At 69.8% G+C, this 112,900-nt stretch carries 110 protein-coding genes (2 of these 110 only partly in view); 68 read left to right on the forward strand and 42 right to left on the reverse strand.

Features of this window, described 5'->3' with window-relative positions; translation table 11 throughout:
* Both AC4D2F_RS12525 and AC4D2F_RS12530 read right to left on the reverse strand, forming a co-directional pair.
* Positions 1-22: the 5' end (the start) of a cell division protein PerM gene (locus tag AC4D2F_RS12525; protein WP_490910827.1), read on the reverse strand. The gene continues 1,259 nt to the left of window position 1, outside the view; 22 of the gene's 1,281 nt are visible here — the first part of the coding sequence; the start codon lies at positions 20-22; its stop codon lies beyond the left edge, outside the window.
* Positions 23-102: 80 nt separating this feature from the next.
* Positions 103-855 carry a sulfite exporter TauE/SafE family protein gene (locus AC4D2F_RS12530; protein ID WP_490910828.1) on the reverse strand — a complete coding sequence of 251 codons (753 nt, stop codon included), beginning with the start codon at positions 853-855 and terminating at the stop codon, positions 103-105.
* Positions 856-927: 72 nt separating this feature from the next.
* Between AC4D2F_RS12530 and AC4D2F_RS12535 the strand changes: the two genes are divergently transcribed.
* From AC4D2F_RS12535 to AC4D2F_RS12550, 4 genes are all read left to right on the forward strand, one after another.
* Entirely contained in the window at positions 928-1,563 is a 636-nt protein-coding gene (locus AC4D2F_RS12535; protein WP_490910829.1) for a DUF1684 domain-containing protein, read from the forward strand.
* Between the two features lie 94 nt (positions 1,564-1,657).
* Positions 1,658-2,842: a glycosyltransferase family 4 protein gene (locus tag AC4D2F_RS12540; RefSeq protein ID WP_104168497.1), complete on the forward strand. Its 1,185-nt coding sequence runs from the start codon at positions 1,658-1,660 to the stop codon at positions 2,840-2,842.
* 63 nt (positions 2,843-2,905) lie between these two features.
* Positions 2,906-4,555 (forward strand): stealth family protein, encoded by a 1,650-nt coding sequence (locus AC4D2F_RS12545; protein WP_104168819.1) that lies wholly within the window; start codon positions 2,906-2,908, stop codon positions 4,553-4,555.
* Positions 4,556-4,597: 42 nt separating this feature from the next.
* Entirely contained in the window at positions 4,598-5,413 is an 816-nt protein-coding gene (locus AC4D2F_RS12550; protein ID WP_490910830.1) for an MSMEG_6728 family protein, read from the forward strand.
* Positions 5,414-5,441: 28 nt separating this feature from the next.
* Here the strand turns inward: AC4D2F_RS12550 and AC4D2F_RS12555 are convergent, their stop codons facing one another.
* Entirely contained in the window at positions 5,442-6,311 is an 870-nt protein-coding gene (locus AC4D2F_RS12555) for a phosphodiesterase (protein WP_490910831.1), read from the reverse strand.
* Between the two features lie 280 nt (positions 6,312-6,591).
* On the opposite strand from AC4D2F_RS12555, the gene AC4D2F_RS12560 reads away from it, so the two are divergent.
* The 4 genes from AC4D2F_RS12560 to AC4D2F_RS12575 are packed head-to-tail and all read left to right on the forward strand — an operon-like array spanning position 6,592 to position 9,853.
* Positions 6,592-7,002, forward strand: coding sequence for a hypothetical protein (locus AC4D2F_RS12560; RefSeq protein WP_104168820.1), 411 nt, complete (start codon positions 6,592-6,594; stop codon positions 7,000-7,002).
* A gap of 32 nt (positions 7,003-7,034) precedes the next feature.
* Entirely contained in the window at positions 7,035-7,769 is a 735-nt protein-coding gene (locus AC4D2F_RS12565) for an SOS response-associated peptidase (RefSeq protein WP_490910832.1), read from the forward strand.
* Between the two features lie 32 nt (positions 7,770-7,801).
* A complete protein-coding gene (locus tag AC4D2F_RS12570) occupies positions 7,802-8,545 on the forward strand; it encodes an MBL fold metallo-hydrolase (protein ID WP_490910833.1) in 744 nt (247 codons plus the stop codon).
* A gap of 51 nt (positions 8,546-8,596) precedes the next feature.
* A complete protein-coding gene (locus AC4D2F_RS12575; protein ID WP_258069969.1) occupies positions 8,597-9,853 on the forward strand; it encodes a phospholipase D-like domain-containing protein in 1,257 nt (418 codons plus the stop codon).
* On the opposite strand, the gene AC4D2F_RS12580 is transcribed toward AC4D2F_RS12575, so the two are convergent.
* Both AC4D2F_RS12580 and AC4D2F_RS12585 read right to left on the reverse strand, forming a co-directional pair.
* Positions 9,822-10,562, reverse strand: a complete 741-nt coding sequence (locus AC4D2F_RS12580) for a GntR family transcriptional regulator (RefSeq protein WP_490910834.1) — start codon at positions 10,560-10,562, stop codon at positions 9,822-9,824. The two genes, AC4D2F_RS12575 and AC4D2F_RS12580, sit on opposite strands and share 32 nt — an antisense overlap.
* Before the next feature lie 35 nt (positions 10,563-10,597).
* Complete coding sequence (locus tag AC4D2F_RS12585; protein ID WP_490910835.1) at positions 10,598-12,406, reverse strand: gamma-glutamyltransferase family protein; 1,809 nt, start codon at positions 12,404-12,406, stop codon at positions 10,598-10,600.
* A 131-nt stretch (positions 12,407-12,537) separates the two neighbouring features.
* Here AC4D2F_RS12585 and AC4D2F_RS12590 point away from each other — a divergent pair, with 131 nt between their 5' ends.
* Genes AC4D2F_RS12590 through AC4D2F_RS12600 form a run of 3 tightly spaced genes read left to right on the forward strand, consistent with a single transcriptional unit; the run spans position 12,538 to position 15,138 of the window.
* Entirely contained in the window at positions 12,538-13,260 is a 723-nt protein-coding gene (locus AC4D2F_RS12590) for a YoaK family protein (protein ID WP_258069970.1), read from the forward strand.
* Positions 13,261-13,264: 4 nt separating this feature from the next.
* The gene (locus AC4D2F_RS12595; RefSeq protein WP_490910836.1) at positions 13,265-14,260 is read left to right on the forward strand and encodes a CPBP family intramembrane glutamic endopeptidase; all 996 of its coding nucleotides are present in this window, start codon (positions 13,265-13,267) and stop codon (positions 14,258-14,260) included.
* A gap of 14 nt (positions 14,261-14,274) precedes the next feature.
* A complete protein-coding gene (locus AC4D2F_RS12600) occupies positions 14,275-15,138 on the forward strand; it encodes an NmrA family NAD(P)-binding protein (protein ID WP_490910837.1) in 864 nt (287 codons plus the stop codon).
* Positions 15,139-15,164: 26 nt separating this feature from the next.
* On the opposite strand, the gene AC4D2F_RS12605 is transcribed toward AC4D2F_RS12600, so the two are convergent.
* A complete protein-coding gene (locus tag AC4D2F_RS12605) occupies positions 15,165-15,836 on the reverse strand; it encodes a pentapeptide repeat-containing protein (protein WP_490910838.1) in 672 nt (223 codons plus the stop codon).
* Positions 15,837-15,971: 135 nt separating this feature from the next.
* Here AC4D2F_RS12605 and AC4D2F_RS12610 point away from each other — a divergent pair, with 135 nt between their 5' ends.
* From AC4D2F_RS12610 to AC4D2F_RS12625, 4 genes are all read left to right on the forward strand, one after another.
* Positions 15,972-17,456: an APC family permease gene (locus AC4D2F_RS12610; protein WP_490910839.1), complete on the forward strand. Its 1,485-nt coding sequence runs from the start codon at positions 15,972-15,974 to the stop codon at positions 17,454-17,456.
* A 69-nt stretch (positions 17,457-17,525) separates the two neighbouring features.
* Positions 17,526-17,993: a hypothetical protein gene (locus tag AC4D2F_RS12615; protein ID WP_490910840.1), complete on the forward strand. Its 468-nt coding sequence runs from the start codon at positions 17,526-17,528 to the stop codon at positions 17,991-17,993.
* A gap of 102 nt (positions 17,994-18,095) precedes the next feature.
* Positions 18,096-19,910, forward strand: a complete 1,815-nt coding sequence (gene glsA / locus AC4D2F_RS12620; protein WP_490910841.1) for a glutaminase A — start codon at positions 18,096-18,098, stop codon at positions 19,908-19,910.
* 9 nt (positions 19,911-19,919) lie between these two features.
* Positions 19,920-20,765, forward strand: a complete 846-nt coding sequence (locus AC4D2F_RS12625) for an SDR family oxidoreductase (protein ID WP_490910842.1) — start codon at positions 19,920-19,922, stop codon at positions 20,763-20,765.
* Here AC4D2F_RS12625 and AC4D2F_RS12630 read toward each other — a convergent pair.
* The gene (locus AC4D2F_RS12630; RefSeq protein ID WP_490910843.1) at positions 20,752-22,011 is read right to left on the reverse strand and encodes a glycosyltransferase 87 family protein; all 1,260 of its coding nucleotides are present in this window, start codon (positions 22,009-22,011) and stop codon (positions 20,752-20,754) included. The two genes, AC4D2F_RS12625 and AC4D2F_RS12630, sit on opposite strands and share 14 nt — an antisense overlap.
* A gap of 109 nt (positions 22,012-22,120) precedes the next feature.
* Here AC4D2F_RS12630 and AC4D2F_RS12635 point away from each other — a divergent pair, with 109 nt between their 5' ends.
* The gene (locus AC4D2F_RS12635; RefSeq protein WP_490910844.1) at positions 22,121-22,537 is read left to right on the forward strand and encodes a VOC family protein; all 417 of its coding nucleotides are present in this window, start codon (positions 22,121-22,123) and stop codon (positions 22,535-22,537) included.
* A 6-nt stretch (positions 22,538-22,543) separates the two neighbouring features.
* Here AC4D2F_RS12635 and AC4D2F_RS12640 read toward each other — a convergent pair whose 3' ends face one another.
* The gene (locus AC4D2F_RS12640) at positions 22,544-23,515 is read right to left on the reverse strand and encodes a D-2-hydroxyacid dehydrogenase (RefSeq protein WP_490910845.1); all 972 of its coding nucleotides are present in this window, start codon (positions 23,513-23,515) and stop codon (positions 22,544-22,546) included.
* 7 nt (positions 23,516-23,522) lie between these two features.
* Positions 23,523-24,803, reverse strand: coding sequence for an AI-2E family transporter (locus tag AC4D2F_RS12645; RefSeq protein WP_490910846.1), 1,281 nt, complete (start codon positions 24,801-24,803; stop codon positions 23,523-23,525).
* A gap of 45 nt (positions 24,804-24,848) precedes the next feature.
* Here AC4D2F_RS12645 and AC4D2F_RS12650 point away from each other — a divergent pair, with 45 nt between their 5' ends.
* The 3 genes from AC4D2F_RS12650 (at position 24,849) to AC4D2F_RS12660 (ending at position 28,394) form a co-directional block, all read left to right on the forward strand.
* The gene (locus tag AC4D2F_RS12650) at positions 24,849-25,511 is read left to right on the forward strand and encodes a ScbR family autoregulator-binding transcription factor (RefSeq protein WP_490910847.1); all 663 of its coding nucleotides are present in this window, start codon (positions 24,849-24,851) and stop codon (positions 25,509-25,511) included.
* 206 nt (positions 25,512-25,717) lie between these two features.
* Positions 25,718-26,692, forward strand: coding sequence for an aldo/keto reductase (locus AC4D2F_RS12655; RefSeq protein WP_490910848.1), 975 nt, complete (start codon positions 25,718-25,720; stop codon positions 26,690-26,692).
* A 31-nt stretch (positions 26,693-26,723) separates the two neighbouring features.
* Complete coding sequence (locus AC4D2F_RS12660; RefSeq protein WP_490910849.1) at positions 26,724-28,394, forward strand: amidohydrolase; 1,671 nt, start codon at positions 26,724-26,726, stop codon at positions 28,392-28,394.
* Between the two features lie 3 nt (positions 28,395-28,397).
* Here AC4D2F_RS12660 and AC4D2F_RS12665 read toward each other — a convergent pair whose 3' ends face one another.
* A complete protein-coding gene (locus tag AC4D2F_RS12665) occupies positions 28,398-29,210 on the reverse strand; it encodes an SDR family oxidoreductase (protein WP_490910850.1) in 813 nt (270 codons plus the stop codon).
* A 72-nt stretch (positions 29,211-29,282) separates the two neighbouring features.
* Between AC4D2F_RS12665 and AC4D2F_RS12670 the strand changes: the two genes are divergently transcribed.
* Positions 29,283-29,726 carry a hypothetical protein gene (locus AC4D2F_RS12670; protein ID WP_490910851.1) on the forward strand — a complete coding sequence of 148 codons (444 nt, stop codon included), beginning with the start codon at positions 29,283-29,285 and terminating at the stop codon, positions 29,724-29,726.
* A 104-nt stretch (positions 29,727-29,830) separates the two neighbouring features.
* Positions 29,831-30,058 carry a hypothetical protein gene (locus AC4D2F_RS12675; protein ID WP_490910852.1) on the forward strand — a complete coding sequence of 76 codons (228 nt, stop codon included), beginning with the start codon at positions 29,831-29,833 and terminating at the stop codon, positions 30,056-30,058.
* A gap of 10 nt (positions 30,059-30,068) precedes the next feature.
* Here the strand turns inward: AC4D2F_RS12675 and AC4D2F_RS12680 are convergent, their stop codons facing one another.
* A complete protein-coding gene (locus AC4D2F_RS12680; protein ID WP_181033684.1) occupies positions 30,069-30,224 on the reverse strand; it encodes a hypothetical protein in 156 nt (51 codons plus the stop codon).
* A gap of 158 nt (positions 30,225-30,382) precedes the next feature.
* Here AC4D2F_RS12680 and AC4D2F_RS12685 point away from each other — a divergent pair, with 158 nt between their 5' ends.
* Both AC4D2F_RS12685 and AC4D2F_RS12690 read left to right on the forward strand, forming a co-directional pair.
* Complete coding sequence (locus tag AC4D2F_RS12685; protein ID WP_490910853.1) at positions 30,383-31,153, forward strand: DUF429 domain-containing protein; 771 nt, start codon at positions 30,383-30,385, stop codon at positions 31,151-31,153.
* Positions 31,154-31,165: 12 nt separating this feature from the next.
* Complete coding sequence (locus AC4D2F_RS12690; RefSeq protein WP_490910854.1) at positions 31,166-32,053, forward strand: transposase; 888 nt, start codon at positions 31,166-31,168, stop codon at positions 32,051-32,053.
* A 26-nt stretch (positions 32,054-32,079) separates the two neighbouring features.
* Here the strand turns inward: AC4D2F_RS12690 and AC4D2F_RS12695 are convergent, their stop codons facing one another.
* The 9 genes from AC4D2F_RS12695 to AC4D2F_RS12735 form a co-directional block, all read right to left on the reverse strand.
* Complete coding sequence (locus tag AC4D2F_RS12695; protein ID WP_490910855.1) at positions 32,080-32,919, reverse strand: GAF domain-containing protein; 840 nt, start codon at positions 32,917-32,919, stop codon at positions 32,080-32,082.
* Between the two features lie 105 nt (positions 32,920-33,024).
* Positions 33,025-34,044: an LLM class flavin-dependent oxidoreductase gene (locus AC4D2F_RS12700; RefSeq protein WP_490910856.1), complete on the reverse strand. Its 1,020-nt coding sequence runs from the start codon at positions 34,042-34,044 to the stop codon at positions 33,025-33,027.
* A 68-nt stretch (positions 34,045-34,112) separates the two neighbouring features.
* On the reverse strand, positions 34,113-35,753 hold the full coding sequence (locus AC4D2F_RS12705) for a hypothetical protein (protein WP_490910857.1): 1,641 nt from the start codon (positions 35,751-35,753) through the stop codon (positions 34,113-34,115).
* A 214-nt stretch (positions 35,754-35,967) separates the two neighbouring features.
* The gene (locus AC4D2F_RS12710; RefSeq protein WP_490910858.1) at positions 35,968-36,504 is read right to left on the reverse strand and encodes a hypothetical protein; all 537 of its coding nucleotides are present in this window, start codon (positions 36,502-36,504) and stop codon (positions 35,968-35,970) included.
* Positions 36,501-39,236, reverse strand: coding sequence for a galactose oxidase early set domain-containing protein (locus tag AC4D2F_RS12715; protein ID WP_490910859.1), 2,736 nt, complete (start codon positions 39,234-39,236; stop codon positions 36,501-36,503). Before AC4D2F_RS12715 ends, AC4D2F_RS12710 begins: the two co-directional genes overlap by 4 nt.
* A gap of 27 nt (positions 39,237-39,263) precedes the next feature.
* The gene (locus AC4D2F_RS12720; protein ID WP_490910860.1) at positions 39,264-40,730 is read right to left on the reverse strand and encodes an ArnT family glycosyltransferase; all 1,467 of its coding nucleotides are present in this window, start codon (positions 40,728-40,730) and stop codon (positions 39,264-39,266) included.
* A complete protein-coding gene (locus AC4D2F_RS12725; protein WP_490910861.1) occupies positions 40,727-41,503 on the reverse strand; it encodes a polysaccharide deacetylase family protein in 777 nt (258 codons plus the stop codon). Before AC4D2F_RS12725 ends, AC4D2F_RS12720 begins: the two co-directional genes overlap by 4 nt.
* 5 nt (positions 41,504-41,508) lie before the next feature.
* Positions 41,509-41,664, reverse strand: coding sequence for a hypothetical protein (locus AC4D2F_RS12730; RefSeq protein ID WP_490910862.1), 156 nt, complete (start codon positions 41,662-41,664; stop codon positions 41,509-41,511).
* A gap of 15 nt (positions 41,665-41,679) precedes the next feature.
* Entirely contained in the window at positions 41,680-42,846 is a 1,167-nt protein-coding gene (locus AC4D2F_RS12735) for a glycosyltransferase family 2 protein (RefSeq protein ID WP_490910863.1), read from the reverse strand.
* 564 nt (positions 42,847-43,410) lie between these two features.
* Here AC4D2F_RS12735 and AC4D2F_RS12740 point away from each other — a divergent pair.
* Both AC4D2F_RS12740 and AC4D2F_RS12745 read left to right on the forward strand, forming a co-directional pair.
* Complete coding sequence (locus tag AC4D2F_RS12740; RefSeq protein ID WP_490910864.1) at positions 43,411-43,578, forward strand: VOC family protein; 168 nt, start codon at positions 43,411-43,413, stop codon at positions 43,576-43,578.
* 37 nt (positions 43,579-43,615) lie between these two features.
* Complete coding sequence (locus AC4D2F_RS12745; RefSeq protein WP_490910865.1) at positions 43,616-43,744, forward strand: hypothetical protein; 129 nt, start codon at positions 43,616-43,618, stop codon at positions 43,742-43,744.
* 116 nt (positions 43,745-43,860) lie between these two features.
* On the opposite strand, the gene AC4D2F_RS12750 is transcribed toward AC4D2F_RS12745, so the two are convergent.
* Complete coding sequence (locus AC4D2F_RS12750; RefSeq protein ID WP_490910866.1) at positions 43,861-44,394, reverse strand: GAF domain-containing protein; 534 nt, start codon at positions 44,392-44,394, stop codon at positions 43,861-43,863.
* 361 nt (positions 44,395-44,755) lie between these two features.
* Here AC4D2F_RS12750 and AC4D2F_RS12755 point away from each other — a divergent pair, with 361 nt between their 5' ends.
* Together AC4D2F_RS12755 and AC4D2F_RS12760 are read left to right on the forward strand one after the other, a co-directional pair.
* Positions 44,756-46,483: an HNH endonuclease gene (locus AC4D2F_RS12755; RefSeq protein WP_490910867.1), complete on the forward strand. Its 1,728-nt coding sequence runs from the start codon at positions 44,756-44,758 to the stop codon at positions 46,481-46,483.
* 79 nt (positions 46,484-46,562) lie between these two features.
* On the forward strand, positions 46,563-47,141 hold the full coding sequence (locus AC4D2F_RS12760) for a DUF2231 domain-containing protein (RefSeq protein ID WP_490910868.1): 579 nt from the start codon (positions 46,563-46,565) through the stop codon (positions 47,139-47,141).
* 51 nt (positions 47,142-47,192) lie between these two features.
* On the opposite strand, the gene AC4D2F_RS12765 is transcribed toward AC4D2F_RS12760, so the two are convergent.
* Genes AC4D2F_RS12765 through AC4D2F_RS12780 form a run of 4 tightly spaced genes read right to left on the reverse strand, consistent with a single transcriptional unit; the run spans position 47,193 to position 50,759 of the window.
* On the reverse strand, positions 47,193-47,588 hold the full coding sequence (locus tag AC4D2F_RS12765) for a universal stress protein (RefSeq protein ID WP_104168525.1): 396 nt from the start codon (positions 47,586-47,588) through the stop codon (positions 47,193-47,195).
* Positions 47,585-49,216 (reverse strand): tripartite tricarboxylate transporter permease, encoded by a 1,632-nt coding sequence (locus AC4D2F_RS12770; RefSeq protein ID WP_490910869.1) that lies wholly within the window; start codon positions 49,214-49,216, stop codon positions 47,585-47,587. Before AC4D2F_RS12770 ends, AC4D2F_RS12765 begins: the two co-directional genes overlap by 4 nt.
* Positions 49,209-49,748, reverse strand: coding sequence for a tripartite tricarboxylate transporter TctB family protein (locus AC4D2F_RS12775; RefSeq protein WP_104168527.1), 540 nt, complete (start codon positions 49,746-49,748; stop codon positions 49,209-49,211). Before AC4D2F_RS12775 ends, AC4D2F_RS12770 begins: the two co-directional genes overlap by 8 nt.
* Before the next feature lie 3 nt (positions 49,749-49,751).
* Entirely contained in the window at positions 49,752-50,759 is a 1,008-nt protein-coding gene (locus tag AC4D2F_RS12780) for a Bug family tripartite tricarboxylate transporter substrate binding protein (protein ID WP_104168528.1), read from the reverse strand.
* A gap of 208 nt (positions 50,760-50,967) precedes the next feature.
* Here AC4D2F_RS12780 and AC4D2F_RS12785 point away from each other — a divergent pair, with 208 nt between their 5' ends.
* The 4 genes from AC4D2F_RS12785 (at position 50,968) to AC4D2F_RS12800 (ending at position 56,277) form a co-directional block, all read left to right on the forward strand.
* The gene (locus tag AC4D2F_RS12785; protein WP_490910870.1) at positions 50,968-52,563 is read left to right on the forward strand and encodes an ATP-binding protein; all 1,596 of its coding nucleotides are present in this window, start codon (positions 50,968-50,970) and stop codon (positions 52,561-52,563) included.
* Entirely contained in the window at positions 52,560-53,339 is a 780-nt protein-coding gene (locus AC4D2F_RS12790; protein WP_490910871.1) for a response regulator, read from the forward strand. Before AC4D2F_RS12785 ends, AC4D2F_RS12790 begins: the two co-directional genes overlap by 4 nt.
* A 27-nt stretch (positions 53,340-53,366) precedes the next feature.
* The gene (locus AC4D2F_RS12795; RefSeq protein ID WP_490910872.1) at positions 53,367-54,050 is read left to right on the forward strand and encodes an NADPH-dependent F420 reductase; all 684 of its coding nucleotides are present in this window, start codon (positions 53,367-53,369) and stop codon (positions 54,048-54,050) included.
* Positions 54,051-54,234: 184 nt separating this feature from the next.
* On the forward strand, positions 54,235-56,277 hold the full coding sequence (locus AC4D2F_RS12800; RefSeq protein ID WP_490910873.1) for a glycosyltransferase: 2,043 nt from the start codon (positions 54,235-54,237) through the stop codon (positions 56,275-56,277).
* Here AC4D2F_RS12800 and AC4D2F_RS12805 read toward each other — a convergent pair.
* Positions 56,274-56,807, reverse strand: a complete 534-nt coding sequence (locus AC4D2F_RS12805) for a DnaJ family domain-containing protein (protein WP_104168532.1) — start codon at positions 56,805-56,807, stop codon at positions 56,274-56,276. The two genes, AC4D2F_RS12800 and AC4D2F_RS12805, sit on opposite strands and share 4 nt — an antisense overlap.
* A 244-nt stretch (positions 56,808-57,051) precedes the next feature.
* Positions 57,052-58,686, reverse strand: a complete 1,635-nt coding sequence (locus AC4D2F_RS12810; RefSeq protein ID WP_490911101.1) for a glycoside hydrolase family 13 protein — start codon at positions 58,684-58,686, stop codon at positions 57,052-57,054.
* A 203-nt stretch (positions 58,687-58,889) separates the two neighbouring features.
* On the opposite strand from AC4D2F_RS12810, the gene AC4D2F_RS12815 reads away from it, so the two are divergent.
* The 9 genes from AC4D2F_RS12815 (at position 58,890) to AC4D2F_RS12855 (ending at position 68,077) form a co-directional block, all read left to right on the forward strand.
* Entirely contained in the window at positions 58,890-60,047 is a 1,158-nt protein-coding gene (locus tag AC4D2F_RS12815) for an ROK family protein (RefSeq protein ID WP_490910874.1), read from the forward strand.
* Positions 60,048-60,101: 54 nt separating this feature from the next.
* A complete protein-coding gene (locus tag AC4D2F_RS12820; RefSeq protein WP_104168535.1) occupies positions 60,102-60,767 on the forward strand; it encodes an SDR family NAD(P)-dependent oxidoreductase in 666 nt (221 codons plus the stop codon).
* 43 nt (positions 60,768-60,810) lie between these two features.
* Positions 60,811-61,656 carry an NAD(P)-dependent oxidoreductase gene (locus AC4D2F_RS12825; RefSeq protein WP_490910875.1) on the forward strand — a complete coding sequence of 282 codons (846 nt, stop codon included), beginning with the start codon at positions 60,811-60,813 and terminating at the stop codon, positions 61,654-61,656.
* A 61-nt stretch (positions 61,657-61,717) separates the two neighbouring features.
* Positions 61,718-62,167 (forward strand): hypothetical protein, encoded by a 450-nt coding sequence (locus AC4D2F_RS12830; protein WP_490910876.1) that lies wholly within the window; start codon positions 61,718-61,720, stop codon positions 62,165-62,167.
* Between the two features lie 53 nt (positions 62,168-62,220).
* Complete coding sequence (locus tag AC4D2F_RS12835) at positions 62,221-63,321, forward strand: acyl-CoA dehydrogenase (protein ID WP_490910877.1); 1,101 nt, start codon at positions 62,221-62,223, stop codon at positions 63,319-63,321.
* The gene (locus AC4D2F_RS12840; protein WP_490910878.1) at positions 63,315-64,685 is read left to right on the forward strand and encodes a PIG-L family deacetylase; all 1,371 of its coding nucleotides are present in this window, start codon (positions 63,315-63,317) and stop codon (positions 64,683-64,685) included. The genes AC4D2F_RS12835 and AC4D2F_RS12840 overlap by 7 nt, the downstream gene beginning before the upstream one ends.
* Complete coding sequence (locus tag AC4D2F_RS12845; RefSeq protein ID WP_490910879.1) at positions 64,682-65,368, forward strand: glycosyltransferase; 687 nt, start codon at positions 64,682-64,684, stop codon at positions 65,366-65,368. The genes AC4D2F_RS12840 and AC4D2F_RS12845 overlap by 4 nt, the downstream gene beginning before the upstream one ends.
* Before the next feature lie 117 nt (positions 65,369-65,485).
* The gene (locus AC4D2F_RS12850; protein ID WP_490910880.1) at positions 65,486-66,712 is read left to right on the forward strand and encodes a helix-turn-helix domain-containing protein; all 1,227 of its coding nucleotides are present in this window, start codon (positions 65,486-65,488) and stop codon (positions 66,710-66,712) included.
* A 186-nt stretch (positions 66,713-66,898) separates the two neighbouring features.
* The gene (locus AC4D2F_RS12855) at positions 66,899-68,077 is read left to right on the forward strand and encodes a ScyD/ScyE family protein (RefSeq protein WP_490910881.1); all 1,179 of its coding nucleotides are present in this window, start codon (positions 66,899-66,901) and stop codon (positions 68,075-68,077) included.
* A 64-nt stretch (positions 68,078-68,141) separates the two neighbouring features.
* Here the strand turns inward: AC4D2F_RS12855 and AC4D2F_RS12860 are convergent, their stop codons facing one another.
* The 4 genes from AC4D2F_RS12860 to AC4D2F_RS12875 all read right to left on the reverse strand — a co-directional run bounded on the left by AC4D2F_RS12860 (position 68,142) and on the right by AC4D2F_RS12875 (position 70,357).
* Positions 68,142-68,897: a hypothetical protein gene (locus AC4D2F_RS12860; protein WP_490910882.1), complete on the reverse strand. Its 756-nt coding sequence runs from the start codon at positions 68,895-68,897 to the stop codon at positions 68,142-68,144.
* Positions 68,894-69,418, reverse strand: coding sequence for a DUF421 domain-containing protein (locus AC4D2F_RS12865; RefSeq protein ID WP_490910883.1), 525 nt, complete (start codon positions 69,416-69,418; stop codon positions 68,894-68,896). The genes AC4D2F_RS12860 and AC4D2F_RS12865 overlap by 4 nt, the downstream gene beginning before the upstream one ends.
* 9 nt (positions 69,419-69,427) lie before the next feature.
* Positions 69,428-69,835, reverse strand: a complete 408-nt coding sequence (locus AC4D2F_RS12870) for a four-helix bundle copper-binding protein (protein ID WP_490910884.1) — start codon at positions 69,833-69,835, stop codon at positions 69,428-69,430.
* A 117-nt stretch (positions 69,836-69,952) separates the two neighbouring features.
* On the reverse strand, positions 69,953-70,357 hold the full coding sequence (locus AC4D2F_RS12875; RefSeq protein ID WP_490911102.1) for a PGPGW domain-containing protein: 405 nt from the start codon (positions 70,355-70,357) through the stop codon (positions 69,953-69,955).
* Positions 70,358-70,625: 268 nt separating this feature from the next.
* Between AC4D2F_RS12875 and AC4D2F_RS12880 the strand changes: the two genes are divergently transcribed.
* The 8 genes from AC4D2F_RS12880 (at position 70,626) to AC4D2F_RS12915 (ending at position 80,557) form a co-directional block, all read left to right on the forward strand.
* Positions 70,626-70,886 carry a GlsB/YeaQ/YmgE family stress response membrane protein gene (locus AC4D2F_RS12880; protein ID WP_104168545.1) on the forward strand — a complete coding sequence of 87 codons (261 nt, stop codon included), beginning with the start codon at positions 70,626-70,628 and terminating at the stop codon, positions 70,884-70,886.
* A gap of 164 nt (positions 70,887-71,050) precedes the next feature.
* Positions 71,051-72,244 carry a LolA family protein gene (locus tag AC4D2F_RS12885; protein ID WP_490910885.1) on the forward strand — a complete coding sequence of 398 codons (1,194 nt, stop codon included), beginning with the start codon at positions 71,051-71,053 and terminating at the stop codon, positions 72,242-72,244.
* Positions 72,245-72,290: 46 nt separating this feature from the next.
* On the forward strand, positions 72,291-73,238 hold the full coding sequence (locus AC4D2F_RS12890; RefSeq protein WP_490910886.1) for an ABC transporter ATP-binding protein: 948 nt from the start codon (positions 72,291-72,293) through the stop codon (positions 73,236-73,238).
* Positions 73,147-74,061, forward strand: a complete 915-nt coding sequence (locus AC4D2F_RS12895; protein WP_490910887.1) for an ABC transporter permease — start codon at positions 73,147-73,149, stop codon at positions 74,059-74,061. Before AC4D2F_RS12890 ends, AC4D2F_RS12895 begins: the two co-directional genes overlap by 92 nt.
* Before the next feature lie 100 nt (positions 74,062-74,161).
* On the forward strand, positions 74,162-75,184 hold the full coding sequence (locus tag AC4D2F_RS12900; protein ID WP_490910888.1) for an extracellular solute-binding protein: 1,023 nt from the start codon (positions 74,162-74,164) through the stop codon (positions 75,182-75,184).
* Positions 75,181-76,884, forward strand: a complete 1,704-nt coding sequence (locus AC4D2F_RS12905; protein WP_490910889.1) for an ABC transporter permease — start codon at positions 75,181-75,183, stop codon at positions 76,882-76,884. Before AC4D2F_RS12900 ends, AC4D2F_RS12905 begins: the two co-directional genes overlap by 4 nt.
* A complete protein-coding gene (locus tag AC4D2F_RS12910; protein ID WP_490910890.1) occupies positions 76,881-78,026 on the forward strand; it encodes an ABC transporter ATP-binding protein in 1,146 nt (381 codons plus the stop codon). The genes AC4D2F_RS12905 and AC4D2F_RS12910 overlap by 4 nt, the downstream gene beginning before the upstream one ends.
* Entirely contained in the window at positions 78,023-80,557 is a 2,535-nt protein-coding gene (locus AC4D2F_RS12915; RefSeq protein ID WP_490910891.1) for an AMP-binding protein, read from the forward strand. Before AC4D2F_RS12910 ends, AC4D2F_RS12915 begins: the two co-directional genes overlap by 4 nt.
* Positions 80,558-80,563: 6 nt before the next feature.
* Here AC4D2F_RS12915 and AC4D2F_RS12920 read toward each other — a convergent pair whose 3' ends face one another.
* A complete protein-coding gene (locus AC4D2F_RS12920; protein ID WP_490910892.1) occupies positions 80,564-81,154 on the reverse strand; it encodes a 3'-5' exonuclease in 591 nt (196 codons plus the stop codon).
* A 264-nt stretch (positions 81,155-81,418) separates the two neighbouring features.
* Between AC4D2F_RS12920 and AC4D2F_RS12925 the strand changes: the two genes are divergently transcribed.
* The 5 genes from AC4D2F_RS12925 (at position 81,419) to AC4D2F_RS12945 (ending at position 85,741) form a co-directional block, all read left to right on the forward strand.
* On the forward strand, positions 81,419-82,246 hold the full coding sequence (locus AC4D2F_RS12925; protein WP_490910893.1) for a nuclease-related domain-containing protein: 828 nt from the start codon (positions 81,419-81,421) through the stop codon (positions 82,244-82,246).
* A gap of 26 nt (positions 82,247-82,272) precedes the next feature.
* Entirely contained in the window at positions 82,273-83,499 is a 1,227-nt protein-coding gene (locus tag AC4D2F_RS12930) for a hypothetical protein (RefSeq protein WP_490910894.1), read from the forward strand.
* Positions 83,496-83,864: a PH domain-containing protein gene (locus AC4D2F_RS12935; RefSeq protein WP_490910895.1), complete on the forward strand. Its 369-nt coding sequence runs from the start codon at positions 83,496-83,498 to the stop codon at positions 83,862-83,864. Before AC4D2F_RS12930 ends, AC4D2F_RS12935 begins: the two co-directional genes overlap by 4 nt.
* Before the next feature lie 179 nt (positions 83,865-84,043).
* Positions 84,044-84,649 (forward strand): putative glycolipid-binding domain-containing protein, encoded by a 606-nt coding sequence (locus AC4D2F_RS12940; RefSeq protein ID WP_490910896.1) that lies wholly within the window; start codon positions 84,044-84,046, stop codon positions 84,647-84,649.
* A gap of 225 nt (positions 84,650-84,874) precedes the next feature.
* Positions 84,875-85,741 (forward strand): pentapeptide repeat-containing protein, encoded by an 867-nt coding sequence (locus AC4D2F_RS12945; RefSeq protein ID WP_490910897.1) that lies wholly within the window; start codon positions 84,875-84,877, stop codon positions 85,739-85,741.
* Here the strand turns inward: AC4D2F_RS12945 and AC4D2F_RS12950 are convergent.
* The 5 genes from AC4D2F_RS12950 to AC4D2F_RS12970 are packed head-to-tail and all read right to left on the reverse strand — an operon-like array spanning position 85,698 to position 91,240.
* Positions 85,698-87,146: an amidase gene (locus AC4D2F_RS12950; RefSeq protein ID WP_490910898.1), complete on the reverse strand. Its 1,449-nt coding sequence runs from the start codon at positions 87,144-87,146 to the stop codon at positions 85,698-85,700. The genes AC4D2F_RS12945 and AC4D2F_RS12950 overlap by 44 nt on opposite strands.
* Positions 87,143-88,390: an amidohydrolase gene (locus AC4D2F_RS12955; RefSeq protein ID WP_490910899.1), complete on the reverse strand. Its 1,248-nt coding sequence runs from the start codon at positions 88,388-88,390 to the stop codon at positions 87,143-87,145. The genes AC4D2F_RS12950 and AC4D2F_RS12955 overlap by 4 nt, the downstream gene beginning before the upstream one ends.
* Before the next feature lie 30 nt (positions 88,391-88,420).
* Positions 88,421-89,149, reverse strand: a complete 729-nt coding sequence (locus AC4D2F_RS12960) for a hypothetical protein (RefSeq protein ID WP_490910900.1) — start codon at positions 89,147-89,149, stop codon at positions 88,421-88,423.
* Positions 89,150-89,176: 27 nt separating this feature from the next.
* Complete coding sequence (locus tag AC4D2F_RS12965; RefSeq protein ID WP_490910901.1) at positions 89,177-89,932, reverse strand: DUF5058 family protein; 756 nt, start codon at positions 89,930-89,932, stop codon at positions 89,177-89,179.
* A gap of 42 nt (positions 89,933-89,974) precedes the next feature.
* Positions 89,975-91,240 (reverse strand): M20 family metallo-hydrolase, encoded by a 1,266-nt coding sequence (locus AC4D2F_RS12970; RefSeq protein WP_490910902.1) that lies wholly within the window; start codon positions 91,238-91,240, stop codon positions 89,975-89,977.
* A 205-nt stretch (positions 91,241-91,445) separates the two neighbouring features.
* Here AC4D2F_RS12970 and AC4D2F_RS12975 point away from each other — a divergent pair, with 205 nt between their 5' ends.
* Entirely contained in the window at positions 91,446-92,474 is a 1,029-nt protein-coding gene (locus AC4D2F_RS12975; RefSeq protein WP_490910903.1) for a LacI family DNA-binding transcriptional regulator, read from the forward strand.
* 162 nt (positions 92,475-92,636) lie between these two features.
* Positions 92,637-93,539: an aldo/keto reductase gene (locus tag AC4D2F_RS12980; RefSeq protein ID WP_490910904.1), complete on the forward strand. Its 903-nt coding sequence runs from the start codon at positions 92,637-92,639 to the stop codon at positions 93,537-93,539.
* Positions 93,540-93,594: 55 nt separating this feature from the next.
* Here the strand turns inward: AC4D2F_RS12980 and AC4D2F_RS12985 are convergent, their stop codons facing one another.
* The 5 genes from AC4D2F_RS12985 to AC4D2F_RS13005 form a co-directional block, all read right to left on the reverse strand.
* On the reverse strand, positions 93,595-94,803 hold the full coding sequence (locus AC4D2F_RS12985; protein WP_490910905.1) for an NAD(P)-binding domain-containing protein: 1,209 nt from the start codon (positions 94,801-94,803) through the stop codon (positions 93,595-93,597).
* Between the two features lie 165 nt (positions 94,804-94,968).
* The gene (locus AC4D2F_RS12990) at positions 94,969-96,303 is read right to left on the reverse strand and encodes a GmrSD restriction endonuclease domain-containing protein (RefSeq protein ID WP_490910906.1); all 1,335 of its coding nucleotides are present in this window, start codon (positions 96,301-96,303) and stop codon (positions 94,969-94,971) included.
* 296 nt (positions 96,304-96,599) lie between these two features.
* A complete protein-coding gene (locus AC4D2F_RS12995) occupies positions 96,600-97,517 on the reverse strand; it encodes a DUF308 domain-containing protein (protein WP_490910907.1) in 918 nt (305 codons plus the stop codon).
* Between the two features lie 733 nt (positions 97,518-98,250).
* Positions 98,251-98,838: an Rv1352/Rv1906c domain-containing protein gene (locus AC4D2F_RS13000; protein ID WP_490910908.1), complete on the reverse strand. Its 588-nt coding sequence runs from the start codon at positions 98,836-98,838 to the stop codon at positions 98,251-98,253.
* Positions 98,839-99,027: 189 nt separating this feature from the next.
* The gene (locus AC4D2F_RS13005; protein ID WP_490910909.1) at positions 99,028-99,768 is read right to left on the reverse strand and encodes a hypothetical protein; all 741 of its coding nucleotides are present in this window, start codon (positions 99,766-99,768) and stop codon (positions 99,028-99,030) included.
* A 220-nt stretch (positions 99,769-99,988) separates the two neighbouring features.
* Here AC4D2F_RS13005 and AC4D2F_RS13010 point away from each other — a divergent pair, with 220 nt between their 5' ends.
* The 13 genes from AC4D2F_RS13010 to AC4D2F_RS13070 form a co-directional block, all read left to right on the forward strand.
* Positions 99,989-100,678: a GntR family transcriptional regulator gene (locus AC4D2F_RS13010; RefSeq protein ID WP_490910910.1), complete on the forward strand. Its 690-nt coding sequence runs from the start codon at positions 99,989-99,991 to the stop codon at positions 100,676-100,678.
* Positions 100,679-100,814: 136 nt separating this feature from the next.
* Positions 100,815-101,561 (forward strand): SDR family NAD(P)-dependent oxidoreductase, encoded by a 747-nt coding sequence (locus tag AC4D2F_RS13015; RefSeq protein ID WP_490910911.1) that lies wholly within the window; start codon positions 100,815-100,817, stop codon positions 101,559-101,561.
* A complete protein-coding gene (locus AC4D2F_RS13020) occupies positions 101,554-102,159 on the forward strand; it encodes a carboxymuconolactone decarboxylase family protein (RefSeq protein WP_490910912.1) in 606 nt (201 codons plus the stop codon). Before AC4D2F_RS13015 ends, AC4D2F_RS13020 begins: the two co-directional genes overlap by 8 nt.
* Positions 102,160-102,489: 330 nt before the next feature.
* Positions 102,490-103,227: a TAXI family TRAP transporter solute-binding subunit gene (locus AC4D2F_RS13025; protein ID WP_490911103.1), complete on the forward strand. Its 738-nt coding sequence runs from the start codon at positions 102,490-102,492 to the stop codon at positions 103,225-103,227.
* A gap of 3 nt (positions 103,228-103,230) precedes the next feature.
* The gene (locus tag AC4D2F_RS13030; protein ID WP_490910913.1) at positions 103,231-103,734 is read left to right on the forward strand and encodes a hypothetical protein; all 504 of its coding nucleotides are present in this window, start codon (positions 103,231-103,233) and stop codon (positions 103,732-103,734) included.
* On the forward strand, positions 103,731-105,929 hold the full coding sequence (locus tag AC4D2F_RS13035) for a TRAP transporter permease (protein WP_490910914.1): 2,199 nt from the start codon (positions 103,731-103,733) through the stop codon (positions 105,927-105,929). Before AC4D2F_RS13030 ends, AC4D2F_RS13035 begins: the two co-directional genes overlap by 4 nt.
* On the forward strand, positions 105,926-107,176 hold the full coding sequence (locus tag AC4D2F_RS13040; protein WP_490910915.1) for an MFS transporter: 1,251 nt from the start codon (positions 105,926-105,928) through the stop codon (positions 107,174-107,176). The genes AC4D2F_RS13035 and AC4D2F_RS13040 overlap by 4 nt, the downstream gene beginning before the upstream one ends.
* Complete coding sequence (locus AC4D2F_RS13045) at positions 107,173-108,078, forward strand: dihydrodipicolinate synthase family protein (RefSeq protein ID WP_490910916.1); 906 nt, start codon at positions 107,173-107,175, stop codon at positions 108,076-108,078. Before AC4D2F_RS13040 ends, AC4D2F_RS13045 begins: the two co-directional genes overlap by 4 nt.
* A complete protein-coding gene (locus AC4D2F_RS13050; protein ID WP_490910917.1) occupies positions 108,078-108,851 on the forward strand; it encodes an SDR family oxidoreductase in 774 nt (257 codons plus the stop codon). The genes AC4D2F_RS13045 and AC4D2F_RS13050 overlap by 1 nt, the downstream gene beginning before the upstream one ends.
* 32 nt (positions 108,852-108,883) lie before the next feature.
* Positions 108,884-109,783 carry a fumarylacetoacetate hydrolase family protein gene (locus tag AC4D2F_RS13055; protein WP_490910918.1) on the forward strand — a complete coding sequence of 300 codons (900 nt, stop codon included), beginning with the start codon at positions 108,884-108,886 and terminating at the stop codon, positions 109,781-109,783.
* A gap of 35 nt (positions 109,784-109,818) precedes the next feature.
* Positions 109,819-111,036 carry a CaiB/BaiF CoA transferase family protein gene (locus AC4D2F_RS13060; RefSeq protein ID WP_490910919.1) on the forward strand — a complete coding sequence of 406 codons (1,218 nt, stop codon included), beginning with the start codon at positions 109,819-109,821 and terminating at the stop codon, positions 111,034-111,036.
* A gap of 5 nt (positions 111,037-111,041) precedes the next feature.
* A complete protein-coding gene (locus AC4D2F_RS13065) occupies positions 111,042-112,202 on the forward strand; it encodes an acyl-CoA dehydrogenase family protein (protein ID WP_490910920.1) in 1,161 nt (386 codons plus the stop codon).
* 4 nt (positions 112,203-112,206) lie between these two features.
* On the forward strand, positions 112,207-112,900 hold the 5' portion of the coding sequence (locus tag AC4D2F_RS13070; protein ID WP_490910921.1) for an IlvD/Edd family dehydratase. Its footprint extends 1,073 nt past the window's final position; the window shows 694 of its 1,767 coding nt (coding positions 1-694); it begins with the start codon at positions 112,207-112,209; the stop codon falls past the right edge of the window.

Genomic DNA, 112,900 nt, shown 5'->3' on the forward strand with positions numbered 1-112,900 from the left:
GGGGCTTGGTGGGGATTTTCATCCCTCCCATGGTGCCACCGGCAGGGGCCCGCGCCACCCATCGACGCGGGATGGACAGGGCACGGGGACGGCGTGCCGCTGTCACCCGAAGATGTCGAGGAGGCCCTTGACGACGGCGAGGCCTGCGCCGATGAACGCGATGACGATGACGAACGCGCGGGCCTGGGAATCACGGACGAAGCGCCCGAGCTTCTCCCCGGCGAAGATGCCGGTCACGATGACCAGCCCGATCGCGATCCACATCCACGGCGCGAGGACGGGTGCCTGGGCCGGGTCGAGGAGCAGTTTGGTGACCAGCGTCACCGAGCCGATGCAGACGAAGAAGGGCTGGAGCGTCGCCGCGAAGGGGCGCTGGGGCCAGCGTGCGAGGAGGGCGTACGCACTGACGGCCGGGCCGCCGACCCCTGCCATCGAATTGGTGACGCCGGCGGCGAAGCCCGCGACCGCCTTCGGCGTATTGCCGCGCACGACGACGTCGGACCGCTGGAGCACCAGGGAGACGGTCAGCGCCACGAGGACCACGGCGCCGACCGTGACCGACAGCGGTGCGGACGGGAGGGAGACCGCGAGGAACGAGCCCGGGATGGAGCCGAGCAGGGACGGGACGACGAGCCAGCGGAACATGCTCCAGTCGATGTCCTTCCAGACCCGACCCACGATGATGGCCGAGGACACCACGCCGCAGAGGTTCACGAGGAGGACGCCCTCGTGCGGTCCGAGGATGATCACGAGGAACGGGGCGATCAGCAGCGCGAAGCCCAGTCCGGCGATACGCTGCGCGATGGCCCCCACGAGGATGGAGGCCAGCACGATGCAGAAGATGCCGAGAGTCACCCAGCCACAGTACGCCCAGGCAACCATCAGGCCCTCCTCCGTGACCGAGCACCACGGCGGTACGCTGGGCCCATGACGGCCCTCACCACCGCACTGGCCACCGCGGACTGGCGCCGGCGCGTCTTCCGCCTCTACGACGACGTCCGCGAGCGCGCCGCCTCCGCATCGCCCGAGGCCGCCCACGCCGTGTGGCGGGAGGGCCGTGACGAGCTGTTCCGCACCCACCCGGCGTCGGCCCTCGGGCGCGGCGCGAGGGCGTCCTTCGCCGGGCTCGCGGTAGCGCCCTACGACCCGACCTTCCGGTTCGAGGCGGAAGTGGACGACGACGGCGCGGGTCAGGTGATGGACGTCGCGACCGGCACGGACGGCGTCGTCCCGTTCCGCCGCCTCGGCAGCGTGCTGCTGCCCGGGCTGGGGAAGCTCGCCCTGTGGAAGCTCGGCTCCTACGGCGGGGGGCTGTTCCTGCCCCTGCGCGACGGCACCTCGGGCAGGGCCGGCGGCGCGTACGGCGGCGGGCGCTACGTCCTGGACACCGTCAAGGGTGCCCACCTCGGCGAGGGGCGCGACCCCGGGCGCCTCGTGGTGGACCTCAACTTCGCCTACAACCCGTCCTGCGCCTACGACGAGGCATGGGCCTGCCCCCTGCCCGGTCCGGACAACCGGCTCGCGGACGACGTCCCGGTGGGCGAGCTCTACCGGGAGTACTGACGCCCGACACCGGACGGGTTCATTTCCTCCGACGTTCACCCCGGCGCCACCCTGCGGCGGCCCGCCCTCCGCCTGCGCGGGCGAACGTTGGGGTGTGAGGATAGCCATCGTCGCAGAATCGTTCCTGCCCCACATGAACGGGGTCACCCACTCGCTGCTCAAGGTGCTCGCCCACCTGCGGGGCCGCGGCGACGACGTGCTGGTGATCGCGCCGGCCTCGTCCTGGCTCGACGAGCCCGCGCCGTCCCGGGTGGAGGGCTTCCCCGTCCACCTCCTCCCGTCCCTCGCCCTGTCGGGGTACGCGGACGTCCGGCTGGCCGCCGGGACGGTCGCCCGCGTACGCCGCATCCTCGCCGCGTTCGGGCCCGACGTCGTCCACGTCGCCTCGCCGTTCGTCCTCGGCTGGCGTGCCGTGCAGGCGTGCGAGCAGCTCGGCATCCCCACGGTGTCCGTCTACCAGACCGAGGTGCCCGCCTACGCCGCCCGGTACGGCGTGCCCTGGCTCGAGCCGCTGCTGTGGCAGCGCGTCGAGAACATCCACGACGCCTCCACCCTCACCCTCGTGCCGTCCACGTTCGCACTGGACCAGCTGCGGTCCCGCGGTGTGCAGCGGCTTAACCTGTGGCGGCGCGGCGTCGACACCGAGCGGTTCTCCCCCACCCGGTACGACGCCGCGTGGCGGGCGACGGTCGCGCAGCCGCACGAGCGCATCATCGGCTACGTGGGCCGGCTCGCGGCGGAGAAGCAGGTCGAGGATCTCGCCGTGCTGGACCCGCTGCCGGGGACGCGGCTCGTGATCGTCGGTGCCGGCCCGCAGCAGGAGAGCCTCCGGGCCCGGCTGCCGCGGGCGCACTTCGCCGGGTTCCGGACGGGGACGGACCTGGCCCGCATGGTCGCGTCCTTCGATCTCTTCGTCCACCCCGGCGAGTCCGAGACCTTCTGCCAGACCATCCAGGAGGCCATGGCGTGCGGCGTCCCGGTCGTCGCGGTGGGCCGGGGCGGCCCGCTGGACCTCGTGGATCCGTCCCGCACGGGCTGGACGTACACCCCGGGTGACCTGCAGGGGCTGCGGACCGCCGTCGTCGACCTCATCGGTGACGACGCCAAGCGGCGCGCGTTCGGCCGGGCAGCGCACGCCTCGGTCCAGGGGCGCACGTGGCCCGTGCTCTGTGAGCAGCTCGTGACCTACTACGACAAGGCCGTCACGGTCCAGCGACGCCGGGTCCATCTCGCCGACACCCTGGCCGACAGGGTGCGGAGGGCGTCCCGGTCCGACTGATCCGTGCCCCGGAGGGCTGGACGCCGCCCGCCCGAGGGGGTAAGGTGCGCGGTCGCAGTGGCGATGCCCGCGCAGGCTCTATCATGGGAGCAACCCACCCACTCTCCGGAGGTTCCGATTACAGACACGGCCGCCCAACACGACATCTACTTCGGCGCGCCCGAACCGGAGAACGAAGCCGAGATCCTCGAGTCGGCGTCCAGTGCGGCGGTGGCCCGACTCGAGGGCCGTACGGACATCACGACCGTCAAGCGGCGCTTCACCCTGGTCAACCAGGACCGCACGCCGCACCAGGCGATGGTCGAGGACCTGCTGTTCATCCGCCGGGCACTCGACGACGCCGGCATCGGGTTCCTGCTGGTGCGCGGCAACGACGAGCGGCCCGTGATCGCCGTGGACCTCGACCACCGTGAGAAGCTGCGCGCCGCGCTCGTCGAGGCGTGCCGGGACGAGCCGTTCTACTCCCGCACCGTGGACACGAAGCGCCGCACCACCCTGCTGGTGAGTGACGGCCAGCTCTCGAGCAGCGGCAAGGCCCGCATCTTCCGCCTGTTCCGGCCACGCATCGAACCCCTCGGCGGGCTCGCCTACGGGCCGTCCGCCGGCGTGCAGATCGAACTGTGGGCGCTCGGCGGCAGCGCCATCGAATTGCCGGTGGAGAACTCCCTCACCCGCCGCACCCTCCCCGCCGCCGAAGTGGTGCGCGGCGAAGTGGAACGCCACGGCCTCTCCTGGCCGACGATCGACAACATGTTCGCTGATCACGCCACGGACATCGACTTCGACATCGACCTCGTCTTCTCCTGGGTGGACGGCAGCAGCCCCGAGTACCGGGCGGCGCGCGCGGCCCGCATGGAGGGCGTGGTGGTCGGTGAGGGCGACGACCACGAGGCGCGCTTCCGGCAGATCGACGAGCTGAAGTACGCGCTGCGCTCCGTCTACATGTTCGCGCCGTGGGTCCGCCGGATCTTCATCGCGACCGACTCGGAGCGCCCCGCCTGGCTCGCCGACCACCCGTCGGTCACGCTCGTGCGCTCCGAGGAGCACTTCAGGGACCCGTCCGTCCTCCCCACGCACAACTCGCAGGCCGTCGAGGCGCAGCTCCAGCACATCCCGGGCCTCTCCGAGTACTTCCTCTACTCCAACGACGACATGTTCTTCGGCCGTCCCGTCGCCCCGGACATGTTCTTCTCCCCCGGGGGCGTCACGAAGTTCATCGAGGCGGACACGCGCATCGGCCTGGGCGACAACGACGCCGAGCGCAGCGGCTTCGAGAACGCCGCCCGCGTGAACCGGCGCCTCCTGCACGAGCGGTTCGGGCGCATCACCACGCGGCACCTCGAACACACCGCCGCTCCCCTGCGGAAGAGCGTGCTGCTGGAGATGGAGGCGGAGTTCGCCGCGGAGTTCGCCGCGACGGCAGCCTCGCGCTTCCGCGCCAAGGACAACATCTCCGTCACCAACTCGCTGTACCACTACTACGCACTGCTGACCGGCCGGGCCGTCACGCAGGAGATGGCGAAGGTGAAGTACGTGGACACCACGCTGCGGTCCGGGCTGAAGAGCCTGAACAAGATGCTGGACAAACGCAACCAGGACTTCTTCTGCCTCAACGACGGCAGCTTCCCGGAGGTCGCGGCCGACGAGCGGGCCCACCTCGTGACGGACTTCCTCGAGAAGTACTTCCCGGTCAAGGCCCCCTGGGAGATTTAGGCCCCGCGCCGGGGTGACGGGGATGCGTGCAAGACTGGCGCGATGCAGACCTTCCTGCCGTATCCCGATGTCGCGGCCAGCGCTCGGGTGCTCGACCAGGCAAGGCTCGGCAAGCAGCGCGTCGAGACCCTGCAGGCGCTGCGTGCCCTCGTGATCCCCGACTACGGGTGGCGGCAGCACCCGGCCATCCGCATGTGGATGGGCTACGTCCCGGCGCTGACCGTCTACGGCCTGGCCATGGTGGCCGAGTGGGTCTCGCGCGGCCATGCCGATTCGACGCACCGGCAGATCCTCGAGTTCGCCCCGGACGTGCTGGAGCAGCCGGACGTGCCGATGCCGCCGTGGTTCGGGGACCCGGCGCTGCACGTGAGCCACCAGTCCAATCTGATCCAGAAGGCACCGGAGATCTACCGGGACCGGTTCCCCGGCGTCCCCGAGGACCTCCCCTACGTGTGGCCCGCACCGGAACGCGAGCACCTGCCCGTCGAACCCGCCGGACGGCGCCTGTGGGTCTGGCGCGCCGATGGGCTGCCCGCCGCCCGGGACGCCGCCGACGACGACGCGATGCTGCTCATGCCGCCCGTCCCGCCGGGAGGGCACGCCGCCCCGAAGTGGGAGCGGCAGCTGCACGCGTTCGAGGAGTCCGTGGAGGAGGGCGACGCCGTCGCGATCCCCGACCCGGAGGGCCGGCGTTTCCGGACGGGGCACGTGGGCCGGGTCTTCATGCACGAGGACGGGCTGGTGCGTCCTGCGCGGCTGGACGGCTGGCTGCAGCGTTCGGACTTCGATCCGCCGGCCCTGCTGCAGGACCCGCGGACGCTCTTCGCCGTCGGCGTGCCCGACGCGCTGCGCGCCTGATCCCGACGGGCCGGGGTCGGGTGACGGTTCAGGCCGAGGTGAGGTGCCGGGCGCGGCCGACCTCGGGGATGGTCACGCCGTGCGCCTCGAGCCGGCGCCGTGTCTCCTCGCGGGGGACCACCTCCCCCACCGTGGTGTGCCGTCCCGCGGGTACCACCGAGTGGACGATCGTCTCCTCGTAGACGTGGACGAGGTTGTAGGACTGCGCGCCGTCCCGGCCGCGCGTGCCCCCGCCGTCGAACATCAGGTCCTGGGTGTAGCAGGTGGCACTCGCCACCGAGACCGGGACGCCGGCGAACATCGCCGTCGTCGAGTAGTGCAGGTGCCCGGCGAGGATCGTGCGGACGTCCGAGCCGCGGACGACGCCGGCGAGCGAGCGCTGGTCGCGCAGTTCCACGAGGACCGCGAGGTCCTGGACGCTGGGGACGGGCGGGTGGTGCAGGGCGAGGATCGTCCCGTGCGGCGCGGGTACCTCCAGTTGCGCGGCCAGCCAGCGCAGCTGCTCGTCGTCGAGCTCGCCGTGGTGGCGCCCCGGCACCGTGGAGTCCAGGGTGATGATGCGCAGGCCGTCGACGAAGTGCACGGCGTCCACCGGGGCGTCCTGCCGTCCGGCCGGTGTCCCGTCGAGGAGTCCCGCCCGGAACGCCGCGCGGTCGTCGTGGTTGCCCATCGCCCAGATGACCCGGGCCCCGAGCCGTTCCGCCGCGGGATCCACGATGGCACGGAGCTTCGCGTACGCGCCCGGTTCCCCCTTGTCCGCGAGATCACCGGTGAAGACGATCGCGTCCGGCCGTGCGCCGGACGCCTCGAGGTCGTCGAACACCTCCTGCAGCCTCTGCTCACTGTCCACGGCACCGTACAGCGGGGCGTCCCCGCCGAGCAGGTGGGTGTCGCTCATGTGGAGGACGAAGTGCTGGGGCCGGGGATGTTCTGCTGTCCGGGGGACCATGGGACCTTCTCCGATAGCTGGTGGGCCTGCTGGCTTGTCTGCCATCCAACCAGAAGGCCCTGTCCCTGTCAGTGAACTCCCGACGGCACGGCGCGAAACATCCAGGAAACATGCGTCGCCTCCCCGGACCTGCCGCGTGGACTCCGGTGCCGCCCGAGGAGACTGGCGGGGCGGCACCGCGGGCCGTAGGCTCACAGGCGACCGATCATCCGCGCAGAAGGGCACCACCATGGGATTCCGCATCACCCACATCCCCCTCCGCCTCGCGACGGGCGCCTACATCCTCAACTCGGGACTCGGGAAGACCGCGCTGGACGACGGCACCGCCGCCTACCTGCAGTCCGCGGCGTCCAGGGCGTTCCCCCAGGTCAGCCAGTTCGAGGCGCAGCAGTTCGCGACGTTCCTGGCCGCATCGGAGATCACGATCGGCTCGGCGCTCCTCGCGCCGTTCATCCCCAGCAGGCTGGCCGGGCTCGCGCTGCTGGCCTTCTCGGCCGGGATGCTGACCATGTACTTCACGACCCCCGAGATGACGATGGAGGACGGCGTCCGCCCGAGCCCGGAGGGCGTGGCCCTCGCGAAGGACAGCTGGCTGACGGGCATCGCCCTGGCCCTCATCCTGGACCGCCGGAAGAAGTAGGCCGGCGGGGCACGAGGACAGGAGACCCCGGCATGTGCGGACGCTTCGTCATCGCGGGCAACAGGGCCGACCTCATCGACGCCTTCGAGGTGGACGAGGCCGTCGAGGACGAGCTGCGGCCCTCGTGGAACGTCGCCCCGACCGACACCGTGCGGCTCGTCGTCGAGCGGTTGGACCCGCACACGGGCGAGCTGACGCGCCGGCTGGAACCGGCGCGCTGGGGCCTCATCCCCTCCTGGGCGAAATCGGCGTCCGTGGGATCACGGATGATCAACGCCCGCAGCGAGACCCTGCTGGAGAAGCCCTCCTTCTGGGCCGCCGCGCTCAAACGCCGGGCGATCGTCCCGGCGGACGGGTACTACGAGTGGCGGAAGAACGACGACGGCTCCAAGACCCCGATCTACCTGCACGGCCCGGACGGGTCCCTCCTGGGCTTCGCCGGGCTCTACGAGTTCTGGCGGGACCCCGCGACCACGTCCCCGGAGCACCCGCAGGGGGGATGGGTGGTCAGCTGCACCATCATCACCCGGCCGGCGAGCGACGCCCTCGGCGAGATCCACGACCGCACGCCGGTGATCCTGCCCCCGGACCTGCGCGGCGACTGGCTGGATCCACGCAACGACTCGCGGCCGGCGGTGCAGGAACTGCTGGACGCCATCCCGGACCCCCACCTGGTGCCACGCCTGGTCGGGAAGCGTGTGGGGTCGGTGCGCAACGACGGCCCCGACCTCATCGAGCCCCTTCCCGAGCCGGCGTCGGAAGCCTAGGGTCGGAGGATGACGACCAGCGGAACAGACGCATGATCAGGACGGACGTCGCCCCGGGGATCCACTACCTCGAGCATGCCAGGACCAACGTCTACCTCGTGGAGGACGACGACGGCCTCCTCCTGGTCGACACGGGGCTGCCCCGCTCGAAGGGGCTCCTCCTGGCGGCACTGACCCGGATCGGCCGCTCGGTGCAGGACATCCGGGGCATCGTGCTCACCCACGGGCACTTCGACCATGTGGGGACCGCCGAGCACCTGCGCTCCAGGTACGGCATCCCGGTCTACTGCCACCCCGACGACGCCCGGATCGCCGCGCACCCCTACAGCTACGACCGGGAACGGAGTCCGTTCCTGTACCCGCTGCGCTATCCCCGCGCCGTGCCCGGGCTGCTGCGCATGACCGTCGCGGGCGCCGTCGCGGTCAGGGGCGTGCAGGACACCCTGCCGCTCACCCCCGAGGCGGCCGCGGCGCTGCCCGGCTCAGCCCTCCTGGTCCCGACACCGGGTCACACGAAGGGCCATTGCGCGCTGCACTTCCCGGACCGCGACGCCGTCATCAGCGGCGATGCCCTCGTCACGCTCGACCCCTACACGGGACACCCCGGCCCGCAGGTCGTCGCCCGCGCCGCCACCGCGGACATGGACATGGCCCTGCGCTCCCTCCAGGCGCTGCGCGCCACGGCTGCGCGGACCGTACTGCCGGGCCACGGGTTCCCGTGGGGTGCGGGCGTGGAGTCGGCGGTCGCGCAGGCGATCGAGGTCGGCGGGCACTGAGTCCCTGCCGGGTCGCCGTCGACCGCCCGGGCAACGCGATACGCTGGCCGCATGGGCTGGTTGAGGCGTCAGACGATGGTGGGCATCGCCCGCGGCACGGTGAAGCGCGGGGTGCTCACCATGGTCACGGCGCAGGCGGTGGTCATCGCGGGGGTCGTCGCCGTGGACGTGTACCAGAGGAGCCGGCGCACCAAGCGACCGGGCTTCCCGCAGCCGGGCACGTTCCACACCACGATCGCCGACACCGGAACCACCGTCTTCACCTACGGCGAGGATCTCTTCGACGCGATGATCGCCGCGATCGACAACGCCAAGGACCAGGTCCTGCTCGAGACCTACATCTGGAAGGGCGACGAGGTCGGGAGGCGCTTCCGGGACGCCGTGAACCGGGCGGCGGATCGCGGCGTGGACGTCTTCGTCATCTACGACGGCTTCGCCAATCTGGTGGTCAACCCGTTCTTCTACGACTTCCACCCTGCCGTCAACACCTACCGCTTCCCGGTCATCCGTCCCGCGATCATCTTCACGAACATCCGGGGCACGGGCCTCGACCACCGCAAGGTCCTCGTGGTCGACGACGAGGTGGGGTTCGTGGGCGGCTACAACATCGGGACGCTGTACGCGACGAAATGGCGTGACACGCACCTGGAGATCCGCGGACCGTCCGTCTGGGAGCTCCGCGAGGCGTTCGTCAGCGTCTGGAACATCCGGGCCATCCCCAGGCGCCCCGAGCTGCCGGACCTCAGTGCCACCTACTGGGAGCCGCGGATCCGTGCGGTCAACAACATCCCGGCCCTGCTGGTGTTCCCCATCCGCGGCGTCTACCTGGACGCGATCAACCGCGCCCACAAGCACATCTTCATCACCACCGCGTACTTCATCCCGGACCGGCAGATCCTCGACGCCCTGCTGCGCGCGAGCCGCCGCGGCGTGGACGTCCGCGTGATCCTCCCCGAGGATTCCAACCACGTGGTCTCCGACTGGCTGTCCCGGGGGTTCTACTCCTCCCTCATCAGCGCCGGCGTGCGGATCCTGCTCTACCAGAACTCCATGATCCACGCGAAGACGGCCACGGTGGACGGCGAGTGGAGCACGGTCGGCACGGCCAACATCGACCGCCTCAGCCTCACCGGCAACTACGAGATCAACCTCGAGATCTTCGACCGCGACCTCGCGGCGACGATGGAGAGGATCTTCGCCGTGGACTCCTCCAACAGCCGCGAGCTGACCCGGGAGGAATGGGACAGCCGCCACCTGGTGGCCCGCGCCAGCGAGATCATCCTCGCTCCGCTGCGTCCGTTCCTGTGACCCCGGACGGCGCTCCGGGTGCCCGCCCGGGCCCGGCGAAGCGCTCCATGTAGCCGCGCTGCGAGGAGCCCACGTGCCCGGCCATCAGGCGCCCGGCCTCGGCGTCGTTGCCGGCATCGATCGCCGCGATGACGAGGCGGTGCTCGCCCCAGGACTGCCTCCCGCGCCGGTCGACGTCGGCCGCGTACAGCCACTCGATCTTGCCGGAGATCTGCCGGAGCAGGGCGGTCAGCGAGGCGCTGCCGCTGAGCTCCGCGACCCCGAGGTGGAAGCGGATGTTCAGCTCCGGCAGTTCCGCGAGGGCGTCGGCCGCCACGGCGCGGTCGCCGTCGTCGAGGATGTCCGTGAGCGCCCGCCGCGCCGTCCACCACGCGGTGTCCGGCGCGTCGGCGCCGAACTGGGCGGAGGCCCGGCGGGCCGCGCGCCGCGCGATCGTGGCCTCGATGACCCCGCGCACGGCGAACAGGTCCTCCGCGTCGTCGAGCGGGATCGCGGCCACGGTGGAGCCGGCGTAGGGGCGGGACTCGACGAACCCCTCCGCCTCGAGTGACCGCAGCGCCTCCCGCACGGGCACGCGCGACACACCGTACTTCGCCGCGAGCGCCGCCTCGGTCACCCGGGTGCCGGGCGCCAGGACCCCGAGGATGATGTCGTGGCGGACGGCGTCGAGGACGCGCTGCGGCGCCCCGGCATCCTGGTCAGACCGCAACGGACCCGCCCGGCCGCGTGCGGTCGGGCAGGAGCTCAGCGCCCGCCCGCATAGCCCTGCGCCCCTCGCGGGTTGGCGGCGGCGGACAGCACGCCCGTCCCCGGGTCCCGGGTGACGGCGGAGAGCCGGCCGAGGGCCCAGTCCCCTGCCCGCGTGATGACGTGGCCGCGGCGTTCGAGGTCCGCGATGAGCTCCTCGCCCAGCCGGTCCTCGACCACGGCCCCACCCGGCTCCCAGGTGCGCGGCCAGAACGATCCCGGGATCGACGTGGTGTGGAGGGACGGTGCGTCGATGGCCTGCTGCGGCGTGTAGCCGCCCACGATGGTGCGCAGGATGTAGAGCAGCTGCCACTGGTCCTGCTGGTCGCCGCCGGGCGATCCGAGGGCCACGACCGGCGTGCCGTCCTTGAGGATGAGCGTCGGGGTGAGCGTGGTGCGCGGCCGCCTGCCCGGCTCCAGCGTGGACGGTCCGCCCTCCTCGAGCCACGTCATCTGGAGCCGCGACCCGAGGCAGAACCCGAGCTCGGGGATCGTCGGCGAGGACTGCAGCCATCCCCCGCTGGGTGTGGCGGAGACCATGTTCCCGGCGGCGTCGACGACGTCGATGTGGCACGTGTCGCCGCGCGTCTCCCCGCTGCGGGACACCGTGGGTTCACCGACCCCTGCGAATCCGCTGCCCCCGGCGAGGGCGGGAGGCGTGTAGTCGGTGCGCAGCGGCGGGGTGAAGGGGGTGCGGCCGGGAACGGTGCCGGGCCGGAACTCGCGGGACGCCTCGTCGCCGATGAGCGCGCGCCGTTCGGCGGCGTACTCCTCCGACAGCAGGTACTCCATCGGGACCTCGGCGTCCCCGTAGTAGGCCTCGCGGTCGGCGATGGCGAGCTTCTGCGCCTCGAGGATGGTGTGCGCGCCTGCTCCCGTGGACGGGTCGAGCCGATCGTCGTCGAACCCGTCGAGGATGGCGAGGGTCTGCAGCAGGGCCGGGCCCTGGCCCCACGGCCCGGTCTTCGCGATGGTGTAGCCGCGGAACTCGAGGGTGGTGGCCTCCTCGTAGCCCGCCTCGAAGCCCGCGAAGTCCTCGAGGGTCAGGACGCCGGCGTGGTCGAGGCCCGAGGAGTGCCGGTGCGGTGTCCGGCCGAACTCGACGGCGGCCTGCGCCACGAGCCCGGTACGCCACTCGAGGCGCGCGGCGTCGATACGCCCGGTCCTCGTCGCGGCGTCGGTCCCGGCGTCGATGAGGGATCCGAGCACGCGGGCGTACGCCTCATTGCGGATCACCTCGCCCTCCCGCGGCGGCCTGCCCTCGGGCATCCACAGTGCGGCGGACGTGGGCCAGTGCTCGGTGAAGAGCTCCGCCACGGCGGCGATCGTCGCCCCGACGCGGCCGAGGACCGGGTGGCCGTCGCGGGCGTACCCGAGGGCGAAGGCCAGGACGTCCTCGAGTTCCCACGTGCCGTGGTCGCGGAGCAGGATCAGCCAGGCGTCGACGGCGGCGGGCACCGCGGCGGCGAGGGCGCCCGCGCCGGGGACGAGTTCCAGGCCCTCGGCGAGGTAGTGCTCGCGGGTGGCCGCAGCCGGTGCCGGCCCCTGGCCCATGAGGACGACCGGCCGTCCGGGCTCCTCCGCCGTGGCGAAGACGCCCGTCATGTCACCGCCGGGCCCGTTGAGGTGGGGCTCGACGACGTGCAGGACGAACGCCCCGGCCACGGCGGCGTCGAAGGCGTTGCCGCCGCGCTCGAGGACTGCCTGCGCGGAGGCGGTGGCCAGCCAGTGCGTCGACGCGCTCATCCCGAACGTGCCCTGCAGGGTGGGACGGGTGGTGAAGGTGGGAGGGGGCGTGTACGTCATCGGATCACTTTCGGCAGGGGAATCGACGGTGCGCGACAGTAGGCGCGGGCTCGTCCGCATTGAATACAATCGACGCTCCAAGGATAAGCTTCGTATACATTCGCCCCAAGTTGTTACTGAAGGACATCATCGTGACGAAGAACCGGGTGGTCACGGACCGCCTCCACCTGTGGCTCATGCTCATCCTGACGTTCTCCACCGGGGTGATCGACGCCGTCGGCTACCTGGGCCTCGATCGCGTCTTCACGGGCAACATGACCGGCAACGTGGTGCTCCTCGGCATGGCCTTCGCGGGGGGCGCCGATCTGCCGATCCTGCGGCCGGCTCTCGCCCTCGTCTTCTTCATGGTGGGCGCCGCGCTCGCCGGCCGGGTCCTGCGGAAAGGGCCCGAAGGGTGGTCCGGCCGCACGTCGAGCACGTTCCTCACGGTGACCGTGGGCCTGACCGCGCTCGCGGTGTTCGTCGCGCTGGTCGACGTCACCGCCGAGGAGGTCCTGGGCAGCATCACGACGTCGGTGCTCGCCACCGTGATGGGCGTCCAGGCCGCGACGGCCAAGCGCCTCAAGGTCGCCGAGATCACCACCGTCGTCGTGACCTCCACCATCACGGGCCTCGCCTCGGACTCCCGCCTCGCCGGGGGGAAGAGCCCCTTCTGGGCCCGCCGCGCCTCCGCGATCGCCCTGATCATGGCCGGCGCGGTCGTCGGCGCCCTGACCCTGAGGGTCGACCTCTGGCTCGGCATCGCGGTGTCGGCGCTCCTCTCCGCCGTGGTCACCCTCCTCGGGCACCTCCGCCACCGGCAGGACGTGAAGGCCGGGCACACGGAGAATGCCGGGGAAGCCGCACTACGGTAGGAACATGGAACAGGTCGAGGAGCAGTTCGCATTCCACCGGCTCGCACGGTCGTGGCCGCAGCACCGCTGGTGGAGGCCGCTCCTCACCGCCCTGCTCGGCGGCGTGTTCTACGTCGTCCTCATCCTCCTGGTCCTGGTCACGGGGCTCGCGCTCGCCAGCCTCACACCCACCGGCGTCGGGCCCTATTTCGACGCGCTGTCGGTGCTGGACCTCAGCAACCCGGTGATGTTCGCGTTCACCCTCGTCTCCCTGATCCTGATGATCCCCGCGCTCGCCCTGGCCGCCCTGATCATGGGCCCCCGGCCGATCGGCCTGCTCTCGTCCGTGGCAGGCCGGATCCGGTGGCGCTGGCTCGCGGTCTGCGCGGGCGTCTCCGTCGGTGTGTTCCTCGTCAACCTCGCGGTCTCCTTCGGGGTCGGCGCGCTCTTCCCCGCGGAGGCGGAACCGGCGCCCCTCCCGCCCGAGACGTCCACCCTGCTGATCCTGCTGACCCTGTCCGTCCTCGCCGTCCCGTTCCAGGCCGCCGCGGAGGAGTACGTGTTCCGCGGGTTCCTGATGCAGGCCATCGGCAGCTGGCTCCGCCACCCCGCCTTCGCGATCCTGCTCCCCGTGCCGCTCTTCGTCCTCGGCCACGGCTACGATCCGCTCGGACAGGCCGACGTGGCGATCTTCGCGATCTTCGCGGGCTGGATCACCTGGCGGACGGGCGGGCTGGAGGCCGCGATCGCGGTGCACGCGGTCAACAACATGACCATCTTCGTCCTCGGGGCCTTCGGCCTCGTGGATGTGAACTCCACCGAGGGGTCGCTGAGCGGACTCGTCCTGTCCGCCGCGACCATGGCCGTCACGGCCGTCATCATCGTCCGCCTGGCGGACCGCCGCGGCGTCGCCCGGACGCGGACCGTCACCCGGTGGCCGGCGCTGGAGCCGAGGACCCCGGTCCCGGGTCAGCCCCTCCCCCCGGCGGCCGACCGCCGGTCACCGACCGCCGACGCCTGACCGCTCGAGGACCCATGTTCGCCGATGTGTCATCCCCCGTCCTCGTCACCGGGGCCACCGGCAACGTGGGCCGCCCCCTCGTGGCGTCCCTGCGTGCCATGGGAGTCCCCGTACGCCCCGCGAGCCGGCGCGGGACGGACCCGGACGGGGCCGCCTTCGACTTCGGCGTTCCGGAGACCTGGCCGGCGGCCTTCGACGGCGTGACCACCCTGTTCCTCGTCCGGCCGCCGCACCTGGCGAACGTCGCACGGGACATGGTGCCGTCCCTCGTGGAGGCACGCCGCCGCGGCGTCCGGCACGTCGTCCTGCTCTCCGTCCAGGGCGCCGACCGCGTGCCGGTCCTCCCCCACGCCCGGCTGGAGCGGTGGCTCCGGGCCTCGGGCATGGCCTGGACCTTCCTGCGCCCGTCCTACTTCGACCAGAACCTCAGCACCGTGTTCGCGGCCGACATCCGCGACCACGACCGCATCCTCGTCCCCGCAGGAGCAGGCCGGACGGCGTTCGTGGATGCCGTCGACGTCGCGTCCGTCGCCGCCGCGATACTCCGGGAACCCGGCCTCCATCGCGGGCGCTCCTGGTCCCCGACGGGCAGGGAGGCGCTCACCTGGTCGGAGGTGGCCCGGACCATCTCCGAGGTGCTCGGCCGATCCGTGACCTACCGCGACCCGGGCGTCCTCGGATACTTGCGGCACGCCCGCACGGATCTCGGGATGGAGACGGCCATGGCCGCCACCACCACGGTCATCCACGCATCGGCCCGGCTCGGCGTCGCGAAGCACCTGACGGACGACGTGCGGCGTGTCACGGGCCGGGAACCGCTGTCCTTCCGGTCCTTCGTCGACCGCGAGCGGGCAGCCTGGGATCGGCCCGGCGCCTAGCGCTCCCCCCGGCGCAGCACCCCGCCTCAGGCCTCGACCCGCAACCCCATGCCCTCGGCGAGGAAGGGGGCCAGTACCAGCAGCTGGTGCTCGTCGATCGTGGCGCCCCGCAGACCGTCGAGGCCGTCGATGCCGCGGAAGCTGCTGGTACGGAGGTCCACGTCCGTCAGCCGGGCGCCGTCGAGCGTGAGGGTACCGACGGTGCAGTCCCGCAGGGCCAGGCGCGTGGCCAGGGCGCCGGTGAGGTCCAGCTCGCCGATGATGCACCCGCTCAGGAGGACGTCCGTCAGCCGGGCGCTGCGCAGGTTCACGTAGTCGAGCTTCCCGCCGTCGAGGTGGACGCCGTCGAGCCTGCTGTCGTACAGCTCCGCCGATCCCCACCGGGTGCCGCGCAGCGAGGTCTCGCGCCAGGTGCTGCGCGGCGCCCGGAGGACCGGGGCGAAGAGGTCCTCGAAGGAGCACCCGATGACGCGGGCGCCGCGCAGTTCCGCGTCGTTCAGGGACACCGCCTCGAGCATGCACTCCTGCAGGGTGATCCCGGCAAGGTCCTCGCCGTCGAGCACCAGCCTCTCGTAGTGCTCACCCTCCCGGTGGTCGCCGTCGAGCAGGTCCGGCGCGTCGACGCGGACGAGGCCCCTCGGCGGCTGCAGGGTCAGGCGGGGCGCATTCGTGGTGCTGCGCGTGGGGCGCAGTGGCATCGCTGGATCCGTTCGTCGTCTCGTCGCTCCGGCCCGGCCCGGCCGGGCCGGGCCTCCATCCAACCACCGACGCAACACTTCTCCCGAAACGAGCCATCTCATACAGTGGGTCACCCGACCGAGGATGGAGCCGACATGCCGACACCCGACAGCACGCCCGACAGAGCACCGGACAGCACGTCCGGGACAGGGACCGAGGACGCCTCCCTCCTGAAGGTCCTCGGCAACTGGGACGCCCTCGCCCTGGGGTTCGGGGCGATGATCGGCTTCGGCTGGGTGGTGCTGACCGGCGGCTGGATCGCGTCGGCCGGCACGGGCGGAGCGGTCCTCGCGATGGTGACGGGCGGCGTCATCATGGGCGTCGTCGGCCTCACCTACGCCGAGCTGACCGCCGCCATGCCCAAGGCGGGGGGCGAGCACAACTTCCTCCTGCGCGGCATGGGCCCCCGCTGGTCCTTCGTGGGGTCCTGGGCCATCACCGGCGGCTACGTCACGATCGTCGCCTTCGAGGCGGTGGCCCTTCCACGGACCGCCGAGTACATCTTCCCCGGCCTGAGCCGCATCCCCCTCTGGACGGTCGCCGGTGACCAGGTGCACCTGACGTGGGCTCTCGTCGGCGCGATCGCCGCCGTCGTCGTCACCCTCATCAACATCCGCGGCGTGAAGATCGCGGGGGCCGCGCAGACCTTCGTGGTGGTCTTCCTCCTCGTCATCGGACTGATCCTGGTCTTCGGCAGCGTCACCGGCGGATCGGTGGCCAACATGGAGCCCTTCTTCACGGGAGGCTCGGCCGGGTTCTTCGCCGTCCTCGTCGTGGTGCCGTTCCTGTTCGTCGGCTTCGACGTCATCCCGCAGTCCGCGGAGGAGGTGGACATCCCCGCCCGGCAGATCGGCCGCCTCGTCGTCGTCGCCGTGATCCTCGCGACCATCTGGTACGTGATGACCATCCTGACCACGTCGTCCGCCATGCCCGCGAGCGAGCTCGCCACCACGGACATCGCGACGGCCGACGCGATGGGCGCGATGTTCGGCTCGGACCTCATGGCCAACGTGCTCATCGCCGGCGGCATCGCGGGCATCCTCACCTCCTGGAACTCGCTGCTCCTGGGGGCGTCCCGCCTCATGTACTCCATGGCCCGCTCCGGCATGCTGCCCCGCTGGTTCGGGGTGCTGCACCCGCGCTACCGGACTCCGGTGAACGCCCTGATCTTCATCGGCGCGCTGTCCTTCGCGGCACCGTTCTTCGGCACGCAGATGCTCGGCTGGCTCGTCGACTCCGGTGCCCCCAGCATCGTGCTCGCGTACATCCTGGTGTCGCTCGTCTTCGTGATCCTGCGCCGCCGCGAACCGGGGATGGAGCGGCCGCTGCGCATCGGCGGGGCGGGCAACGGGGGCACCGTGATCGGCTGGATCGCCGTCATCCTCTGCATCGCCCTGCTCAGCCTGTACCTGCCCGGCATGCCCGCGGCCCTGACGCCGCCGCCGTGGATCCTCTTCGGGCTGTGGTGGATCCTGGGCGCCGTCTTCCTCCTGCGGATCCCCCGTGGCATAGCACCAGGGCACGACGCCGAGGAACGGCTCCTCGACCGGCTCGCCGATCGCGCGGGACGGGCCCGCTGACCTTACGGCCGGCGGCGGCAGGACGCGTGCTTTACTGGGGTCATTCGTCGATCCAGGGGGAGGCAACCGATGACCGGTGACGGCTCGCGGTCCGTGCACGATCCACGCTACGAGGGCATCTACCAGCGTGGTGGTGCCTCCGCTCCGGCAGCGAGGAGAGGCTCACCGGCCCCCGGCGCTCCCGCCCTGCCGCCGGTCGCCGAACCGCACGGCCCCGCGACCTCCGTGATCCGCGAGGTGGCGCCGGAGCCGGACGGCCCGGCGGCCGGTGCGGCGTCCCCGCGCAATCCGTTCGACCCCTGGATCTGGGGCGTCGCCGGGGTCCTCGTGGCACTCGGTGCCTACCTCCTCGCGGCACCGGTGATCCACGCGCAGCAGTACGCCGAGGCGATGACCTCTGTGCAGATGGGCCCCTACGCCGCTCCCTGGTTCAGCTACGTGAGCATGGCCGCCCCGATCCTGCTGATGCTCGGCGTCGCCACGGCCGTCGTGCAGCTCTTCGTGCTCTCGATCCGCCACACGCTGACTGCACGCTGACCGGGTGCTGATCGACTGCTGATCGAGTGCTGATCGCATGGTGATGGGTCGCCGAGCGTTCGCCGATCAGGGGCAGGGCGCCGCCCCCGTAGTGTGGAGAGCATGGAATCCCCGATCGAGAGCTACCTGAAGACCATTCACCGGGAGATCTCCGATCTCAGGGACGGCAAGCCCTACAGCACCATCCCCGCGATGGCGAACGTCGACCCCGACAACTTCGGCATCTGCCTGACGACGGTGGACGGCTACATGTACGAGATCGGTGACACCCGCGAGGAGTTCACCATCCAGTCCATCTCGAAGCCCTTCACGTACGGGCTGGCGCTGGCCGACCTCGGCATGGAGGCCGTGGACGCGAAGGTCGACGTCGAGCCGTCCGGGGACACGTTCAACGAGATCTCCCTCGCACCCGGGAGCGGCCGCCCGTCGAACGCGATGATCAACGCGGGCGCACTCACCGCCACGTCCCTCGTCCGGTCGCGGGGCGGCAACACGCGCTTCAAGCGGATCCTCAGCACCTACTCGCAGTTCGCGGGCCGACAGCTGGGCGTCGACGAGGAGATCTTCCGCTCGGAGGTCGAGCACGGCCACCGCAACCGCGCGCTCGCCTACCTGCTGCGGTCCTTCGACATCATCGAGTCGGATCCGACGCCGGTGATCGAGGACTACTTCCGGCAGTGCTCGGTGATGGTCAACTGCATGGACCTCTCGGTCATGGCGGCCACGCTCGCGAACTCGGGGCGCAATCCGCTCACGGGCGTGGAGGTGATGGACCTGCTCGCCGTCGAGCGGGTCCTGTCCGTCATGACCACGTGCGGCATGTACGACGACGCCGGGTCCTGGATCAGCACGGTGGGCATGCCCGCCAAGAGCGGCGTGGCCGGCGGCACCATCGCCGTCCTGCCCGGCCAGGTGGGCCTCGCCATCTACTCGCCGCCCCTCGACGAGCACGGCAGCAGCGTCCGCGGCATGGCCACGAGCCAGCGCCTGTCCCGTGACATGGAACTGCACTTCGTCCGTGCCGCGCGGGCCGGGAAGTCCGCCATCCGTGCCACCTACGACATCCTGGCCGCGCCGTCGGGCATCCGGCGGACCGACGAGGCGATGGACGTCCTCCGGGAGCACGGGCACCGGGCCCAGGTGATCGAACTCAACGGCGACCTGCTCTTCGCGGGCACGGAGTCCATGGTGCGCGAACTGAGCGGGCTCGACGACGACGTCGACTTCGTGATCCTCGACCTGCGCCGCGTCGACGAGGTCGCCGACGTCTCGCTGCGCCTGCTCGGCGAGGTGCGGGAGAACCTCACGGCCATGGGGTGCGACCTCGTGCTGATCGACGGCGAGGGCACCCTCGCGGAGACCTTCAAGGACGTGGACCGGCCCGTCCCCACCTTCGACACGCGCACCGCCGCCGTCGAGTGGTGCGAGAACGAGCTCATCACGCGGTACGGCGGGGACCTCCTGCTCCCCTCGACGGTGGAGGTGTCCCAGTGCCCGGCCCTGAGCCCGCTCACCGCCGAGGACGTCGAGGCCCTGACCCTGCGGATGGAGGACCGCACCTACGAGGAGGGCCACGTGGTGCGGCGCGTGGGGCAGTCCTTCGGCGGCGTCTACTTCATCCTCTCCGGCAAGATCGTCACCTCGGTGCCCGGCCCCTCCGGCGAGCGCCTCAAGCTGACCACCCTGAGCGCCGGCATGACGTTCGGCGAGCTGGCGCTCGGCAGCGACGACCGCCAGGAGACCACCGTCAAGGCACTGGAGGACGTGCACGTGAAGGTACTCACGGCCCAGGCCATCCGGGCCATCGAGAAGGAGGACCCGAACCTCGCCGTCGAGCTCTGGAAGGCGCTGACCCGGGACGCCTACACGCGCGTGGACCTGTACCTGCGCGAGACCGCAGTGCGGATCCGGGACTAGGGACGCGCGATGACGGTACTGATTGCAGGCTGCGGGGATCTCGGGACCGAGGTGGGGCTGCGTCTGGCCGCCCGGGGCGAGCGGGTGGTCGGCTGGCGCCGATCGGCCGGACGCCTCCCCGCCGCGATCGAGGGCGTGGCCGCCGACCTGACGGGGGACCTGCCGCCCGTCCCGGCGGACACCGACGTGGTGGTCATCGCCACCGCCGCCGGGGACCGCACCGAGGCCGCCTACCGCAGTGCCTACGTCGACGCGACCCGCAACGTCCTGGCCGCACTCCGGCGCGACGGCGTCACGCCCCGGCGGATCATCTTCGTCTCCTCCACGGCGGTGTACGGGGACTTCGACGGCGCTCTCGTCACCGAGGAATCACCGGCGGAGAGCACGGCCCCCACGGCCCGGCTGGTCCGGGAGGCCGAGCAGGTCCTCCTCGGGGGCTCGGCCAACGGGACGGTCCTCCGGCTCTCGGGCATCTACGGCCCCGGCCGCACCCGCCTGATCGACCAGGTGCGGAGCGGGAGCGCGGTGCTGCCCTCCGAGCCGCAGTGGACCAACCGGATCCACCGCGACGACGCCGCGGCCGCGATCGTGCACCTGGTCACCAGGGTCGCGTCCCCCGCGCCGATCTACCTCGGCAGCGACGAGCTGCCGGTGGATCTCGGCGAGGTGCTGAGGTTCCTCGCCGCCGAGCTGGACCTGCCGGAACCGCCGGCGGGTGAGCCGACGTCGGGCCGGGGCGGCGCCCGCCGCGTGGACAGCAGCCTGCTCCGCGCGACCGGCTTCACCTTCGAATACCCGACCTACCGCGAGGGCTACCGGGCGGTGCTCGCCGGACAGGGCGTCAGGCACCCCTAGGCGAGGCGGCCTCCGCCGCCGAACGCGCCCGCGCCGTGAGGCGCCCCAGCCGCACGAGCGACCACACGAAGATGCTCACCACGAGCAGGTTCCGCAGCGTCAGGAGGACGGCGACGGCGGGGTTCAGGTCGTAGCGCAGGGCGTCGTAGAACACGGGGTAGACGAGCGTGGTCAGTGCGGCCGTCGCGAGCATCGCGATCGCCGGGTAGCGCCACTCCGCCGCCCGGTCCAGCACGAGGCCCGCGGCGATCGTCGCCGTGATCCACAGCATGAACTGCGGCGAGCCCACCTTGTTGAACACCACCAGGGTGCTGACGAGGGCCAGCGATCCGGTGGCGAGCAGCGCCCCCGGCTCGGCGCCGCGGTGCAGGGCGATCGCGAGGAACACGGCGACCAGGAGCACCGTGAGGGCGAGCAGCGGGGACATCAGGTCCCCCACCAGTCCGCTCAGGGCCCCCCGGACCTCCATGGTGTTGATGACCTCGTCCTCGAAGAAGTAGGCGCCGGAGGTCCCCGTGATCGCCTGCCACACTCCCGGCGTGCTGAGCGGGGCCTCGAGCTGCATGCCGCGCGCGCCCTGCGCGCTCAGGAAGCCGGTGAGGTTGCGGACGTCGCCGAACACCGCCACCACGACGGCGATGCCCGCGGTGAGCGCGGCGCCCGCCGCGAGGATCCGGAGCCGGCCCTCACGGACGACGACGAGCGCGGCGAGCACCACGGCGGCCGGCCACACCTTCATCCAGGTGGCGGCGCTGAGCAGGAGGGACGCGGCGAACGGGCGCGTGGCGACGATCAGCAGCGCCGTGATGACCAGCGGCGCGGTCAGCCCGTCGATCCTGCCCACGGCCACCGGCCCGAGGAGCGCGGTGGCGGTGAGCCACCAGTAGGCGGCCGTGAACGACGACGGCGTGCCCCGCCGGATCAGCGCGGCGACACCGACGGCGTTGAGGCCCGCGAAGAGCACGAACCAGGCGAACTGGTACAGGTGGGGTCCGAACACCGCGGCCACGAGCATCGGGGCGAGCGCGCCGGCCGGGTAGACCCACGCCGTGTCGATGCCCTCCCACACGCCGTCGCCCAGCGCCTGGTACGCCCACTCCCGGTAGAAACGCACGTCGCTGAGCACTCCCCCGCCGAGGATGAAGGGCAGCAGCCGCGCGAGGAATCCGGCGTGGACGAGGGCGAAGAACAGCCAGACCGAGCGGGCGCTGTTGCGGGTCTCCGGACGGGGCGGGCGGATGCGCACGGATGGCTCCTGATCGGCGGGTGGCGGCAGCGGCCATCGTCTCACCCGCCGCGTGGCACGCGCCAATCTACCCGGCGCCCTCGGGACCGCGGGGGCATACCCTTGGGCGATGACACGGCGCGAGGTGTTCCCGATCATCAACTGCAGCGACCTGGCCTCCACGTGCGCGTTCTACGAACGCGTGTTCGCGGCCCTCCGGATCTACCGGTTCCCCGAGGAGGGTGAACCGGTCTACGTCACGCTGCGCATCGGGGACGGGCAGCTCGCCCTGGGGGTCGGCACGTCGCCGGCCCTGTACGGCGCCACGCCCCTGCCGGCCAGAGGCCACGCGGTCGACGTCTGCCTCTACGTGGAGGACCTCGCGGCCGTCGTCGCCGCCGCGCGCGAGGCGGAGGCGCCGGTGCCGCTGCCTCCGACGCCCATGCCGTGGGGTGAGATGGTGGCCTACGTCCGCGACCCGGAGGGCACCATGCTGCTGGTCATCCAGGCGCCTGCGGAGGCGCGCCCGGAAGGCCGGCGACCCTGACCGGGACTACCCCCTGGAGGGCACGTAGCCGAGCGCCTTGTCGACGACGCCGGGCAGCGGCCGGCCCTCCAGCCACAGCAGGAAGTTCCGCTCGAACTGCGCGGCGAGGTCGTCCAGCCAGGAATCGGCGTTGCTGGCCATGTGCGGCGTGACGAGGACCGTCGGCAGGGACCACAGCGGATGGTCCGCCGGGAGCGGCTCGACGGCGACGGTGTCCAGCACGGCGCCCGCGATCATCCCGCCCGCGAGGGAGCGGACGAGCGCCTCCTCGTCCACGAGCCGGCCCCGGCCCACGTTGATCACCACCGCCGACGCCGGAAGCGCCCCGATGACCTCCGCGCTCACGAGGTTCTCGGTGGCCGGCGTCAAGGGCGCCACGAGGACGAGCCAGTCGACGTCGCCCACCACACCCGCCAGGTCGGCGGAGGCATGGATACGGCCGAAGTCGTCGTCGTGCCCGACGGCGGTGCGGCCCGCCCCCTCGACGCGCACCCCGACCGCCCGGAGGAGCCGCGCCGTGTGGCGGCCGATGCTGCCCGTGCCCACGACGAGCGCACGGGTCCCGGCGATGTTCCGGCCCTCACGCCACGCCCACTGCCCGGCCCGCTGCTGATCGCGCAGCGGACCGAAGCCCTTCGCGGAGTGGAGCATGGCGCCGAGCACGTACTCGGCCATCGGCTGATCGAAGACGCCGTGCGCGTTCGTGACGACGACGTCCGAGGCCACGAGCCCGGGGAACAGGAGCTTGTCCACGCCGGCCGCGGCGACGTGCAGCCAGCGCAGCGATCCGGCGGCATGCCAGGCAGCGGGCAGCGCCCCTGAGAAGTAGTCCCACAGGTAGAGCACCTCGGCGCCGTCGAGCGCGCGGTCGAGGTCGGCGGCCTGCGCCACCCTCACCTCGGCGAGCTCGGCGACGCGCTCGAGCCCCCGCACGGGCCGCGCCCCCTCGAGCACGGCCACCACCGGTCGGCTGGGCACCGGCCGGCTACGCACCGGACTGGTCGGGGCTGTGCCCGAGGGGCCCGGCTTCCGTCGTCGTCACCGCGGGGCCCTGCGGCGGTCCGTCCCCGGCCCCGGCACCCCGTTCCGGCTTGTACTCGGTGGACAGGTCACGGAGGTAGCGGAGCACCACGATCGCGACCGCCGTCGTCGGGACCGCGAGGAACGCACCGATGAGCCCGAACAGGGTGCCGCCCACGGTCACGGAGGCGAGGACGACGGCGGGATGGATCTCGAGCGTGCGGCCCACCAGCAGCGGCTGGATGAAGTTGCTCTCGAGCTGCTGGACCAGCACCACGAGTCCGAGCACCACCAGGGCGCTCACCCAGCCGTACGCGAGGAAGGCGACGAGGGTCGCCACGAGGCCGGACACGATCGCCCCGACCACGGGGATGAAGGCGGAGAAGAACACGAGCACGGCCAGCGGGATGGCGAGCGGGATGTCCAGCAGCACGAGGCCGAGCCCGATGAAGAGGGCATCGACGAGCGCGACGGTGGCCTGGGCGAAGATGTAGGAGGACAGCGTCTTCCAGGTCCCGCTGGCGATCGTCGAGGCGTGGCCGAAGGCGGCGGAGTTCGTCCAGCGGGACGCCCACGGCATGAAGCGGTCGCCGTCCTTCAGGCAGAAGAACGTGAAGACGAGAGCCAGCAGCACGACGACGGTCAGGGACGTCAGCTCGCTCAGCCCCGCCGTGATCCCGGTGACCACGTTCCCGACGTTCGCCTGGAGCTGGGTCAGGGCGGTGTCGACGACGTCGTCGAGGCTGGCCGCGTCGAAGTTCAGCGGTGGCCTGCCGACGAAGTCCACGAGATCGGTGACGTTGTCGCGGGCCAGGCTGGAGAGTTCGGTGACGCCGCTCGCGATCGCGGGGATGGTCGCCGCCCCGATGCCGACGACGACCCCGAGGAAACCGAGCAGCGTCAGGAGGGCGGCCAGGACCTTCGGCAGGCCCTTGCGCAGGAACCGGTTGACGGGCCAGAGGACCGAGGCGAGGAGCAGCGCGAAGAGCGTGGGCAGCACGATCGACCACAGCGCCCCGGTGACGTACCAGAGGACCACGAGGCCTGCGAGGACGATCAGCGCCCGGGCGGTCCAGACCGCGCTGACCCGCAACCCGTCCGCGAGCGCACGGGGGCGGAAACGACGGGCCACGGTGGACCCGTGCGGTTCCGCTCCCCCGCTGCCTGCGACCCTGGATGGTCCGGTGGCGGAGGGAGTGGGGGTGTCGCTCTGGCCGCTCTGGCTCTCGGGGTTCTCGCGTGTCACGTAGCCATCCTGCCCTACCACCCGGCCGTGCTGGAGAATTGCGTCATGAGGCAAGCGACACTCCCCCCGGCCCGGCAGCAGGCGCGCGCACGGTCCACCCGCTCGGCGATCATCCTCGCAGCGGCCGGCGTCTTCGAGGAGTACGGGTACGGCAACACCTCCCTGGCCGCCGTCGCCTCCGCGGCAGGGGTCACCAAGGGGGCCCTGTATTTCCACTTCGCGTCGAAGGACGCCCTCGCGGTGGCGGTGATCGAGGAGCAGCACGCGCTCGCGTCGGCGGACGGAGCCCGCGTCCACGCCCTGGGTCGGTCGGCGCTGGAGACGATGGTGCTGATCTGCCGAGGATTCGCCCTCCAGCTGATCGAGCATTCCGTCATGCGCGCCGGGATCCGCCTGACCTTCGAGGCGTCGGCCTTCGGGCACGACGTCCGCCGGCCCTACCTCGACTGGGTGTCGCGTTTCGGTGAGCTGGCCCGGACGGCCCAGCAGGACGGCGACCTGCGCCAGGACCTGGACGCCGATGCCTTCGCGCGGGTGGTCGTCGGTTCCTACACCGGCGTGCAGATGGTGTCCAACGTCCTCACGGGCCGGGCGGACGTGATCGAGCGGCTCGCCGACCTGTGGCAGATGCTGTTGCCGGGCGTCGTCGGGCCGGACCGGCACGAGCGGGTCCCGCAGCTCGTCGCGCTCTTTCGTGACGGTCCGTGACGGACCGACGGAATAAACCGGTCGAACGGTTTGTTTCGGGGCCGATCGCCGCTAGTGTTGCTGCTGGCACTGCAGGGTCTCCGTGGGGGAAGCACCCTGCCCGGTCCCGAGGGATCGTGCCCCGGGCGGCCCGCGGCTGCGCTTCGCAACCGCGGGCTGCCCGAACTAGGCTGGCCGGACATCCCCCACGCCAGCAAAGGTGACGTATGCGCTACGTGAAACTCGGTTCGACCGGCCTCGACATCTCCCCGCTCGCCCTCGGCTGCATGAGCTACGGCTCCCCCGACCGCGGCAACCACGCCTGGACCCTGCCGGAAGAGGAGAGCCGCCCCCTGATCCGCGCCGCCGTGGAGGCGGGCATCAACTTCTTCGACACCGCCAACGTGTACTCGGACGGCTCCAGTGAGGAGATCGTGGGCCGCGCGCTGGCCGATTTCACACGCCGCGAGGACACCGTGATCGCCACGAAGGTGCACGGCCGCATGCACGAGGGACCCAACGGCGCCGGGCTGTCGCGCAAGGCGATCCTGGCGGAGCTGGACAACAGCCTGCGCCGCCTCGGGACCGACTACGTGGACCTCTACCAGATCCACCGGTTCGACCCGGCGACTCCCCTGGAGGAGACCCTCGAGGTGCTGCACGACGTCGTGAAGGCGGGCAAGGTGCGCTACCTCGGGGCGTCCTCGATGTACGCCTGGCAGTTCTCGAAGGCCCTCTACCTGCAGCGCATCAACGGCTGGAGCCGGTTCGTCACCATGCAGGACCACTACAACCTGATCAACCGCGAGGAGGAGCGCGAGATGTACGGACTGTGCGCGGACCAGGGCATCGGCGTCCTGCCGTGGAGCCCGCTCGCGCGCGGGAAGCTCACCCGCCCGTGGGACGAGACGACGGCGCGCTCGGAATCGGACCAGTTCGGCAGGACGCTCTACGGCACCCTCGACGCCGACCGCCGCGTCTCCGATGCCGTCGGGACGGTGGCGGAGGCCCGCGGCGTTCCCCGCGCCCAGGTGGCCCTCGCCTGGGTGTCCCGCAAGCCGGTGGTGTCCGCGCCGATCGTCGGGGTCGGCAAGCCCCGGCACCTCGAGGACGCCCTCGCCTCCCTCGACCTCGACCTGACGGACGCGGAGGTCCTCGCACTGGAGGAGCACTACGTGCCGCACCCCCTCGTCGGGTTCTGATGCCGGTCCTCCCCGGCGGCGGCTGACCCGCATGCCCGCCGACCTCGTCCTCCACAGCGGCCGTGTCTTCGACGGCCTGTCCCTCCACCCCACCGCGACGGCGGTCGCCGTCACGGGCGGGGCCCTCTCCGTCGTCGGGACGGACGCCGAGGCGCTGGCCGCGGCCGGCCTGCGCACCGACGTCGTCGACCTGCGCGGACGCCTCCTCACGCCCGGCTTCACGGACGCCCACGCGCACACCTTCATGGGCGGCATCGAAGCCCTCGCGTGCAACCTCGCGGAACACCGGGGGGCCGGCGGGGTGCAGCGTGCCGTGGCCGCCCATGCCGACGCGACGGGCGGGCAGGGCTGGATCACCGGGGCCGGCTGGTACAAGGGCGACTACGACGGGGGGTTCCCGGACGCCCGCGTGCTCGACGCCGTCGTGCCGCACCGGCCGGTCTACCTCATCAACCGGGACCACCACAGCGCCTGGGTCAACACGGCGGCCCTCGGGCGGGCCGGCATCGACGGGCGCACCCCCGACCCGCCGGACGGGTGGATCGGCCGCAGGGCCGACGGATCGCCGAGCGGCATCCTGCACGAGGGCGCCATGTCCCTCGTCGCCCGGCTGCTGCCGCCGATCACCCAGGCGACCGTCGAGGCCGGCATCCTGTACGGCCAGCGCCACCTCCACGCCCTCGGCGTGACGGGCTGGCAGGAAGCGATCATCGGCGACTACGCCGGCTACCCCGACGCCGCCCCCGCCTACCGCTCGCTCGCGGCCGCGGGGCGGCTGACGGGTCGGGCGACCGGCGCCCTCTGGGTCCCCCGGGGTCTCACCGTGGAGGACGTCCCGGATCTGGTCAAGGACTTCCGGGAGCGCCGACGCGTGAACGCGGAGGCGGGCTTCCCGACGTCGAGCGCGAAGATCATGGTCGACGGCGTGCCCGAGAACCGGACCGCGGCCCTCCTGGACCCCTACGAGCCCGCCGGCTGCGGCTGCGTCGGTCCTTCCGCGTCCGACGCCGACCGCGGCCCCACCTACCTGCCGCCGGACGTGCTCGACGCCGTCGTCGCCGCGCTGCAGGCCGCGCGGTTCGACCTCCACCTGCACGCCATCGGCGACCGCGCCGTCCGGACGGGCCTCGACGCCGTGGCGCACGCCCGGGCGGTGGTGCCGTCCGACGGCTCCTGGCAGCCGCGGCACACCATGGCCCACGTGCAGCTGGTGCACCCCGACGACGTCCCGCGCTTCGGATCCCTCGGGGTGACCGTCAACGCGCAGGCGCTCTGGGCCTGCAGCGACGAGCAGATGCGGTCCCTCACGGTGCCCCTGATCGGCGAGGACCGGGCGCAGTGGCAGTACCCGTTCGCGTCGATGGTGTCCGGCGGGGCGCCCCTCGCTCTGGGCTCCGACTGGTCCGTCTCCGACGCCGATCCGTGGCAGGCGATCCACGTGGCGGTCAACCGGACGCACCCCGACCACCCGGGCATCCCGCCCCTGGTGCCGGAGGAGGCCCTGACCCTCGAGGCCGCCCTGTCCGCCTACACGGCAGGCTCGGCCCGCGTCACCCGGTCGACGGCGGGCATGGTCCGCGCAGGCCTCCCCGCGGACCTGGCGGTCCTGGCCGTCGATCCGTTCGACGTCGAGGCCGCCGACCTGCACGCGGTGGCCGTCGACCTGACGATCGCGGGAGGGCGCGTGGTCTTCGAACGGTAGCGGTCACCAGCGGCGGAACCCGCCCTCGGTGCTGAGCACCTGGCCCACCATCCAGCGGCCGTCGTCGCTCAGCAGCCACGCGATGAGCCGCGCCGGGTCGTCCGGCTCGCCGAAGCGCCCGGACGGGCAGTGGGCGAGGACGTCCTGCAGGACCTCCGACGGACGGTCCGCGGTGTCGTCGTCCAGGTACCCGGTGTTCACCGGTCCCGGGTTGACGGTGTTCAGCAGGATGCGCCGGTCCACGAGGTCGTCGGCGACCGACGCCGTCAGCCCGGCGAGCGCGGCCTTCGACGCCGCGTAGGCGATCTCCCCGGGCATGGGGCCGGCCACCTGGCCGGAGGTCATCCAGATGACGCGGCCGCCCTCCCGTCCGTCGTGCTGGTCGGCGAAGTGCTTCGTCGCCAGGAGGGTGGACCGCGTGTTGACCTGCCAGTGCGCGTCCAGGTCCTGCCACGAGATCTCCCCGAGCCGCCCGTCACCCCCGCTCCTCGCGTGGTTGCAGACGAGGCCGTCCAGGTGGCCGAGGGAACCCGTCGCCGCCGCGATGAGCCGTTCACCGCCGTCGGGCTCGGCGAGGTCGATCCCCGCGTGCGCGAGGTCCGCGCCGTCCCGCAGCCGACCACGGATGCCCGCGACGACGTCGTCGATGCTGTCGGCACCCCAGGGCTGCTCGTCGTCGTGCGGTGCGAAGTGGTGCAGGAACAGGCTGGCGCCCATCGCGGCGAGGCGGGAGGCGACGGCGTAGCCGATGCCCTTGCGCCGGCTCACCCCGGTGACCACGAACGTGCGCCCCGACAGGGCGGAGGTGGAGTCCATGGCCCCAGCCTAGGTGCGCCCGCTTCGCTAGGCTGGAGGCACCACCGACCCTCCCGCGCGCCGAGGAGATCCATGCGTCCGACCACGAGGACCTGCGTCCTGGCTGCGGGTGCGGGGGCGGTCCTCGGCCTGTCCGGGTGCACGGGCGGGCCCGTGCTCGATGTGCTGGAGCAGGACCAGGCGGAGCAGGACGTCCTGACCATCCAGACGGATCTCGACGGCATCGACCTCGCCACCACGCGGTTCCTCGCCGAACAGGACGGCATCGAGTACTTCGCGGCCCGGCCGACCGCCGGCAGTGCGAGCGAGGACACCGTCTGCCTGCTCGCGGAGGAGGGCATCGGGGTCGGCCTGGAATGCGCACCGCTCGAGCGCGGGACGGCCGGTCCGGTGATGCGCGACAGCAGGGCCACGGTGGTGCTGCTGCCGGACGACATCGACCGCGACGCCCTCACGGACGACGGCTTCGGACTGCTGCACCCCAACCTCGCGATCCGCCCGGCCGACGCAGGATAGTTCGCGCGCCCGGGAGCGGGCCTGCCCGGCAGGAAGTGGTGGACACCCCTGTCCCGGCCGTGCCTAGCATGGGAGCACCATGAACGGACGACGACGGAGGAGCCATGGCGGTTGCAGGGGATGACGGCGGCGAGCTGATCGTCGGAGACGTCACGCACACGGGCGGCCGGGCCCTCGCGGTTGGCCTGGCCTCCTCGGCGGACGGCGAGGGCCGGCCGGTGGTCGGCGTCGGCTGGGTGGAGCAGGGCGAGCGGCTCGAGCTCACCCTGGACGAGGCCGCAGCTCTGCGGGACGAACTCACCCGGATCATCGACGACGCCGCGGGCGCCTGACGCGGCAGGACTAGGCCTGCACCTGGGTGCTCCCAACGGTGATCCTGTGGTCCTGCTCGCACTGGAAGACGGCGACCGTACCGGGCGGGACCGGCCCGCCTGCGGGCCACTGGTCCTCACCGAGTTCGACGAGCGCGGAACCGCAGCTGGGGCATCGTGCATCCATCAGGGTCTCTCCTTTCCATCGGGCTTCACTGGGAGCCGTTCGAGGTGCGTTCCGGTACCTGTCGCGGTCGTGGTCCCTCCATCTCTACTCGCAGACCGCGGCACGGGACAGGAGCGATCATCGCTGGAGGGCGTCGGCGCGGGTGCCTATAATCGGGCGTGCTCACAGCCGGCGTGGATCTCGCAGCAGAATCGAAGGGCACCGCCCTGGCGGTGATCGACTGGTCCCGGCCCACGGTCACGGTGGACGTGCACCTCGGGGTCACGGATGCCGGGATCGCCCGGGTGGCCCCCGACGTCGACCGCCTCGGGATCGACTGCGCCTTCGGGTGGCCCGACGACTTCGTCACCTTCATCACGCGCCACGCCGCGGGTCGACGCGTCGACGGGGGCACCGAGGAGGGCCTGGCCTGGCGGCGCCGCCTGTCCTACCGCGCGACGGACCGCGTGACCCGGGAGATCACGGGCCGATGGCCGCTGAGTGTCGCCACGGACCGGCTCGGCCTCACGGCGATGCACTGCGCCGTGCTGCTGGACGCGATCGGCGATGCCCTCGGCACACCCGTGGACCGCTCGGGCGGTGGGACCGCCGTCGAGGTGTATCCCGCGGCCACGCTGCGGGGCTGGGGCTTCGACACGCGCGGGTACAAGAACGACGGCGGCGTGCGTGAGGCCCTGCTGTCCCGGCTCCTCGCGCAGGCGCCGTGGCTGGGCCTCCGGAGCGCCGACCGGCACCTCATGGTCTCCTCGGACGACGCGTTCGATGCCGTGATCGCAGCCCTCGCCGCCCGGGCGCACGCCCTCGGCCGGACGCATCCGGTGCCACCCGAGTGCCGGGAGCAGGCGCGCCGGGAGGGCTGGATAGCCCTGCCCGTGGGACGGTTGGAGGAGCTCGCACCGGAGGGTGCGCGGCGGAGCGACCAGGAGTAGGAGGCCGTTGCCATGGACCTGACCGAACGGGCCGGCGCCCTGTACGTCCTGCCGCTCGACCGCTTCACGGCCGCGCGCAACGCCGCCGCGAAGGAGGCCGCGAAGGACGGCGACAGGGACCTCGCCGCTGCGCTCCGCTCACTCCCCAAGCCGTCGTCGGCCGCGTGGCTCGTCAACGTGCTCGTCGACCGTCGTCGCGGCGAGGTGGAGCAGGTACTGGACCTCGCCGCGTCCCTCAGGGAAGCGCAGGCGAGCCCCGATCGGGCACGGCTGCATGCGCTGGGCCAGCAGCGGCAGCGCCTCCTCTCCGCCGTCGCACGTCAGGCGCTGGACGCCGCCGCCGAGGTGGGGCACGACGTCGGTCCCGCCGCACTGCCCGGCGTCGAGCAGACCCTGCGCGCCGCCCTCGCCGACCCCGCGGCGGCAGCAGCCGTCCTGACCGGGCGGCTCGTACGCCCCCTCAAGGCGAGCGGCTGGGATCCTGTGAATCTCGACGGCGCCGTCGCGGGCCCCTTCACGCCACCCGCGACGGCGTCCGGTCCGGCGGCGGGAACGGAGGGAGCCGGCGGGGACGGCGGCGGCGCAGCCCAGCCCCGGAAGGCCTCCGCACGTCAGCGCAAGGAAGCCGAGGCAGGGCTCGCCGCAGCGCGTGAGGCCCTCGCCGACGCACGGGACCGGCTGACGGGGGCAGCCAGGGCATCGGAGCGGATCGGCGTGCGGCGGGACGGACTGACAGCCTCGGTCGAGGACCTCGAGGAACGGCTCGGTGCCCTGCGCCGGGAGCTGGCCGACCTCGACAGGGAACGCTCTGCACTGGTGCGCGAGACGGAGGCCGCTGCACGCGCGGTGGAGGAAGCGGAAGCGGCGGAGGAAGCGGCCCGGACGCTCCTGGGGGACTGACGCTGCCGGCCGGGCCGGTCGTAGGATCAGAGGCCGTCGACGCGCGGCGCGGCGCCGTCGTGCGGGTGCTGCCTGACTTCCCGCTGGGCACGGCTCACGAACCGGTGGAGGATGCGGCGGTCACCGGCGGAGAAACGGTGGGGGTGCTGATCCAGGATGCAGAAGGTCCCGATGCTCCACCCGCCGGGCCCGCGCAGCGGATACGCCGCATAGAACCTCAGGGAGGGCTCCCTGACCACCAGCGGGTGGTGGCGGAAGCGGTCGTCGCCCAGCGTGTCGGGAAGCACGAGGGGGGCGGACGTTCGGATGACCTCGTCGCAGAAGGTCTCCCGCCTGGGCAGGAGCTGGCGCAGGGGCCCGGCTGCCGCCTTGAGGAAGCGGTGGTCCGCGCCGATCAGCGAGACGCTGGCCGAGCTCACAGCGAACGCGTCGCGGGCCTCGACGACGAGGGCATCGAGCGCCGGGGCCGGGCCGGAGGCCAGCAGTCCGCTCGCGGTCAGGGATCGCAGGCGCTCGGCCTCGGCTTCCTCGTCGGTGAGCAGCCATGCCGCTGCGGCGCTCATACGCGGGCCGTCGTCGGTCCGGGCGCCGCCCATCGAGTCCAGGACGTAGGGCACGCAGCTGGGCAGGTCCCGGTCCCAGAACATCTCGTTGAGGGTATGCGCGAGGATGTCCCGGTCGAGATCGCTCATGCCCGGGTCCGAGGGGCCCGGCTCGGGCCTGCCCGGTCCGGCCTGCAGGAAGCGCTCCAGCTGCGCCTCGGTCGACCGTCCGCCCATCGCGCAGTAGCGCAGCCATACCTTCTCGAGGGAGAAGCCGCCCGCCGACAACGCGGTGAGCATCAGCTCCAGTTGGACCTGGTGCACGGCTTCTCCTCGAGGTACTGGGTCATGCTGTCCCCCAAGAAGATCAGCATGCTTATGGTTCTACGGTAGCGGACGATCGGGCCGAGGGGTAGCACCGACCCGCGGTCAGCGCAATCCGGCGTCCGGGGCCACCAGCTGCAGGATGTTTCCGAGGAGCGCCGCATTGAAGTCCACGCCGAGCTGGTTCGGGATCGTGACCAGCAGCGTGTCGGCCGCCTGCACGGCGGCATCGGCGGCAAGCTCTGCGGCGATGACGTCGGGTGCCCCGATGTAGCTGCGGCCGAAACGGGACCGGGCGCCGTCGAGGACTCCCACCTGGTCCCGTGATTCCCGCTGGGCACGGACGCCGAAGTAGTACTCATCGGTCTCGCTGACGATCGGGAGGATGCTGCGACTCACCGACACCCTCGGCGTCCGGCTGTGCCCGGCTTCTGCCCAGGCCTTGCGGAAGATGCCGATCTGCTCCGCCTGCAGTTCGTCGAACGGGACGCCCGTGTCCTCGGTGAGAAGGGTCGAGCTCATGAGGTTCATCCCCTGCTCCCCCGCCCATCGCGCCGTCGCCCTGGTGCCCGATCCCCACCAGATGCGCTCGGACAGTCCCGGCGAGAGCGGCTCGATCGCGAGCCTGCCGGTGCTGCCGGACATCCGCGGATCGGGAGCGGCGATCCCCGAGCCCGCGATCGCCTGACGGAAGAGCGACGCCTTGTCGCGCGCCATGTGGGCGTCGTCCGAGCCTTCCGTGGGGGCGTAGCCGAACGTCCGCCAGCCGTCGAGGGCGGTCTCGGGTGAGCCGCGGCTGATGCCGAGCTGCAGGCGTCGATTGCTGACGAGGTCCGTGACCGCAGCCTCCTCCGCCATGTACAGCGGGTTCTCGTAGCGCATGTCGATCACGCCGGTCCCCAGTTCGATGGTCTTCGTCCGGGCGGCCATCGCGGCGAGCAGCGGGAAGGGCGCCGAATACTGCGGGGCGAAGTGGTGCACGCGCACGTAGGCGCCGTCCACACCGAGCTCCTCGGCCGCCACCGCGAGCTCGACGGCCTGGACGAGGGCCTCCTGCGCCGTGGGAACGAGTGAGCCCCGCACATCCTGGTGGTGGCCGAAGGACAGGAACCCGATCTTTGTCATGCCGGGTGCAGCGCCGCCGGGTCCGTGCGCATTCCCGCGGACGGCGTGATGCTGCGGCGACCGCGGATCTAACCCCTGGTCGTCGTCCCGTCCGGGACGCGGTCGTCGGGGTTGTCGCACTGCGGCTGGACGAGGTCGAGGATGTCCTGGCAGCGGCGGGCGAAATCGGCGTAGGCCCCGGCTTCCGCGCCGACCCCACCCTGCCCCGGACGGGACGTCAGCGTGAGGAGGAACGCAGGGTTGATGCTGCGCATCTCGGTGACGATTGCACGGCTTGCCCGCTCGAGGTCGGCTGCGGTGAACGCCGGCTCCCGCTCCGTGTCCCAGTTGAACCCGTCGAAGCCGTAGTCCTTGCAGATCCGGATGATGTCGGCCGCGAATCCGTCCGCGCCCATGGTCGCGCCGGTACCGTTGATCGGGCCGAAGCTGGACAGGATGATCCTGGGTGGGGCCGTCCGCCCGCGCAGCTCCGCCACGTCGGCCTCTAGCGCGGCCCTGTCGGAGCGGGCGTCCCGAGCGGACTCCACGCCGCCCCCACCCGCCGTCTCGGCGACAGTGATCCAGACCACGGTGCAGGCGGGGTGCACGGAGTCCAGCCGAAGCGCCGAGCCGGAGGACCAGGAGGTGCCGATGAGGCGATCCGGCAGCCGCACCCCGGGGTCCGTCGCGAGCCGCGACGTCGGAGCGTCGGGCTGCCGCAGGAACTGGCCCTCCCGCCCGGACTCGGGCGCGCGGGTGCCGTCGACGGCGGCGATCTCCTGCCGGTCGACGATGCCGCCGCGCGCGGCGAGGCCCGCCAGCGTATCCCCCGCGGCTGCGGTGTGGGTGCGGCCGAGACCGGGCACGGGCATCGGGATGATGGGTGGCACGTTCGTGGGCAACGTGGCCCTGGCAGTCCCCATGATCACGAGGGGGCCGACCTCATTGGCGAACGGCCAGCCCATCCCCTCGTCCGTGGACATATCCCAGTTGTACGCGCCCCGAAGCGTGGGGTGGGTGGCACTCACGGTCTTCCACGCACCCTTGACGGCGGCGAGGGTGGAATAGTTGACAGCGTTGCTCAGGCCGAAGCCGACGCCCACCCGGCTGGCGTCGCCCATGCGCGCCACCCACTCGTCGACGGACTCGACGATGTACTTCTCGGTGGCCAGGTCGGGGCCGTCGTAGTACTGCGGGCTGACCATGTCCAGGACCCCCGCGTCGACCATCCGCCTGCAGTGCGCCACGTCTATCGGACGCCAGGGGGCGGGCGGAGTAGTGATCGCGAAGCTCTGGCCGTAGAAGGACTTGAGTTGCTGGGAGACCCAGATCATCTGGTCGGTGCTGGGCTGCTGCTCGCCCTCATAGGTGTTCCAATCGAGCCCGTCGAAGCCGCCCAGCTCACTGTAGATGCGCTTGATGCTGTCCAGGAAGACCTGAGCACGCGCGCGGGTGGAGAGGTCGACATTCGCTCGCGCGCCACCGACGGTGAGGATCGCAGTGCGCGTCCTGCGGAATTCGGCCAGATCCGCCGTGAAGTGGGTTGCCGCCCCGCGTCCGTCGCCGGGGCTGTTCCATTGCACGGCACCGGTGGTGCCGGGCGCCCCGCCGACCGGGGAGGCGGAGAACAGGAAGACGGTGTTGTACTGCGGGGGGATGTCCTTCAACCGGATCGGTGAACCCCAGGATGTCCAATAGCCCGCGACCACGCCGCTCGGAAGTGGTGCCATGATTCTGCTCCTCAGCCCCGGGATGGGTTTGTCGTAGGGGTAGCCCTCGGGCACGGGCTCCTGTGGGAGATCGGCCTGGCGCCGGACTACCCCATTGCCATCATCGCCCGACCTCACGGCCGGAGGAGGGGGGACGGCCAACCAGGCTGCTCCAAGGATGAACGAGCGGCGGGTGATCATGTCCTGCCTCCCGCCGCTCGTCCGTGTGTCCTGTCTATCTGGCCTCGTCGCCCTTGCCGCACGCGATCCCGTCCTCGTTTGAGTCCAGGCCGAGATAGTCCTCGTCCTGGACCCCGAGTCCGTCGGGAATCAGCGCCCGGACGTCCTCACAGAGGTAGAAGGCGGCCATCTCCGGCCCGTCCATCCCTGCGTGGCCTGCGTGCTCGGCCGCGAGCCGGGGCGGAACCGGAGGCAGGCACGCCCCGTCGGTGCCGTAGCCCGGGACGCAACCGCCCGCCAGTGCCGCATCGGATACGTCACCGGCATCCAGGCCCTTGTACTCGTCGGGTGTCATCTTGATGCCCTGGGCCTGCTCGGGCGCGGGCTCGTTGACACCCTCGGCCTCGGGGGCGACGTCGGCGATCGGGACGTCGGCCTCGGGGATCTGCGCGTCCGGACGGGCGTCCGGGGCCTCCACCGGAGGCGACACCACGGGCGCCTCCGCGCCCGGCGCCCCCACGGCGGAGTCGATAGCACACCCGCTGAGTAGCAGCAGTCCTGCTGCGGCGGCGGCCATGAGTCGTGCTTTCATCGGACATTCACCATCCTGGCGACGGAGGGAACGCCGCCGGCGTCCAGGACCGTGAGCATGTACGGCCCGGGCGGCAGCAGCGCGGGGTTGGACGGCACGGTGGCGCGACGGGTCGCACCGGTACCGGTGATGGGCAGGTCCACCAGGCGGGCGTTGGTGTCCGTCTGGTGTGTGGCCGAACCCACGGCAGTGAGCGAGGCGCTGACCACGTCCCCGGTGACGCCGAGGTCGAAGCCCGCACCGTAGCCGGTCGTCGCGGGAGCTGCCGTGATGGTCGGGCGCGTGCCCTTGAACAGGTAGCTCGGCTCGTAGACCGAGACGCGCATCTCGAACGAACCGTCCGCCGGGTTGGAACCGAAGACAGCGACTCGGCCGTCCATCAGGACCAGCGAGGAGGAGTGGTAGTTGCGGCCCACCGGGTCCGCCGCGACCGTCGTCCAGGCGTTGGTCGCGGGATTGTAGGTCGCAGCCCGCAGCACGTTGCCCGTGCGGGGTCCGGTGCTGCCGTTGGAGGACAGGACGGTGCGGTCGGGCAGCGTCGTCAGGTTGACGTACATCCGGCCCTCGGACCCGGGCAGGGCCGGTCCGGGAGTCCAGGCAGGGTTGGCCGAGTTGAGGTTGATCAGGTCGACGCTGTTGGTCGCGCCCCCTCGATCGGTCGAGCCGCCGCCCGCGATCATGAAGGTCTGGTTCTGCGCCGGAGGGAGCAGGACCGAGCTGGCCTGGTCACGCAACTGACGGTCGCGCAGGCCGGGGACGTCGCCGCTGGTGGCGTTGCGCCAGTTGTGGATGACCGACCCCGTGGCCGATGGCGAGTTGCCGAACGTGTAGCCACCCGTGAAGAACAGGTTGCCGTTGGCCATGAGGAAGAAGTGCGGGTAGGTACCCCAGTACCGGTTGGTCTGTGGGGTGGCCGCACGGGACTGCCACTGATTGGTCGTGGCGTTGAACATCTCCACGGCCGTCGAGCCCTTGGCCACGCCGTCGCGGTTGTCGTAACCGCCGACGGACCAGATGTTACCGTTCTCGAGCTTGGTCAGCGTCGGGTACCAGTGGCCTTCGATGGTGTCGTTGACCTTCGTGTAGCTGTCGGTGCCCGGGTCGAAGATGTAGGACTGCTTCGATCCCACGTACCCGACCGCGTTCTTGTGGCCCGCATAGCCCTCGGTGCCACCGCTGATGAGCACCCGGCCGTCCGGCAGGGTGACGTGCCCCGCGCAGAACATGTCGTAGGGCACACGGATCTCCTTGAACGCCCCGGTGGAGGGGTTCCACACGGCGCTCTTGAAGGTCCCGGCGTCGAAGTCTCCGGTGTCATTCCCCGAGCCAGCGAGCAGCAGGACCCGGCCATCGCGCAGCAGCGTCGAATGGATCGCCCGCGCGGGCAGCGGCGAGTTCGCGATGGACCAACGCCCCGTCGCCGCCAAGCCTGTCACCGGCGGCGGGGGGGCCGGTGTCGGTGTCGGTGTCGGTGTCGGTGTCGGCGTCGGCGCGGTGCTGCCCGGCATGGTCACCGTTGCACCGATCGCGGCGTGCTGGCGCAGCCAGGTGGCTGCGCCGTCATGACCTGAGAGCACGTACCCCCCTGCCGGGATGGCCATACCGGGCTTGAAGTCGCTGCGCCCGGACACACGCCCGTCCGAGCCGACGGCGGCCTCGAACCCCCACTGGTTGGCCGGACTCGCGGTCCCGGTGTATCGGACCAGGTAGCCGGCCTGGCGTGGCACGTTGGTGCCATCGAGAACATGCTTGGCCGTCCCGATCTGGATCTCGTTGGCGGCCGGTGGAGTAGTCGGTGACGGGGTGGGCGTCGGGGTGGGCGTCGGGGTGGGCGTCGGGGTGGGCGTCGGGGTGGGCGTCGGCGACGTCGTACCACCACCCACCTGGACCGTCGCCCCGACCGGCGCATTAGTACTGAGCCAGACAGCGGAGGCCTCATGCCCGGACAACACGTAGCCCCCGGCCGGGATGGCCATGCCGGGCTGGTAGCGCGACACCGCCGTCACCTTGTTGTCGGCGCCGACGGCGACCTCGATGCCATACTGGTTGGCAGGGCTGCGGGTGCCGGTGTAGCGCACGAGCGACCCGGCCGCGCGGTAGATGTTCGTGCCGTTGAGTGTCCGGACGGCCGTCCCGATCCGCACTTCGTCCGCTGCCGGAGCGGGCGTCGGCGGCGGCGGGGTGGTGCCCCCGAAGTTGATGGTGACGTTGGCCGCGGGGCTGCGGCCGGGGGGCCCGCCCCACGTGCGCACCCACTCCTCGTCGAGGACGTGGGCCTCGACGGTATACCCTGCCGTGTTCGGCAGGGTATAGGTGCGAGTTCCTGGGAGCTGGTAGGCCCCGTCCTTTGTGGTCATCCGGTTGGCGACGACCCAAGAGCTGCGCCAGGTGCCGTCCGTGCGGGTTCCCGCGGCCGGAGCAGTCGCCTCGGCGAGCAGGATCTTGCCCTCGCCGTTCTCGGGGACCTGCCGGGTGAAGTCGGGGTGGTAGAGCCACCATTCGACCTTGACGATCGCACCACGCGAGGGCTGGGTGGCCCGAGCGGTCGCCTCCAGCGGCACGGTGCCGCTGAGTGTGGCACTGGAGGCAGGTGCGGACATGGTGACGGCGATGCACTGCGTCCCCCAGGGACACGGCACAGCGCTGGCGGGGGAGACCCCGACCAGACCGACCAACAGCACAGTGGTCAGCACGGCCAGGCTTCGGCCCAGTAGCGCCCGTAGAGCTTTCATGCGATCCCTTTCTTTCCCCGTGACGGATCAGCCACGGGTGTAGATGAGCCAGTTGTCACCCGGAGTGGGCGACGCAGGGAATGGCTCGAAGGCCAGGGAATATACGGTGCTCTCCTCCAGCGCGTCCAGGAACACACTTTGCGCGGCGTCCTGGTCCGCGTTGCCAACACTGGAGCTGCGCAGGATCACCGTCTGGTAGCGCTCGTCCTCGACGGCGGCCCGGATGCTGGCCTCGCCCTCGAAGTACAGCTCGAAGGTCGTCTCCCAGGCGATGCCGGGCAGATCGCGCGTGTGGTAATCGAGCGCGTCAGTCGCCGAGCTGATGTACAGCCCGCCCTGAGGATCGGACTCGATCGCCGTCACCACGTTCTGGACATTGGTCCAGCGGTACATGGCGTCGGCGCGGACCAGGGGGAACAGCGCCATGATCAGTACAGCGATCACCACCGGGGTGACCATCAGCGGGTAGCGGGAGATGCGCGCCAGACCCCACCCGATGGGCAGCGCGAGGAGCATGACCGAGTAGGCCAGGTGCTTCTCGAACGAGACGGCCTCGCCGAGGATCATCTGGCCGATGGGCAGTGCCATCGAGGCGAGCACCAGGCCCGAACCCAGGAGCAGCAGTCGCCGGTCCCCGGCGCGGAACATCAGCACCAGCGACACCGCTGCGAGCAGCAGCAGGAAGGCCAGGTGGTCACCGACCAAGGCGAGTAGCGCCCCCGTGCTGGTCGGGGACAATGCCTGCCGGGCGGTCGTGGTGAACGCGACGTCCCGTGCGATCGACTCTCCCCAGACCGCCCAGACAGTGGTCAGCAGACCCAACGCCACCCCGGCGGCGACGAGTGCCCGTCGCACCCCCAGGACGCCCATGACGAGGGTCGCTGCGAGTACGACCGGCACGAAGATGCCGGCGGTGTACTTGGTCAGGGCGGCCAGCGCCAACAGACCGCCGAGCAGGACGGCGGAGGGATAGCCCCGGCGCGTCAAGCCCACCCACAGCCCCAGGGCGAGCAGGAAATTCACCAGGGCATCGAACGTCCCCAACCAGCCCGTGAAGAGCACCGGGCCCGAGAGCACGAAGGTGGCCGCAGTGAGCAAGCCTGCCCTCCTGCCCCATAGGTGGCGCGCCGTGCCGTAGAGGGCCATGACAGTGCCGAGCACGCACACCAGGCTGAACGCCCGAACGAGGTAGAGACCTCCCGCGGCGTCCAGCAGAGCTGCGAGCACGGGGTAGAGCGCGGGCATGCCGGAGAAGAACGCACCGGCGTCGCCGAGCGGACGACCGTTGAACCAGTGGTCGAGGTAGGCGTTGCCGGCGTTGATGTAAAGCGCCTCGTCGATGAATGCCGTGTTGCGCAGGCGGACGGCCAGCGCAATACCGTAGGCCAGGACGAGGCCCAGAAGCAGCCACTGCTTCTTCTCGCGACTCATGGGCGGGCGAACGGGCGGGGTGATCTGTGACGCCTCGGAACGCATCAGGGTGGTAGCGGTCATGGCTCCTGCTCGCTTGCTCGTGCCCGGTGGGTTAAGCCGAGGTCTGTGGGTAGTTCGGTGTCTGTGGCGACGACCCGGCCGAAACACAGGTCCTGCGCGTAGTAGTGCTCGATGATCAGCGGCAACGCCTCAAGGGTGAGGGGTTTGCCGTCGTGCAGGAGGAGGATCCCACCGTCCGTCATCCCCTTGGACTTCGCGGCCACCTGTTCGGCAGTCGTGGCCTCATAGTCCTTCGAGTCGACGGTCCACAGGACCTCGACCATCCCCCGGCTCTCGACCGCCTTCCTGAGCTCGGCGTTTGTGCTGCCGAACGGCGGGCGGAACAGCGTCGGGGCGTCGTGACTCAGATCGCGGTGCGTGACCGTTGCCGCGTCGATATCAGCCAGGGCCACCTTCAGGTCCACAGCCAACAGGTCAGGGTGGGTCATCGTGTGATTGCCCAGCTGATGACCGGCCGCCACCGTATGCTCGACCAGGCGGGAGCGGGCCCGCTCCTGGGTACCGGTGTTGAAGAAGGTCGCCGGGACCTCATAGTGGTCGAGCAGGGCCAGGAAGTCCGAGGTGAGCCCCGTGGGGCCGTCATCGAACGTCAGGGCCACATAGCCCGCGCATGCAGCCGGGGCAGTCAGCTCCGGCAGGTGATTCATGTCCACGCGCTCGATCGACGTCTCGGCGCGAGGAATCGGGGTGGGCGGCAGCGGTTCTTGACCAGCGCAACCCACGAGAGCCAGCGTGAGCGCCGCGAAGGCGGCCCCGATCTGCGGGACCGCCACGCGACTCAAAACTCCTCCTTGGGCCGCAACCGCGTCAATACGACGCCGGCCATGATGAACGCCACACTGGAGACGATGATCCAAAACGCATCCAGGCCGGTGGCGGCCAGCGTAGTAGCCGACGCACCGGCCGCAGCGACACTTCCGTTTGCTCCGTACATTGGTCTTTCCTCCTCTCAGGTGATCCAGACGCGCGCCTCGCGGCGCACGGCTCCGAACAGGGAACGCCAGTACACGATGAACATGGCGTTGTCATAGAGCCAGAGCGGAACGAAGAGGACGGCCGTCCGAATAGAGGCCTGGTCCTTCGTTCGGTACGCCGTGACGATGTTCTCCGCCATGAAAATCGGCAGCAGGAACCAGTAGAACGGGTTGGGGGTGATGTCCCAGAGCAGCCAGCTCAGGACCAGCGCGAGCAGTGCGGCCGGGAAGAGCAGGGACGAGAAGAACGTGAATGCCACCCCGCCCCAGGTGCGGCGCGTAATCCTGTTCCAGCCGTAAAGCCATAGCGACTCCATGGCACCCCGGTACCAGCGCAGGCGCTGAACCTCGAGGGCCTGAATGGTCGGCATGACGTCGGTGACCACCGGGCAGCGCTTGGTGCTGGAGCAATCGAAGCCCAGATGCCGGATCGCAAGGGTCAGCTCGTAGTCCTCGGTGAGAGAGTCCTCCAGGTAGACGGTGCCGGGGGTGCCCGGCAGGGTCTTACCCCGTGCATCGGCGAGGGCCCGGAAGACATGCACCGGGAACAACGATGCCGCGCCGGACAGAACGTGCACCTTGCCGCCCTGGCGTCCCATGAGGCGGGAGCCCCGGGCGTACTCGATGGCCTGGGCGCGCTCGATGAAATTCGTCGGGGTCCGAGCGACGATACAACCCGACACTCCGCCGAGATCGGCTTTCACACCATAAACCCACAGAGCGTTCTTGATGAAGTCGGCGCCGAGTTCGCCGTCCGCATCCTGGGCCAGGATGTAGTCTTCGTCATTGAGCAGCGGCATGACCATGCTGAGCCCTTGATTGAGGGCCCCGGCTTTCTTTGCCCTGTTGCCCACGGTCTCCACGACCTGAGCCCCGGCCTCCCGCGCCAGATTCACGGTGTTGTCGGTGCAGTTGTCGGCCATGACGATGACCAGCGCGGGCTGGATGGTCTGGGCGAACTGGCTGCGGACCGTCTTGACGATCCCCTCCTCCTCGTTGTGCGCCGGAATGAGCGACACGATGCGAGGACCGGGCCGGTCCAGGCCGGACAGGTCGAGGACGGCGGGGTAGGGCGCGGCGACCAATGCTTCGATCTCGTCGGCGGTCGGCGGGTGCATCGTCGGCTGCACGCCGGCCAGCACGGGAGTGGGGGGATGGCCCCCGCTCGGAGGGTGGGCTCCTGCCCTGGCGGCTGGATGGTCAGTCGCCGAACTGATGATGGACTTCAATGAGACCTCCTCGAAACCGAAGACTTCGAAGCCCTTTCCGAGACCCGTATGCGCATTCACCGAATCGGCGGGGTTGCATGGTGCGACGAACTGAGATTCAAGACCACGGAATTCTTGACGACCGCCACTCCGAGCTGTGGGTACCAGTGCCGGCGCTTCCTACGCGTAGCTACACGTCGGAGTGCGGGAGACCTGGTTAGCGACTTGGAAGTGGATGATCGGTAATTGGACTTGCCTTGTGTACACAGCTTGGAGCGGTACGCAGGTCCGAACACGAGTAGGTAGTACCTGAGATACTGGAGCACTTACTTGCCCGATAAAATTGACTCCACTCTTCTACGCCGAATAACCACCGCACAAAAGCAATGAATACTCCAAGGCATACCCGGATCACGGGCGTGGTCGAATCAGCGAGCCACACGAGCGCAAGGATCACTCCGGCTCCCGTCGGCCGACCGGGCTTGCAACACTGCGACCATGACGATCCCCATCAAGGCCTGCGCCCACGTCCGACTCACGGTCAGCGGCATCGACGCCTCCCGCGCGTTCTACGACGCCCTCTTCGGGCTCCCCGTCGCCTTCGAGGTGCGGAGGGCGCGGACGAGACGACGCGTAAGGAGCTCGGCTTCCTGTTCGGCGGCGTGATCTACCGGTTTGGGGACACATCCTGAGGCTGCGATCCGTGGCGGATGACGCCTTCGACGAGAACCGCGTGGGCCTCGACCACCTCTCCTTCACCGCCCAGGACAGGAACGTGCCCGACGACGCCGCGAGGCAGCTGGCGACCGCGGGATTCCGCACGCCGGGGTGAAGGACATCGGCATGGGCCACATCCTGGAATTCCGTGATCCGGACGGCATCGAGCTCGAGCTCTTCGCACCGAAGGCGTAGGGGCGGCACTCCCTCCTATCCGGACCCGGCGGAAGATCAGCTCGAGCCGTTCACCTCGAGCTCGGCCTGGTCGGCGAGTCGACGGAGCTGCCGGAGCTCACGGTGGCCCAGACGTCGAGGCTCGGTGTCGAGGATGCAGAGGCTGCCCACGAACCAGCCGCCGGGTCCACGCAACGGCACGCCGGCGTAGAAACGGATGAATGGCGGACCCACGACGATGGGGCTGGTCCGAAAGCGCTCGTCCGCCAACAGGTCGGGCACCACCAGGGTGTCTTCGCCCGCGATGGTCACATTGCAGAACGCGGCCTCTCTCGGGAGGGTGCGGGGGAAGGACCCCATGACGGACTTGAGGTACTGCCGGTCCTCGGCGATGAGCGAGATGATCGCGGTCGCGACCGCGAAGTGGCTCCGGGCGTGACGCGTCAGGCGGTCGAAGCGCTCCTCGTCGCCCGAGTCGAAGAGATTCGAACGGTGAAGGGAACGCAGTCTTTGACGTTCGGCTTCCCGGGCGGTGAGCGGCGCCGGGAGGTCCGGTGGGACCGGTGTGACAAGGGAGGAAAGGATCGGCAAGGAAGAGTCCGCTCGGGTGGGGGTAGGGCGACCATCCGTTCACCTGGGCAACGGATATATCCATAGTGGCTGAGCAATCTCAAGGCGACGGCCGGGAAGGGCAGCGCAAAGCGAAATCTTTGGCGAACTTTCCCCTAGGACGACGGCGGGGCACGGCTGCTCATCCCCGTGAGTCGGGCGGACAACCAGGACCGGGAAACCATCGACCTGCCCGACGTGGTGATGACGCACTACAAGCTGCAGAAGCACCAGAGGGTGGATCAGCGCCTCACCGACGGGGACCCCAAACAGAGTCATGTCGCAACCCAGACGATCAGTATTAGTTATTGTGTTCTATTCGTAACGCAGTAGAATAGAACACATGTTCGATAGTGTTCATGACGGAGGATTCACGCTCGACCCATACAGGCCGAGCGTGGGCACTTCGGTGGTCCGTGGATGGATCACGAGCCTTGCATCCTCGAACAGATCCCGGACGTCGCCGCCCGCTGGCCCGTGGCTGCCCACTGGCTCCTCCCTACCTGCTGGCTCATCGCCGCCCGCTACTGCAGACGGTGATTCCGCCGTCACCTGTACCTCCTGCGGCAGGCTGCCCGTCGCAGCCACGCCTGATGCCGTCCCCGAGGGCTACGAGGAGTCATTGGTCTCCCACCTGCGAGCGCTTGAAGACCTGAAGAGTGCGCTGGCTGCAGACCAGGCCCGCGCAGCCCTGGCGCTGGATACCGCTCGACGACGGGCCGAGGCGGCTGCCGGGATGCCGGCCGACCAGCGCGGCCGGGGCGTCGGTGCCGAAGTCGCCCTGGCACGGCGCGAATCTCCCCACCAGGGCTCACGGTTACTGGGGTTGGCCCGGACACTGCTCAACGATATGCCGCACACCCTCGCAGCCCTCGAATCCGGTCAGCTCAACGAGTGGCGCGCCACCGTGATCGTCCGCGAGACCATCTGCCTGAGCGCCGAGAACCGTCGGGCCGTGGACAGGGAACTGGCGGCCAATACCGGCGCACTCGAAGGTGTCGGCACCCAGGGGCTGAAGAACCGGACGCGCAAGATCGCCCTGCGGCTCGAGCCCGAGGCCGCTGTGGCGAGGGCCCGAAAAGCCGTCAGCGAGCGCTATGTCAGCTGCCGGCCCGCCCCGGACACCATGGCCTATCTGACCGCCCTGCTTCCCGCCGCCGAGGCCATCAGCGCCTACTCTGCTCTCTCGCGCCATGCCGACACGCAGGTCAGCGCTGGGGAGAGCCACGCGCGCGGACGTGGGCAACTGATGGCCGACGCCTTCGTCGAGCGTCTGACCGGCACGCCTGCCGGATCGGTACGAGTCGACGTGCAACTGATCATGACCGACCGCACCCTGCTTCGGGGAGAGAGCGAGCCGGCGTACCTGCCCGGCTACGGGTGCGTCCCGGCGCAGTACGCCCGGGACCTCCTCCGGAGTGGCCCCGGCAGCTGTGGCACCTCACGAGGGACCACCGCCGATACCCGGGACACAGGGGGCGTCTGGGGCCCGTTGGACACTCCGGGCACCGTGGCCGAAGCCGATGACAAGACCAGCGGCAGGAGCCGTCGGAGGTCCAGCATCAACGGTGGCACCAGCAACACCGTCCCTGTCCCTGTCCCTGTCCGTGGCGGTGATGGTGGCGGCGCCGATGATTCCGCCACCCGGGTCTGGTTGCGGCGGCTCTACACCGCCCCGGACACCGGCCGACTGGTGGCGATGGACTCCCGGGCCCGGGTCTTCCCGCCAGGACTGCGTCGCCTGATCGCCGCAAGGGACGCGACCTGCCGTACGCCGTACTGCGACGCGCCAATCCGGCATGCCGATCACATCGTCCCGTGGCGCCTCACCGGCACCACGAGCGCCGATGGTGGGCAGGGGTTGTGCGAGAGCTGCAACTACATCAAGGAAGCGCTCGGCTGGTCGTCACGACCGCTGCCCGGACCACGGCACGCGATCGAACGGCGCACCCCCACCGGCCACACGTATGCCTCCACCGCATCGCCCCTCCCCGGAACGTCCCCGCCGCGGAGGACGCCACGGCCTGTGCACTCGGTGATCGACCTCGTCCTCCACCCGGCCGCCGCGTAGCCGTGGACGGGCTACTTCCTACGCCGGAGGGACCTCTGGCCCTGTGCCTCCCCGCCGAACGTGCCTATCGTCCTGCATCGTGAATGAATTGACGTTTCCCCAGCGAGCAGCCCGGTCCGTGGGGGCGAGCCCCCTCTCGGAGAAGGTCGCGAGGGCGCAGGAGATCGTGTACGGCCCGTTGATCGACCGGGTACGGCGCAGCCCTTTCCACACCGACGTCCTCGGCCATTCGATCCATCCGCCACTCACCGACGTGACGCTCGGGTGCTGGCTCAGTGCGTCCGTCCTCGACGTGGGCGGCGGAGTGCAATCCCGCAGCAGTGCCACGCTGCTGGTCGGAACCGGGGTGGTGGCCGCCGTGCCGACGGCGCTGTCCGGTGCCGCCGACTGGGCAGGCATGGAGGGAGCCGAGCGCCGGATCGCGGCGGTGCACGGACTCGGCGTCGACATCGCCATCTTCCTCTTCCTCGGGTCGCTGATAGCCCGCAGTCGCGGCCGCTTCGCCCTGGGCACACGGCTCGGCCTTGCCGGCAATGCCGTCATGGCGGGCTCCGGATTCCTCGGCGGTCATCTCGCGCTCAACCGTGGGACCGCCCGCCGCACAGGATCGCCCGACGGTAACACGCCGGAGGGCGGAGGCCCGGCCGGAGCACCCTGACGGCGGGCCTCCCTCAAGGAGACCCGCCGTCGTCGTCATCGGATCAAGCCGTCAGGGCAGCTTGACCGCCAGGACGTTGCAGCGGGCCGACAGCAGGATGGTCTGCGCCGTCGAGCCCATGATCAGCTTGCCCACCGGCGTTCGGTGCCGCAGCCCGATCACGATCAGCTCGGCACCCAGTTCCTCCGCCGTGTCCACGACCTCCTCGGCCGCCGTGGCTTCGGAGATGCTGTGGCGGACCGAGAACGGCACGCCGGTGGCCCGGAGCAGGGCGTCGAGCTTCGAGACGTCGTCGGCGTCGGCGTAGGCCGGGTTCACGAGGCGGTCGGCGCGCGTGGTGTTGATGACCACGAGCTCGGCCTCCCTGCGCCGGGCCTCCTCGACGGCTTGGGAGACGGCGGCCTCCCCCAGTGCGTTGGGCACGTAGCCCACCACGATCGTGCTCATCGGCCGGTGTCCTCTCGGTTGGGCGGGTCTACCGGCGTCGCGGTCGTCGCGACCGCGGCGTCGGACCCGGATACGGTTGCGGTTCCCCGCACGACGTCGGACGCGTCGGCATTGGCGGCCACCATCGCCTCGAACTGGCGCTGACGGCGCTTGAGGAGGAGGGACAGCGCGAAGATGATGATCAGGACCACGTAGATCGTCGCTGCGACCGGCGACTGCACGAGCGCCACGGGATCACCCTGCGAGATCGCGAGCGAGCGCCGCAGCTGACTCTCGAAGATGGGCCCGAGGATCAGCCCCACCACCATCGGCGCGATCGGATAGCCGTAGCGGCGCATGAAGAACCCGAGGATGCCCACGATGAGCAGGATGATCACGTCGATCGGCGTGAAGTTCACCGAGAACGCACCCAGCACCGCGAACACCAGGATGCCCGCGTACAGGTAGGGCCGGGGGATCTGGAGGATCTTGACCCAGATGCCCACGAGCGGCAGGTTCAGCACGAGCAGCATCAGGTTGCCGACGTAGAGGCTCGCGATGAGCGCCCACACGAGCGTGCTGTTGGACTCGAAGAGCTGCGGCCCCACGGGGATCTGGTAGCGCTGGAACGCCACGAGCATCATGGCGGCGGTCGCCGTCGTCGGGATGCCCAGCGTCAGCAGCGGCACGAGGACACCGGCGGCCGCCGCGTTGTTCGCCGCTTCCGGACCGGCCACGCCCTCGATGGCGCCCTTGCCGAACTGCTTCTTGTGCTCGCCCTTCGCGAGCTTGCGCTCGGAGGCGTAGGAGAGGAAGGTCGCCACGTCCGCGCCGCCTGCGGGGATGGTGCCCACGGGGAACCCGATCATGGTGCCGCGGAGCCATGGCTTCCAGGAGCGGCGGAGGTCCTCCTTGCGGAGCCAGCTGGTCCAGCCCCCGGTGACCGGGATGACCTTGATGGGTCCGTGACGGAGTCGGGACGCCACGTAGAGGGCCTCGCCGACGGCGAACAGCGCGACGGCGACGAGGACGACGTCGATCCCGTCCGCCAGGAACGGGCTGCCGAACGTGTAGCGCTGCTGGGCGGTGAGCGCGTCGAACCCGACGAGCGCGATGAACAGGCCGAGTCCCAGGGACGCCAGGCCGCGCAGTACCGAGGATCCGAGGAGCGCGCCGACCGTCAGGAACGCCACGATCATGAGGGCCACGTACTCGACGGGGCCGATCTGCACGGCGAAGGCGGCCACGTACGGTGCCACGAAGCTCAGCAGCACCGTGGCGATGGTGCCTGCCACGAACGAGCCGACGGCCGCCGTCGCCAGCGCGGCAGCACCCCTGCCGGCCTTGGCCATCTTGTTGCCCTCGAGCGCCGTGACGATCGAGGACGACTCCCCGGGGGTGTTCAGCAGGATCGAGGTCGTGGACCCGCCGTACATGCCGCCGTAGTAGATGCCGGCGAAGACGATGATCGCCGCCGTCGGCTCGAGGCTGTAGGTGATGGGCATGAGCAGCGCGACCGTCATGGCCGGGCCGATACCCGGCAGGACGCCGACCGCGGTGCCGACGAGCACACCGCCGAGTGCGAAGAGCAGGTACATGGGCTGCATCGCCGTGGCGAAGCCCTCCATCAGCAGCAGGAAGTTATCCACCGAACACACCGAACCCTTCGAGGAAGCCCGGGGGCAGCGAGACGCCGAGGAGCCCGGCGAAGACGAACTGCAGCACCAGGGCCAGGACGACGGCGGTGACCAGGTTGCGCCACCACGGGCGGGCGCCGAGGGACCAGGCGGCGCCGAAGAACAGGATCGCGGCGGCGAGGGGCCACCCGAGCGGGACGATCAGGAAGGCGTGCAGCAGCACGAACCCCGCGAGCTTCCCGACGGTCAGCCAGTCGGTCTTCGCGTCGAGATCCACGTCCTCGCCCTCGTCCGCAGCACCCCGGTGGCCGCGGAGCACCTGGAACACCAGGCCCGCCCCGACCACGAGGAGCAGTCCGGAGACGGCGAACGGGAAGGCCCGAGGCCCGATGTCGCTGGCCGACGGCGGCGTCTGGATGCCGGCCCCCGCCACGAAGCCGAGGACGCCGATGCTCACGATGATGAGCGCGAAGATCAGCTCACCGACCGGCTTTCCGGGAGCGGCGGCGGTGCCGCTCCCCGCGTTCTGGACCGAGGTACTCATGGTCTAGAGCAGCCCGATGTCGGTGAGGGTCGTCTTGACGCTCGCGATGTCCTCGTCGAGGAAGGTCTCGAACTCCTCACCGGCGAGGAAGGCATCGGCCCAGTTGTTCTCCTCGAGGGTGGCCTTCCAGGTGTCGGTGGCATGCAGGTCGGTGACGAGCTGCGTGAGGGCTTCCGCCTGGGCGTCGTCGATGCTGCCGGGGGCGACGACGCCGCGCCAGTTGGTCAGCACGAGCTCGATGCCCTCCTCCGTGAGGGTCGGGGTGTCGGGCAGCTGGGGTGCGGCGTCCTCGCCGGACACCGCGAGGGCGCGCAGCTTGCCCGAGTTCACCTGCTCGGCGTACTCGCCCACGCCCGAGATGCCGGCGTTCACCTTGTTGCCGAGCAGGGCGGCGAGTGACTCGCCGCCGCCCGAGTACGGGATGTAGTTCAGGTTCTCGGGCGCGATGCCTGCTTCCTTCAGGACGGAACCGGCGAGGATGTGGTCCGCGCCGCCGGCCGAGCCGCCCGTGATGGAGACGCCCTGCCCCTTGGCCTCGATGTCGTCGAGCAGGTCCTGCACGGTCTGGTAGGGCGAATCGGCGGGCACCACGATCACGAGGGGCTCCTCGGTGAGGCGGGCGATCGGCGTCGTGTCCTCGATGCGGTTGGCGGCGTTGTTGGTCTCGACGGCGCCGACCATCACGTAGCCCATGACCATGAGGGTGTTCGGATCCGTCTCGGTGGCGAGCTTCGCGAGGCCGTTGGTGCCGCCGGCGCCGCCGACGTTGACGACGGACGCGTTGCCCACGAGATCGTTCTCCTTGAGGTCGGTCTCCATGGCCCGGCCCGTCTGGTCCCACCCTCCCCCGGGATCGGCGGGGACCACGATGTTGAGCTTTTCGATGGTTCCTTCCGCCTCCCCGGCGCTGGTGCTCTCCGTCATGGAGCCGCAGGCCGAGAGGGCGAGCGCGGAGGCGAGGGCGAGGGCGGTGAGGCTCGAACGGCGCGCCGTTGTGCGATCGATCGTCATGGTTGTTCTCTTCCTTGAGATGTACTGCGGGATGGACTGCCAGATGTGATGCGGGTCACCACTGCTGATCTCAGGCTAGGAAGCCGTCCGAGCGGCGGTAAAGCATGCGGTCGTAGTGCTCGTAGTGGTCTTTGTGGTCATAGCGGCTCGACGGAACGGACGATTGTGACGCGACGGCGCGTGTCACACTATGAGGATGATCAGGACGATGCCGCTTCGATCACAGTTGTTCCTGCTGCAGCTGGCCATCGTGCTCGTCATCGTCGCCGTCGCCGGGTCCACCGCCGTCGCCATGCAGCGGCTGCAGATCCGCGAGCAGTACCAGGACCGCATGATCGGCGTCGCCCAGTCCGTCGCGCAGCTGCCCTCCGTGATCGAGGCGTTCGGCGAAGCGGATCCCAGCGCGACCATCCAGCCGATCGCCGACCTCATCCGCCAGTCCACGGGGGTGACCTACGTCGTCGTCACCGATGCCGACGGCATCCGGTACTCCCACCCCAATCCGGAACTGATCGGCGAACGGGTCTCCACCGACCCCTCCGTCCCGCTCTCGGGTGAGATCTTCGTGGGCACGCAGACCGGCACGCTGGGCGAGTCCTGGCGCGTGAAGGTCCCCGTGTACGACGACGGCACCACCACCGGAGCCATCATCGGCACGGCGTCGGTGGGCGTCCTCGAATCCGAGCTCGACGCCGATCTCTACGAGGACCTCCCCCGCCTGCTCGCGTGGCTGATCGTCGCCGCACTGGTCGGCTCGGCCGGCGCAATCTGGATCTCGCGGCTCGTCTGGCGGCGCATCTACCGGCTCGAGCCCGAGCAGATCGCGTCCCTCCTCGAGACACGCGACGCCATGATCCACGGCATCAGCGAGGGCATGGTCGCCGTCGACGCCCACCACCGGATCGCGCTCCTCAACGACGAGGCGAAGCGACTGCTCGACCTCGACGACGACGCCACCGGCCGGACCGCCGCCGACGTCATGGAACCCGCCCTCGCCCGGCTCCTCACCGACCCCGCGGACACCGACGAGACGGTGCTCTCCGGCGAGCGCGTGCTGCTCGCCCGCACCTCGGACGCCCTCGTGGACGGCGTCCGCGTAGGGCGGGTCATGATCCTCCGTGACCGCACCGAGCTCTACCAGCTGCTCACCGACCTCGACGGCGAGCGCGACGCCACGCAGGCCCTCCGCGCGCAGGCACACGAGTTCGCGAACCGCATGCACACCATCTCCGGCCTGCTGGAGCTCGGCCGCACGGAACAGGCCGTGGACTTCATCCAGCGTTCCGGGCACGGCGGGTCACTGGTCTCCGGTTCGATCGCCCCGGGCATCCGGGACCCGGACGCCGCGAGCCTGCTCATGACCAAGAGCACCATCGCCGCGGAGAAGGGCGTCACGCTGTCCATCGACGAGACCTCCATGCTGGAGTCCGACGGCACCACCGACGTCGTCACCATCCTCGGCATCCTGATCGACAACGCGCTGGAGGCCGTGGCCGACGCCGCGTCGGGCCGGGTCTCCGTGCACCTCGAGACGAACGACGACGGCGTGCGCATCACGGTCTCCGACGACGGACCCGGCGTCCCGCCCGAGGACGTGACGGGCATCTTCTCGTCCGGGTACTCGACGAAGGACGGCGGCCGGACCGGCACGCGCGGCTTCGGCCTCGCACTCGTGGACAGGATCGCGCGTCGGCGCTCCGGGCACGTCGTCGTCGACGATGCCGAGCTCGGCGGCGCCGAGTTCACGGTCTGGCTCGCGCCGTCGCTCGCCGACGTGCCCCGACCCACCCTGCAGGTGCCATGAGCGCCGCCGCACCGATCCCCACCCTCGTGGTCGACGACGACCGCGAGGTCGCCGGCATCCACACCGGGTTCCTGCTGGCCCATGGCTCCTTCGACGTCGTCGGGGCCGCGCACACCGGCGCCCGCGCCCTCGACCTCGTGCAGGAGCTGCAGCCCCGGCTCGTGCTGCTGGACATCCACCTCCCGGACATGTCGGGGATCGAGGTGCTCCGGGCGCTGCGGAACCGGCCGGGCGAGCCCCTCGACGTCATGGCGATCACGGCCGCCCGCGAACTCGACACCGTGCGGGCCGCGGTGGCCGGCGGGGTGCTGCACTACCTCGTGAAACCCTTCGGCGCCGCGGTCCTGAACCAGCGGCTGGACCACTACGTGGCGTATCGGCGGGAGCTCGACGCCCACGCCGGGGACAGCTCGCCGGCCCTGGACCAGCACCGGATCGACCAGCTCCTCGGCACGACGGCGGGCTCGGGCGGCAGGCCGTCGGGGCCGAGGGAGACGACCGGGACCACCGCGCTCGCGCCCCCGAAGGGACTCTCCGCGCCGACGCTCGACGCCGTCGTCCTGGATCTCGCCGGGCAGGGGCGCGGGACGTCGGCGTCCGAGGTCGCGGCCCGGCTCGGCATGGCCCGCGTGAGTGCCCGGCGCTATCTCGAATTCCTCGTCTCCCGCGGGCAGGCGCGGATCGTCCCGCAGTACGGTTCCGCGGGCCGGCCGGAGAAGTTCTACGTGTGGACGGACGGCGCTCCCCGCGGCCGGGGCGCGGCGGCCGAGGAATAACACCGACTCCGGGAGGTTGATCAGGGCATGACCGACAACGCGACAGACCAGGCAGGCGCCCCCCGCACCACGATCGGCTTCATCGGCAGTGGCAACATCGGCTCCCAGCTCGCCCGCCTCGCCGTCGCCGGCGGCTACCGGGTGATCCTGAGCAACTCCCGCGGCCCCGGGACGCTGCGGGACCTCGTCGAGGAGCTCGGTGACGCGGCGCGCGCCGGCACCGCCGAGGATGCGGCGACGGGCGGCGACGTCGTCGTCGTGACCGTCCCGCTCAGGAGCCTCGACGCCGTCCCCGCGGAGCCCCTCGCCGGCAAGCTGGTGATCGACACGTGCAACTACTATCCGCAGCGTGACGGCCGGATCGACGACCTCGAGGACGAGAGCACGACGACGAGCGAGCTCGTCCAGCGCCACCTGCCCGGATCCTCCGTGGTGAAGGTGTTCAACACCATTTACTACGCGCAGCTCACCACGGACGGCACACCGACCGGCACTCCCGACCGCCGCGCACTGCCCATCGCCGGGGACGACCCCGACGCCAAGCAGGCGGTGGAGGAACTCCTCGACGGGTTCGGCTTCGACGCCGTGGATGCGGGCCCCCTCGCGGAGGGCTGGCGCTTCCAGCGCGACACCCCCGCCTACGGCGCCGTGCTCGACGCCGCAGGCATGACGGAGGCACTGGGCCAGGCCAGGCGCTACGCCGACATGTGAGGGACCTACGCCCGGCCCGGCCGGTCCTCGGGTATTTTTGTCCCAGTGCTTCATGGTCCCCCGCGACCCGGTGAGCGTCTCAGTGCGGCCGGCCCGGCGCACATAAGTCACCGTCAGTGCGTCAGCGCACGGAAGCAGAAGTGGAACGTGCTGCCGCATGGGGACAGTGACAACCGATCGGTCCGTGGATCCTTCACGCCGGAACGACTCCTTCGGGGGCCGCACCCTCCTGATCCGTGCCATCGTGCTCGTGACGGCGGTCCTCGGCGTCAACTACATCGCCTGGCGATGGCTCTTCTCGATCAACTGGGACGCCTGGTGGATCGCGATCCCGCTCGTCCTGGCGGAGACCTACTCCCTCATCGACTCCCTGCTGTTCGGCTTCACCGTGTGGAGGCTCAGGAGGCGCGAGCCCCCGGAGGCTCCCGAGGGCCTCACCGTGGACGTCTTCATCACCACGTACAACGAGCCGCTGGACCTCGTCCTGACGACGGCGCGGGCCGCGAAGGCCATCCGCTATCCCCACCAGACCTGGATCCTCGACGACGGCAACCGCGCCGACGTCCGGGCGGCCGCGGAGGCTGAGGGCATCGGGTGGATCACGCGCTCGGCGGACTGGAAGGACATGCCGCGCCATGCCAAGGCCGGCAACCTGAACAACGCGCTCATGTCCACGGACGGCGAGTTCCTCGTCATCCTCGACGCGGACCAGATCCCCGACCCCCTCATCCTGGACAGGACCCTCGGGTACTTCACCAACGAGAAGATGGCCCTGGTCCAGACCCCGCAGGTCTTCGTCAACGTCCCGGACTCGGACCCCCTGGGGAGCCAGGCGCCGCTCTTCTACGGGCCCATCCAGCAGGGCAAGGACGGCTGGAACGCCGCCTTCTTCTGCGGGTCGAACGCGATCATCCGGCGCGAGGCGCTCATGCAGCTCGGGGTCACGCGCTACGTCACGGAGATCGAGCTCGCCCTGCACAAGGCGCTCAAGACCTCCGACAAGGTCATCGCGAAGGCCAAGAAGAACCTCGGCTCGGACAACGAGCGGGTGGCCGAGGCGCTGGACCTCGTGGCGAAGGATCTCCGCCGGGTCCGCCGTCGCCTGCAGAAGGGCCACGGCATCTCCGAGGTGACCTACGAGTTCCAGCAGCGTGTCGTGGCGGTGACCCGCACCCTGGTCGCCGCGGACATCGCCGCGTTCCACGACGACCTGGCCTCCCTGGCCGACCTCGGCATCGACGGCCTGGAGGGCGGGCTGCAGGGTGCATCGGCGAGCACCCCCGCGCTCGCCGTCGTCGACGACACCGCCCTCGACCAGCTGGCCCAGCGCGCCTGGTCGCCGCTGGCGGCGATCGACGCCGTCCGCGTCCTCATCGAGTCGGTCAACGCCGAGCGCACCGGCGAGGCGCAGGCCGTCATGCCGATGGCCACCATCTCCGTCACCGAGGACATGGCCACGTGCATGCGCCTGCACTCCCTGGGCTGGGAGTCCGCGTACCATCACGAGAAGCTCGCCGACGGCCTGGCGCCCGAGGACCTCAACTCGATGCTGACCCAGCGCCTGCGCTGGGCGCAGGGGACCATCCAGGTGATGTTCCGCGAGAACCCGTTCGCGCAGAAGGGCCTGACGTTCGCCCAGAAGCTCATGTACGGGGCCACGATGTGGAGCTACCTCTCCGGGTTCGCCGCGATCATCTACATCGCGGCGCCCATCATCTACCTCCTCTTCGGCATCCTCCCGGTGGACTCCATCAGCACCGAGTTCTTCGTGCGGCTGATCCCGTTCCTGGTGGTCAACCAGCTCCTGTTCGCGGTCGTCGGCAAGGGGGTCAGGACGTGGCGCGGGCAGCAGTACTCGCTCGCCCTGTTCCCCGTCTGGATCCGGTCCATCACCTCGGCGTTCGGGAACGTCTACCTGGGCCGCGACCTGGACTTCGCCGTGACGCCGAAGACCCTGCAGCAGGACGCCGCCCTGCGCTGGGACCTCGTGAAGCCGCAGCTCTGGGCGATGGGCCTGCTGGCCGGGGCGGCCGTCGTCGGCATCATCCGCATGATCCTCGGGCACGGGGACATCCTCGGGACGTCCGTCAACATCGTGTGGGTGATCTTCGACCTCGTCATCTTCAGCGTCATCATCGAGGCCGTCCGCTACCGCGGGTACGAGCACTACCAGGCGGACATCGCGAAGGCGAAGGCCCGGCAGGACGCGAAGGGGATCCCCGGCTAGCTCCTGCCCCGCCAGAGCCGGCGCCAGAAGGAGGTCCTCGGCGGGGGCGGCGGGGCCTCCGCATCGGCGGCACGGCGGGCCGCCGCCCGGCGGTCACGCCAGCGCTGCACCTCGGCGTCGACGTCGCGCAGCTTCGTGACGACGGGCGGGCCGCCGAGGAGCTGGCGCCGGGCGTCGACCACCCGGTAGTTGAAGTCCTCGAGGACCTCGCGGACCTGGCGCTCCGTGTACTGGCGGTCGAGCCGGGCGTCGAGTTCGGCGTCCTCGGTGCGCAGCAGGATGGCGCGCGGGCCCAGGCCCGTGATGTTCTCGCGCTGGATCAGGCCCTTGACCCACCAGTCCGGGTCGTGGGCCTCCCCCAGCCCGGGGATCGGCTTGCCCGCGAGGGCCAGGTTGTCGAAGTCGCCGCGCGCCACGGCGCGGTCCACGATGAGGCGCGCCCGCCGGGCCTCGTCCTCGCCCCGGCGCAGCGGCGCCATCTCCCCGTCCGCCTTCCCGCCGTCGTCGTTCTGGCGTTCCAGTTCGGCCATGGCGGCGCCCTCATCGCCCTCATCGCCCTGGGCAGCACGGTACTGGGCTGCCTTGCGCAGCCTCTCCTCGTGTTCCTGTGACCTGCCGATGCCGCTGCCCTCCCGTATGCCGTCCCTCCAGTATTCCGAGGCGCCGGATCCTGCCGCAACCGATTTCCCTGCGGACGAACGGCCTGCCGCGGCGGGGTACGACGACGGCGGGCCACCCCCGGGAGGGCGACCCGCCGTCGGCGCGGAGGACGTGCTAGACGAGCCAGGCCGTCGCGTCGCCCGGCAGCCTGCCGTCCTCGAGCGGCGAGCTGCTCAGCAGCACCGTGCCCGCGGGCAGGTCCACCGGCATCGACCCGAAGTTGGTCACGGAGTGCCAGCCGTTCGGGCGCGTGAAGTGGAGGACGTCCGCGGAGGGCTCGTCGACCCACTCGAAGTCCTCCTCGCCCTGCAGCTCGCGGCGCAGCGCGAGCGCACGGCGGTAGAAGCTGAGGTGGGAGGCGGGGTCCGCCTCCTGCACCTCGACGGCGTACTCGCCGAACCACGCCGGCTGCGGCAGGTGCGCACCCTCGAACCCGAAGCCGAAGGACGCGCCGTCCCGCGTCCACGGCAGCGGCACGCGGCAGCCGTCACGACCCACGTCGACGCCCTTGTTCCGGAAGAACGTGGGATCCTGCCGGTGCTCGTCCGGGATGTCGGCGACCTCGTGCAGGCCGAGCTCCTCGCCCTGGTACAGGTAGGCGGAGCCGGGCAGGGCGAGCATGAGCTGGGAGACGGCGCGGGCACGGCGCTCGCCGAGCGCCGTGTCCAGCGCGGGCTCCTGGCCCCCGCTCATCAGCCAGGCCGAGCCGTCCTGGCCGTCCTCGCTGCCGGCGCCGGCGGGCGGCAGGCCGTAGCGCGTGGCATGCCGGACGACGTCGTGGTTGGAGAAGACCCAGGTCGACGACGCCCCGGAGGAGGTCGCCTCGACGAGGTTCTTGGTGATGATGTCGCGGAACTGGCCGGGATTCCAGTCGGCCTTGAGGAGGTCGAAGTTGAACGCCTGGCCGAGCCCCTCGGGGCTCGCGTAGCGGGCGCGGCGGTCGGCGTGGACCCACGCCTCGGCGACGGCGGTGCGCGGCGGCGTGTACTCGTTGAACACCCGGCGCCATTCGGCGAAGACCTCGTGGACCTCGTCGCGGTCCCAGAAGGGGTGCTTGCCCTGGTTGTTCCCGCCCTCGGGACCGAGCTCGGCCTTGGAGGGCAGCGGCTCGGTCATGTCCTTGGTGAGGGCATGGGCCACGTCCACCCGGAAGCCGTCGACGCCGCGGTCGGACCAGAAGCGGAGGGTCGTCAGGAAGTCGTCGCGGACCTCCCGGTTGTCCCAGTTCAGGTCCGGCTGCTCCCGGGCGAAGATGTGCATGTACCACTGGCCGTCCTCGGTCCGCTCCCAGGCGGGACCGCCGAACACGGACTCCCAGTCCGACGGCGGCTCCGAGCCGTCGGGGCCCTTGCCGTCGTGGAAGATGTAGCGGGCGCGGGCGGCGGACTCCCTGGGTGAGGCCAGTGCCTCCTGGAACCACGCGTGGCGGTTGGAGGTGTGGTTGGGGACGATGTCCGCGACGAGCTTGATGCCCGCCGCGTGCAGGGCGGCGACCATCTCGTCGAAGTCCTCGAGCGTGCCGAGCTTGGGGTCGACGTCGCGGTAGTCGTCGACGTCGTACCCGCCGTCGGCGAGCGCGGACGGGTAGAAGGGGCTCAGCCACACGGCGTCCACGCCGAGCGACTTCAGGTACGGGATGCGGGACGTGATGCCCTTGAGGTCACCGATGCCGTCGCCGTTGGAATCGGCGAAGCTCCGGGGATAGATCTGGTAGACGGCGGCCTGGCGCCACCAGTCCGGATCCTGCATGCGCTCCGCGAGCGCCGCGGCGGACAGTTCGGTGGCGGCGTCGACCGCGGAATCGACGTCGGGATTGACGGTGGAAGTCATAGGGTGTGCCTCTCTGGTCCTGAAGTGTGGGCACGGACGTGCCGGCACCGCGATGCGTCGGTCGGTACTCCACTCCCGATTAGTTTTGCGATAGAAAATAAGGGATGTCAAAGGAACGGCGGATGCGGGGAGGTGTTGTGGTGGACGCGGTCTCGTCTCTCGCCCCCTCCGGCCCCGCGCGGGCGCTGGCGCGCGAGGTCCTGATCCGCGGCCCCATCTCCCGCGGGGACCTCGCGACACGCCTCGGTCTGTCGGTCGCCAGCCTCACCCGCCTGAGCAGGCCGCTCCTCGACGCCGGCGTGCTCCGCGAATCCGAGGAGGCCGGCGCGGCCTCCATCGGACGCCCCGTCCGCCCCCTCGAGGTCAGCCCGGACGCGCACCGGTTCGTGGGCGTCAAGCTCACCGGAGACACCGCCTCGGCGGTCGCCACGAACTTCAGGGCCGACGTCGTCGGGGCCGGCGAACGCACGCTGCCGGGCCATGCCGTGGAGGACGTGGTCGGCGCCATCGTCGACGCCGTCGCCGACCTCGGCGCGATCGACAGGTTCAGCGGCATCGGCATCAGCATCGGCGGCAGGGTCAACGCCGACTCCTCCGTGTTGCGTGCTCCGTTCCTCGGCTGGCGCGACGTCCCCCTCGCCGACCTCGTCCAGCAGCGGACCGGACTGCCCGTCGTCGTGGAGAACGACGTCGTCGCGCTCACCATCGCGGAGCAGTGGTTCGGCGCCGGACGCGGCGAGAAGGACTTCGCCGTCCTGACCGTCGGCGCCGGGGTGGGCTACGGGCTCGTGATCAACGACGTCGTCATCGCCCCACCGGACGCCGGGCTGGGCCTCGTGGGGCACTATCCGCTCGAACCCGACGGGCCGCGCTGCACGGACGGCCACCGCGGCTGCTCGTCGGCCGTCCTCACCATCCCGGCCATCCGCTCCCGGTTCGCCGCCTCCACCGGCGACCAGCGCTCCTACGAGGAGGTCCTCGCGCTCGCGGCCCAGGGGCATCCCGTGGCGGGCGGCGTGGTGGAGGCCGCCGGCGCCGCCCTCGGCCTGCTGGTGTCCGCCGTCGCGAACCTCACGATGGTGGACCTCGTCATCCTCTCCGGCGAAGGCATGGCCCTCGCCGACGTCGCGGCGCCGTCGCTGCACGCCGCGATCGACGCCCACCGGGACCCGGAGGCGTCCCCCGTCCGGCTGAGCCGGCAGCCGACCGACTTCGCCCAGTGGGCGCGCGGGGCCGCCGCCGTCGCCATCCAGCGCACCATCCTCGGCACGCTGCGCTGACGCAGGACGCGCCCGGTCCGGAATTATTCAGCACGCTGATGAATTGCACCCGATATGACTACTATCGCGATCATCGGAGCAGGACGCGGCCTCGGAGCCGCAGTGGCACGCCGTTTCGGAGCGGAGGGCTTCTCGGTGGCCCTCATCTCCCGGAGCCAGGGCAAGCTCGACGCCCTCGCGGAGGACCTCGGCAAGGAGGGTATCCAGGCCCGTGGCTTCGCCGCGGACGTCCGGAACCCCGAATCGATCGCCGCGGCCCTCGAAGCGGCCACCGAGACGCTCGGGCCCATCGAGGTCCTGCAGTACAGCCCCCTCCCGCAGAAGGACTTCATGCGGCCCGTCCTCGAGACCACCCCGGCGGACCTCAGGGGTCCGGTGGAGTTCTCCATCTACGGCCCCGTGGCCGCCGTGCACCAGGTCCTGCCCGGGATGCGCTTCCTCGGCGGGAACCGGGGCACCATCCTCTTCATCAACGGCGGCTCGGCCGTGAAGCCCGGCCGCTCCGTGACCGGCACGTCCGTGGCCTTCGCCGGCCAGGCCGCCTACGCGCAGCTGCTGCACGAGGTGCTCGGCGAGGAAGGCATCCACGTCTCGCAGCTGATCATCGGCGGCCGGATCATCGAGGGCGACCCGGAGAAGGACCCGAACGTCCTCGCGGACGTCATCTGGGGTCTCCACGCCCGGCGGGACACCTTCCGCCACCAGATCAGCGCCGACTGACCATCGACCGCCCGACGACACCGACAGCCACCGGAGGACCATCATGAAGATCGCACTGCTCGGCGTAGGACGCATGGGCCACGAACTCGGCGTGCACCTGCTGCGGGCCGGCCACGAGGTCACGGCCTGGAACCGCACGGCGAGCGCCGTCGACCGCCTGCACGACGCCGGCGCCGCCCGCGCCGGGTCGGCCCAGGAGGCGGCGCAGGACGCCGACGTCGTCATGACGGTGCTCTTCGGACCGGACACGGTCCGCGAGGTGGTGCTCTCCGGGCTCGAGATCCCGGCCGAAGCCGTCTGGCTGGACGTCACCACCGTCTCCCCGGAGGACGCCCGCGAGTTCGCCGACTACGCCGCCGCGGCCGGTGTCCGCTACGTCCACGGGCCCGTGATCGGCAGCCTCGCCCCGGCGCGGGCGGGCACGCTCGGGGTCCTGCTCGGCGGCGCGGCCGGGGATGTCGACGTCGTCGAGCCCCTCGCCGCGCTGTGGGGTGATGCCGAGCGCCTGCGCCGCGTGGCGACGCCGTCGGACGCCGCGACCGGCAAGCTGCTCGCGAACCTCGCCCTGGGCGTCACGCTCCAGGGACTCGTGGAAGCCCTGCGCCTCGGCAGGACCAACGGGCTCGACGCCGCCGCGGTCCTCGACCTGCTGCAGGGCACGGGTCTGGGTGTCATCGCCGGGATGAAGGGGCCCGTCATCACCGGGGGCACGTTCGGCGACACCCAGTTCTCCGCCGATCTCCTCGCCAAGGACGCCCGGCTCATGCTGCGCTCCAGCACCGATCCCCTGCCCGCGGTGACGGCACTCCTGCAGTCCCTCACCGACGCCCAGCGCGCCGGGGCGGGCGACGACGACATCGCGGTGATCGCGAAGCCCGAGCTGGGCTGACCGCAGCATCCGGCCGGAAAGTGCTGTCTGGAGAGCCGCCGATCTGGGTACCGTGATCGGTATGGCTACCCCTGACACTTCCGGTCCCGATTCCAACCACCAGCGCCCCGACGGCGTCTCCGACCTCACCGTCGAGGCTCTCGGCAAGCTCTCCGAAGCCCTCGAGGTCGTGGAACACGCCCGCGGCTACCTCTACGGCTTCCACCGGCTCACCGGCAAGGCGGACCTCAACCTGTCCGAGGCCGAGGAGCTGTTCCGCAAGGCCGGGCACACGGGGCTCGCGGACACGCTCGCCTCGGAGATCATCGGCCGCAACGTGATCGAGGGCCGGTGGACCTTCCAGATCATGGAGGACTACGACGACAGCTACTACTCCGCGTTCAAGTCCTTCGAGAAGGAGGCGCGTGACGCCCTCGTCGGGGGCAAGCGCCACCTCTTCGAAGCGGAGATGAAGGAGGAGCGCCGCACCAAGGGCGAGGAGCACCACGAGGCGCTGCCGCCCGAGGCCTGAGCACCGACCCGGTGGTGCGCAAGTGGCAGCCGCGATCTCAGTAGACTTCGAACATGCTGCGCCCCGACGATCGATCCCCGACGCTCCCCTCCCCGGACCGCGCCGAGCGCCAGCACCCCGGAGACCACCCGCTGGACGTCCTCGTCGACCGGGTCGATGCTGCACGGGGCTCCCTCCCGCGCACGCTGGCGCTCGCCGGAGAACTGGGCGCCGCGGTGCCCCTGCCGGGATCGGGCAGGACGGCCCTGACCTGGCAGCTCCTCACTACACTCGCCGCCGCGGATCTCACGGTGGCGCGCGTCGTCGAACCCCACCTCGACGCCCTGGCGATCCTCGACCAGGCCGGGATGGGCACTCCCGCCGGACCTGCCGGCCTGCCCGACGGCGCCGGGACGTGGGGCGTGTTCGCCGCGGAGGGGCCCGGCGTCGCACTCACGGCGTCGGAGGGGCCGGACGGCACCTGGACCCTCACGGGCGTCAAGCCCTGGTGCTCCCTCGCCGACCACCTCGACTCCGCGATCGTCACCGCCCACGTGCGTGAGGGGAAGCGCCGGGCCTTCGCCGTGGATCTTCGCGCCGACGGCGTCACGCCGGAGCCCGCCGACGCCTGGGTCAGCCATGGCCTGGCCGCGGTGACCAGCTGCTCGGTGTGCTTCGACGCCGCCGCGGCCGTGCCGGTCGGGAACGCCGACTGGTACCTCGACCGCGACGGCTTCGCGTGGGGCGGGATCGGGGTCGCGGCCTGCTGGTTCGGGGGTGCCCTCGGCATCGCCCGCACCCTCCTCGCCGCGTCCCGGCACCGCACCCCCGACCAGATCGCCCTCATGCACCTCGGGCGGGTGGATGCCGCCCTCCACGGGACGCGGACGGCACTCGCCGCCGCGGCGGACGCCGTCGACGACGGACGCGCGGGCGGACAGGACGGCGCACTGCTCGCGGCCCGCGTGCGCTCCCTGGCCTTCGACTGCGCGGAACTGGTGCTCGAGGCGGCGGCCCACGGGCTCGGCCCGGCGCCCCTGGCCTTCGACGAGCGCCACGCCACCCGCGTCGCCGACCTCCACCTCTACCTGCGGCAGCACCATGCACAGCGTGACGACGCCTCCCTCGGGCGGCGCGTTCTCGAGGGATCGCAGCAGGGCGGTGCGGCATGGTGAGCTTCACGCACGACGGCGAGGGGACGCCGGAGAGCCACTGGCGCACCTGGGAGCAGGACCGCGAACCGGGCGGCGATCTCCAGGTCGAGGAGCTCTTCGACGGGCGGCTGCCCTCCCGGTTCATCCTCCTGGCCGCACACCCCGACGACGAGACGCTCGGAGCCGGCGGCCTGCTCTCCCGGCTCGCGCGCGACGGCGTGCGGTGCGACGTCGTCGTCCTCAGTGACGGCGAGGCGTCCCACCCGTCCTCCCCCACCCACTCACCGCAGCAGCTCGCGGAGCTGCGGCGCGGCGAGGTGACCAACGCCCTGCAGGTCCTGGCGCCGGCCGCCCGGCTGACCTTCGAGGGCCTGCCCGACGGCGGGATCACGCCGGAGGACGTCGCGGCGGTCCTGACCCGCGAGCTCGGCGACGGCGAGGCCTCCCGCACCCTGGTGGCCGCCCCGTGGCGCCACGACGGACACGCCGACCACGACGCCGCGGGCGCCGGCGCGGCGCAGTTCTGCAGCGACCGCGCCATCGCGCTACTCGAGTACCCCATCTGGCTCTGGCACTGGGGAACGGCCGAGGAGCACGCGAAGGAGCTCGCCGACCTGTCGCTGCACCACCTCGGCGCCGACGAGCGCACCCGTAAGGGCTCCGCCCTCGCCACCCACGTCACCCAGACCCTGCCCCTGTCCGACGCTCCGGGCGATGAGGTCCTGCTGACGCCCGGCGTCCTCGAGCACTTCAGCCGCAGCTTCGAGTCCTTCTTCGTCAGCGGCGTGCCGTCCGCCTTCGAACGCCTGCACCGCGACCGGGCGGATCCCTGGGAGGTCGCCGAGCGGTTCTACGAGCAGCGCAAGCGCGCCCTGACCATCGCCAGCCTGCCGCGGCGCCGGTTCTGCCGGACCCTGGAGATCGGCTCGTCCGTCGGAGCACTCACGAAGGACCTCGCTGCGGTGTCGGACAACCTGCTGGCGCTCGACACCAGCGAGACGGCGGTGCGCCGGACCAACGAGGCGGTCATCATGCATGCCGCCGCCGGCGCGAGGCTCGCCACCGTCCCGCGGGACTGGCCGCGCGAGGACGGGCCCTTCGACCTGATCGTGCTCTCGGAGACCGGCTACTTCCTGTCCTCGGACCAGCTCGACGACGTCATCCGGCTCATCGGTGAATCGCTCGACGACGACGGCGTGCTGGTCCTCTGCCACTGGCGCCACCCCATCGAGGGCTGGGAACTGGACGGGGACACCGTCCACCAGCGCGTCCGGGACCTGTCGGGCCTTCCCACGCTCTCCCTGCACACCGAGGAGGACTTCCTCCTCGAGGTCTTCGTCCCGGCGCCTGCCGCCTCCGTCGCCCGACGCGAGGGCCTGGTGTGATCCCGGGCCAGGTGGCCGTCGTCGTCCCCGCCCGCAACGAGGAGGAACGGCTCGCCGCGTGCCTCGCCTCGCTCGACGCCGCGCGGCTGCACCTCCTCCGCACCGTCCCGCGGATCCTCGTGTCCGTGACCGTGGTCCTCGACCGCTGCACGGACCGGTCCGCGGCCGAAGCACGCACGGTACCGGGCATCTCCGTCATCTCGGGCAGCTTCGGCTCCGTCGGTGCGGCCCGTGACGCAGGCGTCAGGTTTGCGCTGGCGAAGTCCCGCAGCCTGCCCGTCGGCACCTGGATCGCGAACACCGATGCCGACACCACGGTGCCGCGGGACTGGCTCCTCCAGCACCACCGTCTCGGCAGCGACCACGATCTCGTCCTCGGAACGGTCCGGCCCACCCTGACCCCCGACAACGGCGAACGGCTGCGGCTGTGGTCCGCCGCCTACGTGCCCATCGACGGACATCACCACGTCCACGGCGCGAACCTGGGGATCAGGGGAAGCACCTACCTGGAGCTCGGCGGCTTCGGCCCATGGGAGCAAGACGAGGACGTCCGCCTCGTGGAGCGGGCCAAGGCGGCCGGCGCGCGGTGGGCCGCCTCCGGGGCACTGACCGTCTCGACGTCGTCGCGCACCGTCGGCCGGGTCCCGGCGGGCTTCTCCACCTACCTCGGTCGGCTCGGCTGAGGGAACCCGTCGGCGCTTTTCCTGATTGTCCACGGCATCTGTTAGACAAGGGGAGTCACGGACAGGGCCTTTGCATGGGGCGGGCCGCCGTGGCCGCGTTCTTGGGGGATGAACAACATGCGATTCGGAGACATGCTGCGCCAGGCGCGCACCGCTGCGGGACTGACGCAGGCGGAACTGGGAGACGGGGTCTACTCCACCCAGTTCGTCTCCCTGCTGGAGCGCGGGCTGCGCCAACCCACGCCGGACATGGTGCAGCATCTCGCCGCACGGCTCGGTATGGACGCCCGGACCCTGGGCTGGTGGGTGGAACAGCCGGCCGTCGATGACCAGCCGGGTCTCACCAGCGCCATGTTCGCTGCGAACTACGCGCGGGACATGCACGACAACGCGCTGGCAGCATCCGAGGCGGAACACGCCGCGAGCATTGCCCACGAGCAGCGGAACGCCCCGGCCTGGTGGGACATGTCCATGCTCCAGGCCCAATCGCTGATCGGCCTGCGCCGGCTCGACGAGGCAGAGAACGTCCTGCTGTCCATGGACCGGTCGTCGCTGATGGTCGCCACACCCGAACTGCGCTCGGTCGTCCAGGGGCGGCTGTCCACCATCGCGCGGAACGCGGGACGGCTCGCCGAAGCCCTCGAGCTCGCGCGCCGTTCGATGGAGCTCGCCGCCGGACTCCCGGACCATGCACCGGCCCGCCTGCAGGCGGCCTTCATCCTCATCGCCGCCCTCTCCGTCAAAGGGGAACTGGACGAGGCATGGGAGGTGGCGACGAGCCTGGACATCAGCGACGGAATGCTGACCGTGCCGTCACTCCTCGTCGCCCGAGGGGCCTGGGCGATCGGCAACGTCGCCTTCCGCCGTGGGGACCCGGAGGTCGGCGAGAAGTACTACGCGCTCGCGGGCGAGCTGCTGCTGCCGCAGGCGGACCTGCAGACCTGGACCGAGTTCCACTGCGCCAGCGCCGGCTACAAACTGGTCCTGGGGTTCGTGGACGACTCGGTCCGGGCCTCGCTCGCCAACGCGGAGCTCGGGCTCCGGATCATCGGCACCGAGACCCAACGGCTGGAACTCCAGCTCGCGCAGGTCAGGCTCGCTCTCCTGACGGCGGACCTCGATACGGCGGAAGAGCTGCTGAAGCGCCTGATCGACCAGCGCGATCTGCTCGACTTCGAGTCCGAGACGGGGCTCGAGGAGAGCCTCGGCCTGTACTACGCGGCGCGCCGGTCCCCCAGGCAGGCCGCCCACCACCTGACCGCTGCGGCGCACCTGCACTCCGAGGCCGGTGCGGAAGAGAAAGCACGCGAACTCCTGGACCAGATCCGGACCCTCTCCGACTGACCGGCACCGCTCTTTAGGGTCGTGGGACGGTCGACACCCGTCCGGTGCGGTCCTACCATGGCAGGTGCGCGAATGCCCTTGGGCACCAGGGCCGCGCCCGTCGGAAAGCGGCCCCAGCCGCCGCTTCTCGGTGCTGGGGCCGGTAACAGCGTCTCGTGATGAAACGCACCCCATAGGACATCCATCATGCAGGGTAAGAACACGCCCATCGTGGCGGCGGCACTCGCCGTCGCCCTCCTGTCCGCTGCCGGCGCCGCCACGGCGTCCCCCACGGTGACCATCTCCGCGCACCGCGGCGGGACGGTGACGGCCGGCGACACGACCGAACTGGCCACCGGACTCGTCAGCCCGCTCCGCGTGGGCATCGGTCGCGACAACACCGCCTACGTCTCGCAGAACTTCGCGGGCAGACTCACCAGCGTGGACCGCAGCAGGACCGTCGCCACGGTGCTCGATCGTCCCGGCATCGAGATCGGCAGCGTGTCCATCACCAAGGGCGACGTGTACTACACCGAGAGCGCCGGCGGCCCGGGCAGCCCCGACCCGGTCGTCGCCAAGGTCAGCGTCCTCGAGGACGGCGAGCCGCGCGTGCTCGCGGACCTCGCCGCGCTCGAGACCGAGAACAATTACGACGCCGACAACGAGTACGGGTTCCAGGACCTCCCCGAGGAGTGCGCGGCCCAGCTCCCCCAGGACCTGCTCCCCTTCCTGCTCCCGCACGGAGGCGACGCCTACTCGCACCCCTACGCGACGGCGGCGTCCCACTCGGGACGTCACGTGTACGTCGCCGATGCCGGGGCCAACGTCATCTGGACCGTGGACACGCGGCGCGAGACGGTCGACGCGACCGTCCTCGAACCGGTGGCCACGCCGGTCACGGAGGAGCTCCTCACCTCACTCAAGGGACAGGGCATCGCGCTTCCCGATTGTGTCCGCGGCCTGACGTTCAACTCCGAACCCGTCCCCACCGACATCGAGTCCGGTCCCGACGGCCTGCTGTACCTGACGTCGCTGCCCGGGGTCCCGGAGGATCCGACGCTCGGGTCGGTGCGCAGCTTCGATCCCAGGTCGGGTGACGTCGAGCTCGTCGTCTCCGGTCTGACCTCGCCCACCGGGCTGGCCTTCGACCGCCGCGGCAACCTGTTCGTGGCCGAGCTGTTCGCCGACAGGATCTCGGTCATCGCGGCGGGGACCGAGGAGGCAGTGCCCTTCCGTGAGGTCACCCGGCCCGCCGACGTCGAGGTGGACGGCAAGTACCTCTACGCGACCACCAACGCAGTAGCGGGCAACCCCGGACCCGAAACTCTCCCGACCCAGCCGCAGGGCACCCTCGAGCGGACCCGCCTGGACTACGGCAGGAGGTAGCCCCTGCACCGAGTCCCTCCACCGACGACGCGTCCCACCGGGGCGCGTCGTCGCGCGCCTCGGGTCATACCTCCCGGTCGGTGCCCACCTCGCCTGCACGAACGAAGGCACCATCGGCCGCCGGGGCAGGAACGGACGCGGCGGCTCTCGGCGCCGGATCGGCCCCGCGCAGGAAGTACGCTCCGAGCGACCCCGCGAGCGTCGCGAAGACGGCCACCGAGTACACCGCGAGCAGGACCTGCAGGATGCGCGCGAAGGAGGTCGTCGGGGTGAGGCCCGTCCCCGTGATCGTCGCCATCGCGGCCTCGAACAGGGCGTCCGCGTACGAGTCGTGCGTGCCGGTCGCGTAGAGCAGCTGGCTCGATGCCAGGACCACGACGGCGGTCACGGCCGCGAGCCAGCCGATACGGCTGGACAGCAGGCGACCCGCCGATCGTGAGCCCCGGATGCCCGCGGAGACGATCCCTCCGAAGCGGGCGTAACGCGCGAGACGAACGAAGCGCAGCGCCTGCAGGGCACGGAAGAAGCGCAGGAACGGCACGAGGAGGAACACCACCTGCCACCAGTTCTTCGTCCAGAACGCCTTGCTGAACCCGGCGATGTAGGCGCGCAGGAGGAATTCGGCGACGAAGACGGACCAGAAGATCCATCCCACAACGGTGAAGGCCGTGATCACGCCGGCGCCCGTCGCCAGCAGCTGCCCCAGGACGACGAACAGGAAGATCACGCCGAGGACGCCCATCGGCCTGTCGAGTCTCGCGGCCGCTGCTTCCGCCCGCTCCAGCCCCGCGCGTTCACTGCGCGCCGTCGTCGCGCTCATCGCGCCCGTCCCGGGTAGCCGCTGACCCCCTCCAGGGCCGAACCGCTACCACGTGTGCTTCCGGAAATCACGCTGAGCTTCCCGTTCGTCTCGAGCACCACGGCGGCTACGGAGGACAGGTCGCCCGAACCCGTGCCGCGCACCGCCTGGAACACTTCCGATTCCGTGAGCCGGTTCCGGCGCAGCTCGTCCCTCTGCAGTTCCCCGTCCACGACCAGCGCGACGGGCTTCGCCGTCACCACGCCGCGGGCCTTCGGCCACCGCGCAGAGACCCGGGCCACCACCCATTGGAGGCCCACGAGCAGCGCCAGGGCAGCCAGGCCCTCGGCGTACGCGACGTCGGAGCTGAGCAGGATCGTCGCAAGCGTCGATCCGAGGGCCACGGTGATGATGAAGTCGAACGCGTTGAGCTGGCCCAGGGTCCGCTTGCCCGAGAGCCGGAGAACCCCCACGAGGGTGGCGTAGGAGACGGTACCCACGATGAGGACCCGGAGAACATCCGCCCAGGAGTCGAACCACATGTGCGCCGCCTACGCCATCGACGAGAGCAGTGCGTCACACGCCTGCTCGCACCGTCGGCAGGCCTCTGCGCACACCCGACAGTGCTCGTGCATTTCCGCGTGCTGGGCGCATTCGTCCCCGCACGCCCTGCAGGCTGCCCGGCAGGCTTCGAGAACGGCCCGGCTCAGGTTCGCGTCATAGCCGGTGTGTCGGGAGAGGACGCGACCGGTGCTGTCGCAGACGTCGGCACAGTCGAGGTTCGTCCGGATGCACTTGCGCAGCTCGGCCACCATGTCCTCGGCGAGGCAGGCATCAGCACATGCCGTGCAGGTCTGGGCACATTCGAAGCATGCCTCGATGCATTCGACCAGCAGGTCGCGGTTGAACCCGTCGCGTCCCTGGGGGTAGGTGTCGAGCATGGCGCCGACGTTCGTCATGGGATTCTCCTTCGATCGTTGGACAGGACCTGTGCCCGGACGGATACCTTTTCGACAGTACGCTTAGTAATTTGCGTGGTTCCACTGGTCTCCCGGATCGATACGCTCCGGTGATCTTCAGTGCCCGGGCCGGAAGCGGCGGATGCTGTAGACGATGAAGAGGGCCGCGAGCACGCCGGACAGGGCGAGACCCGGACCGACGCTCCACCCGCCCGGGATCCACCACGTCGCACTCAGGGGCCACCACCCCGGCGCCGGGGGCTGCACGCCCCACAGGACCCCGAGCAGGACGAGTCCGAGGGCCCCCGAGAAGCTGAGGACGATGTTCGGCGTGGTCTTCACGCCCTGCGCGGCCCCCGCGAAGGCCTTCTCCTTGACCGGCCGGAGCCACCGCCGCGCCCAGTCGTACTGCTGGGCCAGGACGGCCAGGCCCGCGACGAGCGCCAGCAGGCCCGGTCCCGGAAGGACGAGCGCGGCGAGGCCGATCAGCACCAGCAGCCACCCGACCACGAGGCCGAGGATCCGACGTGCGCCCTGGGGCCTGGTGCGCCCGGCGGAACTGGAGCCGTTCGACCTCCTGCGGTGGCCTTGTCGATGCCTAGGTCGATGCATCCGAATTATTCAGTAGGCTTCTCATTCCTCTATGATGGATACCGATCGACGCCGGGGGCAAGGACCACGGCCGCGTATGCCGGGCTTGCCACACCGCCCGGAGCATGGCCGGCAGGGAGTCCCGACCGGCTGGACCCCATACTTCCCGCGCAGCGCGGGCCTCAGAAGGAGACTCATCATGATCGGATTCATCATCGCCGGCCTCATCATCGGCGCACTCGCTCGACTCATCAAGCCCGGCAAGCAGAACCTCGGCCTGATCGCCACGCTCCTGCTCGGCATCGTCGGATCCCTCATCGGCGGCACCATCGCGAGCTTCCTCGGCACCGGACAGATCATGGAACTGAACGTGATCGGCTTCATCGTCTCGGTCATCGCAGCAGTGCTCCTGATCGGCGTCGCCGAGAGCCTCTCGGGTCGCCGTCGCGTCACCCGCTGATCCATCCCGGCATGAACGAAGGGCGGCCCCGGCCGCCCTTTTTCGTGCCCGGCACGTGCCGCCGCTTCCGCTCGTTCAAGCAGTACCCGTGCCCACAGAACGTCCAGCTTGCGGGTGTAGCGTTAACACCAGATGGGGCACAGATTCGTTCGGAAGGCTCAATCATGAACAAGAACTGGCGCTGGCTCCCCGCCGGCATCGTCCCGGTCGTCATCGTCACCGCCGCGGTCAGTGGGTCCGCCGTCGCCGAAGCCCAACCGCAGCTCCCTGCGAAGACCGCGCAGGAACTGCTCGAATTCGTGGCGACCAGCACGGATGACGCCTACTCCGGCACCGTCGAGCAGTCCTCGGACCTCGGCCTGCCCGACATCAGTATGGCCACCCCTCCGGGCGGCACCTCCAGTTCGGACCCCACCTCCACCGCGCTCGAACTCCTCACCGCCGACCACACCGCGCAGGTCTACGTCGACGGACCGGACCGGGCACGCGTCCAGGTGCTCGACCAGCTGGCCCAGCGCGACGTCGTCGTCAATCAGGACGACGTCTGGTTCTACGACTCCAGCGCCAACGAGGCCATGCACGCCGTCCTGCCCGACCGCGAATCCGCGAAGGCAGAGCTCGAGGCGAAACTGCAGGAGAAGGCCGCCGAGTACCCCGAACTGCAGGACGTCCCCCGCACCCCCGCGGAGCTCGCCGAGGTGTTCCTCGCGACGATCGACCCGTCCACCGAGGTGACCGTGGACGGCACGAGTCGTGTGGCCGGTCGCAGCGCCTACGAACTGCGGCTTACCCCCGAGGACGCCACGACCCTGATCGGCTCCATCGCCGTCTCCGTCGACTCCGAGACCGGTGTCCCGCTCAGCGTCACCGTCCAGGCCAAGGGCCAGGAGGACGCCGCGTTCCAGGCCGGCTTCAGCGCCGTCGACTTCAGCATCCCCGACGCCGGCATCTTCGAGTTCACCCCGCCCGCCGACGCCACCGTCACCGAGGCACCCACGGTGGACGACGCCAGGGCCCGCATGGAGGCGAAGGACGAGCCCGTCGCGACAGACGAGCCCGTGGTCCTCGGCGAAGGCTGGAGCACCATCGTGGAACTGCCCGCCGGCACCGCAGCGAAGCTCGGGGTCGCCCCGGGCAGCGGCGAGGCAGTCGGGATGGGCGACATCATGGACATCAAGCCCGGCATGGACCCCGAGGAGGTCGCCGGAGCGCAGGCGATGCTGGACCAGGCCCTCACCGAGGTCGACGGCGGCAGCGCCCTGCAGACCTCCCTGGTCTCGGTGCTCGTCACCGACGACGGCCGCATCCTCGCGGGCGCCGTCGGCGTGGACCAGCTCGTCGCCGCAGCCCAGCGGTGATCGCCGAGGATCCAGCGGACCCTGCACTCCCGGTGCGGGTCCGCGGGTGAGCGCCGACGGGTTCGCGATCGAGACGCGCGGACTGACCAAGGAGTTCGGCCGCCAGAAAGCGGTGAACAGCGTGGACCTCGCCGTGCCCCGCGGCACCGTGTTCGGCTTCCTCGGCCCCAACGGGTCCGGGAAGACCACCACCATCCGTGTGCTCCTCGGCCTCGCCGCGGCATCCAGCGGCGAGATCCGGCTGCTCGACGGCGACATGCCGAAGGACGCGCGCGCCGTCCTGCCCCGCGTCGGAGCCCTCGTCGAAGGTCCCGCCATCTACCCGTTCCTCTCCGGACGCGCCAATCTGCAGCGGTTCGACGCCGCCGACCGCCACACCTCCCCCGCCACCCGCAACCGGCGTGTGGACGCCGCCCTCGAGCGCGTGGGCCTCAGCCATGCGGCGAACAAGCGGGCGCACGCCTACTCGCTCGGCATGAAGCAGCGCCTCGGGATCGCCAACGCGCTGCTCGCCCCCCGGGACCTGCTGATCCTCGACGAACCCACCAACGGCCTCGACCCGCAGGGCACCCGCGAGGTCCGCAGCCTCATCCGGTCCCTGTCGGAGGACGGCACCACTGTCTTCGTCTCCAGCCACCTGCTCGCCGAGGTGGAGCAGATGTGCACGATGATCGCCGTCATGAGCGCGGGGAGGCTCGTGGCCCAGGGCTCCCTCGACGAACTGCGGGACGGGGGCACCGTCCGGGTCCGCGTCACCACGCCGGACCTGGCCGATGCCCGCCGGGTCCTCACCGGCCTCGGCCTCCGCCCCGAACCCCACGGGCGCGACGACGTCGTCGCCGCCGAACTGGCGGTCCCCGGGCTCCTGCCCGAGGCCGTCAATGCCGCTCTGGTCCATGCCGATGTGCGGGTCCGCGGCTTCGAGGCCAGCGGCGCCTCGCTCGAGGACCGCTTCGTCGCACTCACGGGAGAGGGGTTCGACGTTGCCGGCTGAACGGTCCCTGGGCCTCTCGCTCGTCCTGTCCGAGATCACCGTCCTGTTCCGGCGGCTCCGCACGTGGGCGATGATCGGCGCACTGGCGCTGATCCCCATCCTCATCGCCGTCGTCGTCCGGGTCTCCTCCGACGGCTCGGCCAGCGGACGCGGCCCGGCGTTCCTCGACAGCATCACCCAGAACGGCCTGTTCGTCTCGCTCACGGCGCTGACCGTGGCCATTCCGCTGTTCCTGCCGCTGACCATCGGCGTCGTCGCCGGAGACACGATCGCGGGTGAGGCCAACCTCGGTACCCTCCGGTACCTGCTCGTCGCCCCCGCGGGCCGCATCCGGCTGCTGCTCGTGAAGTACACCGGGGCGGCGCTCTTCTGCCTCGTGGCCACCCTGACGGTCGTGGTCACCGGCGCGATCATCGGGGCGCTGCTGTTCCCCGTGGGCCCGGTGACGCTCCTGTCGGGGGACACCGTGGGCATCGTCGGCTACTTCGGCCGGCTGCTGCTGCTCGCGCTGTACGTGACGGTATCGCTCATGGGGCTCAGCGCCATCGGGCTGTTCATCTCCACGCTGACCACCATCCCGGTGGGCGCGATGGCCGCGACGGCCGCCCTGGCCGCCGTCGCGCAGATCCTCGGCGCGCTCCCCCAGCTCGAATGGCTGCACCCGTGGCTGTTCACCCACTACTGGCTGGGCTTCGCCGACTTCCTGCGTCAACCACTCGTGTGGAACAGCTTCCTCGACAACGCCCTGCTGCAGTTCGGCTACATCGCCGTGTTCGGGAGCCTCGCCTACGGGCGGTTCAGCACCAAGGACATCCTGAGCTGACGACGCATCCACCGAATGGCCGCGTCGACTTAGATTAGGCTACCCTTGCCTAGAGGGCTGTGCTCTCCCGACGACTTCCCCCGCCTGAGATGAGACCCTGATGCACCCGCGCCCCCTGACGAAAACGCTCGTCGGCCTGACCGCCCTGACATCCATCCTCACGGGCTGCAGCGCCATCGGCGGCGACTCCGCGGACCTCCAGATCTACTCGGCGCGGCACTACGACCTCGAGGGCGCGTTCGGGCAGTTCACAGAGGAGACGGGCATCACCGTCGAGTTCATCACCGGTGACGACGCCGAGCTCCTCGAGCGCCTCAAGGCCGAGGGCGACGACACCCCCGCGGACGTCTTCATGACCGTCGACGCCGGCAACCTCTGGAACGGCGCGCGCCAGGGCGAACTCGCCGCGACCGACTCCCCGGTGCTCGACGAGGCCGTCCCCGAGGACCTGCGCGATACCGAGGGCCGCTGGTACGGGCTCGCCCTGCGCGCACGGACCGTCACGTACAACCCCGACGCCGTGGACCCCGCCGAGTTCGATGCGACCGAGACCTACGCGGGCCTCGCCGACCCGAAGTGGAAGGGCCGCCTGTGCATGCGGGACGCCACCTCCGCCTACACGCAGTCCCTCGTGGCCAGCCTGATCGACCTCCACGGCCGGGAGCGGGCCCTCGAGATCGTCGAGGGCTGGGTGGCCAACGACGTCGCGATCATGAGCAACGACATCCTGCTGCTCGAGGCCATCGACGCCGGCACGTGCGACGTCGGCATCAACAACCACTACTACCTGGCCCGGACCCTCGAGGAGAACCCCGACCTCAAGGTGGACCTGTTCTGGGCGAGCCAGGAGGGTGCCGGGACGCACGTGAACATCTCCGGCGCGGGCGTGGTCGAAGGCTCGGACAGCGCCGAGGACGCGCAGCAGCTCATCGAGTGGCTCGCCACGGACGGGCAGAACGCCTTCGTCGACGCCAACCACGAGTTCCCCGTCAACCCGACCGTCGAGCCCGAGCCTGTCATCGCCGCCTTCGGCGAGTTCACGCGCATGCCGCTGAACGCCGAGGCCTACGGGACGCTCAACGCCGACGCCGTCGACCTGCTTGCCGAGGCCGGATACAAGTGACGGACACGGCGGCGCTCGCCGAGCCGCGGCCGCCCCGCCGTCGCGACCGGACCTACGGGGTCGGCCGACCGGCCTGGTCGGCGCTGGTCGTCACCGTCGCCGTCGTCGTCGCCACCCCCGTCCTGGCCGTCGTCATCGACGGACTCGGGAGCCTCGGCAGCACCGCCCCGCCGCGGGACCTCGTCCCGATGATCCTCACCACCATCGCCCTGATGCTGGGCGTCGGCGCGGGAGCGCTGCTGGTGGGCGGGGGCCTGGCGTGGCTCGTGACCGCCTACCGGTTCCCGCTGCGTGACCTGCTGGTGTGGCTGCTCGTCCTGCCGCTGGCCGTGCCGGCCTACGTGCTCGGGTTCATCTTCCTCTCCGTGTTCGACGTCGCCGGCCCCGTGCAGTCGCTCCTGCGGACCGTCTTCGGGACGGGCGTATGGGTGCCCGAGGTCCGCTCGCTGCCCGCCGCGATCCTCGTGATGACGCTGTCCCTGTACCCGTACGTCTACCTGATGGCGCGCTCGGCGCTGATCGAGCAGTCCTCGGGGACGTACGACGCCGCCCGCACCCTCGGGTCCACGCGCGGGCAGGCCCTGCGACGCGTGGTGCTGCCGCTCGCCCGGCCGTCCCTGGCCGCAGGGCTGGCCCTGGTGATGATGGAGACGCTCACCGACTTCGCCACGGTGCAGTACTTCAACGTGCAGACCGTCTCGGTGGGCGTCTACCTCGTCTGGAAGGGCACCTTCAACTTCCACGCCGCCACGCAGCTCGCCGTCCTCGTCCTCCTGTTCGCCGTGGCCGTGCTGGCCGCCGAGCGGGCCCTGCGGGGGCGGGCGCGCTACCACCAGCAGGGCGGACGCCGGCAGGGCTTCCAGCCGGAACGGCTGCGGGGCGCACGCGCCTGGACCGCGACGGCGCTCTGCGTGGCCGCCCTGTCCGCCGGGTTCCTCATCCCCGTGGGGCAACTGCTTATCTGGGCGTTCGGGCAGATCGTCTCCGACGCGTCCTTCCTCGCCGACCCGCGCTTCGCCGAGTACCTGGCCAACAGCCTCCTGGTGGCGGCGATCACCGCCGCCGCGTGCGTCGCCCTCTCCCTGGGCGTCGGCCACGCGATCCGGATGGGCGGGGGGCGTGTCGTCTCCTTCGCGGCGCAGCTGACCACGTTCGGGTACGCGGTGCCCGGTGCCGTCATCGGCATCGGTGTCCTGCTGTCCTTCGCCGCCCTCGACACCGCACTGGAGCGTGCCGGCGTGCCCGGAGGCACCGGGCTGATCGTCACCGGCTCCGTGGTCGGCATCCTCTACGCCTACGTGATCCGGTTCCTCGCCCCGGCCTACCAGTCCGTCAGCGCCAGCCTCGAGAAGATCGCCCCGACCGTCACGTCCTCCGCGCTGAGCCTCGGCGCCGGACCGCGCCGCATCCTCGGGCGGCTGCATCTGCCCCTCGCCCGGCCCGGCGTCGCCGTCGCCCTGATGCTCGTGGTGATCGACGCCATCAAGGAACTGCCCATCGTGCTGCTCCTGCGGCCCTTCGGCTTCACCACGGCGTCCGTCTGGGTCTACGAGCTCGCCCGCGAGAACTTCTGGGAAAAGGCTTCCCTCCCGGCCCTCGTCATCGTGGCAGCGGCCATCATCCCCGTGTTCGTGCTCGTCCGCCAAACCCGTGGGCGCGAGGCACACGGGATCGCTTCTTCAGGAAGGGAAGGACAGTGACGGCACAGATGCAGAGCGCGCCACCGGCCGAGACCGGCACGGCCGGCGCCCCGCCCGCACTCACCCTCGAAGGCGTGACCAAGCACTACGGGTCCGCCCGCGGCGTGGAGGCACTCGACCTCGCCATCCCCGCGGGTGAACTCGTGACGCTGATCGGCCCCTCGGGGTGCGGCAAGTCGACGACGCTGCGGCTCGTGGCGGGCCTGGAGCGGCCCGACGCGGGGCGGATCACCGTGGCCGGCGACGTCGTCGCGGACAGGACGCGGTTCGTGAACCCGGAGAACCGCCGCGTGGGGCTCGTGTTCCAGGACCACGCGCTCTTCCCGCACCTGACCGTCGCCCGGAACGTGGAGTTCGGGCTCGACCGGCTAGCGCGCAGCGAGCGCCGGAAGCGCGTCGGCGACCTCCTCGACCTCGTCCAGCTGCCCCACCTCGCGGACCGGTACCCGCACGAGCTCTCCGGCGGCGAGCAGCAGCGCGTGGCCCTCGCGCGGGCGCTGGCGCCGCGCCCCGCCGTCGTCCTCCTCGACGAGCCGTTCTCCAGCCTCGACGAGTCGCTGCGCGGGCAGGTGCGCCGCGACACCGTGGCGGCGCTGCGGGAGACCGGCACCACGGGCGTGCTCGTCACGCACGACCAGACGGAGGCGCTGTCCGTGGGCACCCGCGTGGTGGTCATGCACAACGGCGTGATCGAACAGGCCGACGCCCCCGAGAAGGTCTTCGAGCAGCCCGCCACGCGCTTCGTCGCCTCGTTCATGGGCGACGCCGACTTCCTCCCCGCCCACGTGCACCGCGCCCTGCTGACCTGCGAGATCGGCGTCGTGTCGACGGTTCCGGGGTGGGCGGACAGCGACGTGGACGTCGACGTCGTCCTCCGGCCCCACGAGGTGGCCCTCCTCCCGGACGCGGAGGCCACCGCCCACGTCTCGGCCGTGGAGTACCACGGCGCGTTCGTGCTGCACCACGTGACGCTCGCCTCGGGGCGCACCCTGCGGTCCTGGCAGCCCCACGACGTGCGCCACCCCGTCGGCACGGCCGTCACCGTGACCGTGGCCCCCGGCACCCATCCCACGCTCCTCGTCGGCGACCGGGCGGTCACCACGCCGCCCCGCAACGCCCCGAGGCCCCCGGTGGCCCCATGAGCGTCGACCCGGACCTCTCCGAGGCCACGTTCACCGACCTCGCCCGCCACGGGAACCGGCCCGCGGTCCTCACCGCCCACGGCGTGCTCTCCTACCGCCAACTGGCGGCGCGGGTCGACGACGTCGTGATGCGCCTCGGTACGGAGCGGCGGCTCGTCCTGCTCGCCGCACGCAACGACCTCGAGACCCTCGTGGCCTACCTCGCGGCGGTCACGGCCGGCCACCCGCTGCTGCTCGTCCCGGCGGACAAGCCCGCCGCCGTGGAGTCCCTCGTGGCCGCCTACGAGCCCGACGTGGTACTGCGGACGTCCGGCGGGTCCCTCGAGGTCGACGAGCGCCGGCCCGGCACCCGGCATGAGCTCCACCCCGAGCTCGCGCTGCTGCTCAGCACCTCGGGCTCCACCGGCTCCCCGAAACTGGTCCGGCTGTCCCGGACGAACCTCGAGGAGAACGCGCGGTCCATCGCCGGGTACCTCGGCATCGGCCCGGACGACCGCGCCGCCACCACCCTGCCTTTCTCCTACTGCTACGGCCTGTCCGTCGTCAACAGCCACCTGGCCCGCGGGGCAGGTCTCGTCCTCACGGACCTGTCCGTCGTCGACCCCTGCTTCTGGGACCTCGTCCGCGAACGCGGCGCCACCTCGTTCGCCGCCGTCCCCTACAGCTTCGACCTGCTGGACCGGGTGGGCTTCGCGGACATGGACCTGCCGAACCTGCGCTACATCACCCAGGCCGGCGGGCGGCTCGCACCCGAGAAGGTGCGGGCCTGGGCGGAGACCGGCCAGCGCCGCGGCTGGGACCTGTTCGTCATGTACGGGGCCACGGAGGCCACCGCGCGAATGGCCTACCTCCCGCCGGACCTCGCGGCGGAGCACCCGGGGACCATCGGCGTGCCGATCCCGGGCGGTTCCTTCCGGATCGACCCCGTCGACGGCCTGCCGCACGGTGAACTGGTCTACTCCGGCCCGAACGTCATGCTCGGCTATGCCGAGAGCCCCGGGGACTTCGCCCTCGGCCGCGAGGTGCACGAGCTGCGGACCGGCGACCTCGCCCGCCGGAACGCCAACGGGCTCTACGAGGTGGTGGGCCGTCGCAGCCGCTTCGTGAAGATCGCCGGGTTGCGGGTGGACCTCGGGCAGGTGGAGCGGATCCTCGCCGATTTGGGCGCGGTCGCCGCCGTCGCCGGGTCCGACGACGACGGCCTGGTGATCGCCGTCGAGGGAGAGCACGACGGCGGCATGCTGGCCAAGGTCCTCGCCGTCGATCTCGGGCTGCCCCGCACCGCCATCGCGCTGCACACGGTGGAACGCCTGCCCCGGATGGGCACCGGCAAGATCGACTACCCCGCCGTCCTCCGCCTCGCGGCCCCGGCTGTTGTCCCGGCTTCGGAGGAGCGCCCGGTACGGGAAGGGCCCGCCGACGTCCCGCGCATCTTCGCGGAGTGTCTGGACCGCCCCGATGTGCGCGACGCGGACACGTTCGTCACACTCGACGGCGATTCGCTCTCCTACGTGGCCCTGTCGGTCCGGCTCGAGGCGGCGCTCGGTCCGCTGCCCGCCGACTGGCACCTCCTGCCCGTCGGTGAGCTGGCCGGCCGCAGCAAGCCCCGCCGCCGTCGCCTCGTGTCCTTCCTGGAGCCGTCGATCGTGCTGCGGGCCGTCGCGACCGTCTGCATCGTCGCCGCCCACGTCGAGCTGTTCACCTTTCACACGGCGCACCTGCTCTTCGTCATCGCCGGCTTCAACTTCGCGCGGTTCCAGCTCACCGGCACGCGGTCCGCACGGCTCCGGCGTCATGCCCGGAGCCTCGCGAGGATCGTCGTCCCGTCCGTCGCGTTCATCGCGGTGGCCTACGTCCTCACGGACGACTACAGCCTGGCCAACGTCCTCCTGCTCAACGGGATGGTGGGGCCGCAGGAGGTCACCAGCGAGTGGCACTTCTGGTTCGTCGAGATGCTCGTCTACGTGCTCGTCGCCGTGACGGCCCTGCTCGCCCTCCCCTGGCTCGATCGCCTCGAGCGCCGCCTGCCGTTCGCCTTCGCCCTGGGCCTGCTCGCGGTCACCCTGCTCAGCCGGTACGACATCGTGGATCCCGGCCTGCCCAAGCCCCTGCCCGTGTTCTGGCTCTTCATGCTCGGGTGGGCGGTCGCGCGGGCGGACGACACCCGCCGTCGCCTGCTGGTGTCCGTCCTCGCCGCGCTGACCGTGCCGGGCTCCTTCGACGACCCGCTGCGCGAGGTGACCATCGTGGTGGGACTGCTGCTCATCACGTGGGTGCCGGCGCTGCCCGTGCCGTCGGTCCTCCGCCGCCTGACGGGCTGGCTCGCCGCCGCGTCCCTGTACATCTACCTGACGCACTGGCTCGTCTACCCGATGCTGATGCCCTTCGGACAGGTCGTCGCCGTGGTCGGGTGCCTTCCCGTCGGGGTGGGCTACTGGGCGCTCTGCCGGTGGCTGCCGACCGCCGTGGTCCGGTGGCGCACGCGTTCCATGCAGCGGTCGCCGGTGACGCCGGAGGTCTCCGGCACCTGAGCCGCGTCAGGCCGGACGCCCGCTGACCCGCGTCCTGCGGGTCGACGTCGATCCCGCTGCGGGCCAGAGTACGTCCAGGGAGTGCAGCGCGTGCTGGCGGGCGATGGCGACGACGGCTGCCGCACAGATCTCCGCGTCGCTCCCGGCGTCGTGATGCCGGAACGTGCCGAGGCCGAGGGCCCTCGCGATGTGCGGGAGCTTGTTCACCTCGAGGCCCAGGAGCCGGCGGGCGAGGACGACCGAACAGTGGAACGGGTTCTCCGGCGCCTCCAGCCCCGACTCGGCGCACGCACCGCGCAGCACGGAGCGGTCGAAGGGCGCGTTGTGGGCGACGAACGGGTCGTCTCCCGTGAAATCCATGATGCGCCGAAGGCTCTCCGGCCATCCCGGGGCCGAGCGGACGTCGGCTGGACGGATGCCGTGAACGGCGACGTTGATCGAGGAGAACTCGCTGACGGAGCGCGGGGGCTTGATCAGCCAGGACGCGGATTCGACGACGACGCCGTTCAACACCCTCGCCAGACCGACCGCACACACCGAGCCACGCTTGCTGTTCGCGGTCTCGAAATCGATCGCGGTGAAGTTGAGACCGTGCACTGTTGCTCCCTGTAGCTGTGGCCGCCGGTTCAGGGGCCCCGGACAGCCTAGCCTCGCGGAGTGCCCTGTCCCACCTCGGAGCTGGTCCGAGGTGCGGAAATGCTGACGGAATCCTGCCTCGACCCGGCGCCTCGACGCTGACCGACGTCGGGTTGCGGCCGATAGGTTCAGGGTGATCGGGGCGGGGCTCAGCCCGCCCCGATCCGCCATGCGTGAGTGAAGCGGTAGTCGAACGGGGACCCAGATGAGCACGAGGACGACGCGATGAGTGCTGCCGCCGAGCCGCTGGAGAGCGATGTCAGCTTCGCCGAACCGGAAGGCCTCGGCCTCCTGCGACGGCGTACCCCCGGCCAGTCCGTGATGGAGCAGCTGCTCGAGGTCCGTGGCAGCCGTGACACGAGGGGGCTCATCGCCCGGGCCTTCGGCGTCCGCCTGCTCGACGCCGCCAGCCGCCCCTGGTACCGGGGTGCACTCGGCGAGCGCGCGGTGGGACGCACCCTCGCCGCGCTGGGGCCGGAGTGGACGGTCCTGCACGCTGTACCGGTCGGCGAGAAGTCGGCCGACATCGACCACGTGGTGATCGGCCCCACGGGCGTCTTCACCCTCAACACGAAGCGGCATCCGGGTCAGAGGATCTGGACGGCGAAGGGCACCTTCCTGGTTGCCGGGACGCGCCACCCCTACATCCGGAACTCCGAGCATGAGGCTGTTCGGGCCGGGAAGCTGCTCTCGGCGGCGGTCCGCCACGCGGTGACCGCGGAGGCCGCGATCGTCGTCGTCGACGCGCAGCAGGTGACCGTGAAGGAGAAGCACAGGTCCGTCGCGGTACTCAACGAGAGCCAGCTCCTGCGCTGGATCACGGGGCGTCCCGTCGTCCACACGCCGCAGCAGGTCGCCCTGCTGGCGGCCGCCGCCGCGCAGCCCTCGACCTGGCGGCGTGCGCCGTCGGAGCTCCGCGACCCCGTGGAGGTGGCGCGGTCCTTCGCGGCGCTGCACCGGCTGGTGGAACAGGCACGACGACGACGGATGGGCTGGCTGCTCGCGCTGCCGGCGACGTTCCTCGCGTCGGCCGCGGGCGTCCTGCCGTTCTGACCCTCACCTGACCTGAAAGTCATTCCTTGCTGCATTTCCCCTCGAAGAACACCGCCGCGCACCGGCCGGATCCCCTTGACGTGAACCGCCTGCACCAGCTTCTTGGCCACCACGTCTGGGCGTTCAGCAACTGTCGGGTGGATGCTCCGGGACTGCCGGTCGCCGAGGTGGACTGGCTGTTCTACAACTCTCTCAGGGGTACATTCGTGCTCAGCGAGTGGAAGCGGTACCCGGCCACGGTGCTGCAGGTCATGGACGAGGGAAAGCCCTGGATCCTGGCGGACGGGGCGGCGGTCCCGAATCCGGTGGAACAGGTAGGCAGGCAACTGCAGTCCGTCCGTCGGGTGTTGCGGCAGGACGTCAGCAGGAAGCACTTCCCGTCCGTCGACCAGCATTCCCTCAACCTGTATCCGAGCGTCTACTCACCGCAGATCGACGGAGCGACCCGGCGGGAGCGGTTGCGCTACGGCGCGGTCCACGGCTCCCTCGAGGAGGTGGCCCTCATGGTCGAGCGCAGGGCCGTTACCGCTCCCCTGCTGGTGTCGGGCGGCAGCGCTCGGCGTGAACTGGCGGAGACGTTGACCGATCTCTTCCGCTGCTCGATCGGCTCGGCGGTGCGCCGGAAACTGGACCCTCCTCCGCCCGTGCAGCCGGATCCTGCTGTCCGCATGGCAGCAATTCATCGTGAGCTGGCGGCACTGCATCTCGAACTGGCTTCGCTGCTCGAAACTCCAGACCCACCTACAGCAGCATCTCCGACTCCGATGACGGCTCCCGTACCGCTGGCTCCAGCCCAAGTCGCGGCTCCCGTGCCAGTTGGAGCTCCCGCGCTCCCGCAGGGCAGTCCCGCCCCTCGATCTGACGCCTCGCCACAGTCCGCTGCAAACCCGCCAAAATCCCCGCCGCCGGCCACGAAGGCCTCCAAGTCGTCTGCTGCCAGTCATCTCAAAGGGCACGTGACCCGCCGGGTGCCCGCATCAAAGCCGAGCTCGGAGCACCTCCGTGATGCATTCATCGCAGCACTGCAAGATACGCACTTGAAGTCGAGCGGCGTGCACATCGGCCTGTTCGGCTCGTTTGTGGGTCAGCACCTGAAGGGCGGCATAAAGCTGGCCGATCTCGCCCCTGGTGGATTGAGCAAATGGTGTCATGCTCAGGCCGAGACAGCAGGATTGCAACTGATGAAAGATCCCAATGATCCCTCCGTCGTCAGATGGACCCGGAGGACCAACCCGCAGAAGGAACTCACATGAATCAGATCGTCCACGACCGGCCGGAGCAGCTACAGATGATCCTGTCCGGGCTCTTGCAGGGAGAGCAAGCCGTTGCTGTCTATGACTGCATCGGAGTCGGAACAGGCTTCATCGGGCTCACCAACCAACGCGTCATCCTTCAGGACAAGAGCTTCGTGGGCAACAAGGTGGCGCTGACTTCCCTGCCCTATCGAAACATCCAGGCGGTATCGATGCTGACCAACAAGTCGATGCTCGGGAAGTTCGCGTCCAGCTCCTCGATCGCCGTATCAGCGGGATCGAAAGCCTTCGAAGCAGACTTCCGCGGTGATGAGAAAGCCAAGCACGCCCACGATGTCATCCTGTGGCACCTCATCAACCGGTGAACCGGACACGAGGCGGTTCGCAACGAACATTCTCTGCCCCCTCGTTACGGGCAGCATTCAAGTCGTCCTGCCCGTGAGGGACCGCGTGCCACTTCACTGGGCACTTCCACTCCTGAGCACCGCCACTCCCTGGCAGGGGCCCCTTGTCCCGCGCCGGACGAGCGCGGCATGCTGGGGTGATGTCCTCCCTTTTCACTTGGCGCGGCATCGACGATCCGGATCGCCTGGACCACGCAGTGCTTACCCTCGCGCAGCACCGCCTGAGCGGGCATGGCGTCTCACTGACACCGTCGTATGCCAGTTCCTGGCAGCTCGATGTCGGGGCGGGATGGGTCACCCGTTCACTGCACGTGAGCGTCCAGGGCCGCGGTTGGGGCCGCTCGCTTGCCCTCATTCACGACGGCGACGGCGGCTGGATGGCTGATGCATCCGGCTGGGGTGACACTGCGCTTGAACCTCCCGGGCTTCAGGAGCCGGAAAGCCTGCGGGGCGCCATCGACTGCGATCTCGCATTGTGCCCGGTCACGAACACGATGCCGATCAGGCGTCTGGGCTTCCTCGAGCACGCCGTCCCCGACACCACCTTGGTCATGGCGTGGGTCGAGATGCCGTCGCTCCGGGTTCTCCGGAGCGACCAGGTCTACGCGACCGGCCCGGCAGAGGCGGGGAGATCGGTCCGCTACGCCAACTCCGGCGGGGATTTCCAGGCGGACCTCATGGTCGACGATGACGGCATCGTCGTCGACTATCCGCACCTCGCCCGACGCGTGCGGGTCGAGGACTGAGCCGGTCCAGCGCAGGCTGATGCCGCGCCGTCCCCCTCACGCCCGGCGACGCTCGGTGCTATTTTGGACGCAGTGACATACCTTTTCCTTCTGTGATCCAGAGTTCATGCAGCGGTTCCCGCTCGCTTTCCATGGAAGCGGTGATTGCGCGTGCCCTCGATGGGAACTCCCTGGCGAGTTCCCCTGGCACCCGGTCCCTCACCGAACTCACCCAGAGAAGATCCCATGCCCTCCACATCACGCGACTCGACACCCTCCACCCCGATGCTGACCAGGGAGACCCTGCGCCCGGACTGCAGCAGCTGCTTCGCACTCTGCTGCACGGCTCTCGGATTCTCCCGCTCAGCAGACTTCGCCGTCGACAAGCCGGCAGGAACCCCCTGCCGGAATCTGGACTCCGACTTCTCCTGCACCATCCACGACAGCCTGCGGCCGCGCGGCTTCCGCGGGTGCACCGTCTTCGACTGCTTCGGCGCCGGCCAGAGCGTCTCCCAGAACCTCTTCCACGGGGTCAGCTGGAGAGAAAAGCCCGGAACGGCGCAGGAGATGTTCGCAGCGTTCAAGGTGGTCCGGCAGCTCCACGAAATGCTCTGGTATCTGGTCGAGGCCGGCACCAGAACGTTCGACCCGGACACCTCGCACACGGTCGACCGCCTCAGATCGACCCTTGAGCGCGCGATGAGTGGAGGTGCACAGCCGCTTCTCGCGCTCGACGTGGAGTCTCTTCACACGCGCGTGCGGTCAACGCTGATGGACGTCAGCGAAGAAGTCAGGGCGTCCTACCTCGCAACCGGCGACGACCATCTGGGCGCTGCGCTCGTTCCGGGAGCGGACCTCATGGGCCAGACACTCAGGTCCCGGCCGCTGCACGGGGCGGACCTTCGAGGCGCCTACCTCATCGCCGCCGACCTGCAGGAGTGCGACCTCTCCGGGGCGGACCTCCTCGGTGCCGACCTCAGGGATGCCCGTCTCGCTGGGGCTGACCTCTCCAAAGCCCTCTACCTGACGCAGGCCCAGCTCGACGCTGCCCACGGTGACTCGGGCACGCTCATTCCCCAGGACCTGAGCGCTCCCAGTCACTGGCAGGACTGAGCTCCGGCGCCCGCTTCGCCCAGGCCGTCGCCTGCTCGAACGCGTATGCCACCTGCAGCAGCTCCACGTCGCTGCCGTGCGGCATCACGATCTGCAGACCCACCGGCAGGCCGTCCGCGCTGAAACCGGCCGGGACCGACACGGCGGGCAGGCCCGTGGCGGAGATCAGGCAGGCCGAGCGCATCCAGTCGAGGTACGTCTCGAACGCGACGCCGTTCAGGGACGTCGGGTACCGCTCGGCGGCGTCGAACGGGAGGACCTGCGCCGCCGGGCTCACGAACACGTCGTACCGCCCGAAGTAACGGCGCACACTGGTGTCGAGGCGGGTCCGGGCGAGGGCGGCGTCGACCAGGTCCTGCGCCGTCAGCCGCTGCCCCTTCTCCACGTTCCAGCGGACCTCGGGCTTGATCGCATCCCCGTGCTTCGCGACGAGATCCCCCAGACCGAGCACGAAGTCGAAGGCCCGCGTGGCCCCGAACACCTGGTCCGCGTCGCGCAGGTCCGGTGCAGCTTCCTCGACGATCGCGCCCAGGTGCGCGAAGACCTGCAGCCCGTTCTCGAGGACCCGCAGCACCTCGGCGTCCACGGGCACCCCGAGCCCGAAGTCGGGCGACCAGCCGATCCGCAGACCGGTCAGGTCCCGCTGGAGCCCGGCGCCGAACGAACCCTGCACGGGGTAGGCGTACGGGACAGCGGGATCGGCACCGGCGATCGCCGTCATGCCCAGGGCGATGTCCTCGACATCGCGTGCCATGAGCCCGCTGCGGCCCAGCCACGCCCACGCGTTGCGTGTGGGCACGGACGGGACGACGCCGATCGACGGGCGGTAGCCGACCACGTTGCAGAACGACGCGGGGACGCGCAGTGAGCCGCCCATGTCGCTGCCGTCGCCCAGAGGCTGGATCCGGGCCGCGATCGAGGCCGCCACTCCCCCGCTGCTGCCGCCGGCGCTGCGACTCGTGTCGTACGGGTTGACGGTGGTCCCGAACACCTCGTTGAACGTGTGCGACCCCGCGGCGAACTCCGGCACGTTCGTCTTGCCCGTCGTGACCACGCCGGCACCCTTCAGGCGCCCGATGATCAGGTCGTCGAAGGTCGGCACGAACTCCTTGAAGATCGTCGAGCCCTGCGTCGTGCGCAGACCATTCGTATTGTGCGTGTCCTTGTGCGTCATCGGCAGGCCGTGCAACGGCGGCAGCTCCGCGCCCGACGCCGTCAGCTCGTCCGCCGCGGTGGCCAGCACGACGGCGCCGTCCCGGTCCTCGGTGATCACCGCGTTGATGCGGCCGTTGACGGCGTCGATCCGGTCGAAATGCGCCTCGAGCGCCTCCCGCGCGGACACGTCGCGATGGCGGATGGCGGTCGTCAGTTCGACGGCGGACAGTTCGTGCAGCGCACCGCTCACGCGGTCGTCCCCACCGTCGAGAGCAGCGCCGTCATGGCTGCGCGCACGCCGGTGGCCAGCGTGGGCTCGATGGCCGGCGCGAAGAACGGCGAGTGGTTGCTCGGCACGGGATCGTCGCCGTCGAGCACTCCCTGGGGGTGCCCACCGAAGAACCAGTAGACGCTGGGCACGCCGATGGCCTCGGCGAGGAGGCCGAAGTCCTCGCTGCCCATCACGGGTGGGGACTCGATGACGGCGTCCTCGCCCAGCACCCCTCCGAGCGCGGCCATGAGGTCCTCCGTGGAGGAGGGGTCGTTGTAGCACTGCGGGAAGCTGGTGATCTCCTCGATCACGGGCTCCGGCGCCCCCGACGCAGCAGCCTCGGCGCTGATGATGCGCCGCAGCGACCCGAGCACACGCTCGCGCACGTCGACGTCGAACGTGCGCACGTTGACGGTGAACTCCGCCGACGCCGGGATGATGTTCTCCTTGAGGCCGCCGTGGAAGGTGCCGATCGTGACGACGGCGGACTTCATGGGGTGCACCTCGCGGGCCACGATCGTCTGGATCCGGACGACCATGTGCGCGCCGAGCACGATCGGGTCGATCGACTGGTCCGGCTGCGAGCCGTGCGCCTGCCGACCGTGGACCGTGATCTTCCAGGAGTCGGCCATGGCCATGGCGGTGCCCTTGCTGATGTTCACGGTGCCGGCGAGCCCCGGCCAGACGTGCTGGCCGTAGATGATCGACGGCATGGGCGCCTTGTCCCACAGACCGTCCTCCACCATCGCCTCCGCGCCCTCGCCGGTCTCCTCGCCGGGCTGGAAGACGAACACCACCGTGCCGGACCAAGCGTCGCGGTTCTCCGTCAGGAGCTGCGCGGCGGTGAGGCCCACTGTCACATGGGTGTCGTGTCCACAGCCGTGCATCACGGGGACCTCGGTGCCGTCGGCAAGGTGTCCCGTCGTCGTGCTCGCGTAGTCCAGCCCCGTGTCCTCGGCGATGGGCAGGCCGTCGGTGTCGGCGCGGTAGCCGACCACGGGCCCGTCGCCGTTGCGCAGGATCCCGACGACGCCGGTGCCTCCGCACATGAATGCCTCGAGGCCGAGGTGGTTCAGCTTCTCGAGGATGAAGGCTGCGGTGTGTGTCTCCTGCATGGAGAGCTCGGGGTGGGCGTGGAGGTGCCGGTACAACTCGTGCATGGCAGTGGTGTGGGCGTCGGAGAGCTCGAAGACGTCGGTGTCGATGGTCGTATCGATGGTCATGGTGTCCTTTCGGGCAGGCTGTGTCGGAGCTTAGTTGACGAGGGTGGTGGGCGTCGCGGTCGCCGTGCGCGAGCGCAGGAACCAGGCGAGCACCGCGGTGATCAAGACGACGACGCCGGTGGCCGGCTTCGCGAGGGCCGGAACGGCCGGCACCAGGACGAAGAGCACGAGGGCCGCGACGACGACGGCGATCACCGTGACGCGCGGCTGCTTCATGGTGACGATGAGCTGTACCAGGACGCCGCCGATGATGGCGGGGAAGATGTACAGGCGGGCGACATCCACGATGTCCGTGGGGATGACGCTGACCAGCCAGGTCCCGAGGATGCCGACGAAGAACAGCATGGACAGCACGTGGACCATGGCCGCTCCGCAGATGGCCATGAGGGCGGCGAACTCGCCCCGCTTGGTGCCGGCCTTCGCGCCGATGGCCGCCTGCGCCACGAGGGCCGAGGGCAGCAGCTTGTTGGCGATGTTGCCGATCATGAAGGCCTGATACATCGCGGCAGGGCCGAGCACCGGGTAGTAGGTGATGGGCTCGACGAACCAGAGCACGAAGAAGGCGGCCGCGACGGCCAGGTACGCCGTCCAGATCATGCTCGCGGTGATCCCGAGGTCCGTGGACAGCACGAGGTAGAGCGGCGCGGCGAGGGAGAGGAGCAGCGCCACGCCCATGGTCAGCTGGCCCCAGCGGGAGGTGGTGCGGTCGAACTCGGCGAGGGAGGCGTCCTGCGTGACGGCAGTCTCTGCAGCGGACATGGTGGTTCCTTTCGGGTGGAGTACTGCCTAGGCGGCGGGGGCCATGCCGGAGGTGTGGGCGACGTACGCGGCGATCAGGCCGACGATGATGGAGATGCCGAGGCCCCATTCCCGCAGCCACGTAGCGGACGTCCTGGTCGCGAGGAGGATGCACACCCCCATCGTGACGGCGGAGACGATGACGGCCAGGACGTGGACGGGGGTCTTCCCCAGTTCCGCGATGCCGAGGCTCGCGAAGGCGCCGATGAGGGCGGCGGCCGGCACGATCGCCATCAGGGCGGGGTTGACCCTGCGGAGCTTGGTGTCGCCGCGGCGCAGGATCGGCGTGAGGATCAGGGTCGCGAGCATCCACCCGGCTCCGGACAAACTCATGGCCATGAAGGCCACCACGAACACCGCCTGCGTGTAATCCGGGCCGCCCAGGTTGGCGCCCATGGTGCCTGCGGCGAGGCTGGCCGACGCCGATTCCGTGGCGGCGGAGCCGACGAGCCCGATGCGTACCAGCACGGCCGGTGTTCCGAAGAGGGTGAGGAGGGCGATGCTCACCAGCACCACGGCCAGGGACGGACCGATGGCCGCGATGGCGCCGGCCCTGAAGGAGGTCCTGAGCTCCTCCGGCGAGATGTCGGCGGCCGGTCCGGCCTTCTTCGCGGCCTTCATGTAGACGAGGGACTGCACGATGATGGCGCCGAAGACACCGAGGGCCAGGACCCAGAGGACGGGCAGGTTGGCGATCGCAAGGATGTCCGTGGACAGTCCTTCGGGAGTCAGTGCTGTTTCCATGGGAACTCCAGGGGCGGGGTGGGTGGGAGAAGGAGGCGCGGATCAGGAGGTGGGGCGGCTGTCGGTGGTGTCGAGGCGGCGGAGGGTCCCCACGAGCGCTTCGACACCCGTGGCGACGTCCTCGGTACTGCTCCATTCCTCGGGGCAGTGGCTCTTGCCGCCCTTGGAGGGGATGAAGATCATGCCCATGGGCGCGAGGGTGGCCATGTGTACCGCGTCGTGGGTCGCGCCGCTCGGGATCGGCATCCAGGGCAGGCCGAGGGCGTCGACGGCGGCACCGGCGACGTCCTGGACGCTCGACTCCGCGTGGACCACCGTGTTGTCCGTGGACCACTCGAATCCGACGTCGACGCCGAGGTCGGCCGCCTTCGCCGCGATCTCGCCGGTCAGCCGCCCCTTGACGCCGGACAGCCAGGTGGGGTCGACGCTGCGGACCTCGCTGTACATCCTGACGAGCGAAGGGACGACGTTCGGTGAGCGGGACTCCGATTCGACCCGCGTCGACGTCGCGACGCCGTGGGTCGGCGCCCCGCAGCCTTCGGCCCGCACCGCGAGGACGGCCTCGGCGGCGGCGGCCATGGCGTCCCGGCGGTCCTCCATCGACGTCGTGCCTGCGTGGTCCGCAGCTCCCGCAAAGGTGGCGATAAAGCGCTCGATGCCGGTGATCGCGGTGACGATGCCGAGCGGCAGGCCGCGCTTCTCGAGGGTGGGTCCCTGCTCGATGTGCAGTTCGACGAAGCCGTGCAGGGGCTTCTTCGCCCACGGGACATCCAGCAGCCGGGAGGGGTCGAGACCGTAGTCGGTGTAGGCCTGGCCGAGGGTGACGCCGCGGTAGTCGCACCGGTCGAGGTCCTCCGGTGTCAGTTCCTGGGCCGCGGAGCGGCTGCCGAGGCAGCTGAGCCCGAAGACGTTCGACTCCTCGCCGAGAAAGTCGACCACCAGCAGGTCCCGCCGCAGTCGCGTCCCGGAGTCCTGCAGCAGGCGGGCTGCCTCGATGGATCCCAGGACGCCCACGATGCCGTCGAACCGACCGCCGCCGTCGACCGTGTCCGTGTGGGAGCCGGTGACGAGTGCGGGCGCCGAGGGGTCGCTCCCCGCCAGCCGTCCGACGATGTTGCCGGCGGCGTCCACGTGCACCTGGAGTCCGGCCTCGCGCATGCGGGTGGCGGTCCAGTCGCGGGATGCGCGGTACGGCTCACTGAAGACCTCGCGGGTCCAGCCGGGCCGGTCGCCGTCGTGGAACGCCGAGAGTTCGGCTATGCCGGCGCCGAGACGGTCGAGGGTCTCGAGGGAGGACAGCTGGAGCATGGAATCAGTCCTTTGCGCAAACGTTTGCGGCGAGGTGCAGCGAGTGGATAGCTGCGGAGTGTGGGCCCAATCACACTACGGACGCCTCGTTTCGTCAATGTTTCAGTGCGGTAAAACCTGGAATCTTCCAGTACGAGCGCAAACCTTTGCGCCCAATGTTGCAGGAGAAGGCGCATGGGGCTCCGGCGGGCCTAGACTCGAGGCGATGAAGGAAGATCCCAGCTCGCAGCCGGCCCGGGCGCGTCCTGTCACCCTGGCGACGATCGCCGGTCATGCCCAGGTGCACATCTCGACGGTGTCGCGTGCGCTGAGCGATGATCCCGTGGGTATCGGCGCCGACACGGTGAGCCGGGTGCGTGAGCTCGCGGCAGCGCTCGGCTACCGGCGCGACGTCGGCGCAGCAGGGCTGCGGACCGGCAGCTCCCGCCTGATCGGCGTCCTCGTGCCGCGCCTCACCGACCTCGTGCTCGCCTCGATCTACGAGAGCATCGACGCGGCGGCGAGCACTGCGGGGTACGGCACCGTCGTCGCCAACACGCTCGACGATCCGGGGCATCGCCGCGCACGCCTGGACGCGATGCTCTCGCGGAGGATCGACGGCGTCATCATCGGCGATTCGCACAGCGGCGACACGGTGGCGCACGAACTACGGGGGCGCGGTGTCCCCTATGTGCTCGTGATGCGCACCCTGGAGGGCCACCTCTCGGTGACGACGGACGACTACCGGGGCGGGCAGCTCGCCGCCGAGCACCTCCTGTCCCTGGGACACCGCCGGGTCGGTGTCATCGCCGGGGACCAGCTGGCCAGCACGGGCCGCGAGCGCACCCTCGGCTTCCGCAGGGCTTACGAATCCGCGGGCTTTCCCCTGCCCGAGTCCTACGTGGTGGCATCAGCCTTCAGCACACCGTCCGGGCTTGAGGCGGGTGCGGAGCTCATGCGGCTCCCCGAGCCACCCACGGCTATCTTCGCTGTGCACGATCTTCTCGCCCTCGGAGCCATGGGCGCCATCAGGGATGCTGGGAAGCGGGTCGGGGCGGACGTGGCGCTCATCGGCTACAACGATCTCGACCTCGCGGGCACCCTGCCGGTCCCGCTGACGTCCGTCCGATCGGATCTAGCGGCCATGGGGACCCAGAGCGTGGAAGCCCTGCTCCGGACCATGCGGGGTGAGCCCACCCAGAGCGTGCTGCTGCCGCCGGAGCTCGTGGTGCGGGCCACCACTCCCCCGCTGTAGGGCGCGCGCAGAAGGCCGGCTCTTGGAGGAGCCGGCCTTCCGAGGTCCGTGACCTCTTTGCTCGGGCAGCCTCGTGAACGCCGATGAGGTCCACGACGATGCCGTTGCCATGGGCGTCGACTCGCCGTCACCGATGAGCCCTCCCGCCGGTGGCCTGAGGCAATGAAACCTTTGGCAGACCTCCCCCCGTTCATCTACGGCACCACGAGGCTCGGGCACGACGACGTCCCCCGCGAGCAGAAGGCGCACATGGCCCGCACGGCGATCGACGCCGGCCTCTGGCTCCACACGTCCCGCCAGTACGACCACGCCCTCGAAGTGCTCGGTACTGCCTTCGCGGAGGACCGCAGCAAGGTCCCACCGGTCATCGTGAAGCTGGGCGGCGGAACGGTCGACGACGTCCGCGCCACTATCGCCGAGAACATCGAGCCCCTGGGCATCAGTTCCATCGACATCGGGCAGCTCACCGGCGTTGGCGCGTTCGCGGACGACATGCCGTCGGGCGGGCCTACCCTTGCCGACCTGCAGCGCATCAAGGACGAGGGCCTGGTGGGGCGCTTCGTCCTTGAAATCTTCCCGTGGACCTCGGAGGCTCCGCTCAAAGCGTTGCGGGCCGGGCACCTCGACGGGCTGATCGACGGCTACATCTTCTACCTCAACCCGCTGCAGCGCTTCGCGTCGAACGCACTGTGGGACGAACTGCTGGCACAGGACAGGGCCATCATTTCGATGCGCACCGTGGCGGGTGCTCCTGTGCACGAACTGCGCGACGTCCCGGGCGCAGCATGGAAGCCGTACCTGCAGGAACGGGCCATCGAGGTGGCGCCCATCTTCGAGCGCTCGGGCATCGAGAGCTGGGCCGAGTTCTGCATCCGCTTCGCACACAGCACCCCGCAGGTGGTGTCCACCGTCGGTTCGGCGAGCCGCGAGGGGAACCTGCGCGAACTGCTCGCCTACAGCCAGGACATCACGCCGCTTCCGCGGGACATCGTGGACGAACTTTTCGCCCTGCACCGGCGCTGGTCGGACGAGACAGACATCCACGCGGAGCTGTGGAGCATGTAGCACCTCCGTAGACGACGACGGCGGGGCGCAGTCGCACAGCTGTCGATGATGGCAATCAGAGTTTCGTAGCCTCCAAGTAAGCTCGCACGGAGTTGGCAACGATGTCGGCATCCTTCGGAAACCCGATGAAGTTTCCTGAAGTGCGGCGTATGAGCCACCGCAGGCCGATGAACCAGATTCCTGGAGCCGGCGAAGCGGGCCCCTGGCGTAATGGCATCCCCAGGGAATCGGTCAGGTCCTCGCCCAACCAGTGGAAGGCCCCGGTGTAACCCGTGCACCAGATTACGCTGCTGATTCCTGCGCTTCGAAGACGAATCTGTTCTGGTGGGTCGAGCTCGATCGGTTGTTCTGCTTCGTCTGGATCGGCCACGGGGGCATCGATCTGGTGATGCTGAATGTGAGCATCGATCACGCCCCGGATGGCCGCTGCGGAACGGTCTCCGTAGGTGATGTTGTGTGCAGTGCTGGTGTCGAAAGTGAGTGTTTCATCGTGTGCTGCCACGAGATGACCGGTGAGTGTCGCTCCGGCCCTAGCCAATAGTTGGAGGCTCATGCTACGTCCGCCGGGCGCGAGCAGGGCCGGTACGGCCTTGACGGCTCGCGGGTCCTGGAGATCTTCGGGACGCTGCTCGAAGAAACCCGCTTCATCCAACCATCTGACGGTATCTCTCCCGCGATACCTAGCAGATGCGCGACCAATCGAGCAGGTTGCCAGCCAGACGCGCCTGCCTACGGCCAGCAATTCTTCGGTGATCTGTGTTCCGGATTGCGCGCTGCCGACAACCAATACCGCCCCTTCGGGCAATTCATCCGGATTCCTGTAGGTCGAGGCATGGTGCTGACTGATTCGATGTGGCAAGTGGCTTGCGAGAGCAGGCGCCCGCGGCACGTTCTCACCGCCGCTTGCCACCACGATGCTGCGGGCTGCATACAGGCCGTCACGTGTATACAGATGCCAGGAACCCTGATTTTGCGATAGCCCGACAACGGGTGTTTCGGTGATTACGGGAGCGCTCGAAGCCAGTGTTTCAAGACGCTGGACTACGTCTTGTCGAGTCAGATAGGAGTCGGGATCCTGCGCACCCAGCATTGTGTTCATAAACCCCGGGTTGTTGAGATGCAGCGCATCCCAGCGCTGAGTCCGCCACGTCTCACCGGGTCGGGCCCGCTCCAGGACAACATGCTCGACGCTGCATCGTGACAGCGAAGCGCTTGCGGCAAGCCCGGCGGGGCCAGCTCCGACCACCACACAATCGATTACCATGATGCCCTGCCCTAGCCGAACTTATGGTGATAACAGTCTGGACCCGGAGACGGCCGACTGTCATGGCGGTGCCTACCCCACCCGTTCAGACATACCGCGCAGGGCGAGCAGCAACCCGTTCCACACATGTTCACCGCTTGCCGTCATTCGTTGTGGTGCGGGTCGCTAGCTGTCGCAGCCGATCCCGTCGCCGTCACGGTCGAACTTCGGCTGGAAGCCGGGCGAGCCGGCTGCGATCGGAGCGGCGCCCGCTGCGCGGACTGCATCGCAGTTTTCATAGTAGACGCCCGGAGCCGGCGCTACCGGAGCAGGAGCCACCGGCGCAGGTGCCGGTGCGGGCGCCACGGGTGCGGGTGCGACCGGCTCAGGCACAACCGGCACGACGACGGGCGCCGGGGCCGGCGTCTCGACCGGTGCAACGGGAGCTGCGACGGACGGCGCCATCTGGTTGGTCGGTGCGAGGATGCCGTTGCAGTCGGACAGGATGGACACCATGGCGTCGTGCTCGGCCTGCGTGACCCATAGGGTGTACGTCGCCTTGACCGAGACCTGCCGTGCCACATACTCGCAGCGGTAGTCCTTGTTCGGTGGCAGCCACGTGGCGGCGTCGCCGTCGCTCTTCTGCTGATTGGTGGGGCCGTCCGTGGACTGCAGGTTCAGCGGGTCGTTCGCGAAGGCGACGCGCTGGTCGAATGAAAGTTGCTGGGCGCCCTTCTGCCAGGCGTCGGACAAGGCCACGACGTGGTCGATCTGCACGTCACTGCTCGTCGCCTGGCCGCGCAGGAAGGGGATCTGGGTCCCGGTGTAGGGGTCGTCCAGGATGCCGGACTGCACCTTGCAGGGCACCGAGTTGGCGTAGGCGATTCCCGTCAGGTCGCGGTTCAGCATGTCGTTACGGGTGTCACACCCGTTGCGGTCGACGTCGGCCCATGCCTGCCCGAACTCCTCGCGGTCGTACCCGGTCTTCGGTGCGCGGCCCTTGATGGGCAGCGTCTCCAGCACGGCGAGCGCGGTGGTGTTGAAGGCCGGCTGGTCCGACGGCGCGCGGGGTGTGCCGGTCACGTCGGCAGGGGTGTCAGTGTCGACCGGGGCGACGTCCGATGGCGTCGGGCTGGGCGTGGGTGACGGTATCGGCTTGGTAGAGGCTGTCGGCTTGGCCGACGGTGTCGGTTTTGCGGATGGCGTCGCCGACGCAGTCGGAGCGCTGGTGGTCGTCGGTTCGGCCGACGCGGCGCTCTGCTCGGCGACAGCAGTCGGCACCGTGTCCGAAGCCGGGGCCATCGCACCGCCGGCGAGCATGGCGACGACGGCGGCGCCTGCGGTGATCGCGCCGGCCTTGCGGCCTCCGAGGCGTGCCCAGGACGGCCTGTTGGTCAGGAGCGTGTAGAGCCCGGTGAAGAGCGCGACCGTGGCGGCCATGATGAGCCCCCCACTGACGCCGCCGGCGATGAGGCCGATGACCACCAGGAACAGGGCGAGCCCGGCGACGATTGCTGTCAAGGTCCGTATCTTGGGCTTGGTCGGCGATGAAATGTTTCGGGCAGGCGGGCGGAATGACGAATTGATGGAAAGTCCCCGTGAGATAGAACGTGCTGGATACCGCAGTTGTCGTACCCGTCCATCTCCGCCGCCAGCGGTCCAATCCCACCCGTTAACCCGGGCGTCGACCCAGCGAGCCTCGGAGCACGGTGGGGTCCCACTACACTGAATTACAGGCTCAGTCTTCGCTCAAGCCAGCTTAACAGTAAGAAGGACCCCAGCAGTCGACGGAGGACCGTGCGGACTAACCGCCTCTACTACTGAACAGCGACAAATACCTTATCGCTGAGCATGCCCGGGCTGATGGCGAGGACACCCTCTCCGGCCGATGCGGTGGGTACCTCAAACGCGACAGCGCCGGTAGCAGTGCCGTCGGTGTACAGCGTGCTTGTGGTGTCGAGTGCATCTGGTACGGATACGAATTTGTCAAAGCTGTTAATAGTCGTTCCGTCTACCGTGACGTACTCGACGGTGACGAAGGCTGGCATCTGGCCAGCGGGATCATCACCTAAGTATGTCGTCGAGTAGTTTACGAGCAAGTATTCCGAACCCTCAGCAGGAGGTTCGTTGAACTCGCTAGAAGATAGAACGGCGTCCGTAGCGGCGAGAGTGACTGAGTTGATGACTACTCGCCATTCATCAGACTCGATGACTGCGCCGATCGGAGATGGATTTTCACGCGTTCCTGCTTCGGCCGCTGCGTCGTCCTCAGCAGCCCCACCCTCCTCTGCTCCGTCGTCCGCGGCAGGTTCGTCGGTCGGTCCGGCAATCGTGGTGTCGCCGCTACTAATGGCTTCGTCGATTGATGTGGAGACAACGGTCAAGAACACCATAACGCCAACAATCGTGCCAACTATCGAGAGGATCAGGGCGGTGATGCCCATCCATTTGGACTTGCCTTTCAGAAACAGCGAGACAAGACCCAAGACGAACGCGATCGGAAGAAGGATCCAACCGACGATCAGGGCACCAGGGATACAGGCGAAGATGAAGCCGAGTATCCCTACAATAAGCGCAATGAGCCCGACGACATTGGACTGCTTCTTTGGCTTTTCCTGCTCAGGCGTGAGCGTCATCGTCGATGCACCACCGCCGGAATGTGCGAGATCAGTCTGATTTGGCTGGTGGGGCGGGACATGCTGTGAGCCCTCCCCAGGGAACTCTGGTGTAGTCATAGGTCAATAATGACAGAAGTGAACGGTTGCGTAGTCCAGCCCGCGAGTTTCTGGAGCGGCAAGTCCTTCGGCTTACGAAGAGTTCTGAGGGCTTTTGCCGCATCGAGGCAACCGAGCCCTACAGCAAGGTGCAACCTGATGAGATTATTTCGATGACATCGATTCTGGAATGAGAGTTGTGCATGCAACGCAGCGGAATCCTTGAGCGCGTCAGGAACGGCGATACGATCAGCCACGCCAACCAGGAGTGGATGCACCAGTAGTCATTCTTCCGACGACCTGCCACAACAAACTGGGTCAACGGTAGGAGGTCGAGCCCCGTCATCACCTACGCCGCGAGCACGTTCTCCACCCCGCGGCGGCCCGCCCGATACTTAACGGCCTCCTCCCAAGAGCTATTCTCCGGAAGTCGCGTGATCATGGATGGCTGCAAAACGTCTTCATTTGTGACTATGTCTTCGCCCACACCCATGCCCAACAGCGGCGAGCCGCCCAACAAGAGGTCAGCGGCCCGCCGTCGTATACCGCGCAGACTAGAACATGCGGATGGGAATTTTATTTAGAACCATGAGCAGCGAGCTGATCCCGTCGTCGTGCCGGGCCAGCGTGATCGACCCACCCGCCGCGTCCATGGAGGTGCTGTATTTCCCACATAGCTGCGGACTCCGGATGATCTCCTCCTCGGCAGGCCCGTGCAGCCAAACCCGCACAGCATCCGATTAAGGGCGACGACCTAGCCTATTTTTGACCAAGAACCACATCGGGCCGTTTTGAAGTCCTGGCCTACCTGCAACGTGACCGTCGGTTGCCCACCCGTCACGTTGTCATTTGCCACAATGTCGTCGCCGTTAGTGCCGGACACGTATATGCCCCAGTAGCACCGACCGGTCACTGGAACGGTTGTTGTGTATGTTCCCGGCTCCACGTTTCGGCCCACCGTCCAAGAACCTTCACTAATCGTTGTGGCCGCCTTGGTCGCCTCAGCCCCCTTGACGGCATCCTCCCGCTTTTTTACTGCCGCTTCAGCTTGGGCGACTGCGTCCTCACGCTTCCTGACCGATGCATCCTGAGATTTTAGCTCGCTCTCCCGCGCTCGAGCATCATCTAGTTGAGACTCGAGTTCCTTCTGCCGATCTTGAAGTGAGTCCGTATATACCTCTTGATCCGCGATCTTCGTACGCTGCGAGGAGTTCTCGGTGGTGACGGCGGCGTACTCCTCCGTCTTGGTCGGGTCCGCCACGGCGCTGCCTACACCGATGCCTCCTACAAACAGCCCTACGGCGAGCACGCCGATTCCCGCCGATCTAACCTTTTTGTTCATTTTCCCCTATATTCACACGCTATCTTGTACCGGACCTGACAGAATATTACGTTCGGGTGTCTTCTAACTGCCCTTGCGGCAACGGCCAAACGCTACCACTTGGTAACAACAGGTGCGACGCCGAGACATGTCGGCGGCAGTCCCGCCTTCGCAGACTATGGCGCATTAGGTCGCTGATCTCAGTGCCCATTACGAATGCCACTCGAGCGCACTCATCACCTGCTGTCCCATGCGCTCGATCGTCGCATCGGTGCTCGAGTCGCCGCAGGAGAATGCAGTCAGCTGAGAAGAGACAGTGGCAGCAAGACCGTCCCAGGAGATCCAGCAGAGGACGTCGTCAATCCTCTCGAGGAGTTCCGCCTCGTCGACTCCGATATCGCCCGCTCGGAGCAGGACAGCGGGAAGATGCGTTCGTATCGCTTCCAGGATCGACAGCTTGCCCAGCCCCTGCACCGACACAGGCGGTTCGACACCGAGAAGGAAGAGAAGCGGCAAGCGCTCACCCGCATTGCTCATCACCGCGACATATTCTCGGGCGAGCTGTTCGGGCTGGAACGAGCTCGTCCTGATGCGCTTGGCCTCGACGAACGTGAAAACACCAGGCGTGGTGATGATTGCGTCCGGTTGGACGATGAACTTCCGCCCTGCGGTTCGCGTAGCGTTGACCGACATGTCGCCGGGCAGCAACGACATGACAGCGCATTCCGCCTGATCGGCCAGGAGCGCTCGGGTAGCACCTGCACCCGAGCAGGACCGGATGACCTGCCCGAAGAACTGGTCCCTCGGCAGAATGTCCAACCCCATCAGCACTTCTGCGGTCAGTACGTTCTCCATGCCGCGGCCACCGGCGCGGTACTTGACCGCTTTCTCCCAGGAGATCTCCTCGAGGAGCCGCGCAATCATGGAAGGCTGCAATACATCGTTGTCCATGGCTACATCTTCTCCCGGATGGCTACGCCAGGGCGGGCTCGGCGAGAAGGCCGGTCGTCCCACCGCAAGCTTCATCCTCACGGGTCAGGAGCCGACCAGACTCTCAGCATTCACACCCCATCACCCGGATTCCCAGCCGGTGAGAAATCACCGCAACCGGGCCCGATGACGCCCGGGCTAGACTTCTGACGATGAGCACTGAACTGGGTGGACTGGTTCCATGACGAGCAACACCACGGGCAGTTCCAGACGTCCACCGACTGCACAGGCTTTCGTGCTCGCAGAGCTCCGACGCGCGATCATTGCAGGTGAGTTCCTCCCGGGGCAGCCGCTCCGCCAGGACGCACTCGCGGAACGATTCGGCGTGAGCCGGGTCCCCCTCCGTGAAGCTCTCAAGACCCTCGAGTCCGAGGGACAAGTCCTCTACGAACCCCACCGCGGCCATCGGGTGGCGACCCTCTCCCTCACAGACCTGCTGGAGGTGTACCGGATCCGACAGCTCCTCGAGGGAGAGGCGACGCGGGTCGCGCTGGCGAGGAGTCTCAGCGGCACCGTTCTGGATGATCTCAAGGTTGCTGCCCGGGATGTCGAGACGGCGAGCGCCGAGGGGGACCTGCTGAAGATGACCGAGGCAAACCGGCGGTTCCATTTCGTGCTGGTCGAGGCGGCCGGCATGCCGCGCCTGGAACGGATCATCAAGATCCTGTGGGACGCCACTGACGCTTACAGGTTCGTCTACTACGGAGCGGCTTCGAACCGCTCACGGGTGGAGCATGAACATGCCATGATGATCGACGCATTCGCGGAACGGGACGCCGAGAAGCTCATCCTCCTGCTCGATGAGCACCGCGAGCACGCTGTGCAGGCCCTGCGGACCTTCCTGGAAGTCGAGTCCGTGCGAGAGGGCTGACGGAAGGAAGCCTGCTGAACAAGTTCTGTGATGTGGGTTACATCCTGCCGCAAAATTGTATACAGTCTCCAGAGAGGTGCACCGAAGGACCTCGGCACCGCCTAGGTGTCCTCGCTTTCTGCCCATCGAATCGGAGATGCTTCCTTTGGCTGATTGGCTTGGTTTGAAGGATCAGCGGGTGCTGGTGGCCGGCGCCGGCGGCATCGGCGCCGCCTGCACGGAGGCCTTCCTCGAGGCTGGTGCGCGCCTGGTCGTCGCAGACCAGAGCGCGGAACGCCTGGCGGACTTTGCCGGTACTGCTGACACCGTTACCGCCGATCTGACGACCACGAATGGCTGTGAGCAGGCCGTGCACGCCGCTCAGACGGAACTCGGTGGCCTCGATATCCTCGTCCACGCGGTCGGGATCAACAACCGTGTGCCCATTCTCGAAACCACGGACGAGGACTGGGACACGATCATTGCCGTCAACCTGTCCAGTGCTTTCCGCCTCGGTCGGGCCGCGGGCCGAGTCATGGTCGACGCCCGGTACGGTCGGCAGATCTACTGCTCTTCCGTATCGAGCCTGCTCGCGCATCCCGACCATGGCCCCTACGCCGCGAGCAAGGGGGGATTGAACCAGCTCATTCGTGTCATGGCACGGGAATGGGCGGCCAGCGGGGTGACAGTCAACGCGATCGCACCGGGCTACGTCGATACGGCCTTGACCAGTGCTCATCTCGGCCGTCCGGGCGTTCGCGAGCACTATACGGGCATGGTTCCGGCTGGCCGATTGGGCACCGTCGACGACCTCACCGGCCCCGTGCTCTACCTCGCATCACAGCAGGCAGCATTCGTCACCGGGCACGTTCTCTATGTGGACGGGGGACGGACTCTTGTCTGATGCCACAGAGAGCGCCCGGCCGCAGGCCGCAGGACGGTTCCCGCTGCTGACTCCGGCCGAACTCTCCGACGAACAGCGCGCTGTCTACGACTCCATCGCGGGGCCTCCGCGCGGCAACGGCGTCTTCACGATGATCTACGACGACGGCGCCCTGGCCGGCCCATTCAATGCCATGCTCTTCGCCCCCGCGATCGGCAACGCCGTCCAGGCGCTCGGTGCGGTCCTGCGCTTCGGCGGGACCCTCGACGGGCGGCTGCGCGAACTGATCATCTGCGCGATCTCCGCAGAGCTCGACTCGGCGTACGAGTGGTATGCCCACAGCCGTGTAGCGGTGACGGTCGGCATCGATGCGACCGAGCTGGAACACCTTCGGAACGGCAGCGTGCCGCCCACCCTCTCCGACACCGAACGCGCCGCACTCGACTTCACCAAGGCGCTTCTCCGAGGCACCGCAGTCGATAACGAGACACATGCCCGGGTCCTGGGACATATCGGGCACCCGGGAGTGGCCGAGTTGTCGCTGCTCATCGGTTACTACCGGATGCTCGCCGGGCTGCTCGCCGCCGGAGACGTCCCCGCGCCTGGCGCCGAACCCTGATCCCGTCACGACTCCGTTCCCCCAACCAGCCAGTTACCAACAACGACAGAGGAGAAAAGCCTTGAGCACCCAACAACGAAGCCGGAAGCGTCTTTGCGCAGCAGCACTGATCGCCCCCGCACTCTTCCTTTCAGCCTGCGGCAGCCCCGAGCCCAGTTCCAGCGGCGGAGGAGGCGGGGCCGAGGGCGGGGAAGGCGGGTCGCTTTCGATCGCGACCGGCGGCACCGGCGGCGTCTACTACCCCTTGGGCGGTGGCTTCGCCACGGTGATCCGCGACAACATCGACGGCTATGACGCGACGGTGCAGGAACCAATGCCTCCGTGGACAATATGCTCCTCATCGAGAACGGCTCCGCCCAGCTCGCCTTCTCCGTGGGCGACGTGGTGTCCGACGCCGTGGAAGGCGTCGGCGAGTTCGAAGGCAACGCCATCGACATCTGCTCGCTCGGCAACATCTACAACAACTTCATGCAGGCCGTCAGCGTCGACGGAACCGGCATCCAGTCCGTCGAGGACATGGCAGGAAAAGTGGTTTCCGTCGGGGCGCCCGGCTCCGCAACCGAGGTCGCAGCGCTGCGCATCCTCGAAGCCGCCGGCATCGACCCCGAGACCGGGGTGGAACGCCGCCAGCTCGGCGTCGCAGAAACCGTGGCCGCACTGCGGGACGGCACCATCGACGCCGGGTTCTGGTCCGGCGGGCTTCCTACGGGCGCGCTCATCGACCTCGCGAGTGACGGCGACATGGTGCTGGTTCCCATCGGCGAATACGCGGAGCCACTGGCGTCCGAGTTCGGCGACTACTACGTCGCAGAAGACATTCCCGCCGACACCTACGAAGGCCAGACCGAAGCCGTTCCCGCGATCGCCTCACCGAACCTGCTGGTGGCCAGCCCCACGATGGACGAACAGCTCCAGGAGGACATCACCCGGTCGATCTTCGAGAACGAAGAGGCACTCATCCAGGTCCACCCCGCCGCCGAAGAGCTCGATGCCGCCACCGCCGGCGACATCTCCTACATCGAGACGTGCCCAGGCGCTCAGACCTACTTCGACGAGGCCGCAGGCTAGGCCATGCGCAAGCCGGCCGCCGTCGTCGTCCCCCTTGCATGCCTCGGCATGCTCGGGGGCCTGGGGTTCGTGAATTCGTCCGGTCAACCGGACGTGTCCATCAGCATCACGAACGACGACGGCGAGCTGGCGAGTGTCCCGCTCACCGGGACCAGCTTCTCCGTGAGCTACCGCAATTCGCTGTACGGCACCCGGGCCGAGGAACGCTACACCCTTGGACCCGACGGCACCTTCGTGCTCGACCAGATCGCAGCCGACCAAGTCGCGGTACTGGAGGAGTACTACGCAGTTCCCGGCGCCCCGTCAGCCGCCGGAGACACCGATCGCCGGGAATGGGTGGTGGAGCCGGACCCAGCGCGGCCCGCGGTGTTCGAGGAACTCTCGATCGCCGCGACCGACCTGGGACAGCGCACCCTGCACGTGCAAGGCGCTCCGCCGCTCGAACTGTGGAGCCTGGTCGAAGACGACAACCCGTTCGTTGAGTTACATCTCGAGGAGACACCATGACCGAGCGACCAGACGGCAACGGCGCCGTGAAGGCGCATGCTTCCGCTCCTGCTTCTACGCACAAAGCGCCCGCGCCGGGCAAGCAGGCGGACCTTGCGAGGGAGAAGGAGAACGACCCGGTCAGCCCTCTGGAGCGAGAGGACATCATCGACGAGGAAGCGCTGATCGCCGAGTACGAGGCGGAGAAGCCGGCGCGGCACCTCAGCGGGACCCCTGCCCTGCTGATCAAGATCGCCGGTGCAGGGCTTTCGCTGCTGGCCCTCTACTGGGTCTTCAACCCCATGGCCACCCAGTTCTACCTCCCGCTGTTCCTCGGGATCGGCCTGTCCCTGACCTTCCTCGTCTACCGGGGCCGGGGACGATCGGAATCCTCCAAGGCGAAGAGGCCGGGGGACAACCCGGGGATCGCCGACTGGGTTCTGGCGATCGTGGCACTGGTGCCGTTCCTGTACATCATCTCCGACTGGGACGGCTTCTTCCGGCGGGCGATCACCCCCACCTACCTCGACCTGGCCATGGGCGTGATAGCCATCCTCGTGACCCTCGAGGCGTCACGCCGGACCGTCGGGATCCTTGTGCCACTGGTGGTCGTGGGCTTCTTCGCCTACGCCTTCTTCGGCTCGTGGGTTCCCGCCCCGTTCAACACCTCGTCCTTCGACTGGGTCCGCCTCGTCGGTCACAACGTCATGGGCACACAGGGGCTTTTCGGTGTCCCCACCGACGTGGCAGCAACCTACATCATCCTGTTCACCATCTACGGAGCGGTGCTCGGGGCATCCGGCGCCACCAAGTTCTTCATCGATCTTTCCTTCTCCGCCTTCGGCCAGTCCAAGTCCGGTCCGGGCCGCACGGTGACCCTCGCAGGATTCCTCCTGGGCACGGTCTCGGGCTCGGGCGTCGCCACCACGGTGACCCTCGGCGGTATCTCCTGGCCGCTGCTGCGCAAGGCCGGCTACCCGAAGGAACACGGCGGCGCCATCCTCGCCGCCGCCGGAATCGGCGCGATCATGTCCCCTCCCACCCTGGGTGCGGCCGCCTTCATCATCGCGGCGCTCCTCGGTGTGTCCTACCTCCAGGTGCTGATCTGGGCCACCATTCCCACCGTGCTCTACTACTTCGGGATCATCCTGGCCATCGAGATGGACGCACGCCGCTTCAAGACCAAGGCTGTGGACTTCGACGTCAAGCCGGTCGGCAAGCTGCTGCTGCGCTTCGGGTACCACTTCAGCTCCCTCGTCGCCATCGTCGTCTTCATGGCCATGGGCATGACGCCGTTCCGCGCCGTGGTCTACGCGACGTTCCTTGCCTTTGCCCTCAGTTTCCTCGACCGCGCCTCCTGGATGACCCCTAGGCGCATCTTCGACGCCCTTGCCACCGGTGCCACGGGAGCGCTCTCCGTGATTCCCGTCATGGCGGCAGCCGGGCTGATCGTCGGCATCATGACACTGACCGGACTGGGCCTGAAACTCGCCAACATCATCGTGGACTTCGCCGGCGGGAGCCTGCTCCTGACGGCCATCTTCTCGGCGATCTCGGTGATCCTCCTGGGATTGGCGGTCCCCGTGACCGCGAGCTTCATCATCTCGTGGGTCATCATCGGGCCCGCCCTGCAGGACGTTGGAGTTCCCGGGTACGCCGCGGCGATGTTCATCTTCTACTACTCGGTACTCAGCGAGGTCTCCCCGCCCACCGCGCTCTCACCGTTCGCAGCATCCGCGATCACGGGTGGTAAACCGATCCAGACCATGTGGCTCACCTGGCGCTACACCCTATCTGCGTTCCTCGTGCCGTTCATCTTCGTGCTCTCCGGCCCGGGCGTCGGGCTGCTGCTGCAGGGCGGCATCGGCACCATCGCCCTGGCGTTCAGCGTCTCGCTCCTGGCCGTGGGTGCCCTCGCGGTGGCCACCGGAGCATGGCTGTTCGGCCCGGCCCGCTGGCCCGAACGGATCCTGCTGGGGCTGGGCTCACTGCCGATGCTCGTCATGGAGCCGATGTACATCGGCATCGGCATCGCGATCATCGCCGTAGGAATCGTCGTGCACCTCCTCGGCCTCAAGCTGCACAGGAAAGACCCCTCAACGGATGCTGCCACCAGCCAAACCGGCTCGGAAGGATCCGGGGCAGCAGGCGCCACCGCCACCGATGGATCGCCTGATACCGGCGGCCAGGCTCCGCGCGCTTCCGGCTCGGCGTGACCACTGCACAGCCGCCCGGTGCGGGTGGCACCCTGCTCCAGGCCGTCACCGTCACCACCCTGGGCGTGCTGCCCGCTTTCCTGGTCGGTGCCCTCGCCGTGCAGATCCGGGCCGACCTGGGCATCGGTCCCGCCGAGATGGGCATCGCGGCAGCTACCCTTTTCGCGGTCTCAGGGGTGGCGGCGCGCCGGCTCGGCCGGCTCGTCCAGCGGATCGGGGCGTCCAAGGGGATGGTGGCCTCGGCCGTCCTGGCGGCGGTCGCCCTCACCGGAGCAGGCCTGGCGCCGACGTTCGGCGTACTGATCGCCGCCCTCGTGGTGGGCGGACTGGCCAATGGCCTGGCCCAGCCGGCGGCGAACCTCGGAATATCCCGGGCCGTCGACCCGGGCCGACTGGGGCTGGCGTTCGGCATCAAGCAGTGCTCCATCCCCGCGGCCGGCCTCATCGGCGGCCTCGCTGTTCCGGGCATCGCCCTGATCCTGGGCTGGCGCTACGCCTTCGCGCTGGGTGTCGTCCTGGCCGTGGGGCTGGCCCTGTGGGCCGGCCTCACAGCGCAGGGACCGGACCGCCCGACGACCGGACCTGCAGCACCCGCCGACCGCGGAACCCCCCGGCGCGGACTCGTGCTGCTCGCCATCGGCGCCGGCCTCGCGGCGGCCGCCGCGACGTCCATGGGGGTATTCCTCGTCGATTCGGCGGTGGAATCCGGGATGTCGCCCAGCGCGGCAGGCTACCTTTTCGCCGGCGCCGCCCTCCTGGGGCTCTCGATCCGCATCGTGCTCGGCGCCGCCATGGACCGGTACCCGCACCGCAGCCCCTACGTCCTGGTGGCCAACCTGCTGACGATCGGTGTGGGTGGCTACCTCCTCCTCGCCTTCGGCTCCTCGGCGGCATTCATCTGCGGAGCGCTGCTCACCTACGCCGCCGGCTGGAGCTGGCCCGGGCTCGTCCACTTCGCGGTGGTACGCGACAACCGGCAGGGCGCCGCCTCGGCCACAGGGGTCCTGCAGACCGGGCTCTCCCTCGGCGCTGCCGCCGGCCCCCTGCTCTTCGGCTTCCTGGTGGCCGCGACCTCCTACCGGGTCGGCTGGCTGACCGCCGCAGTCGTCGCACTGCTTGCCGCAGCGACGTTCCGGCTCGGGCGCCGGAGCATCCGCGCCGCACGGTCGGCGGCTGCCGCGCCGGACGCCACTCCCCTTCCTTCCACCAACGGTGGAGGACCATCGATGAAAGGAAAGTCCCGATGACCGAACCGATCCCTCACCTCTCCCCCGGACTCTGGGGGGTGCTGGCGACGCCCTTCAGCGGACCGGAGTTCGCCGTCGACACCGCCTCACTCCGCCGTGAGGTCCAGCTGTACACCGCGCTGCCTGCCACCGGGATGGTGGTCCTCGGTGTCTTCGGTGAGGGTGCGTCGCTGACCGCTGCCGAGCAGTCCCTCATCGTCCGCACGGTCGCCGAGGAGGCGGGGAGCACCCCGCTCGTCGTCGGCCTGTCCGCCCGCACCACCGCCGTCGCCATCGAGCAGGCCTCCACCGCCGTCGAGGCCGCCGGTGGCAACCTCGCGGCGCTCATGGTGCAGGCGAACACCGGCGACCCGGACATGCTGTCCGCCCACCTGACGGCCATCCACCGCGCCACGGGAGCGGGCATCGTGCTGCAGGACTACCCGGTGGCGTCGGGCGTGAAGATCAGCGCCGAACAGATCCTGCGCGTCCTCGAGAAGTGCGACTTCATCGTCGCCGTGAAATCGGAAGCGCCCCCCACCGCGTCCGCGATCGCGAAACTGACCCGCTCCACGAACGTTCCCGTCTACGGCGGGCTGGGCGGCGTGGGACTCCTGGACGAGCTCGCGGCCGGCGCGGCCGGCGCCATGACCGGGTTCTCCCACCCCGAAGGCCTGCAGATCGCGTTGACGGCCTTCGCCGACGGCGGTTTCCCTGCTGCCCGTGATGCCTTCGCACCCTGGCTGCCCCTCGCGAACTTCGAAGGCCAGCCCGGAGTGGGCCTTGCCCTGCGCAAGGAGATCCTGCGCCGCCGTGGCATCATCGCCGACGCATCGGTCCGGCCGCCCTCACCGTCGTTGCCGCGTGAACTCGCGGACCTGATCGACGCACACCTCGACGCAGTACGAATGGAGATCGCCTGATGGACACCGGACTGACAGGAAAGAACGTGCTCGTGCCCGGAGCGAGCTCCGGGATCGGCCTTGCCATTGCGCAGGCCCTCGGCGCCGAGGGAGCGAACGTCGTCCTCGCCGCGCGCCGCGAGGACGTGGTGAAGGCCGAGGCGGCCCGCCTGCCCTCCGCCGTCGGAATCGCCATGGACCTGAACGACGACGGCGCCCCGGCCGCCCTCGTGGAGGCCGCGGAGAACGCTTTTGGGCCGATCGACGTCCTGGTCCTCAACAGCGGCGGGCCTCCTCCCGGCGGAGCGGCCGACATCACCGACGAGCACGCCCTCGCCGCCGTCAACCAGCTCCTGCTCCAGCACCTGCGGCTCACCTCCCTCGTGCTCCCCGGTATGAGGGAGCGCGGCTGGGGGCGGATCGTGGCCGTCGGATCCAGCGGCGTCCAGCAGCCGCTGCCCAACCTCGCACTGTCGAACCTCGGCCGTGCCGGGCTCGCCGGATACCTCAAGACCCTAGCCGCCGAGGTCGCCGCCGACGGCGTCACCGTCAACATGGTGCTCCCCGGCCGTATCGACACGGAGCGCGTCGCGTCCCTGGACTCGGCCGCGGCCAAGCGGACGGGCGCCACCCCCGCCGAGGCGCGTGCCGCCTCCGAGGCCGGCATCCCGGCTCGCCGGTACGGCACTCCCGCCGAGTTCGCCGCCGTCGTCACCTTCCTGGCCAGTGCGCCGGCGTCGTATGTCACCGGAGAACAGATCCGGTGCGACGGCGGCATGGTCCGCGCCTACTAGAACCCCCGCCTCCGACTCGAAAGGGCAGCATCATGGCTCCCAGCATCCTGCACCTCTGTTCGATCACCTCCCCGGCCGACGACCCGGGAACCGCCGGCCCCGGAACCACCGGGACCGAGACGGCGGCCGTCGTCCACCCGCGGCGGGGTCTCGCACGGGTGTCCGATCTCCTGCCCGGTTTCACCGGTGACATCCTCGACGTCCTCACGGGGGATCTCCTCGGCGACCTCGACGCCGCCGCGGAGTCCGCCGATGACGCCGTCTTCAGCAGCCCCGATGGCGCCGTCTACGGCGCCCCCTACCGCCACCCCCGCATGCTCTGGGGCATCGGGCTGAACTATGTGGAGCACGCCTCCGACCTCTCCGAGGGCGTGCCCGAAGAACCGGCATCGTTCATCAAGGGCGACCACACCGTCATCGGACCGGGAGAGGCCATCCCCATCCCCGAGCAGAGCGAGCGCACCACCACCGAAGCCGAGGTGGCGGTCGTCATCGGCAGGTACTGCCGTAACGTGGAACCCGAGGACGCACTGGACTACCTCGCCGGCGTCGTGCCCGTGCTGGACCAGACGGCTGAGGACATCCTGCAACGCAACCCGCGGTTCCTCACCCGCTCCAAGAACTTCCCCGGGTTCTTCTCCTTCGGCCCCCGGATCGTGCCGTTGGCCGAAGCCGTGGGTGACGGAACGCTCGCCGACATGGAGGTCGCCACCGTGGTCAACGGCGAGGTGAGGCGCAGCAACACGGTGTCCCACATGCGCTACGACCCGGCCTACCTGATCAGCTTCCACAGCAAGGTGATGCCGCTGTATCCGGGGGACATCATCTCCACGGGAACACCCGGCGCCATCCACGTCACCCCCGGGGACACGGCCGAGTGCCGCGTTGCCGGCGTCGGCGTGCTCAGCAACCCCGTCACTGCGTCCAGCTAGGGCTGCAGACCTACTCTCCTGGAGGACGAATCCCCTTGAGCACGAATACGGACAGGCCACCGGCCGATGCGACACCGGCAGGACACTCTGCGCCCGGGCCACTGGAGGGGCTGAAGGTCGCCGACTTCTCGCGGGTGCTCGCCGGCCCGTTCGCGTCCATGATGCTGGCCGATTTCGGGGCGGACGTCCTGAAGGTGGAGAGCCCGGCCGGAGACGACACGCGTTCCTGGGTCCCACCGGTCGACGAGCACGGCGTGGGCACCTATTTCTCCAGCGTGAACCGGAACAAGCGCTCCGTGGTCTGCGACCTCCGCACCGACGAGGGACTGGCGAGGGCCCTCGCCATCGCGCTGGAAGCCGACATCGTCATCGAGAACTTCCGGCCCGGGGTCATGCAGCGTTTCGGGCTGGACTACGCATCCCTCGTCGAACGTCGGCCGGACCTGGTGTACTGCTCCATCACCGGCTTCGGCAGCACGGGAGGCGCGCACCTGCCCGGCTACGACCTCCTCGTGCAGGCGGTGGGAGGGCTGATGAGCGTCACCGGTTCGCAGGACTCCGAACCGAGCAAGGTCGGGGTGGCGCTCGTGGATGTGGTCACCGGCCAGAACGCCGTGGTGGGGATTCTTGCCGCGCTGCGCTCCAGGGATGCCACCGGAAGGGGCCAGCGCGTGGAGGTCAATCTGCTGTCGTCCCTGCTCTCCGGGCTGGTCAATCAGGCGTCGAGCACGCTGGCGACCGGCGAGGCACCCCAGCGGATGGGGAACGCCCACCCCAGCATCGCCCCCTACGAGACCCTGCTGACAGCGGACGGCCCTGTGGCGATCGCCGTCGGGACGGACAAGCAGTTCGAGTCACTGGTCCGGGTCCTCGGCGTCCCGGAACTCGCCGTCGACCCCCGTTTCCGGGGAAACTCGCAGCGCGTGGCGCACCGGGACGCCCTGAAGGTCCTGCTCGAGGAACAACTCGGCACCAGGAGCGCCGTCGAATGGGCCCATCTCCTCAGTTCCGCGGGCGTGCCCGCCGGCAAGGTGAATTCCATCGCCGAGGCGCTCGCTCTCGCCGAGGACCTGGGGCTCGCCCCGGTCATCGAGATCACCGACACCGCCACCGGACGCACCAGCCAACAGGTGGCCAACCCGATCCGCCTCTCCGAGACACCCGCGAGCTACACGCGGGTACCCCCGCTCCTCGGGGAACACGACGGAGCAACGTTCACACCCAACCTCCAGCCCGCCGCTACCGGAAAGTAGACCCCATGACCGACCGTTCAGACCTTCTCGACATCGACGCACTCCTGACCGAGGACGAACGCGCCCTGCGCGACCGCGTCCGCGGATTCGTGGACACCGCGATCAAGCCGAACATCGCCGACTGGTACGACCGCGGGGAGTTCCCCCTCGAGATCGTGCCGCGCATGGCAGAACTCGGGCTGCTCGGCATGCACATCAAGGGCTACGGCTGCCCCGGCCGGAGCTCCGTCGAATACGGGCTCGCGGCCATGGAACTCGAGGCCGGCGACTCCGGGCTGCGCACCTTCGTCAGCGTCCAGGGCTCCCTGGCGATGAGCGCCATCGCGAAGCACGGGTCGGAGGAGCAGAAGAACGAATGGCTGCCGAAGATGGCCGCCGGCTCGGCGATCGGCTGCTTCGGCCTCACCGAACCCACCGGAGGGTCCGATCCCGCCAGCATGCTCACCTTCGCGAAGCGGGACGGCGACGACTGGATCCTCAACGGCAGCAAGCGCTGGATCGGCCTCGCCTCGGTGGCCCAGGTGGCCATCATCTGGGCGATGACCGACGACGGCGTGCGCGGCTTCGTCGTACCGACCGACAGCCCGGGGTTCAAGGCCACCCCGATCGTCCAGAAGCTCTCCATGCGGGCGTCCATCCAGTGCGACGTCGAACTCACCGACATCCGGCTGCCCGGCACCGCGCTGCTCCCGAAGGCGAAGGGACTCCGCGGCCCCTTCGAGTGCCTCAACGAGGCCCGTTACGGCATCATCTGGGGCGCCATGGGAGCCGCACGCGACAGCTACTACGCCGCACTCGACTACTCGCTGGAGCGGCTGCAGTTCGGCCGACCGCTGGCCGGCTACCAGCTCACCCAGCTCAAGCTCGTCAACATGGCCCTCGAGATCAACAAGGGGATGCTGCTGGCCCTGCAGACGGGACGCCTCAAGGATGCCGGAACCCTGCAACCCCACCAGATCTCCGTGGGAAAGCTCAACAACTGCCGCGAGGCCATCGAGATCTGCCGGGAAGCGCGCGCGATGCTCGGGGGGAACGGTGTCACGCTCGACTACTCCCCGCTGCGCCACGCGAACAACCTGGAAAGTGTGCGCACCTATGAAGGGACCGACGAGGTGCACACGCTGATCCTCGGCAGTCACATCACCGGCATCCCCGCGTTCCGGTAGTCGCATGACGGAATCTGCTGCTCCCACCGGCCGGGCCTCCGGGATCCGGCGCGGCCTCACCAGCTACGGCGACGAGGGGTTCTCCCTCTTCCTCCGCAAGGCCTTCATCAAGGGTGCCGGGTACTCGGACGACGCCCTGGACAAGCCGGTCATCGGCATCGTCAATACGGGCAGCGGCTTCAATCCGTGCCACGGCAACATGCCCGCGCTGCTCGACGCCGTCAAGCGGGGCGTGTTGATGGCCGGCGGGCTGCCCATCGACTTCCCGACCATCTCGCTCCACGAGAGCTTCTCGCAGCCCACCAGCATGTTCCTGCGCAACCTCATGTCGATGGACACCGAGGAGATGATCCGCGCGCAGCCCATGGACGCCGTCGTGCTCATCGGCGGCTGCGACAAGACGGTCCCGGCGCAGCTGATGGGCGCGGCGTCGGCGGGCGTCCCGGCGATCACGCTGGTCACGGGGTCGATGCTGACGGGCGGTCACCGCGGGCAGCGCGTGGGTGCGTGCACGGACTGCCGGGCGTTCTGGGGGAAGTTCCGCAGTGGCGAGATCGACCGGCAGGAGATCGACGACGTCAACTCGCGGCTCGTGGGAAGCGTCGGCACGTGCTCCGTCATGGGCACCGCCAGCACCATGGCATGCCTCACGGAGGCGATAGGCATCGCCCTCCCCGGCAGCGCGAGCCCCCCGGCCG

The organism is Arthrobacter sp. TJ-263, assembly GCF_058269155.1.

Bases quoted from the DNA above. Each gene is read 5' to 3' on its own strand.
- AC4D2F_RS12955 (WP_490910899.1), bottom strand. From the start codon at position 88,390: ATGACCATCGATACGACCATCGACACCGACGTCTTCGAGCTCTCCGAC.
- AC4D2F_RS12755 (WP_490910867.1), top strand. From the start codon at position 44,756: ATGTTCGATAGTGTTCATGACGGAGGATTCACGCTCGACCCATACAGG.
- AC4D2F_RS12570 (WP_490910833.1), top strand. From the start codon at position 7,802: ATGATCAGGACGGACGTCGCCCCGGGGATCCACTACCTCGAGCATGCC.
- AC4D2F_RS13025 (WP_490911103.1), top strand. From the start codon at position 102,490: ATGCTCCTCATCGAGAACGGCTCCGCCCAGCTCGCCTTCTCCGTGGGC.
- AC4D2F_RS12895 (WP_490910887.1), top strand. From the start codon at position 73,147: ATGTGCGGGTCCGCGGCTTCGAGGCCAGCGGCGCCTCGCTCGAGGACC.
- AC4D2F_RS12960 (WP_490910900.1), bottom strand. From the start codon at position 89,149: ATGTCCGCTGCAGAGACTGCCGTCACGCAGGACGCCTCCCTCGCCGAG.
- AC4D2F_RS12615 (WP_490910840.1), top strand. From the start codon at position 17,526: ATGACCGGTGACGGCTCGCGGTCCGTGCACGATCCACGCTACGAGGGC.
- AC4D2F_RS12610 (WP_490910839.1), top strand. From the start codon at position 15,972: ATGCCGACACCCGACAGCACGCCCGACAGAGCACCGGACAGCACGTCC.
- AC4D2F_RS12790 (WP_490910871.1), top strand. From the start codon at position 52,560: ATGAGCGCCGCCGCACCGATCCCCACCCTCGTGGTCGACGACGACCGC.
- AC4D2F_RS12815 (WP_490910874.1), top strand. From the start codon at position 58,890: ATGCGGGGAGGTGTTGTGGTGGACGCGGTCTCGTCTCTCGCCCCCTCC.
- AC4D2F_RS12740 (WP_490910864.1), top strand. From the start codon at position 43,411: ATGACGATCCCCATCAAGGCCTGCGCCCACGTCCGACTCACGGTCAGC.
- AC4D2F_RS12795 (WP_490910872.1), top strand. From the start codon at position 53,367: ATGACCGACAACGCGACAGACCAGGCAGGCGCCCCCCGCACCACGATC.
- AC4D2F_RS12785 (WP_490910870.1), top strand. From the start codon at position 50,968: ATGCCGCTTCGATCACAGTTGTTCCTGCTGCAGCTGGCCATCGTGCTC.
- AC4D2F_RS12625 (WP_490910842.1), top strand. From the start codon at position 19,920: ATGACGGTACTGATTGCAGGCTGCGGGGATCTCGGGACCGAGGTGGGG.
- AC4D2F_RS12715 (WP_490910859.1), bottom strand. From the start codon at position 39,236: ATGAAAGCTCTACGGGCGCTACTGGGCCGAAGCCTGGCCGTGCTGACC.
- AC4D2F_RS12660 (WP_490910849.1), top strand. From the start codon at position 26,724: ATGCCCGCCGACCTCGTCCTCCACAGCGGCCGTGTCTTCGACGGCCTG.
- AC4D2F_RS12965 (WP_490910901.1), bottom strand. From the start codon at position 89,932: ATGGAAACAGCACTGACTCCCGAAGGACTGTCCACGGACATCCTTGCG.
- AC4D2F_RS12600 (WP_490910837.1), top strand. From the start codon at position 14,275: ATGTTCGCCGATGTGTCATCCCCCGTCCTCGTCACCGGGGCCACCGGC.
- AC4D2F_RS12575 (WP_258069969.1), top strand. From the start codon at position 8,597: ATGGGCTGGTTGAGGCGTCAGACGATGGTGGGCATCGCCCGCGGCACG.
- AC4D2F_RS13000 (WP_490910908.1), bottom strand. From the start codon at position 98,838: ATGAACAAAAAGGTTAGATCGGCGGGAATCGGCGTGCTCGCCGTAGGG.
- AC4D2F_RS12975 (WP_490910903.1), top strand. From the start codon at position 91,446: ATGAAGGAAGATCCCAGCTCGCAGCCGGCCCGGGCGCGTCCTGTCACC.
- AC4D2F_RS12915 (WP_490910891.1), top strand. From the start codon at position 78,023: ATGAGCGTCGACCCGGACCTCTCCGAGGCCACGTTCACCGACCTCGCC.
- AC4D2F_RS12560 (WP_104168820.1), top strand. From the start codon at position 6,592: ATGGGATTCCGCATCACCCACATCCCCCTCCGCCTCGCGACGGGCGCC.
- AC4D2F_RS12775 (WP_104168527.1), bottom strand. From the start codon at position 49,748: ATGAGTACCTCGGTCCAGAACGCGGGGAGCGGCACCGCCGCCGCTCCC.
- AC4D2F_RS13015 (WP_490910911.1), top strand. From the start codon at position 100,815: ATGCTTCCTTTGGCTGATTGGCTTGGTTTGAAGGATCAGCGGGTGCTG.
- AC4D2F_RS12945 (WP_490910897.1), top strand. From the start codon at position 84,875: ATGCCCTCCACATCACGCGACTCGACACCCTCCACCCCGATGCTGACC.
- AC4D2F_RS12830 (WP_490910876.1), top strand. From the start codon at position 61,718: ATGGCTACCCCTGACACTTCCGGTCCCGATTCCAACCACCAGCGCCCC.
- AC4D2F_RS12595 (WP_490910836.1), top strand. From the start codon at position 13,265: ATGGAACAGGTCGAGGAGCAGTTCGCATTCCACCGGCTCGCACGGTCG.
- AC4D2F_RS13045 (WP_490910916.1), top strand. From the start codon at position 107,173: ATGACCGAACCGATCCCTCACCTCTCCCCCGGACTCTGGGGGGTGCTG.
- AC4D2F_RS13010 (WP_490910910.1), top strand. From the start codon at position 99,989: ATGACGAGCAACACCACGGGCAGTTCCAGACGTCCACCGACTGCACAG.
- AC4D2F_RS12940 (WP_490910896.1), top strand. From the start codon at position 84,044: ATGTCCTCCCTTTTCACTTGGCGCGGCATCGACGATCCGGATCGCCTG.
- AC4D2F_RS12655 (WP_490910848.1), top strand. From the start codon at position 25,718: ATGCGCTACGTGAAACTCGGTTCGACCGGCCTCGACATCTCCCCGCTC.
- AC4D2F_RS12870 (WP_490910884.1), bottom strand. From the start codon at position 69,835: ATGACGAACGTCGGCGCCATGCTCGACACCTACCCCCAGGGACGCGAC.
- AC4D2F_RS12535 (WP_490910829.1), top strand. From the start codon at position 928: ATGACGGCCCTCACCACCGCACTGGCCACCGCGGACTGGCGCCGGCGC.
- AC4D2F_RS12980 (WP_490910904.1), top strand. From the start codon at position 92,637: ATGAAACCTTTGGCAGACCTCCCCCCGTTCATCTACGGCACCACGAGG.
- AC4D2F_RS12825 (WP_490910875.1), top strand. From the start codon at position 60,811: ATGAAGATCGCACTGCTCGGCGTAGGACGCATGGGCCACGAACTCGGC.
- AC4D2F_RS12705 (WP_490910857.1), bottom strand. From the start codon at position 35,753: ATGGCACCACTTCCGAGCGGCGTGGTCGCGGGCTATTGGACATCCTGG.
- AC4D2F_RS13005 (WP_490910909.1), bottom strand. From the start codon at position 99,768: ATGGACAACGATGTATTGCAGCCTTCCATGATTGCGCGGCTCCTCGAG.
- AC4D2F_RS12850 (WP_490910880.1), top strand. From the start codon at position 65,486: ATGCGATTCGGAGACATGCTGCGCCAGGCGCGCACCGCTGCGGGACTG.
- AC4D2F_RS12700 (WP_490910856.1), bottom strand. From the start codon at position 34,044: ATGACAAAGATCGGGTTCCTGTCCTTCGGCCACCACCAGGATGTGCGG.
- AC4D2F_RS13065 (WP_490910920.1), top strand. From the start codon at position 111,042: ATGACCGACCGTTCAGACCTTCTCGACATCGACGCACTCCTGACCGAG.
- AC4D2F_RS12885 (WP_490910885.1), top strand. From the start codon at position 71,051: ATGAACAAGAACTGGCGCTGGCTCCCCGCCGGCATCGTCCCGGTCGTC.
- AC4D2F_RS12730 (WP_490910862.1), bottom strand. From the start codon at position 41,664: ATGTACGGAGCAAACGGAAGTGTCGCTGCGGCCGGTGCGTCGGCTACT.
- AC4D2F_RS12765 (WP_104168525.1), bottom strand. From the start codon at position 47,588: ATGAGCACGATCGTGGTGGGCTACGTGCCCAACGCACTGGGGGAGGCC.
- AC4D2F_RS13035 (WP_490910914.1), top strand. From the start codon at position 103,731: ATGACCGAGCGACCAGACGGCAACGGCGCCGTGAAGGCGCATGCTTCC.
- AC4D2F_RS12985 (WP_490910905.1), bottom strand. From the start codon at position 94,803: ATGGTAATCGATTGTGTGGTGGTCGGAGCTGGCCCCGCCGGGCTTGCC.
- AC4D2F_RS12650 (WP_490910847.1), top strand. From the start codon at position 24,849: ATGAGGCAAGCGACACTCCCCCCGGCCCGGCAGCAGGCGCGCGCACGG.
- AC4D2F_RS12690 (WP_490910854.1), top strand. From the start codon at position 31,166: ATGGACCTGACCGAACGGGCCGGCGCCCTGTACGTCCTGCCGCTCGAC.
- AC4D2F_RS12555 (WP_490910831.1), bottom strand. From the start codon at position 6,311: ATGAGCGACACCCACCTGCTCGGCGGGGACGCCCCGCTGTACGGTGCC.
- AC4D2F_RS12720 (WP_490910860.1), bottom strand. From the start codon at position 40,730: ATGACCGCTACCACCCTGATGCGTTCCGAGGCGTCACAGATCACCCCG.
- glsA (WP_490910841.1), top strand. From the start codon at position 18,096: ATGGAATCCCCGATCGAGAGCTACCTGAAGACCATTCACCGGGAGATC.
- AC4D2F_RS12780 (WP_104168528.1), bottom strand. From the start codon at position 50,759: ATGACGATCGATCGCACAACGGCGCGCCGTTCGAGCCTCACCGCCCTC.
- AC4D2F_RS12995 (WP_490910907.1), bottom strand. From the start codon at position 97,517: ATGACTACACCAGAGTTCCCTGGGGAGGGCTCACAGCATGTCCCGCCC.
- AC4D2F_RS13030 (WP_490910913.1), top strand. From the start codon at position 103,231: ATGCGCAAGCCGGCCGCCGTCGTCGTCCCCCTTGCATGCCTCGGCATG.
- AC4D2F_RS12805 (WP_104168532.1), bottom strand. From the start codon at position 56,807: ATGGCCGAACTGGAACGCCAGAACGACGACGGCGGGAAGGCGGACGGG.
- AC4D2F_RS12665 (WP_490910850.1), bottom strand. From the start codon at position 29,210: ATGGACTCCACCTCCGCCCTGTCGGGGCGCACGTTCGTGGTCACCGGG.
- AC4D2F_RS12680 (WP_181033684.1), bottom strand. From the start codon at position 30,224: ATGGATGCACGATGCCCCAGCTGCGGTTCCGCGCTCGTCGAACTCGGT.
- AC4D2F_RS12670 (WP_490910851.1), top strand. From the start codon at position 29,283: ATGCGTCCGACCACGAGGACCTGCGTCCTGGCTGCGGGTGCGGGGGCG.
- AC4D2F_RS12935 (WP_490910895.1), top strand. From the start codon at position 83,496: ATGAATCAGATCGTCCACGACCGGCCGGAGCAGCTACAGATGATCCTG.
- AC4D2F_RS12925 (WP_490910893.1), top strand. From the start codon at position 81,419: ATGAGTGCTGCCGCCGAGCCGCTGGAGAGCGATGTCAGCTTCGCCGAA.
- AC4D2F_RS12635 (WP_490910844.1), top strand. From the start codon at position 22,121: ATGACACGGCGCGAGGTGTTCCCGATCATCAACTGCAGCGACCTGGCC.
- AC4D2F_RS12970 (WP_490910902.1), bottom strand. From the start codon at position 91,240: ATGCTCCAGCTGTCCTCCCTCGAGACCCTCGACCGTCTCGGCGCCGGC.
- AC4D2F_RS12835 (WP_490910877.1), top strand. From the start codon at position 62,221: ATGCTGCGCCCCGACGATCGATCCCCGACGCTCCCCTCCCCGGACCGC.
- AC4D2F_RS12900 (WP_490910888.1), top strand. From the start codon at position 74,162: ATGCACCCGCGCCCCCTGACGAAAACGCTCGTCGGCCTGACCGCCCTG.
- AC4D2F_RS12855 (WP_490910881.1), top strand. From the start codon at position 66,899: ATGCAGGGTAAGAACACGCCCATCGTGGCGGCGGCACTCGCCGTCGCC.
- AC4D2F_RS12865 (WP_490910883.1), bottom strand. From the start codon at position 69,418: ATGTGGTTCGACTCCTGGGCGGATGTTCTCCGGGTCCTCATCGTGGGT.
- AC4D2F_RS12585 (WP_490910835.1), bottom strand. From the start codon at position 12,406: ATGACGTACACGCCCCCTCCCACCTTCACCACCCGTCCCACCCTGCAG.
- AC4D2F_RS12810 (WP_490911101.1), bottom strand. From the start codon at position 58,686: ATGCAGGATCCGGACTGGTGGCGCCAGGCCGCCGTCTACCAGATCTAT.
- AC4D2F_RS13055 (WP_490910918.1), top strand. From the start codon at position 108,884: ATGGCTCCCAGCATCCTGCACCTCTGTTCGATCACCTCCCCGGCCGAC.
- AC4D2F_RS12550 (WP_490910830.1), top strand. From the start codon at position 4,598: ATGCAGACCTTCCTGCCGTATCCCGATGTCGCGGCCAGCGCTCGGGTG.
- AC4D2F_RS12565 (WP_490910832.1), top strand. From the start codon at position 7,035: ATGTGCGGACGCTTCGTCATCGCGGGCAACAGGGCCGACCTCATCGAC.
- AC4D2F_RS12605 (WP_490910838.1), bottom strand. From the start codon at position 15,836: ATGCCACTGCGCCCCACGCGCAGCACCACGAATGCGCCCCGCCTGACC.
- AC4D2F_RS12840 (WP_490910878.1), top strand. From the start codon at position 63,315: ATGGTGAGCTTCACGCACGACGGCGAGGGGACGCCGGAGAGCCACTGG.
- AC4D2F_RS12820 (WP_104168535.1), top strand. From the start codon at position 60,102: ATGACTACTATCGCGATCATCGGAGCAGGACGCGGCCTCGGAGCCGCA.
- AC4D2F_RS13050 (WP_490910917.1), top strand. From the start codon at position 108,078: ATGGACACCGGACTGACAGGAAAGAACGTGCTCGTGCCCGGAGCGAGC.
- AC4D2F_RS12675 (WP_490910852.1), top strand. From the start codon at position 29,831: ATGGCGGTTGCAGGGGATGACGGCGGCGAGCTGATCGTCGGAGACGTC.
- AC4D2F_RS12545 (WP_104168819.1), top strand. From the start codon at position 2,906: ATGCCCGCGCAGGCTCTATCATGGGAGCAACCCACCCACTCTCCGGAG.
- AC4D2F_RS12860 (WP_490910882.1), bottom strand. From the start codon at position 68,897: ATGAGCGCGACGACGGCGCGCAGTGAACGCGCGGGGCTGGAGCGGGCG.
- AC4D2F_RS12710 (WP_490910858.1), bottom strand. From the start codon at position 36,504: ATGAAAGCACGACTCATGGCCGCCGCCGCAGCAGGACTGCTGCTACTC.
- AC4D2F_RS12880 (WP_104168545.1), top strand. From the start codon at position 70,626: ATGATCGGATTCATCATCGCCGGCCTCATCATCGGCGCACTCGCTCGA.